The organism is Rhodococcus sp. 06-221-2 (assembly GCF_002258365.1).
GTDB lineage: Bacteria > Actinomycetota > Actinomycetes > Mycobacteriales > Mycobacteriaceae > Rhodococcoides > Rhodococcoides fascians.
On sequence record NZ_NOYJ01000010.1, the window covers coordinates 57,672 to 173,014 of the forward strand.

Genomic DNA, 115,343 nt, shown 5'->3' on the forward strand with positions numbered 1-115,343 from the left:
CCGTGAGCGTCGATGTCTTCCAACGTGATTCGACCGAGGGGCCGTGTGCTGCCGGCAGGAGCACGCCGCGTGTGGATCATCGTGACGTCCACTCCCGCCGGAGGGTGAGCCCACTCGTCCGCGAAGTACACCTCTGCTGGTTCGCGCACGGAGTACAACACTCGGAAGGGCACCCGCCCGCCCGTCGCAGACGCCTGCGCGCGAACCATGGCGCGGAGCGGGACGATGCCGGAACCACCACCCACCAACAGAATCGGCGGAGACGGGGTCTCCGACGGTTGGGACGGCCGCCAGACGAACCATCGACCCACCGGCCCGCGGATTTCGATGCGATCGCCGACCTCGACGGACTCGACCAAGTAGGGCGACACCTCACCGTCCGCGACGTTCTGCACGGCGATCTCGATACGCGACGTGCCGTCGGGTGCCGAGGCCAAGGAGTAGCTGCGCTGTGCGCTGTAGCCGTCCTCGGCGGTGAGCTTGACGTCCACGTGCTGCCCGGCGAGATGGCCGGGCCAACCGTCGACGTCGAGAACAAGGGTGGACGCGGTGGGTGTCTCACGCCGCACGGCCGCAGCCGTGGCAACGAGCCAGGGTTTCGCCCCAGCCGCCGAAGTCACGTCAGTCGCCCTGGTAGCGCTGCTCGCGCCACGGGTCTCCGTAGTCGTGGTACCCACCACGCTCCCAGAAACCTTGTTCGTTCTCCAGGGTGAGCTCGATGCGTGAGATCCACTTGGCCGATTTCCAGAAGTACAGATGCGGAACGAGAAGCCGTGCCGGACCGCCGTGTTCGCGAGCCAGGGGAGCGCCGTCGAACTCGGTGACCAGCCAGGCCTTCCCGTCCCTGAGATCCTCGAGGGGGAGATTGGTGGTGTAACCGTCGAAGCCGTGCACCACGACGTACCTGGCATCGGTGTCGAGACCGTCCAGCAGAACGTCCAGGCTCACGCCCTTCCACGTGGTGTCGAGCTTCGACCACTTGGTGACGCAGTGAATGTCGACGGTCGGAGTCTCGTGCGGAAGTGCCGCGAATTCGTCCCAGGTCCAACTGCGAGTGTCGCCCCGTTCGGTGGTGACCGAGAACGACCACGTGTCGGTCGCGACCACGGGCGCAGGCCCGATCGCGAGGACGGGAAAATCCTTGGTCAGATACTGACCGGGGGGAGTGCGCCCGTCGTCGCCGCGCCGTCGGCCCACGAAGCCCTTCGAGATCAGTGCCATGGTGAAGAATTGTGCGCTCGTTGTCGCGAGTCTGACAAGTCGGGTGACGGTGTCGGCTACCTGCGCTTCGGCGGGAGCACGTGGGATCGATGCGGAGTTCGCCGTGCTTCGTACCGGTACGGTCGAGGTGTGGACACTTCTATCGTCGACGCACCATGTGGTGCGGCATGAGTATTTCCGCCGACGACCGTGCATTTCTGGCGCGTGCTGTGGATCTGGCGGCAGCCGCAGTGAGTACGGGCAACGATCCGTTCGGTTCGGTGCTGGTGTCGGGCAGCGGTGAAGTGCTTGCGGAAGATCGCAATCGCGTCGGCGATCGACACGATCCCACCCAGCACCCCGAGATCGCTCTGTCACGGTGGGCTGCGACCAATCTGAACCCCAGTGAGCGACGATCGTCGACGGTATACACCTCCGGTGAGCACTGTGCGATGTGCGCGGCGAGCCACGGAATTGTCGGGCTCGGACGTATCGTCTACGCCACCTCGACAGCCCAATTGCTCACGTGGCTGGAAGAATTCGATGCTGCGCCGCTCGCGATCACGCCGCTCACCATCACGCAGGTCGTGCCGGGAGCAGTGGTCGACGGGCCGGTCGCCGAGTTCAGCGACGCTGTCCGTGACCTGCACAGGCAACGTCACACGTCCACGGCGTAGCTAAGGGTGAGCAAAATTTTCGAAGGCCGGCGAACGAGAACGTCGACATCGGCACTCGTGATGACCGGTGGTATCGGTGTTGCACTCGCGTGGCTCCAGTGTCTTCTGATCCGTCAGCAGTTCGCGGTGGGATTGTGGGTCATCGTGGTGGCCGTCGTGGCCACCTGTCTCGTCGCGTCCGATGCCAGAAAGCATGTAGCCGTAGGAATTTCGCTCGGTGCAGTGACCGTGGTCGCTCAGGTCGCCTGGTTGGTGACGCCCTTTCACGCGCTGTGGGTCGTGAGCGCAACCGCGGGGACTGCGCTCGGGTTCTTTCTGCTCGGATCGGCGTGGGCGGGCTCCTCGGATGGCACTCGCCGGGTGGTTCTCGCCGTACCGGCCGGCCTCGCTGCCTCGATTGCGTTGGTGGTTTCCGCAGTGACGATCACTACGGCCGCCAGTCCGGCGCCGCTGGTTCGAGCGCTGCACTCGTTGGGGCAGAGTAATTCCTTCGTTTCTGCCGCGCCGACAGCGACGTCGGTAGTGAACGGGGCAGGTCGCACCAGTGACATCGAATACGGCTCGACGCTTCCCAATTCGTTTCTCGACATCTACATCGCCGACAACGATCCGTCGGTCAGCCGTCCCACGTACGTCATGGTGCACGGCGGGGGATGGATAGCGGGGGACAAGGCCGACGGTGATTCCGAACTCGGCGCGGACGACCCGTACTTCGCGTCGGGGGCGGGCCCCGTACTCGACGCCGGTTTCAACCTGGTGTCGGTGAATTATGCCTTCGCACCGGAATACCGTTTTCCCACACAGACGATCCAGCTGGGTGAGGCTCTGCAGTTCTTGGAAACGAACGCCGACCGATACGGCTTGGACATGAGCCGCGTCGTGCTCGCCGGAAGCAGCGCGGGTGGTCAGATCGTGGGTAGCTACGCCAATGTTCGGACCAACCCCGACTACGCACGGGCGCTGGGCATCGAACCCACGATGGATCGAAGCGCTCTCAAGGCCTTGGTGTTCGACAGTGCAGTCCTCGATGTGGGGAGGGCCGGCTCACCGCAATCTCCGAGTCCGTCGAACGGCTTTCTGTACGACATCGGTGCACGCAGCTACCTCGACACCACCGATGCCGATTGGCTGGCGCGCGCAAACGTCACGGAGAACGCCACCTCCGACTTCCCGCCGAGCTTCATCGCCGACGGAAACACCGGCACGTTCCCCGATCAGGCGGCCGAACTGAGCGCGAAGCTGGACAGAATGGGCGTTGCCAATCGCTTGAATCTGTACAGCAAGAACGAGGGGACCCTCGAGCATGCATTCATGACCACGGGCTCGCAGTGGACCGACGAGTACAACCGGCTCAGGATCGAGTTCCTCCGCGGCATCGTCGGATAGCAGAGCAGTCGCTGACGCACTCGACTGGCCGCTACTGCACTGGCAACCGCAGCTGGTCGACGGACCCGGAAACGGCGGCCAACCGGAGTTTCGTGTCGTCCTCCGATCCGGGGGCGGCTGTCATGATGACGATTTTCAGCTCCGCGTCTCCGTCGGTGAGTACGTCGCAGTCGACGGTGATCGGTCCGACGGTCGGATGGTGGACCACTTTGTGATCCTCGCGATGTGAACCGACAGCACCGACCGACCACAGAGACTCGAATTCTGGACTGCCGGTGCGTAATTCTTCGATCAGACCCCTCAGTCTCGAGTCTCGGGGAAACCGCCCGGTGGCCCGCCGAAGGTCCGATACGACTGCTGCGCGGACCGACCCGTCGCCGCCGGACGGCGTCACCGGCCATGCGGACATTCCGGGTGCATCCGTGCCGACAGGGAAACAGTCACGAGCGAAGTTTCGCTTCGAGGGTGAGACGGACGACGGATCACCGACCAGCGCGGCCCAACTCCGGTTCCACCAGAGCAGTTGCCAATCGGCGGCGAAGACGGCAACCGCACCCTCGTCGAGTCGGCCGACAACCCGCCTGACCCCAGGCGGGATGTGGTCGGAAATAGTCCCGTCGGCCGGCGGAATGTGGCCGGCCAAGCGGTAGAGATGGTCTCGCTCGGGAAGAGTCAGCTGGAGAGCCCGCGCCACGGACGACACCACCTGCACCGACGGTGTCGTCGCTCGTCCCTGTTCGAGCCGCACTACGTAGTCCACGGAAATGCCCGCGAGATCGGCGAGGTCCTCGCGTCGGAGCCCCGTGGCCCGTCGAGAGCGTCCGGTCGTCAGTCCGACAGCATCGGGTGAGAGTCGATCACGCCACGATCTGATCGTCGCGCCGAGTCCGTCCGTTGTCGAGGTCACGACTCCATTGTCACTCTTCGAGCGGGTGTGAGGGTGGTACCGATTGTCCTACCGTCCAGGCGTGCCTGGAACACGCGCCGGTCGACCTGAACACTGGGGGCATGACCATCACATTCATCACCGGAGCAAACAAGGGCCTCGGTTACGAAACCGCGCGCCGACTGATCGATCAGGGCCACACCGTGATCCTCGGAGCACGTGACGCCGAGCGGGGTAGGAATGCCGCAGCAGCGTTGGGTGCTCGGTTCGTTCGGATCGACGTCACCGATGCCGAATCCGTCGCATCGGCAGCGGCGGACGTGGAACGGCAGGAGGGGGTTGTCGACGTACTGATCAACAACGCGGGCATTCCCGGACCGCACAGCGCCATCGAAGAACTGACCGCCGAGGATGTGCAGTCGGTACTCGATGTCAACGTCCTCGGAATCGTCCGCACCACAACAGCATTCCTTCCGCTACTGCGCCGCTCCACCGATCCCGTCATCGTCAATGTCAGCAGTGGAATGGGTTCGTTCGCGGCGACACACGATCCGTCTCGCGTCGAATCCAGCGTGATTGCTCCGGCCTACACCGCGTCGAAGTCGGCTGTCACGATGTTGACGACGCAGTATGCCAAGGGCCTGAGCGACATTCGCATCAATGCCGCCGATCCGGGCTACACCGCAACCGAATTCAACGGAAACAGCGGGCCGCAGACCGTCACCGAGGGGACCGACGCCATCGTGCAGCTCGCCACCGAAGGGCCCGGCCACGGATCCGGGCGGTTCATCGACCGCCACGGAACCGTCAGCTGGTGACCTGTTCCGTGGCAGTCGGAGTCAGCCGGTCACGTTCTGCAGGTCCATCCCCGCCGGCTTCTTCAGCGGAGTGAACGTTCCGACGCTCTGCTCGACGGCTCGGGCCGCCGCGAGTGCGATGTGGTCGCCGTTGCGCGGAGCGATCAGCTGAACGCCGGACGGGATGCCGTCCGAGTCAAGCCCGGTGGGCACGGCGACCGAGGGCAGGCCGAGGAGGTTGACCGTCACCAGTAACCGGTGATCACGCCACAGTTGCGTGGTCGCTTCGGGACCGGACAAGTCGTAGCCGACGGCAGTCATCCGCCGCGCCGAGACCGGGCCCAACACGATCGGGTACTCGGCGTGAAACCTCTCCCACGCTGCCGAAATCAGCACACGCTGACCCCACGCAGCCTTGTACTCGGCGATCGACTCGTAGACCTCGGTCTCCGAGGAGTTGTCGAGGAAATACTGCGTTGCGCCCGCGCCGAGGGGCTCGGCACCGCTGTCGGGTTGGAAATTGCCGACGAACTCGGTGACCGAGAGTCGACGCCACAGCACTGCAGCTTCCTCGATCATGGGTGCCTCGGCCTCGACGACCTCCCACCCCGCAGCGGCCAGAGCATCGGCAGCTACCGAGATTGCTTCGGCCACTTGCGGATCCACACCCCAGCCGGCGGGATCGCGCGTGACGGCGACGCGACGTACGCCGTCGTAGGTGGTCGGGTGAGGAATCGAGGACGCCATCGGATCCAGGCCGTCCGACCCGTGCATCAGCGAGAAGGCGGTGTCCAGGTCGTCGACCCGGCGAGCGATCGGTCCGTTCACTGCGAAGAACTGTTCCGTCAGGGGCCAGGCCTCGATGGGTGAGGGTGCCGGCACTCGGCCCGCCGACGGTCGCAGTGCGCAGATACCGGCAGCGTAGGCCGGCAATCGTAGAGATCCGCCGTAGTCGTTGCCGAGTCCGATGACGGACATGCCGGTTGCCACGGCGACGCTGTCTCCGCCGCTGGAGCCGCCGGCGACTCGGTCACGATCCCAGGGGTTGTAGGTCCGCCCGAAGAGTTCGTTGTCGGTGTCCCAACGCAATCCGGTGTCGGGCATGTTTCCCCGGCCGATCGGGATCGCGCCTGCTTCCATCAGCCGTCGGACCATTGTCGAATCCGACGTCGGAATCGCATCCGCGAGGAAGGTCCAGCCTTGCGTCGACGCAGACCACGTCAGGTCGATGTTCTCCTTCACGGAGATCGGTACCCCGGCGAGCTCACCGACATCCTCACCGTCGGCGATTCGGCGATCGATGGTGTCGGCGAGTGCGCGTGCGCGGTCGTGGAATACGACGGTGAGAGCGCCGAGGTGACCGTTGACCTCGGCGATGCGGTCCAGGTGCGCGTCGATCACCTCGCGTGCGGTCACTGCGCGAGTTCGAACGAGTCGTGCTATCTCGCGGGCGCCGAGCGTCCAGAGAACGCGGTGTGCCTGAGTCATGCTGTGCCTCCTGTGGAGTGGGACGGGGAGCCGAGTGGTGCAGGTGCCGCGAGGGCGAGGCCGAAGGCCGGGCCGCCGGGGACCGAATCGATCAGTGTGCGTGTGTATTCGGACTGCGGATCGGCGAATACCTGCTGCACCGAGCCGGATTCGACTACGTCGCCGCCCAGCAGCACGACGATGTCGTCGCAGATCTGGCTGACGACGGCAAGGTTGTGCGAGATGAAGAGCACGGTCAGCTGCAGTTCCTGACGCAATCGGGCGAGTAGATCGAGAATCTCGGCCTGCGTCGAGACGTCGAGAGCCGACGTGATTTCGTCGGCGATCACCACCTCGGGATCGGTGGCAAGTGCACGGGCGATCGCGATCCGTTGGCGCTGGCCGCCCGAGAACTCGTGTGGGTACCGGGTGATGGCCGAGTCGTCGAGGGCCACCATGGCAAGTAGGGAGGAGATGCGCTCGCGATTCGGCCCGACCCGTGCCAGTACCGGATCGATTGCCTCGGCCAGTGTTTGTCCGATGGTTCGGCGTGGATCGAGAGACGAGTACGGGTTCTGCGGAACGAGCTGAATCCGACGCCGCACAGATCGACGGGTTCGGCGACTCGCACCGACCAACTCGGTCCCGGCGAATCGGATCGATCCTCGATCGGCTCGATGAATTCCGATGACGGTCTTGGCAATCGTGGATTTGCCGGATCCCGATTCGCCGACGAGAGCGACCGTCGACCCACGTTGGAGGGTCAGGTCGATCCCGTTCAGGATCTTCGTCGCCTTCGATCGCTGTCCGAGCGTGACATCGAGTCCGTGCACCTCGAGAATGGGGTTGTCGCTCGTGGTCATTGGGAGACCTCCTCGGCAGCAAGGGCGGGGGTGGGCAGTGCGATCGTCGGCGTCGCGGCCAGGAGTGCTGTGGTGTACGGATGCTGCACGTCCCGAGCGGCAAGCTGTGCACCCGTGAGCCGTTCGACGATCTCGCCCTGCTGCATCACCAGAACTCGATCGCAGAAGGCCTCGACCACGCCGATGTCGTGCGAGATGAACAGGATGGCGGTGCCCTCGCTGCTGTTGATCTGCTTGAGTTGGCGTAGAACTTCTGCCTGGACGGTGACGTCGAGTGCCGTCGTGGGTTCATCGGCGATGATGAGCTTGGGGTTGGTGACGATTGACGAAGCAATGATGGCTCGTTGCAGCATTCCTCCCGACAGTTGATAGGGATGCTGGGTCATTCGTTCCTCGGGCTTCTTGATCCGCATGCCCCGTAGTGCCTCCACCAGGGTCGCGTTCGCCTTCGCGCGAGACATCCCGAGGTGCACTCTCGCGACCTCGGTGAGCTGAACACCCAGCCGGAGAGCAGGATTGAAGGTCGAGCCCGGGTCCTGGTAGACCAGCCCGATCTCCTTGGCCAAGCGGCTCTGCTGCTTGCAGGAGCGGAGATCGAGCTCGCCCAGTCGCATGAGACCGACGTCCACCGCAACACTCTCCGGGTGCAATCGAGCCAGGCTCATCGCCGTCATCGACTTGCCGGAACCCGATTCGCCGACCAAACCGAGAATTTCCCCGGGCGCGATGTCGAAATCGATACCCTTCACGAGCTGTTTGCCGTTCGCGGCCGTGACCTTCAGATCGCGAACTTCGACCAAGGAGTCGGGGGAAAGGGAAAGAGCTTCGGTCGGCCGCGGCTTGCGCACCAACCGGGGCTGACGTCCCCACGGATCGATGCGCGCGGCCAGACCGTCACCGGTCAGCATCGCTGCGACTCCGGCGAAGATCAGCATCGCGGCGGGTGCGGCGACGGCCATGGGCTGTGAATAGATCGCAGGAAGGCCCTCGTTGAGCAATCGGCCCCAGTCGTAGTCGGGGCTCTGCACACCGAGTCCGACGAAAGACAGGCTCGAGATATCGAGCAGCGACAGCGCAAAACTCGACGCGATCAGTACGAGCAGCGGACCGCCGATGTTGGGCAGCAAGTGTCGAACGAACAGCATCCAACCCGGTACGCCCAACAGTCGAGCCGTTCCGACGAAATCTTTCTGCGCAACCGACGCGGTCATGTTCGAAGTGATTCGGGCGAAGCCTGGAATACCGGCAACGCCGATCGCGATGATCGCCGACGACGTGGCAGGCCCGAGGATCGCGGCTATCACCAGCGCCAGGATGATCGACGGGAAGGCGACGGTGGAGTCGATGATCCGGAGGACCGCCTCCCGGAGCCGACGCGGCGCAAGCCAGACCAGCGCTCCGACAAGCACTCCCGCGACTACCGCCATCGCGGTTGCGGCTGCAGCCATGAGCAGTGTCAGACGAGCGGCGACCAAAGAGCGGGCCAGAATGTCGCGGCCGAGGTCGTCGGTGCCGAACCAGTGTTCCGCCGAGGGAGTGGCGCGGGTATCGGTGGTCAGCGTGTTGGCCGCGCTGCTGAGGAAGACCGGCGCAAGGATGGCGGTCAGGACGAGGATTCCCAGCATGACCAAGCCCGCGATCAGCGGTGCCGGCATGCGGCGGTGTGTTTCAGCCATTGGTCGGCCCACCCAGGGTTCGGGGGTCGATGAGACCCAAGAGGACGTCGATCACCAGGTTGATGACGATCGCGATGGTTCCGATGGTCAGGACGATGCCTTGAATCACCGGATAGTCGCGGTAGATGATCGCCTGTACCACCTCCAAACCGAGCCCGGGCAGGCTGAAAACGGTTTCGATGATGACTGCTCCGCCGAGGAGTCCGGCGAGGATCAGGCCCGTGAGCGTCAGCGTCGACGCCATCAGGTTCGGCAACGCATGGCGCAGGTACAGACGGGCCGAGGAGATGCGCCGGCCGCGGGCGGTGCGAACGTAGTCCTGCTGCAGTACCTCGAAAGTTTCCTGTCGGACCACTCGTGCGACCGCGAAAGCGGGACCTGTTGCGAGAGCGGCAATGGGAAGGATGAAGGAGCCGGTGGACGACACCCCACCTGCAGGAAGAACTCGAAGCCAGATGGCGAAGACGATGACCAGGATCGTGCCCGCCACATAGGCCGGGAAGGATGCGAAAAATCCTGCGACAGATCCGAACCCGGTTGCGAGTGCAGGTCTGCGTCCACCGCGGGTGAGGACGCCGATCGTCATGCCGAGTGGAATCGCAACGAGAATGACCACTGCAATCGAGCCGAACGCCAGAGTCGCTGTGTACGGGAGTTTCGTCGCGATCGTCTCCGCGACAGGCGTCGAATACCGGAAGCTGTCGCCGAGATCGAACGAGAACAGACCTCTGATGTAGAGCTCGAATTGACTCCACAGCGGAAGGTCGAGATGAAGCCGTTCGTGCACGGCCGCGATCGCGTCCGGCCGCGCGTCCGGGCCCAGAATCGCAAGTGCAGGATCACCGGGAATGAGCGGCACGATGAGGAAGGTGAGAACGACCAGCAATGCGAGGGAGAGAACGAGTCCCCCGAATCGGCGGAGCGCGAAGCCACTCCACGAGTTCTGTGCGATTCGACGTCCGAATCCGAGCGCGGGCGCGCCGGTCGGGAGAGTCTGTTCGGCTATGGACATCAGCGGTTCCCTGCTCTGTGGACCAGGGGCACACGCTCGTTCTGCCAACGGAACGTCGGTGCAAGAGGGTCGACCACGACGTGGTCGCGGGTCGTCCGAGCGGACGCGGAGTGCCATCGGTCGGTCATGTCTGCTCCTGAGGGTTCGGTTCGCGGGAGGGGCTCATCCGGTGATGCGAAAGATCGGGTCGTCGAGCGAGCCGCCGCGCATCTGCACGGTGAAGCCGGGGCGCTGGACGTAGATGAAGGCGTCGTTGATCAGTGGGAGTGCATCGACATCGTCGACCAGTGCCGAGACCGCACTGTTGAGGTAGCTGCAGCGTTCCTCCGGCGAGGATGCAGTCAGTGAGGCGGCGAAGGCTTCGTCCGCGGCGTCGTTCGTTACCCCGCCGACGTTTCCACCGCCCTCCTGGATCGTCGGTCCGACGAAGCTGCCCAACGGACTGGTCAGCGAACCGAGGAAGTTGAGGTCCGCGAACAACGTGAGGTCCCACGCGTCCGGCTCACCGAAGACCGTGCCGATCCAGCTTCCGACGTCGGTGTTCTGAATCGTGACCTGAGCGCCCGCAGCCCGCAACGCCTCGGCAATGTACTCGTTGCCGGCACCGGCGGGACCGGCAATGGACGGGCCGATGAAGCGGATGTTCAGACCGTCGAGGGCCTTCGAGGCAGCGTCGGCGTCCTGCTCGGGAAACGTGGTGTCTGCGGTGGGAACGCAGGGGGTCAGGTTCGAGGCGAGCGAGGTCGCGATCTCACCCGTTCCTGCGGACGTCACCTTTTCGAGCATGCTGCGATCGATCGCCTGTGCGACGCCCCGTCGGAGGGCGGGGTCGGCGAGAACACTGCTGGGGCGTTCGTTGAACACGAGGTAGAAGTCCGAAAAACGATCGACCGATACCTTGTACCCGTCCATGCCGTCGAAGCGTTCCATCGTCGTGGCTTGAATCTTGGCTATGTCGAGCTGTTCGCTCATCACCAGATTCGCTGTCGCGGTGGAGTCCTGAGATACGAAGTACTCCAAAGTCTTTGCGGGCGTGCCGTCTACCGGTGTCGCCCACGCAGGCCAGCCGTCGTAGTTCTCACGCAATCGGAAGGTGTACTTCACTCCCGGCTGGAACGAGTCCAGAACGTACGGTCCCGACTCGCTGCCCTTCACGGTGCCGCCACCGAGTCCGTCCGGATCGGCAAGTCCAGCGGGACAGATGATTCCAGTCGAAGAGATGCTCAATCCGATCATCAGGTCGGGCCAGGGCGCGCCGAGGTCGATGACGACCGTCCCGGCGTTGTCGTCCGCGGTGATCGTCGGCGGTGTTCCGCCGAAGACCTGACCGGGGACGGTCGAGCCGGAGTCCGGACGCGCGAAGTAGTCGAGCGAATTCTTGACGACCCCCGGAGTGATTGCGGTTCCGTCGGAACAGGTTGCGCCCTTGCGGATGGTGAGCGCCGCTTGGGTCGGTGTCGCCGTCCAGTCGGTTGCCAGACCGGCAATCAAGCCGCCGTCGTCTCGGCGGACCAGTGTGTCGTAGGACGTGCGTGCGAGCAGATTGTCGGGAAGCGACAGTGTTTTGGTGGGGTCGAACGTCGACGGCGGATCGATCGTCGTCCGAATCGTGTCTGCGGATGCAGGATTGCTCCCGCCGACACAGGCCGTCGTGAAGAGCGCGCATGCGGCGGTGAATGCGATCGCAATCATGCGAGTATGTCGTGTTGACATCTGGGTGCCTCTCGGGCGGATGCGTGCGAACACGCGTGCGGCGGTGAGATGAGTGATCAGGCCAGAACTTCGAAGACGTCGATCGTGGTGCCGGTTGCGTCGGATGTCGCGCGCCCCACGAACACCGAACGCGTGAGCCACTGAAGTCGCGGTGACGTCGTCCGAAATCGGGGGGTGGACTGGAAGTAGCCCATCTCTTCGCCGGACTCACCGGGGAGGTGGCGGACTATCCCGAGGTTGACCACGTCGACGATGTCGTCCTGATCGGTACGAATCAGGTATCGCGCTTCGACCTGGTATGCATCGTCTGCGCGAGTCAGGCACCAGTCTCCACCGCCGGGGATGATCGTTCCCGAAACATCTCCTTCCATGGTTCCGCCGGTGATGGGAATGAACTCGAGCAGCTCGGCGGCTCGTTGTTCGAGAGGTAGATAGGGGCCGGTGTCGGCGACGATGCGGAATGTGAATCGCAGCTCCGGTGCCGTGGGGGCGTCCATGGCTCGTCCAATCTCGGGTCGTATCGTTTGGTGTTGCAGTGACTATGGTCATAGTCAAGGCAATAGTCAATGGCATTCACTAAAAGAAATGTCGTCGGAACAAGACGGAAACACGTCTGGACGCGCTCGACGCGTCGGACGCGAAGGGATGTGCCGATGAGTTCGGACGTGCGCAAGCGCCGCAAGAGGGGATCGCTGTCGCAGGAGGAAATTGTTGCCGCAGCGCTGACGATCCTGGACACAGAGGGCGAGCTGGCGCTGAAGTTCTCGCGCTTGGGTGACGAGCTGAAGTCGTCCCCGACTGCGGTGTACCGACATTTCGCGAGTCGTTACGACCTCCTCATCGCGGTGGCCGATCATCTCGACGAGCTGTCTCTGGACGGCTACGAGCCGACCGACGACTGGCGTGCGGATCTCGAAGATCTTGCCTGGCGCGCGTGGCGAACCACGACTGCGCACCCGGCAGCCGCCGCCGCAACGTTCTCCCTTGTCACCAACGGCCCGAACGAATTACGGGCCGTCGAGTGGGTGTTGCGGGCGATGCACATGGCAGGTCTGCGAGGCCGTGCCGCCGTGATCCAGTATCAGGTCTTCGCGAATCTGGTTCTCGGTTCGGCCAGTGCCGAGGGTGCTCGGCTCAGTGCGTCGGACCCGCGTGAAAAGGAGGACGGGTGGGTGCAGGTGTACGCCCCGAAGCATCCCGAGAAGTTTCCGTATGCGGAGCAAGCCAAAGCCGAACTGGCACTGATGAATTACGAAGAGGTGTTCGCCAAGCAGGTCGAGATGTACCTCGACGCGCTGCAGGCGCTTGCCGCGAAGGGCCGCGAGTAGGTCAGCCCCGGATCGTCGGACATCCCAGTTGCGCTGCAACTGCACGCATTCCGTCGGCCGCTACGTCGTGAGTCGTGATGTGATCGGCCACGATGTGCAGGCCGTATCCGTCCTCGAGGGCGACCATCGTCGTCGCCACGAGGTCGCCGCTCGGGGTCGGAGTGAACACTCCCGCACGCTCGCCCGTAGCGATGATGTTCCGGTACGTCGCGGCCTGACGTCGGTCGAGTTCCTGCACCAGCTTTTCGTGCAGCGCAGAGCTGCCGGCGAGTACGTCGAGCTCGAACAGTAGCCGCATCAGAGCATCGTCGGGCCCTGTCGGTAAGCCGGCGTCGATGGCGATGTCCAGTTGTCGACGCGGGTCCTGTGTCGCCGCCACCAGTTCGTCGCGCTCGTCGCAGAACCGCGAGACACCGGCGGCATGAGCCTCGACCAGCAGCGAGTCCAGGTCGTCGTAGTAGTAGAGCACGGCACCACGGGTCAAGCCGGCTTCCTTGGCGACGTCGGTCAACGACAACGCGCGCAGCCCGTGCTCGCGACCCGCTGCATACGTCGCTTCGATCAGCGCATTGCGCCTGGCCATCTGGTTCCGCTGGCGTGCCACCTGTTGACAGTACCGAGCGCGCGTGCCAATCTCCTAAGAATTCTTTGACACTTGAGTCAAAGAATATCTCGGCTTCACACTCCAGGAAGCAGGCCGTGTCATGCCCGAAATCCCCAATTCTCCGGTTGCCGCCGATGCACGCTCCAGTCCGCCGCTCGGCGTTTCTGGCACCTACGACAGGGAACTGGCGCGTTCGCTGGGCGTCAGCGGCAACGTCATGCTCACCCTCTCGTCGATCTCACCTGCAGCGAGCGTGTTCATCCTCGGCGGAGCGGCACTGACGGCCTACGGCACCGGGGTGTTCTGGGGCTTCCTGATCGGCGGCATCATCAGCTTGCTCATAGCGCTGTGTTATGCCGAGCTCGGTTCGCGGCACCCCGTCGCCGGTGGTGACTACGCGATGGTCAGTCGAACGCTCGGACCCGCATCCGGGGTTGCAGTCTTCTTCCTGGGGCTCGTCGGTCTTCCTCTGGCGCAGGCCATCTTCGCCCTCGGCGTCGCCGACTACCTCGGAGTCGCGATCTCCGGCGTCGACCCACTCGTCACAGCCCTGGTCGTCACCCTGATCGCAACAGTGGTGGCCTGCTTGAACATTCGTACCAACGCGTGGGTGACCGGGTCGTTTCTGTTCGTCGAGATGGCATCGTTGGTATTGCTCACCGCATTGGGATTGGTACATATCGAACGCCCGGTCACCGATCTGCTGAACCCGCAGGCGCTGGACTCGAGCGGGGCTCTTGCCCCCATCGGGATCGCCGGCCTTGTACTCGTCGTCACGCAGGGAGTGCTGTCGCAGTTCGGATACGGCGGCGCGGTGTACTTCGCTGAGGAGACCAAGAACCCGCGTCGAAACGTGGCACGGGCGGTGTTGTATTCCGCCTTGATCACCGTGGTGGTCGAGCTGGTCCCTCTCGTGTCGGTGATGTTGGGAGCGGACTCGATCGAGGGCCTCGTCGGTTCCGATCTGCCGGTCCAGGAGTTCCTCGAGCAACGTGCAGGTCATGCAGTAGCCGTATTCGTATTGCTGACAATGGCTTTGGCCATCCTCAACGCCAATATTGCTCTCGGGTTGCAGGCCGGTCGGTTGTTGTTCGCCGCTGCCCGTGATCAGGCACTGCCTGCTGTGTTGGCCACGCCCCTCTCGCGTGTCTCCGGCTCCGTCAGCATGCCGCGGGTGGCAACGATCGTGATGGGTGTGATCTCGGGTGCCTGCTGCCTCATGCCGATGACCCTGCTGGTCAACGCGACGGGATCCACAGTTGTCGTCGGCTTCGCCTTCATCGCACTGTCGGCTCTCGTCGTTCGTCGACAGCGTGGCGTGGAGCATCCGGAGTTGTTCCGAATGCCGTTGTGGCCGTTGCCTGCACTGGTCGCGCTGGCCGTGATCGTCGGTGTCGTCGTCATCGGTGTGATGGATCCGGAGCAGTGGTTGAGTCTGGGCATCGCACTCGGGGTCGTCGCCGCCGGCTACGCCTACTACTTTGGATACCTCCGCTCGCGCGGTGCTACCCACCTGCTGCTGCTCGACGCCGCGGACGACGACCGGGTGTGACTGCTGTGGCCGGCGCTCGACTCCGCTGACGCTCGCCCGGCTCCGCGATGCCGACCTCCCCGAGTTTGACGTGCGCGGTGTTCGAGGCAAAGGTGAACCGGGTGACGTACGGAGGCGACTGGCAGCCCAGCTCGGTGGATTGGTCGTCCACGCGTGGAAAAATCCTGTTGGCGGCGGCTTCGTTGTTCGCGCAGCGCGGTTACTTCGGTACTTCCACGCGTGACATCGCCGAGGCGGTGCACATTCGCCAGCCGTCGCTCTTTCATCATTTCGAGGCCAAGCACGCAGTCTTTCGGGCACTGGTGGAGATGGACCTCGGGGCTGCGATCCACCGCTTGCAGTGCCGGTTGGCAGAGGACAGCTCGTGGGCGGAGAAGCTGCACCTGACAGTAGCCGGGGACGTGCGGGTGTCGCTGTTGCAAACTTTCGACTCGCGCGGTCTGTATCAAGATGCTGTTCTGACGCAACCGGAGTTCGAAGCCGAGCGCCAGGGCATAGCTCTGTTCCACGAGTTGATGGAGCAGCTGATCATCGGCGGACAGAAAACTGGTGAATTCGTCGATGTGGAGCCGAGTTTCGTGCAGCGAGCGGTGAACGGAGTGCTGTTCGAGACGGTGCGCGAGCAAGGGGGGCCCAATGGGCCCGTCCGCCACGCGCGTCCGCTGCAGGCGGGCGATTTCGTGTTGCGCGCAGTACTGGTGGACCCGGCCGCGCTGTCCGCGGTACGTGAAACGACGCGTCGTCGGCTGGATGACCTCGAGGGCGCAACGGTCGGCTGACCGCACCAGCCCGCCGTTTCTGCATCGTTAGCCGACCGATTTCGCGCAATCGACACAATTCGTATCCCGGTTGACACAGAGTCGGCCTATCGTTTGATAGTCACCACCTATCGAGTGATAGACGACAGGTGGCAAGAGTTCTCGTTCCCGCCCGATCTGGAGGAAGAACCGTGTTCAAGACCGCATTTTTCGTCGGCGCCGGTGTCGTTGCCCTGCTGGCCACAGGCTGTTCGTCGTCGGATTCGGCAGAGGCGAATGCCCCCTCGGGCCCACCGAAGGTGGCTCCGCCCGCCCTGCAGGAAGCCGGCACCTTGAAGGTGTGCGCCGCAAACGACGGCGCCCCGCCCAGCGTCTACTTCGACGAGGGCGGCGAGTTGGTCGGCAGCGAAGTCGATCTGGCCAAAGCCCTTGCGGCGCAGATGGGATTGAAGACCCAGTTCGTGCAGGCCGGATTCCCCGCCCTGATTCCGACACTGCAGGCAAAACAGTGTGACGTGATCATGGCCGCGCTCTACATCAAACCCGAGCGCGAAGCGATCGTCGATTTCGTGCCGTATCTGTACTCCGGTACCGGAATTGCGGTCAGCGAGAAGGACCCCGCCGACGTGACAGGTCTGGACGACAGTCTGTGCGGCAAGAAAGTCATGGTTGCCGTCGGAACCACCGCCGAGGCACTGGCGCAGGAGCAGTCCGACACGTGCGTGACCGAAGGCAAGCCCTCGGTGGACATCAACCGCAACAACAAGCCGGACGTATCGATTCAGCAGGTGCAGAACGGGCAGATGGACGCCTACATGGACGCCGCCGAGACACTCGGCTACTACGAGACCAAGACCGGGGCACAGATACAGACCGCAGGAAAACCGTTCGGCACCATCAAGATCGGTGCTGCAACGCTGAAAGGGAATGACGAACTGCACGATGCCATCGCAGAGTCGTTGAGTGCGCTCGAGGCCGACGGTACATACAAGAGCATCATCGACCAATGGGGCCAGGGCGACCTGAGCATCCAGGAATAGCGGCGGTCGACGACATGCAGTTCGATTGGCAATTCTTTTGGCAGAGCTTGTTCACTCCGACCGATCGCTTCCTCGACGGACTCGTATTGACCATCGCGATCTCCGTGGTGGCAATGATATTGGCCATCATCACCGGGCTGGCGATTGCCCTCATGCGACGATCTCGTATCGCTGCGGTGCGCTGGGTTGCAGGCGTCTACATCTGGGCCATCCGTGGAACTCCGTTGCTGGTTCAGCTGGTGCTGATCTACACAGGCTTCGCGGCCGTCGGTCTCTATCAGTTCGATGATGTGTCGCTACTGGGGCTTTCGGTGAAGGCGGCCGTGCAAGCTGCGATCCTCGGATTGATGATCAACGAGAGCGCCTACATCGCGGAGATCGTTCGCGCCGGACTCGATGCTGTTCCCAAGGGGCAGTTCGAGGCTGCCGCTTCCCTCGGAATGCGACCGGGCAAGCTCATGCGGTGGATCATTGTGCCGCAATCGCTGCGGGTCATGGTTCCGCCCTTGGGCAATTCCTTCAACGGAATGATGAAAACCACGTCGATACTGAGCGTCATCGGGGTGAGCGAGATGTTTCAGGTCACCCAATCCATAAGCTCTGCAACGTTTCACACGTTCGAGATCTTCATCGTGGTTGCTATCTACTATCTGGCACTTACCACGGTCTGGACGGTCATTCAGTCGGCCATCGAGAACCGGCTGGCCCGTCAGGTGGGCATCGAACAGCCGGTACGAATCACCCAACGCCTGTTGGGGGCGCGGCGCTCGGTAGCCGCCTCTCAACCTGCCCACGAATGACGACAGCAGTCGAGGAGAGCGACATGACAGTCAAGACCGAGGATGCCGAGCCCATCGTTCGGGTCCGCAACGCATGCTGCACGCTCGGTGGCCGCCGAGTGCTCGATGAGGTTTCGCTCGATGTTCTGCGTGGTCAGGTCGTGGTGTTGATCGGGCCGTCCGGCGCAGGAAAGACGACGCTGCTGAGGTCGTTGAATCACCTCGAGCAGATCGACGAAGGCGAAATACTCATCGACGGCGCGTCCATCGGCCACCGGGACCTGACCTCCAGGAAGAAGGTCGGGACCACCGAGCTCGCTCGTCGACGCCGCGAAATCGGTTTCGTCTTTCAGCATTTCAATTTGTTTCCGCACATGACCGCCGCCGAGAACATCTGGAACGCCCCGGTGCGTGTTCTCGGAACTCCCAAGCAGACGGCGGTTCGTGAGGCGGCTGCGCTCCTGGAACGGGTGGGGCTGGCAGACAAGGCCGAATCGCGTCCCAGCCAGCTGTCCGGCGGCCAGCAGCAACGCGTGGCCATTGCGCGTGCACTCGCCATGCGGCCCAAGGTGATGCTGTTCGACGAACCCACGAGTGCACTCGACGTCGAGATGGTCGGGGAAGTGCTGGCGGTGATGCGCGAACTCGCGCAAGAGAACATGACCATGGTCATCGTCACGCACGAAATGCGCTTTGCCCGTGATGTCGCCGACCGCATCGTCGTCATGGACGCCGGTCGGATCATCGAGGACGCACCGCCCGAGAAGCTCTTCTCCGATCCGGTTCACGAGCGCACGAGGTCGTTTCTGTCGACCATCGACTGAACGGGCCTCGTCGTCACCAATCAACTCGAGACCAAGGAGTATCAAGGCCGTGTCGGAATCGACTGCCACCAGACGTTTCACCGGAGCAGTAGCCACACCTCACACATCGGCGACCGATGCTGCTCAGCGGGTCTACCGCGATGGCGGCAGCGCCGTCGACGCGGCCATCGCCGCTGCCGCGACCCTGACGGTCGTGTACCCGCAGAACGTAGCGCTGGGAGGCGATCTCATCGCCTTGGTGCGTAGTCCGGACGGTGTCATCCGGTGTGTCAATGCGTCCGGGTGGGCACCGTCGACGACCGACGCACACGCGCTGCGATCTCGGCACAGCAGCGGGCACCTACCGTTCCGCGGTGTCGAGACGATAACCGTGCCCGGGGGAGTGGGCGGCTGGGAGCGCATGCGCAGGCTGGGCGGTCGCCTACCGTGGGAACGGTTGCTGCACGATGCGGAGGAAGCCGCCGAACGCGGTGTCCCGGTGTCGGCCTCGCTGGCAGACCACATCGTCGACCCCGAACATGCAGACCTGTTCGGTATGCCGGATTTCGATCGGGTCTTCCGACCGGGTGGACAGCCCCTTCACGCCGGAGAGTCGTTCGCGCAACCCGCACTCGCAGAAACGTTCCGCATCTTGAGAAGCGAGGGACCGGAGAGTTTCTACGAGGGCACTCTCGCCCGCCGCACCGTTGCATTCCTACGCAGTCGGGGTTCCAGCCTCGACGAGGACGATTTCGTCGAATTCGCCCCGGAGGTGACCGAACCGGTCTCGGTGACATTTCGTGGATTGACCGTGTCGACGAGTCCGCCGAACACCCACGGTTTCGTTCTTCTCCGCGCGTTGCGCGCACTCGACGAACTCGGTTCGAACGACCCTTTGGGCGACGATCTCGGTGCCGTGATGCGAATCTTCCATCACGCCAACGGCCTACGGTCGAAGTACCTCGCCGATCCACGCCGGAGCATCGTGGACGTGGGTGAGCTGGTGCACGCGGACCTGTTGGCAACCTCCGCACTGGGAGCGGTGTCCGAGCGCACGGCACCGGTGCCGCACGGTGACACGGTCGGCATATCCACCGCCGACAGCGACGGATACGCGGTGTCCCTCATTCAGAGCGTCTACGGCGGTTTCGGGTCGGGAATCATCGATCCGGAAACCGGTGTCCTGTTCCAGAACCGAGGCACCAGCTTTTCCCTCGACGAATCTTCTCCCAATGTCATCGGACCTCGAAAACGCCCGGCCCACACGCTGATGCCGACAATGACCACACAGGGTAGTTCTGTCCGTCACATCCTTTCGACGATGGGTGGTCAGGGTCAGCCGCAGATCATCGCTCAGTTGCTGCTTCGAATACTGAGCGGCGTCGGCCCCGACATCGCCGTGGCTGCACCGCGGGCAATCGTCGGAGTCCAATTCGACGGCAACACAGACGAATCCGTTTCGGTCGAACCAGGATTGTCCGCGCCGGCATGCGCATCACTCGAACGAAGCGGCCTGAACGTTCGACATGTTCCGGCCTTTACCGAAGCTATGGGTCAGTCGAACGTCGTAGTCGTGGGCGATGACGGGTCGATGACCGCGACCTCGGATCCTCGGTCGGACGGATCCGGGTCCGTCGTCCACTACTCGCGCCACGCGAGTCCCGCAATGTGAAACGGTCGACCAAGAACGCAAACATCAGAGAACTTCAATGGACAGCAATTTTATTGCCGAAAAGCACATTCGGCTGTTCTTCTGGGCTAATCTTGGTCGATCGTTCAACTTTGGAGGTAGTAGCTGATGGTGTTCACTCCGGTCGATGTTGCAAGGCCCGTTGCCGTGGTGACGGGTGCAGGTGGCCCCGACGGCATCGGCTTCGCCTGCGCCCGAGCGTTGGCGTCGACGCATTCGCTCGTGATCGCGGCGACGTCGTCGCGAATCGACACCCGCGTCGCAGAGTTGACCGCTACCGGTGCGCAGGCGATCGGTTTCATCGGCGATCTCACCGACTCATCCACGGCGAAACGCCTGGTGGACGAGGCAATCGAACACTTCGGTCGAGTCGACGTGCTGGTGAACAACGCGGGCATGACCGCGACCACGGGTAGCGAAGAGCAGACTCCGGCCGAACTCACCTCGGACGACCAATGGCACGCCGCAATCTCACGCAACCTCGACACGAACTTCTTCGTCACCCGCGCTGCGCTCGCACCCATGGTGGAACAGCAGTTCGGTCGAATCGTGAACGTCGGTTCGGTCTCGGGTTCGGTGATGGCCTACGGGGGAGACGCCTCGTATCATGCTGCCAAGGCGGCATTGGTGGGCTTGACGCGGTCGATCGCGATCGACAACGCTCACCGCGGCATCACCGCCAATATCGTTGCCCCGGGCTGGATTGCGACGGGATCGGCAACCGAGCACGAGAACACGATGGGTGCTGCCAGCCCCCTCGGACGTTCCGGTCGACCGGACGAGGTGGCAGCGCTCGTATCATTCCTCGCCTCGGCATCGGCGTCGTACATCACCGGCCAGGTTCTCGTCGTCGACGGCGGAAACTCCATTGCCGAAGAGCGAGGCGTCACCACACCTGCAGTGAACTGATACAGCCGTCGAAAGATACCCCGACACAGTGCATCCGAGGTCCCCTTCACTGGGCAACTTCGCCTCAACCAAGGATCGGAACAACGAATGACGCAGTCGGCCGACATAGCTTCAGCACTCGAAACGCATCACATCGACCCGGTGCCCACCACCGAACGCATAGGAACTGCGCGAGACCTGTTCGCAGTGTGGTTCTCGGCTAACCTCAATGTGGGCAATGCCGTATTCGGCCTGGTCATCTTGACGATCGTTCCCAACTTCTGGGTGGCGCTGGTTGCGACTCTGGTCGGCAACGTGATCGGGACGGCGCTGATGGCCCTGCACTCCGTGCAAGGGGCGAGACTCGGTATCCCACAATTGATTCAGAGTCGCGGACAGTTCGGTTACAACGGTGCTCTCATACCGGTGATCGCGGCCTTCTTGATGTACGCGGGATTGACTGCATCGGTCACCATAATCGGCGGGCAAGCATTGACGGCCGCAACCGGCATAGCTCTGCCGGTTGCCATGACGATCGTGGCAGTGGCAAGTCTGCTGATCGCGGTCGTCGGCTATCACGCCATCCATGCGGTGTGCCGATGGGCGCAGATTCCCCTGACCGCGATACTTCTGACGGTGATCGTGGCTGCCTTCCTCCGCGATGGGGCTCCGGTGACCACGTCACAGGACGTGTCGTGGGGTGCCTTCCTCACCGGCACCGGTGTCGCGGTCACATTCGCTCTGACATACGCACCCTTCGTGTCGGACTACTCCCGTTATCTGCCGGAAGACACCTCGGGACCGGCCATCTTCGGGTGGACCGCCGCGGGTGTGTTCCTTTCCGCGACGGGGGTGTGCGCCCTCGGCTTGCTGCTGACCGCGAAGTTCGGGTTCGGAGACATCTTCCAGAGTGCCGACGCGGCGCTCGGAGGCGGCCTACTCGGTTCGGTCGTTCTCGCGGCAACTGCTGCGGGCCTTGCCGTTACCAATGTCCTCAACATCTACGGCGGGATGCTCAACCTCGTCACCGGTCTGTCCACCTTCGTTCGCGTACCTGCTTCGCTCCGCACACGGGTTCTGATGATGATGCCAACTTTCGTCCTCGGGACGGCCGCCGCCACCATCGCGTATCAGAGTTACGCGCAGAACCTCCAGGCGTTCCTGTCCGTTCTCTTGCTGCTGCTCACTCCGTGGGGTGCGGTCAACCTGGTCGACTACTACGTGGTCCAGCACGGCGCGTACAACGTGTCCGCCATGTATGCGAAGGCAGGTCCGTATTGGCACGACCCCGTCAATTGGATCTACTACGGGCTGAACCTCAAGGTCCTGATCGCATACTTCGCCGGCGTTGCCACCGGGATCCCGTTCATGACCAGTGCATGGTTCACTGGGGCGTTCAGCACGGCGCTCGGGGGTGCCGACGTGTCCTGGATACCCGGGCTGGCCGTCACCGCAGGCGTCTACCTCGTGCTCGCGCGCAAGCGATCTGTCCAGCCGACCACCGTAAGCCGCTGAATCCCTACATCTTCGGAGACTCGATGACGTCAACTTCCGCCCGTCCGATCCCCGTCGTGACCAGTCCGGAACACCGGGGCCATGCCCCGCCCGTCGAGGTGCAGTGCGGGCGACCGATTCCGGCGTTCGACACCGTCGCACGAATGGACGCGATCCACCATGCTCTCGCAGGTGAACCGAATGTCGAGTTGATCGGACCGGACGTCGATAGTGCTGTCCTTGAGAGCATTCGAGGCGTACACGACACGGCACTCGTCGACTTTCTCGGGCAAGCATGGTCGGCGGCCGATGTGCCGGACGACGGCGTCGAGCTGGTGTTCGCAGACACGTTCATCCACCCAGGTCTGCATGCTCCGACCGTTGCCGCGAAGAAGCCCCAGGACGCAGGTGCTTTCGGACAGTACTGCTTCGACACCATCACCGGTATCGGGCCGGGTACCTACGACGCTGCGATCGGGTCGGTGAGTACTGCACTAACCGCCATGAGACGAGTCGCCGACGGCGCTCCTCTGGCCTTGGCATTGTGCCGGCCTCCGGGCCATCACGTGTCGGCGGATGCGTTCGGAGGTGGGAGCTACCTCAACAATGCCGCGATCTCCGCGCAGTCGTTGCGAGACAGCGGTGCCGACAGGGTCGCCATCCTCGATGTCGATTTTCATCACGGCAACGGGACACAATCGATTTTCTACGATCGGGCAGACGTGCTGTACGCCTCGCTGCACGGTCACCCGGACCGTAGCTATCCGTACTTCACCGGATATGCGGGAGAAGCGGGATCCGGTCACGGACGCGGAAGCACGCTCAATCTTCCCTTCGCGGAAGCGATCGAGGGTCCCGCGTACCTCGCCCTCTTGGACGGCGCGCTGTCGGCGATCTCGAAGTTCACTCCCGACCTCATCGTCGTGTCCCTCGGCTTCGACACCTTTCGCGGGGATCCGGGTGGGGATGCCGCGCTCGATCGTGCCGATTATCGCGAGATGGGTCGTGCGATCGCTGATGTCGGCGTACCAGTGCTCGCGATTCTCGAGGGCGGCTATTCTGTGTCCGAGCTCGGCGACAACGTCGGTGCGTGGTTGTCCGGCGCGACGAACGCGTCCACAGTGGGAGGGTAGCGATCACCGAACACGGCGGGAACGGTTCTGCGGATCTGCCCGATGCCCTGAGCAAGATGCCGCCGAGTCGCCGCGGCGTCGCCAAGAAGAACGCGATCGTGGACGCAGCTCTCGAGGTGGTCAGTGAGATGGGGATCGCAGGCCTGTCGATGCGAGTGGTTGCTGCTCGAGCGGGGATACCGCTCGGCGCCGTGGGCTACTACTTCGCGGGAAAAGACGACCTGATTCAGGCAGCGTTCGACCGTCACATTCAGCGCGAAACGGCGCGGGTCACCTCGGCGATCGCTCGCATCGGCGAGCACCCATCCACAGACGATCTGGCCGATCGGTTGGCCGATCTCGTTATCGATGGTCTGACGCACAAGCGTTTTCAGCTTCTGGCCGAATACGAATTCACCGTCGAGGGTGTGCGGCGTCCCGCGTTGGCGCGTGCATCCGCAGCCTGGCAGGCAACGCTGAACATCCAGTTGCAGACCGTTCTGAAGAACATGGATTTCACGAGCCCGAGGACGGATGCTCGTCTGATCCTGGCGGTGCTCGCCGGTCTCGAGGTCGATCACCTGCCGAACGAGCTCCGGCCCGCGGATGCTCGAACTATCAGAGAAGTGCTGAGGCGACTGGTGCAGTCGCTCGACAAAGGTTGAGGCACAGCAGAACCTGAGAGTTCGAGCGAATACCGCGCTCGAAGTCATCCTCTACATCTGTCGCCGGCACCTCGGCCGGTGACCCCGACATGAAAGGTGCCGACTGTGGCACGTGTTGAGATCACTCGAATGACGAAGGCCCTCTCGGACGCGGCATTCATCGCGATCGCCGAGGCCACCAAGTACTCGATCGGAAGGCGGGTGTGCGGCAAAGAGCCCAGCGAGCTCGAACCGGTAGACGTCACCGTATTCACGCAGGTGCCGTGGATCGGTACCGAGTCCGGCTACGCCGTCGAAATCATGCCCCAGCTTGCGACCGAGGATCAACCGGCGACGGTCGAAGCCTGCGATCGACTGGCAGCAGACATACTGAGCGACGTCGTCGCGGTCGTTCCCCGCGGCGCTCCGTTCCATGTGTGGGTCAACAACGGTGGATTGACTGGATTCGCCGAGGGTTTCGGAACCTCGACGTCTCCGATTCTGACCCGGGACAGCTATGTCGCAGTTCTCGGTCACACCGTCACGGACCAGGTATGGGAGTCCGCGAGCGCGCTCGCCGAGGAGGAGGGGCAGTGGGCGTTGCTTCAACACCCCGAGTCCGTCTATCGAGCGCTTTCCATGTGACGGCTCCGCAAGTTGGACGTTCGTCTCACAAACGCATAGCGTGATGCTCACGTGAAGCCCTCTACTACGTGTAGGGTCGGACAAAACTTGGTCGAACGTTCCACTTAGCAGGTAGGAATTCAATGGATGCCATGAGGCTGGACCCAACAATGGCCCTGCGAAGATCATGTGAGCACGGTGCCCGATGACTACACCTACCTGTGAACGCATGTTCTGTCTGACCTTGGCCTTCGACGAGATCCCCGAACACATTTCGATCGAGGGTGGCTCCGACCGCGTTCTCGTCGAGCCGGTGTGCGCCATCCTCGTCAAGACGACCATCGGCTGGGTCCTGCTCGACACCGGAACCGATGCGCGACGGTTCCGCGGTCCCGATCCCGACGATTCCTACGCGCCGTGCGCTCCTCCCACCTTCCCCACCGACGGGGATCCGTTGATCGATGCCCTTGCAGTTCATGGACTGACGCCCGCCGACCTCGCTTTCGCGTCGATCTCTCATTTGCATCTGGACCACTCGGGAGGACTTCGGCATCTCGCCGACGCAGGTGTCGAAGTATTCGTGCAACGGCGCGAACTCGAATTCGCAATGGACACGGCCGGGCGGGCCGACGCCTACTTGCGCGAGGACTACTCGAACCCGAACATCAAGTGGCGCATCCTCGATGGTGACGCAGAGCTCGCCCCGGGTATCGACGCGATCTCGACGCCGGGACACACCCCGGGGCACATGTCGTATCGGGTTCGGATGGCGAAGTCCGGAACGTGGATCTTCACGATGGATGCCATCGATCTGCAGGCCGGCATCGATGAGAACCGTCTGGTCGGAACCCATGCAGTGCCGGAAGATGCTCCGCTGGTACGTCTGTCGCACGATCGGCTGATCGACCTGGCGGCAGCCGAGGGGGCTCGCTTGGTCGCCGGGCACTGCCCGGTCACATGGCCGAACGTAGCCACCGTCGCCGGTCACGAGTAGGTCCGGGTCGAGCGAACAAAACGGTGCGGCGTGTAGCGTCTCGAGCTGCGCGGCAACCGAGTTTCGAGTGGTGGCGCGTCGGGGCATGTCACCGTCGACGAAACGAGAGCAATCGATGAGCACCAAACCTCCACTTCTGTTGCTGCACGGAGTGACGATGTCGGCTCGAGCGTGGGACACCGTCGCACCGCTTCTGGAGAAGAACTACGACCTCGTCGTCCCCACTGCAGCGGGGCACCGCGGTGGACGTCGTCTCGATCACGCGAGCATCGGTGCTCTGACCGATGTGACAGAGCAGCTGCTCGATGATCGTGGTCTCGACACCGTGCACATCGCGGGCAATTCGATGGGAGGGTGGATGGGTATCGAGCTCGCTCGCAGAGGCCGGGCCCGTTCGGTGTGCGCGCTCTCGCCCGCCGGTTTCTGGGAGCCCGACGCCGATCCCGGTAAGAGTCGGGCGACGTTGATCCGGACCAAGAAGCTGGCCGACGCCACCAGCTCACTGATGCCGCCGCTGATGCGGTTCGGGTTCGTTCGCCAGCTCGCCATGCGTGATATTGCGTTGCGCGGCAAGCAGATGACGCACCAGCAGGCTGCCGCATCATTCGAAGACCTCGTCGGATGCGATGCGGCTCACGACCTGTTGAACACCCGCGAGAGCGTGGCACCGTTCACCGAAATGCCATGCCCCGTCACTGTGGCATGGTCGAGTGGAGACCGCATCTTCCCGCCCGAACATTTCGTCCCTGCGGCCCGTCAGCGGCTACCCGGGGCGCGTTTCGTCACGCTGGCAAACGTCGGCCATGTGCCGATGATCGACGATGCGGCACTGGTGGCGAAAACGATCGAGGAGTCCATAGTCGGTCGTTGACCACAAGAATCAGATCGTCGGCTCCAGGGCGTCGGCGAGCATGTGCATCGCTGCGGTGGTGGAAAGCGAACGCACACTTGCCCTGTCACCGGGCAGTCGAAGTGTCCGGGTGACGGTCGGCTGATCGCGGACGGCAATCGCGAAGCATACGGTGCCGACGGGCTTGAGTTCGGTGCCACCGCCGGGGCCTGCGATGCCACTGGTCGAGACAGCGATGTCGACGCTCACCCGGTTCAGCGCGCCCTCCGCCATCAGTGCAGCCACCGGTTCGCTCACGGCTCCGTGCTGGTCGATGACCTCGGCTGGAACACCGAGAAGTTCGGTCTTGGCTTCGTTTGCGTACGACACCACCGCGCCGATGACATATGCCGACGACCCGGCACGGTCGGTGAGACGCGCGGCAATCATGCCGCCCGTGCACGATTCTGCCGTTGCGATGCGACGGCCCGTCAAGCGACTCGCCACGATGTCGTCGATAGTGGATCCGTCGGTCGAAAAGACCTGTGCTCCATAGTGTTTATCGATGAGTGCTGCGACGTCGGCGTATGCGGCCGCCGCTGATTCTGGATAGCGCGTCACCATTTCGAGTTCACCGAGACGCAGGCAGGTGGTGATCTCGAGGTCGCCGAATCCCGCTACCTCGCGCTCCGCTGTTCGTAAGGTCGCCGCGAGGTCGGCCTCCGACAGACCGTACGCGCGGATGGTGTCCTGGCGAACCGCGGCACTCCTGGCCAACACTCGCGAGACCGGCGCTGTCTGGACAGCTTCGGGCCACATGGCCTGTAGTTCGCGCGGTGGGCCCGGCAGAATCAGAACCGCAGGCAGCATCCCGGAGTCGCTCGCTGGTATCGCGACGCCGGGAGCAGTGCCGGTCGGCGAAATGGACTGCGCGCCTTCCGGAATCATGGCTTGTTTGCGGATGCCCGCGAGAAGGGGCTCCGAATCGGGCGAGGAACTCAGGCGACTCCGCCAACGCTGAACGATTGTGTTGATGCGCTCCTCGAGTTCGACGTCGAGCCGAAGTTCTCGACCGTACAGCGCGGCAACGGTCGCGACCGTGAGATCGTCGGCGGTCGGCCCCAACCCGCCAGTGGTGACGATGAGGTCCATACGCTGATCGGCGAGGAAACGAAGTTGTGCGGTGAGATCATCGGGCCTGTCCCCGCACACGGTGATGTGGGCGACGTCGACGCCCAGTTCCAAGAGACGTTGGGCGACCCATGGGCCGTTCCTGTCGGACACCCGACCCGAAAGAACCTCGGTTCCCGTGACCACAACACCTGCTCGCACTGACATTCTTCGACTTTACTGTCACCGGGTTCGAGTGGACTCGCGACGGTGGCTCGATCGACACCGAATCCGGGGCCGCGGTGAGTTTCCGTACCGACGGCAGTCGATACCGGCGACATCGTGCATCTCGAACATCGGAGAACATCATGACCACGACGACCACTCCTGCAACCACGTCACGTACCGCTGCACGCGTCGGCTGGGTCCTCACCGGCCTGCTGGCGCTGTTTCTGATCTTCGATATCGTCGGCAAACTGCTGAATGTGCAGCAGGTGAAAGACGCGACGGTGGAATTGGGGCTGCGCGACGAGATGACGCCCGTCATCGGCGTCGTGCTACTGGTGTGCTTGGTGCTGTACTTGGTGCCGCGCACCGCATTTCTGGGTGCCGTTCTCCTGACCGGCTATCTCGGTGGTGCCGTTCTCACCAACTGGCGGGTCGACAAGCCGCTCTTCAGCACGGTCCTGTTCGCGGTCTACGTCGGGATTCTTGCATGGGGTGCGCTGTACCTACGGGATCCGAAGGTGCGTCAGGTCATGCCGATCGTGCGGTAATGAGACGCTGCTCGACTCATCTGTACGAGTCAGGACAACGGATTCAGACCCGACGTGACGGGACCCTCCAACACGGAGCCGTCGGCAGCGAATCGCGAACCGTGCAGCGGGCAGTCCCAGGACTTCTCGGCATCGTTCCACGCCACGATGCCGCCGAGGTGTGGGCACACCGCAGACACGCGGTGGGTGACGCCGTCGACGGTGCAGACAGCCTTCGGTGCGATGCCGGGCTCGACGTGGCCCTGGCTCTCGACCGGTGGGGGTTTCGTGCCCCCGGTGATCGGTTTCGCCCATCCTTTCGTCATGTTCAGTCCCACGTTGGCATTGATACGGATCGCGTCGACGATGCCGGTGAGTTGGCGCAGATTCCAGCTGTCGTACGCGCCGGCCCAGTCGGTTCGACCGCCGAACGCCCGCTGTGCAAGAACGAGCGCGGACGCCGCGGCGTTCGTCATTCCCCATTTGTCGTACCCGGTGGCGACCCAGATGCGATCGTCGCCGGGCAGCAGTGGTCCGGCGTACGGCAGCGCGTCGATCGACCCGTAGTCCTGCGCGGACCATCTGTATCGTCGTCGGGCCCCGGGGAAGTTCTCTGCGGTCCATTCGTCGAGGTCGTTCACCTGGACCTGCGGAGAAGACTCGCGCCCGACGACGTGATCGTTTCCACCGATGAGGAGTAGATCGCCGGCCGGGGTGGGCGCATACCGGATCGATCGGCTGGGGGAGTCGGCCGAGAGGTACATTCCGCGTGGAACGTCGCCGTCGATCTCGTACGCGGCGGCATACGACCGCATCGGTTCCATTCGAGCGAAGAATGCACCACGATCGAGAATGGGTGTGCCAGTAGCCAAGACGACCCGCGACCCGCGGAGTGGACCCTGATCCGTCTTGACGTCGACGTGACGAAGCCTTCGTCTCACACCGAGTGCTCGGGTGCCCTCGGTGATGTCCGCACCCGCGCTCGAGGCGTCCTGGGCCAAGGCAATGAGGGCGTCCATCGGATCGAATTGAGCTTGGTCCGGAACAGACACGGCACCGGCGACGTCGAAGGGAAGTTCGGTGTCGGTGCCGTAGGAGGCGTTCAGTCCGGCACCGAGAGCGACGCGCAATTCATCGCGAACGGCGGTGAGACCGGAGCTGGTCGTGGCGTACGTGTACGCCGTCTCACGTTGGACCGCTATCCCCCGCTCCGCGCAGTAGTCGAGCAGCCATTGCTGCCCAGCAGTGTTGCCCTGCACGTAACGTCGCACCTGCTGTTGCGAATGTTTCGACGCTATCGACGACAGCTTCGTGCCCTGCAGAACACTGATCTTGGCTGTCGTGTTTCCCGTCGCGACGGCACCGATCGTGCGGGCTTCGAGCACCGCGACGCGTTCTCCGGCTCGTGCGAACAGCAGGGCGGTGACCAAACCTGTGAGTCCGGCCCCGATGACCACGGTGTCGTACTTCTGGGTGAAATCGATCGCGCGGTAGGGCGTGCGGTCGGGTCGGTCGAGCCAGAGCGAGTTGGGCGGCATACAACCGAGTTCCCGCCTTCGTCGTCGCGAAACCCGGAAAAACCAGATCGCCGCACGCCGTCGTCAGTGAACGATATCGCCGGGCGGACGCGCAAGAGCGACGCAATTGCGGCCGTTGCTTTTCGCGCGATACAAAGCCTCGTCGGCGGCGGCGAGTGTTCGGTCGAACACGGTGCGGGTGGAGCGTGGATCCACCTGTGGCAGTGCGGCACCGACGCTGACGGTGATCGGTATGTCGTCTGCGACGTTATGGACGGCCTGTCGAAGGCGCTCGGCGAATTCGCCGAGCGTCGGTGTCGGATCCGGTACGAGGACGACGAATTCGTCGCCGCCCAGTCGTGAGACCGTCGCGTGTCGGCCGGCGCTCATGGTCAATCGCATCGCCGTCAGCCTCAACGCGACATCGCCCGCGGAGTGGCCGTGGTGGTCGTTGACGGCTTTGAAGTGGTCGATGTCGATCAGCAACAAGGCCGGGCGAACGGGGTCGTTGCCGGCACCGACTGCTCTGGCTTCCAGGCCTCGCCGGTTGAGCACTCCGGTCAGTGGGTCGGTCATCGCGTCGGACAGATGAACCCGAGAGGAGTGCAGTACTGCTCGTGAGAACGCCGACAGCAGCGTGACAGCGCCGTTGATCACCGTGATGGCCACCACGACTCGTAGGACGACCGATACGGTGTCGGTAGGGGTTGTCGCCAATGCTGATGCTCCGAGTACGAGCACGTACACCGTGCTCCACCCGACGTGGAACCAGATCACTTTCGGTCGAGCGAAGTGCGCGGCGTACGCACCGACCAGTGCGAGAAGCATCGCACCCTGAAGCGCTGCAAGAGGATCAGCGTAGGTTGCCGTCACCACGGTGACACCGAGTTCGCAATACACGACGAACCAGTTGTTGACGGGTGCGCGGCGAGACCACCAGTCCATCCCGAATTCGGCTTTGCTCATGATCCGGGCGACGGGAATCGTGCTGATGCACACGGCGTAGGTCAGTACGGTGCCGAGTCCTTCGGTGGGGCCGTCCTGCGTGAACGTGGTGCCGATGCCGAGCAGCCCGAACAGCAGAGTCTGAACGACAACCCCCGTCCGCAGCAGCGGGTCGGGTGTCTCGTCGTTCGCCCGCATGCCGGCCGGTCGCTCGGTGGGCGCACGTCTTGCCGGTGAGTCCCGATGTCTACCCACCGAAACCGTCTCGTGTCATGTCCGATCGCCAGCGTAGACTGGCTCGGACTGCCTCCCCGACACGGTCGGCGAGGTCGGCGGCGAGGGGCTCGGAGTGGTGAAACGTAGTCGCCTGTTTCGGTTTCGACAACCGGGCCGGTTCGATCTTCGGTGCATGCCCGTCGATGCCCAACCTGAAGGCACCGTCCGGAGTCATTCGAGTCGAGGGTATGCGTTCGGCGTTGCGCGGAACCGCCGAACAGTCGATGGTGAGCAGCGTTCGATCCGGGCGCGCGAATGTCTGCTTGTCGGCAAGCGCGACATACAGTCCGTCGTTCGCCTCGGCGCGCGTCGCCAGTCGCGCGACGACCCGTCGAATACGCTGCTGGCACTGTGTTCGGTCCGACGACACGACCAGCTCGGCACCCGGGACGGCAGATCGTGTGCTGCGCGCCGACTCTGTCAAGGACGTCCAGATTGCGTCGTCGTCCTCACCGAAATATGTTCGCAACAGCCAGAGTTCGGAGCTGCTCGCGCCGTCGGGCATGGTGATCCAATCCGAGAACTGTGGGGTGCGCCGAACGTGCGGTCAGGCGGAGGGGACAGCCCGGAGTTGCACGGGCACAGTATCGGCGAGGAAGGTCAGCTGATCTCCGATCACCGAGGAGAACAGCGGCTCCACGTACGGGTCGAAATGACCGCCTACGTAGGTTCGAACCGTCGCACCGCGGACTTTTGCCGCGGCGCGTTGTGCGACGGACGCCGGGGTCACTGTGTCTTCGGACGCAATCTGCACCAAAGTGGGGCAGTCGATACGTGACATCGTTCTCCCGGGGGAGTAGCGCCAGATCTTCAGAAGGATTCGTGCAGCGACGGTTTCGGGGTAGTCGCCGTCGGACAGTCCGGACTCGAGGACGAGACGGTCACGCCCCTTCATCGCGTCGGGCGAGACCATCACGGCTCGTTGGCCGGGTAGTCCGACGCTGTCGACGTAGCGCGGCGATCGGCCGAGGACAGCGCGCACACCGTCGGACATAGCGGCCGGAGCCAGCCGCACAGCCTGTCGCAATCCGGTTGCGCGAACGGCAGCAATGCCGTCGATGTGGGGTACCTGGGCGATGACGGCTGAGAATCGAACCCCGTTGCCCGCCAACGTCAGTACGTGGCCACCGGCGAACGACGTCCCCCAGCCGACGACCCGATTGTCGTCGACTCCGTCCAATGAGCGAGCGAAGTCGACGGCGTTTCGCCAGTCGATAAGCTGTTCGTTCACGTCCAACAGCTGGCGCGGTTCGCCCTCGCTGTCCCCGAAGAACCGGTAGTCGAAGACGCACACCACGTAACCGGCCGCGACGAAACGCTCCGCGTAGGCGTACAGGCGCATGGCTCGGGGACTGCCGAACCCGTGGGCCATGACAATCACCGGCAGACGGTTGGAGGCCGGGCTGCGTGGCCGGAAAACCGTAGCAGCGCAACGAACTCCGTTCGAGTGGAATGACGTCTCGGTACGGGTGAAACCGGTGTGGTCGTCGGTGATCATGCGATTGTTCCTCTGTTCAGCAAAGACTGTATGGATCGAAACTCGTTACTTGAAGGGATTGAGTGTCCTGCCGAGGTAGTACCCGATACGTGTCGGAATCGGTTTGGCTGCAACAGCAGTCGCTTTGTTGACCAACCCGGGCACGCACACCGGAGTGCCGTTCTCGACCGCGCGCCATCCCTCGCGAACGACGTCCTCGGGGTTCTGCCACAGGATCGAGGGGAGTTTGGACGTGGCCGCCTCCCTGGTCCCCATGACGTCGTGGAACTCGCTGTGCGTGAAGCCCGGGCAGAGCGCGGTGACGTGAATGCCGTGGGGACGCAGCTCCATGTCGAGTGACTGCGACATGTCGAGTACGTAGGACTTGATGCCGGTGTACAGCAAACTGGCCGCGGGGGGAAGCAGGGCCGCCAGCGACGAGAGGTTGACGATGCGCCCGTATCCTCGCTCTTTCATGCCAGGAACAGTGAGGTGAGCAAGTTCGGTCACCGCCGTGATCATCACCTGGATCTCCGCGGCCAGCGACTCGAATGAAGCGTCGGCGAACTTCGAATTCCCCGACATTCCAGCATTGTTGACGAGTATGTCGATGTCGACACCCAGGGCTCGCGTGCGCTCCATGATCGCGCGGGGAGCGTCGCGATCGGCCAGGTCGGCGGCCACCACGTCGCACCGCACGCTGTGGCGCGTGGTGAGCTCGTCTGCCAGTGCAGTCAACCGATCCTCGCGACGGGCTACCAGAACGAGGTTGTGTCCCTCGGCGGCGAGGTGACGTGCGAAGGCCGCGCCGATGCCTGCGGATGCGCCGGTGATCAGGGCTGTGCGTCCGGTGTTCGACATCTGCCACGTCTCCATCTCTTGAACGGTCATCAAGAACGGTAGCAGTGTCTTGAATGGCATTCAAGATAAACTCCGGGACATGCCCAAGAATCGCGGACTGCACGACAGGGAGAGCAAGCGCGACGACATCGTCGCCGCTGCCCGCGAGATGTTCGTATCCGACGGTTTCGAGCGCGCATCGATCAGCCGTCTGGCGAAAGCTGTCGGGATCACCCCGAACACCGTGTACTGGTACTTCGACGACAAGGACGACATCCTGGTCGCAGTGCTGACCGCTATCGCGGCCGAGGATGCGGCAGATTATGCGACCGTCGCGGATCGATCCCTGGCCGACCGTTTGGTCTGGCTCGTGGAGCAACTTCAGAGGGTGGGCCCTCTGGTATCGACGGTGCACGACCGAGTTGCCAAGTCGGCAGCAATCGAGCACTGGCACAACGGTTTCCACCACTTCGCGGAATCGTTGTTCGTTTCCGATATCGAGAAGGCTGGACTGTCCGGGTCCGAAGCCGATGCGATGCTGCGCATCGGGACGTTCGTCGTGGAGGGATTGCTGACGCACGCCCCAGCTCCGGAGGTCGTCCGTTCGGTGATCGATCGATTGGTCGCGACCATACCTCCGGCTACGCATGCCTCCGCGGCCGAATAGGGCGGCACATTCGGTCCGGCTACCGCTCGCGGGCCCGGCGGGGTACGAGTAATCGACGAAGGTGGATCAACGCGCTGTCCGTCGCCTGTCGGTCGTCACCGGTGATCTGCTCGAGTATCAGGCCCTCTGCAGCCGAGTAGACGAGGTGGCTCAGAGCTGGATCGGGGTCGATTCCTGCCAGCGTCAGTTCCGCGCCGATGGCATCGACGTACGCGTCACGTACGCGCCGGATGTGGGGCCTCAGCTTCGGACGACGGCGTGACTCGAGCATCAACTCGAATTGAAACGCCTGATCGATCGCATCGTCGTCCGCAAATGTGGACAGCCCTGCGAACAGCGCGTTCAGATCGCCGCTACCGGGCCGGGTGGTGATGGTGGCGACACTGCGAACGTAAGAACGGTGCAGCGCCTCCTCGACGAGAGTGTCGATCGATCCGAAGTGGTGTGCCACCAGTGTGTGACCGACACCGGCCTCCGAGGCAACCCGCCTGTAGGTGAGGCGACGAAGCCCGTCTTCGGCGACCGCTCGAACGGTCGCGTCCAGCAGGGCGTCGCGGCCGGTACCGTACCGGGACTCGTGAACTCTCTGCTCGACGGCCATGTGCGGTGTGCCCCTTTCTGTCGGCTCGAACTCGCGCTCCTCACCGTACCCAGCTTGCGATCCGAGATGTGGTCGAAGCAACGGTGATTCGGAGAGCATCGCTGGTGCGGCCTCGGGCACGCTGTGCGGTGTCATACCCTCGAATGCGGCGAACGCCGACCGATCCGCGAGGCGAAGCGGTGGCGTCCGGATCGATGGAATTCAGACCAATTCGGCCTCGTAGTTGATGGCGGGACGCATTGTGGCCCAAGCGAACCCGGCGACCGACGCCGCGGGAATCAAAAGGAGCAGCCACTGAGCAACTCCGCCCTGGCCACCGAGCAGGACGTCGTAGTTGGTGACCGCAATGTAGGCCACGGATCCGAATCCGGCGATCGAGAGCCCAGGCGCGATCTTCGTCGTCCACGGGTTGGTCTCCAACGTGTTCCGTGCGAAGAACGCGATGATGGACACGGATGTGAGGATCAGGATCACGATCAGCGCCACGGTGCCCAGCGAGAGAAGCCAGCTGAAGGTGACGGTGATGGGATCTGCGCCGGCGAGTCCGAAACCGGCGACGACGACAGCGATGAGTACACCTACGCAGAGAGCGGCGGTGGCAGGTGTACCCGACCTGGAGGTGACGGTACCCAGTCGAGCGGGCAGAACGCCTGCTCTGCTCAGTGCATAGAGATAGCGAGCGAACATGTTCTGAAACCCGATGAGCATGGCGACGAAACTCGTGACGACGAGAACCTCGAGGGAGGTCGCGAGCCAGGACCCGACCTCGGTCTCCGCCACTGCGAACACGAGTCCGGCAGGGTCATCGGTGGCTGCAGCCTGAACCGAATCCGATCCGACCGAATTGCCGATCGCCCACACGGTCAGGGCGTAGAACAGACCGATGAAGGCGATGGATCCGTAGACGGCGCGGGGAATGGTGCGACGTGGGTTCTTGGCCTCCTCCGAGAACACCACCGTTGCCTCGAATCCGGTGAAGCACGCGAAGGCGAACAGGAACGCCACGCCGAGACCCGGGCCGACCAGGTCGGATGGATCGAACGCGGCCAGAGAATTACCGGCCGGCCCGCCGCCACCGAGGATGATGGCAACGTCGAGCACGAGGAGCGCCGCGATCTCGAGGGCCACCAGAACGCCGAGAACTTTGAGGCTGAGGTCCACCCCGACGGCTGTCAATGTGGTCACTGCTGCAAGGACGACCAGGACGATGACCAACGGCGGAATGTCGATGCCGAGTTTGTCCGCAATCAATGCGTTGGCGAATACGGAGAACTGCGACCACAGAGCCGCCTGCAGACTCCCGTAGAACAAGATGGCCAATCCTGCCCCGGCGGTGGCGATTCGGGCACCCAGACCCTGAGCGATGTAGGCCACGAACCCGCCGGCGTTGCGTACGTGCCGACTCATGGCGACATACCCGGAGGAGAAGATCACGAACAGTGCAGCAGCGAGTAGATAGACCAGCGGTGCCGTTGCGCCGTTGGCGGAGAACACGACCGGTGAGGCACCGATGACTGCGGCCATGGGTGCCACGGCGGCAACGACGAAGAAGATGATGGCCCCGACGCCCAACGTGCCCGGACGCAATCCGGATCGTTCGGAGGAACCTGACTGGGGTGCTGCGTTCGACGAAAAGGGTGGTGTGGTGGACATCGGGCATCTCCGGGGTGGCAGGTGGAGCAGGATCGAATAGGTGGTGTTCGGCCGAATGCGTAAGAAAACGAGCGATCAGGCCGAGGGGCCCGGACGCGCAGCGTCGATCGACGGCGTGCGCTCGAATTCCTGGGCGTAGGAGCCCATCGTGAGATTCACCAGTTCTCCGCTGTACTGATCGAGGGCGAACTGGATGCCGACCGTGCGGTGGGCCGCCAGGTCGATGAGAACCATGCCTTCGACGCCCAGGTTCTTTTCCAGCCAAGAGAAGAGGTACGTGTTGTCGCGCAGCTTGAAGTAGGTGCAGCGTTCGGTGTCACCGACTCCGAGCTCGGTACCGCCGACACACAGCCACGTGAAGATGTTCTCGTTCAGGTAGACGTGGTCGTAGACGTCCTCACCGCTGTATGCGTACCGGACGCGGCGTCCGATCAGCTCGTCGGTGACAGTGTGCGCGTCCTCGGGCGTGGCACCGGATCCAGCGATCTGGCCCTGGAACCACTGCTGGCGCGCGGCTTCAGGTCGGGGGTCGAGTCCGAGTTCGCCGATCGCTCCGGTGACCTGTCCGCTGGCGGTGTCGATCGCGGCGCTGAAGGCTACGGGGTGATCCTCCCCGGCCCGCAGGTAGTGGATGTAGAACAGTCCGGGCTGCATCTCGAACAGCTCGTAGCTGTCGGTTCCGCGCGCGGTCTCGGTGCCGTTCTCGAACACGGCCCACTCGACTGCCGAACTGGAGAATTTCTGGGACAGAGTGAAGTCGCTACCGCCGTCGAGGTACCGGGCGTCCAGCACGATCTCCTCGCCATCGAGTGCCCGGCTGAGGTCGGGCAGGTACTCGTCGAAGCCGTCGGCCATTTCGGTGAGCGGAGCCCAGTCTTCTTTGCTCCAGCTGAACGGTGTTGTTGCAGTCTTCATTTCATACCTCTCGAAGGTGACGGCGCGTCGTGTTCGGTGACCGGCGGGTGATCACCGCGCAAACTGAACAGATGGTCGATTGTGACCCGTGGCACAACTATGACGGATCGTGGGCAAATAATCAAGGGTTTGATCGATTTGTTTACGCGTGAAACACGCTGGAAACAGCAATCGGACATATCTGTCGGAACTGCGCGCCGAATCGAATCCGCGAGGTGTCTGTTACGCCCTGCGTCGGAACGGTTTTCGTGATGCTGAGCGTGCGGCGAGGGTAGATGCGGAACACTTGCTCCGTAGGCGAGCGGTCAGCGCCGCTTGATGCCGTCCTGGTCGATCGCGGTGGCCAGCTTTTGCAGAAGGCCGGTGAGAATCTGGCGTTCTTCGCCTGTCAGAGCATCGGCCCAGAGTTGTTCACGACGATTGTGAGCCGCAAAAGTGTCCGTGATGGCGGAATGCCCGGATTCTGTCAGCGAGACGGTCAGGGCTCGGCCGTCGGTGATGGACCGTTCCGATTCCACCAGACCGTCCTTGATCAAGGTCTTGACCAGAGCGGACGTGGCAGAGCGGCTGATGCCTGCCAGCTCTGCGATGCGCTTCGATTCGCTCGGCCCGACGAGCCACAGAACGAACAACACTCGGAAACCCGACCATGTCCAGCCACTGGGGCGATGAACACTCGATTCCAGGTCGTAGACCACGGCACCGGTGACTCGATGCAGCTCGAGCACCAACCGCATGGCAACCGGATCGACCTGTTCGAGTTCCGTGGACGCCTTCTCGACGGCGAACTCGACGAACGACATGAAGTCGAGCTGAGTGGGGTCGATGGAGTCGGCGGTCACCGTCCCACGGTATCGGACCGGCATCGGCGTGCCCGGCCGAGCACGCCGATGCGGTTCGATCAGCCGTTGATGACCTGTGGTGCCGAGACCGATTTGAGTCCGTCGACGCCGAATTCGAGGCCGTAGCCGGACATCTTGATGCCGCCGAACGGAACCATCGGGTGTACGCCACCGTGGCTGTTGATCCATACCGTGCCGGCTTGAATCCGAGCGGCTATCTTTCGGGCAGCATCGCGGTCGGAACTCCACACCGAAGCTCCGAGTCCGACATCGAGGCCGTTGGCGAGTTCGATTGCCTCGTCGACTGTTTCGTATCGAACGATGGGTAGGGCCGGGCCGAACTGCTCCTCGGTCACCAGAGCGTTGTCGTTGTCGATGTTCGACACCAGAGTCGTGGGGTAGAAGTGCCCGGGGGCGTCGGCGTCCGGGTTTCCGCCGACCAGCATGGTGGCACCGGATTCGCGGGCGCGCTCGACAAGATTCGCGACGATGTCGTACTGCGCCTTGTTCTGCAACGGGCCCAACACGTTGTCCTCATCCAGACCGCGGCCCATCGGCATCGCCTCCGCGACTGCCGCGAGTTCGGTGCAGACCGCGTCGTAGACGTCGGTGTGCACGTACAGGCGCTTGAGGGCGGCACAGGTTTGTCCGGTGTTGATGAAGGCACCCCAGAACAGATCCTGCGCAATGGCTTTGGGATCGACATCCGGTAACACGATGCCGGCGTCGTTGCCACCGAGCTCGAGGGTGAGCCGCTTGACCGTGTCGGCGGAGCTCTTGATGATCGCTTGGCCGGTGCGGGTGGACCCGGTGAACATCAGCTTGTCGATGTCGGGGTGCGACGACAGGCGTGCGCCCAGGTCTCCCTCTCCGGCGACGACGGTCAGCACATCCTCGGGTAGCGCCGAGTTGATAACAGTGGCGAGCGCCAGCACACTCAACGGCGTGTATTCCGACGGTTTGACGATGGTGGTGTTACCCATCCGCAATGCGGGAGCGATCTGCCAGACGGTGATCATCATGGGCCAGTTCCACGGTCCGATTGCCCCGACGACTCCGAGCGGACGGTAGTACATCTCGGCGTTGCCGTCGTCACCGTCGAGGAGGGTGCGGCCGGGGAGTTCGGTTGCCGCGGTGGCACGCAGCCAGTTGGCACAGGCACCGACCTCGAACCGCGCATTGGGTCCGTTCAGTGGCTTGCCCTGTTCACGTGAAAGTAATTCTGCGAGAGGCTCGGTGGCTGCATCGATGGCATCGGCTGCCTGGAGCAGGCGCGCCGTGCGGTCCTCGTCGGTAAGCGCCGCCCACGCAGGCTGTGCTGCTTTGGCGCGGGCGATCGCGGCGTCGAGCACCTCGACACCCTCCACAGGGGCTTTACCGACGACGTCCCCGGTTGCCGGGTCGAGGATCTCGCGTCCGTTCGGATCGGTGATCTCGCTGAGAAGCGAATCGAATGTGATGGTCACTGTCTGTCCTTTCGACGGCGAACTGGGTTGGAGGATCAGTAGCTGGCGCGCGCGCTGTGCGCCGATGGATCGATGTAGCGCTGAGCGAGGGCCTCGGAACCCCGCGCCAAGATTGCGGCGTCGGCACCGACGAGCAGGAACTGCGCGCCGTCCTCGGCGTAGGAGTCGGCACGGTCGGGATCGAAAGCATTGACTCCGAACGGCTTTCCGGTGGATGCGATCGCCGTGAACGCATCGTTCACTGCGGCCACGACGTCGGGGTGGTTCTGCTGTCCGAGTAGTCCCATCGAGGCGGACAGATCGCTGGGTCCGAGGAAGACGCCGTCGATCCCCGGCGTTCCCGCGATAGCCGCTGCGTTGGATACCCCTTCGGCCGTCTCGATCTGGACGAAGACGGACACGTGATCGGCTCCGTCCGCCAGATAGTCCTCGACCCGGTTCCAGCGGGCCGATCGTGCCAGCGCGCTACCGACGCCGCGCCGCCCCACCGGTGGGTACTGTGCCGCGAGGGCCACCTCGCGCGCTTGATCGGCCGTCGAGATCATCGGGACCAGGATGTTCTGAGCGCCCAGATCCAAGACTTGCTTGATGATCACCGCGTCGCCGACGGGTACCCGCACCACCGGCGTCACAGGGTAAGCGGAGACCGCATACAGCTGGGCGAGAACGGATTCGAGGCCGTTGGGTGCGTGTTCCATGTCGATGAGCACCCAGTCCAGGCCCGAGCCGGCCATGATCTCGGCGGCCACCGGCGACCCGGTGGTGATCCAGCCGCCGTACAGCGGCCGGTCCGCCTCCGCCAACGCCTCCCGGAAGGTCTTGTTCAGTCGAAGCGGCATGAGATCGTTCCCATCGGTCCGTAGTCGGCGAGCACGCTGTCGCCCTGGTGCACCCACATCGGGCGGGTGAAGGAGCCGGCCAACACGATTTCACCGGCCTCCAGCCGGTCGCCGTGCTGAGAGAGCTTGTTGGCCAACCACGCCACGCCCGTCGCCGGATGATTGAGCACCGCGGCGGCGACGCCGGACTCTTCGATCGTCTCGTTCCGATAGAGCAACGCCGATATCCACCGCATGTCCACAGTCGAGGGGTCGGTGGGGTTGCCGCCGTAGACCATCGCGCCGAGTGCGGCATTGTCGCTGATGGTGTCGACAATGGTGCGGCCCTCCATCTCGATCCGCGAACTGAGAATCTCGAGAGCCGGCACGACGTACTCGGTTGCCTTCAGAACGTCGAAGATCGTCGCGGTCGGACCGGCCAACGGCCTACCGAGAACGAAGGCGAGCTCGACCTCTATCCGCACATTGGAGAAGCGCTCGTGCTCGATCACCGAGCCGTTGTCGAAAACCTGGTCGTCGAATATCGCGCCGTAATCGGGCTCGGTGATGCCGGTCGCGACCTGCATCACCTTGCTCGTCAAACCGATCTTGCGGCCGACCAGGCGTCGACCGGACTCGACCTTGCGTCGACGCCACTCGTTCTGCACTGCGTACGAATCCTCGAAGGTCATGTCGGGATAGCGAGCAGTGAGCCGCGGAATCATCGTCCGCGTCCGTTCGGCTTCTTCGAGTTGGTCGGCGATGGCCGTGATGGTGTTCGGGGGGAGCATGAATTCTCCTGTGCCGTAGGGGAATGAGTCGTTACTACAGCTGTGCGCCGAGCTTGAACTCGCCCTTCTTCCAGTCCGGCATCTCGTCGGTGTCCTCTTTGCGGGTGTACGAGAAGCCGTCCGCCCCGATGGTGACGGCCATTTCGGAATCGTCGGTCCGCGCGATGACCGGCTTGGGGTTGCCGTCGAGATCCAGGACGATCGAGGCGTCGGTGTACCAGCTGGGGACCACCGGGGTGCCCCACCAGTCGCGGCGTTGGTTGTCGTGCACGTCCCAGGTGACGACCGGGTTGTCGGGATCGCCGGTGTAGTAGTCCTGGGTGTAGATCTCGATGCGGTGGCCATCCGGGTCGCGGAGGTAGAGGTAGAAGGCGTTCGAGACGCCGTGCCGTCCCGGTCCGCGCTCGATGTGGTCGGACATCCGCAGGGAGCCCAGTTTGTCGCAGATCGCGATGATGTTGTGCTTCTCGTGCGTGGCGAAGGCAACGTGGTGCATCCGTGGTCCGTCGCCCCCGGTCATCGCGGTGTCGTGCACAGTGGACTTACGACGCATCCAGGCCGCGTACGTCGTCCCGGCCTCGTCCTGGATGTCCTCGGTGACGCGAAAGCCGAGATCCTCCATGTACGCCACGGCGCGGGGGACGTCGGGGGTCACCTGGTTGAAGTGGTCCAGACGCACGAGCGCGCCCGGGGTGTACAGGTGGTAGTGCCACGCGAGCCGCTCGACGTGCTCGACGTCGTAGAAGAACTCGTACGGGAAGCCGAGAGGATCCTCGACGCGCACCGAATCACCGATGCCCTTGTTGTACCCGTTGGGGTTTCGCTCCACGCGGCAGCCGAGTTCGGTGTAGAACGCGACCGCTTTGTCGAGATCCTCCGGGCTGCGTACCCGATAGGAGAACGCTGCTACACCGGCGACAGGGCCCTTGCGCAGGACCAGGTTGTGGTGGATGAATTCCTCGAACGAGCGAAGGTAGACGGCGTTCTCGTCTTCCTCGGTCACGACGAGGTCGAGCACGTCGACGTAGAACTTGCGTGAACGCTCGAGGTCGGTGACGACCAATTCCATGTAGGCGCAGCGCAATACATCCGGGGGAGTGGCCCGCGGGGTGGGAACCGGGTCGGCCGAGCGGATCGGGCTGGTGCGCGTCACGACGGGCTCGGGGGCATCGGGGGTGATGGTCATGTCATGGTCCTTGTCGAAAGGTGAAGGGAGTCGGTGCTGTCTGCGTCAGTGCTTGGCTGAGTCGGCCTTGCCGAAGGTCGGGTTGTGTACCTCGCCGAGCGTGATGTGCACGGCCTGCTGCTGGGTGTAGAAGTCGATGGAGCGGTAGCCACCCTCGTGCCCGAGCCCAGAAGCCTTGACCCCACCGAACGGGGTGCGTAGGTCGCGGACGTTGTTGGAGTTGAGCCACACCATGCCGGCATCGATGGCCTGGGCGAAGTTGTGCGAGCGCTTGAGGTCGTTGGTCCAGACGTATGCTGCGAGACCGTATTTGACACCGTTGGCCAATTCGAGAGCTTCGTCGTCGGTGTCGAACGGAGTGATCGCCACGACCGGTCCGAAGATCTCTTCCTGGAAGATGCGGGCGTCGGGTGCGACATCGGCGAACACCGTCGGGGTCACGAAGTTGCCCTGCTCGAAGCCTTCGGCCCGGCCGCCGCCCGCAACGAGGCGGGCTTCGGTCTTGCCGATCTCGATGTAGCTCATCACCTTGTCGTAGTGCTCCGGGTGTACCAGCGCGCCGACCTCGGTCGAGGGATCGTGCGGGTAGCCCACCTTCACGCGCTTTGCTTGTGCGGCATAGCGTTCGACGAATTCATCGTAGATGGACCGTTCGACGAGGATGCGGCTGCCCGCGGTGCAGCGCTCCCCGTTGAGGGAGAACACACCGAAGATCGTGGCGTCCACTGCTGCTTCGAGATCGGCATCGGCGAACACGATCGCCGGGCTCTTTCCGCCCAGTTCCATCGACAGGCCCTTGAGGAAGGGCGCGGCGTTGCCGAAAATGAGCTGACCCGTGCTGGATTCGCCGGTGAAGGAGATCAAGGGAACGTCGGGGTGCTTGACGAGCGCGTCGCCTGCGTCTTCGCCGAGGCCGTTGACAAGGTTGAACACACCCTCGGGGAGGCCGGCTTCCTCGAAGATGCCCGCCCACAACGATGCCGACAGGGGAGTGAACTCGGCGGGCTTGAGGACGACGGTATTGCCGGTGGCCAGTGCTGGGCCGAGCTTCCACGATTCGAGCATGAACGGGGTGTTCCACGGGGTGATGAGGCCGGCGACCCCGATGGGGGTGCGATTGACGTAGTTGATCTGCCGTCCTGGGACCTTGTAGGTGTCGTCGGCCTGAGCGACGATGAGGTCTGCGAAGAAGCGGAAGTTCTCGGCGGCGCGGCGAGCCTGACCGAGTGCCTGGGTGATGGGCAGGCCGGAGTCGAAGGATTCGAGTTCGGCCAGCCGGGCGTCGCGTGACTCGACGATGTCGGCAATGCGGTGGAGGATCCGGGAGCGCTCGCGCGGCAGCATGCGCGGCCACGGGCCTTCCTTGAAGGCTTTCTTGGCGGCCTCGACAGCGCGGTCGATGTCGGCCTTCTTGCCGGCGGCGGCCTGCAGGTAGACCTCATTGGATACCGGGTCGAGAACGTCGAAGGTGTCGCCGTCGATCGAATCGACGAACGCACCGCCGATGTAGTGCTGGATCTTGCTGGGAAGGTCGGTGGGGACGTGGCGTTGTGCCTGTTCGGCGACAGTGTTCGTCATGAATGCTCCAATATCGGGATCGGTTGTCTGATCTGACTCAGTAGGCCGGTAGGCCGATGGTTTCGTCGGGGTGCTCGTGGACCAGGTAAGCGTCGAGCGTTGCGGATCGGTGTCGTCGAGCCGCCTTCTCGATTTCGCCGAGGGGCGCACCGATTTCGATGAGCCGCACGATGTTTTCGTGTTCGTGCACCGATTCACGTGCGCGACCGGGAACGAACGCGAACGTCGATGCGCGCAAGTGTCCGAGACGGCCCCACTCGGCTTCGACGAGTGTCAGCATTCGCGGGTTCACGCATTTCGCGAACAGAATTTGGTGGAACTCCTTGTTCAGCGACGTGAACAGGTGCGGATCGAAATGCTCGAGGGACTCGATCATGCGTTCGTTCACGGCACGGGCTTTCCGAATGTCGTCCTCCGACAATCGGCGTGCGGCCATGGCAGTGGCAGCGCCCTCGAGAATGCTCAAACTCTGCATGCTGTAGCGATATTGGGTGTCGTCCACCATCGACACGTGGGCACCGACGTTCCGCTCGAACGTCACCAGACCTTCGGCCTCGAGTTGTCGGATCGCCTCACGAACCGGAACGACACTCATGTCGAGATCCTTCGCGATCGAGCCGAGTACGAGGCGGTAGCCGGGCGTGTATTCCTGCCGCGCTATCCGGTCCTTGATGTAGTGGTAGGCGGCCTGCGATTTGCTCTGTGTCACTGGGAAACTCCCTGATCCATACGCCACTGCTCGTACTTGCTCTTCCACTCCGCATTCGGTGGGAAGAGCCCGTCGAGTGGATGTCCGGCCGCGACTTGGTCGGCAACCCACGCGTCCTGCTCTTCCTGAGCGAGCGCCTCGTCGACCACTTCCTCGGCCAACGCCGGCGGAATCACGATCACCCCGTCGCTGTCGCCGACGATGACGTCGCCGGGCTGTACCGTCGCTCCACCGCAGGCGACGGTCAGGTCGAAATCCCATGGGACGTGGCGGCGGCCCAACACTGCGGGGTGGGCGGTCGCGGCGAACACAGGGAGGCCGATCTCGGCTACGGCGTCGCGATCGCGGACTCCTCCGTCGGTCACGACGCCGACGGCGCCGCGGGATCGGGCCCGCAGGGCGAGGATGTCACCCAGAGTGCCGGAGCCGAGTTCGCCGCGGGCCTCGATGACGATGATCTCGCCGTCGTTCACGGCGTCGAACGCTCGTTTCTGGGCGTTGTAGCCGCCGCCGTGGGAGACGAACAGGTCTTCGCGGTTGGGTACGAACCGCAGTGTCCTGGCCGTTCCGACGATCTTGTCGCCGGTATTCAGTGCGCGAACACCGTCGATCGACACGTTGTTCAGTCCCCGCTTACGAAGCTGGGCCGACAGACCCGCCACCGGTACCCGGGTCAGTTTGTCTCGTAGCTGGGGGCTCAAACCTGTTCGAGGCGGGATGATTCCGGCCGCCTCGGCCGAGCCCCACGCGTCCTCGCGCTGCGCATCGTCTGCCGCCGGCAGAGAGCCGAGCCCTGGGTCGAAATCGTTCTCGCCCTGGGTGACTGTTGTGATCAACCGGCCGGTCGACGACGAATCGTCGATCGTGCTCACCTCGACCTCGACGACGTCGCCGGGAACGACGACCGACGAGCCGGCGGGTGTACCGGTGAGGATGACGTCGCCGGGCTCGAGGGTGAAGTGCTGCGACAGGTCGGCTATCAGCTGGGGCAGCGAGAAGATGAGGCCGGCCGTGGTGTCGTCCTGGGCCACGGTTCCGTTGACCCACGTCCGGATTCGCAGTGCAGTCGGGTCGACCGAACGCGCGTCGATGACGTCGGGTCCCAGGGGTGTGTACCCGTCTCCGCCTTTGGAGCGGACGTTGGATCCCTTGTCGTTGGCGCGCAGATCGTAGAGGCCGAAGTCGTTGGCGGCCGTGATGCCCGAGACGTGGTTCCAGGCGTTCTCTGTCGTTACCCATCGCGTTGTCGACCCGATGATCAGGGCGATTTCGCCCTCGAAAGCGAGAAGTTCGGTGCCTGCCGGCCGCTCGACCGTGTCGCCCGTCGACGCCACAGAGCTTGTCGGCTTGAGGAAGTAGGACGGATGAGCCGGGCGGCGACCGCGCTGATCGGCTCGTGATGCATAGCTCAGATGCACCGCGACGATCTTCCCGGGCCTGGTCAGTGAGTTGTTCGACTCGATGACGGCAGCATCGTGGCTCTCGGTCTTCATGTTCCTCCTCGATTGCGACCCTTGCATCATATCTCAGATCGTATACGATGAGTGACGCAGATCGCAATAAATACCGTCGGTGCTACACAGCACTCGAGCACACGAGAGAATCGGCGAAGGTCCAGCAATGCAATTTCACCACCATGGCTACGTATCCGGTGACCCACGCGTCCAGCAAGCATCGGGGACCGGTATCGACCGGCCGGACGAGCTTCCGGAGTACGTCGATGTGCTCATCGTCGGCACCGGTCCGGCAGGAATGATGACCGCCGCACAGCTTTCCCAGTTTCCCGACGTGACGACGCGCATCGTCGAGCGCCGCACGGGACGTCTTGCGATAGGACAGGCCGACGGGATTCAGGCTCGTAGTGTCGAGACCTTCCAGGCGTTCGGATTTGCGGATCGCATCACAGCAGAGGCATATCGAATTACCGAAATGGCCTTCTGGAAGCCCGATCCCGAGGATGCCTCGAAGATCGTGCGCACTGCGCGGACGCCCGACGACGCAACCGGCATCAGTGAATTCCCTCATCTGATCGTCAATCAGGCTCGCGTCCTGGATTACTTCGCCGAGGTCATGGCTCTGTCGCCTACTCGAATGAAGCCGGATTTCGGCTACGAATTCTGCACTCTGGAGATCGGGGATGGCGACTACCCGGTCACGGTCACACTGGAGCACACCGGCGGCGATCAGGTGGGGCAGAAGCGAACGGTTCACGCCAAATACGTCGTCGGCTCCGACGGTGCACGCAGCGCCGTGCGCGACACGATCGGATGTAAGCCGGTCGGAGACAAAGCGTTCCATGCCTGGGGTGTGATGGACGTTCTTGCTGTCACCGATTTTCCCGACATTCGCCTCAAGTGCGCCATCCAGTCCGGCTCGGGCGGGAGCATCCTGCACATTCCACGCGAGGGTGGTCACCTGTTTCGCATGTACGTCGACCTCGGGGAAGTTGCCGAGGACGACAACGGCAAGGTGCGCACGACCAGCATCGACCAGATCATCGCGCAGGCCAACGAGATTTTGCATCCCTACACCCTCGATGTGAAAAATGTTGCGTGGCATAGCGTCTACGAGGTCGGCCACCGCGTGACCGACCGCTTCGACGATGTACCGGCCGACGAGGTCGGGGTGCGTATGCCGCATGTCTTCATCACCGGCGATGCCTGCCACACCCACAGCGCCAAAGCGGGTCAGGGAATGAACGTGTCGATGCAGGACGGGTTCAACCTCGGCTGGAAACTCGGGCACGTACTCGAAGGCCGCGCGCCCGAGAGCCTGCTCGCAACCTATACCGCCGAACGCCAGGTCATCGCGCAGAACCTGATCGACTTCGACAAACAGTGGTCGGCCATGATGGCGAAGCGCCCGGAGGACTTCGACAATCCGTCCGAGCTCGAAGAGTTCTACGTCAAGACCGGAGAATTCCCGGCCGGCTTCATGACCGAGTACCGGCCGTCGATGATCGTCGGCGATACCACCCATCAGAATCTGGCCACCGGATTTCCGGTGGGCAAGCGTTTCAAGTCGGCACCGGTGGTGCGAGTATGCGATGCCAATCCGATGCATCTCGGTCATCATCACCGTGCAGACGGACGTTGGCGGATCTACGTTTTCGCTGACGCGGCCGCCGCCGGCCTTCACTCGGCCAGCGTGGCGTTGACCGAATTGTCGTCGTGGCTCCTCGAATCACCCGATTCGCCGATCGTGCGGTTCACCCCGCAGGGCACCGACATCGACAGTTTCTTCGACGTCAAGGTGATCTACCAGCAGGACCACGCCTCGGTCGATATCGGCGCGGTGAATCCCGTGTACCTCCCCGTCGGGGGTCCCTTCGGACTCGTCGACTACGAGAAGGTCTTCGCCACCGATCCCAGTACCGACATCTTCACCGAGCGCGGAATCGATCGCGACGGCGCAATCGTGGTCGTCCGGCCCGATCAGTATGTGGCACAGGTTCTTCCACTCAGCGCAACCGACGAGCTGGCGACGTTCTTCGCCGGAAACATGCTGCCGCGCACCACGGCCTCCACCCCGAAGGAACTGGTATGACCGATCTCGAGAAGAAGCTCCTCGACTCCGTCCCGAACGAACTGTTCATCGGGGGACACTGGCGCGGGTCGTCTTCGAACACAACTCTGGCGGTACATGATCCGGCAACGGGGGAGGTCGTTCGTGACATCGCCGACGCCACCCCCGAGGACGGGATGGCTGCGCTCGATGCGGCAGTCGCCGCTGCCGACTCGTGGGCGTCGACCCCCGCGCGTGAGCGAGCCGAAATTCTGCGACGTGCTTTCGACCTCGTGCAGGCTCGAAAGGAGGACTTTGCGCTCCTGATGACCATCGAGATGGGCAAACCGTTGGCCGAGGCCAGGGGAGAGGTGGCGTACGGAGGCGAGTTCCTGCGGTGGTTCAGCGAGGAGGCCACCCACGTCCAGGGTCGGTACGGCGCAAACCCGGAGAACACCGGGCGGATGTTCGTCACTCAGCATCCCGTCGGTCCGTGTTTTCTCATCACGCCGTGGAACTTCCCCCTGGCCATGGCAACTCGTAAAATTGCCCCTGCTCTGGCTGCGGGCTGCACTGTCGTGGTCAAACCGGCTGCGCTCACTCCGTTGACGACTCTGCTCCTGGTGAAAATTCTGCAGGAGGCAGGCCTGCCCGACGGCGTAGTCAACGTGGTCACCACCTCGTCCTCGTCGGCGGTATCCGGCCCGATCATTGCCGACCCCAGATTGCGGAAGCTGTCGTTCACCGGTTCGACTCCCGTCGGTCAGGCTCTGCTGCGTCAGGCCGCCACCGGGGTTCTCCGTACCTCGATGGAGCTCGGCGGTAACGCCCCGTTCGTGGTTTTCGGTGACGCCGATCTGGACAAGGCCGTCGACGGAGCCATTGCCGCGAAGTTCCGCAACATCGGTCAAGCCTGCACGGCGGCAAACCGTTTCATCGTGCACAGTTCGATAGCAACCGAGTTCGCCCGGCGAGTCACCGAACGAGTCGACGCCTTCGGCGTCGGGCGAGGTACCGAGGACGGGGTGACGATCGGTCCGCTCATCGACGGCAAGGCCGTGGCCAAGGCCGAGGAGCTGGTCACCGACGCCGTGCAGCGCGGCGCAACGGTCACCACCGGCGGCGCAGCGATCGATCGGCCCGGGACTTTCTTTGCCCCTACGGTTCTGACCGACGTTGCCCCGGGTAGCGAAATCCTGCATGAGGAGATATTCGGTCCGGTACTCGCGATCGCGACTTTCGATACCGACGACGAGGCAGTCTCACTGGCGAACGACACCGAGTACGGGCTCGTCTCGTACGTCTACACCGAGGATTTCCGTCGCGGTCAGCGCATGATCGAGCGTCTGCAGACCGGAATGATGGGACTGAACGTCGGTGTGGTGTCCAACGCCGCGGCACCGTTCGGTGGCTGGAAGATGTCGGGTCTCGGACGTGAAGGTGGAGCCGAAGGCATCCATGAGTATCTGCAGACCAAATACACACTGACCCCGTCACCCTTCGCAGACTAGACACGCCGTTGTGGGGGTCTCGGACCCCCACAACGTGTGATCGCAGTGAGGATCCGGTAACGCGAAATTCACAGCGCCAACGAGGATTCGTAACGCAGGAGGAGCAATCTTCTTTCAACGGGCGTAGAACAACGAACCGTTCACCGAGAGGAGGTAAAGCGTGAGTCGAGACTTGCGACCGTCGACCGGCGCGTCGGGCCCGCCCGGTGAGCCGTTACCGTGGCCTCATGCCCAAGCTGGTCGACCACGATGAACGCAGGCGAGCCATCGCTGCGGCCACGTGGCGGCTGATCGCGGCAAAGGGGATCGACGCCGCGAACATGCGCGACATCGCTACCGAAGCCGGCTACACGAACGGCGCGCTGAGTCACTACTTCTCAGGCAAGGACGAGATTCTCAGAACCTCGTTCGAGCTCGTCTTCGAGGCTACGAACGCCCGGATCGACGCGCGAATGCGTGACGCCAAAGGTCTCGCCGCGCTTCGCATCTTCTGTCGGGAGATCATGCCGACGACGCAAGAGACGCTGCTCGAAGCCCGTATTGCGATCTCTCTGTTTCAGCGGGCGATGTACGACGAGCGGATGGACGAGATCAATCGCCGTGCATTGAGTCTGTGGCGTGGGCAGATGGCCGGTCACCTCGAGGATGCACGTGCGACAGGCGAGGTCGGCGACATCGATGTCGCGGTCGTCATCGAGCAGTTGCTCGGCATGATGATGGGCGTACAGCTCCTCGGTGTTCTCACTCCATCGGAGAGTTCTGCGAAGATGCAGTTGGCGATGCTCGACAACTTCCTCGCGCTGCTGCGTTCCTAGCGCCCGCGCTCACTGGCTCGATGCCAGAAATTTTTCGGATCGTCTTTCGAATGTGATCTGTACAGCCGTTACCCACAGGTGTAGCGTCCGTCACATCTTTTTTCCAACGTATGTAGAACCAACCTACTCGAGGACTGTTCATGCCGACTCTTTCTCCCACAAGAATCGATCACCCTCTGGCCTTGCCCACCGCCGAAGAGATCGCGGACGTACGTGCCGTCCTCGATGACGCAGGACTGCTGGGTGAGCACACCCGCTTCGTCTATGTCGGTCTGGAGGAGCCGCTCAAGTCGGAGCTGTACCCCACTGCGGCGGGTATCGACCGCCGCTTTCGTGCCTTGCTGCACGACGTCTCCACGCCGAACGCCGTCGACGTCGTCGTATCGGTCACCGAGCGAGCGGTCGTGTCGTCGGTGACTCTCGACGCAATCCGTGACGGCCAGATGCCGGTACTCGACGAGGAATTCGGACTCGTCGAAGAAACGCTGCGAACCGATCCCGAATGGTTGGCTGCGCTCGAGCGCCGTGGTCTCGATGTCGACCACGTCCGAGTGGCACCGTTGTCGGCCGGCGTCTTCGACTACCCCGGCGAGGAAGGGCGAAGGATCCTGCGAGGCTTGGCATTTCGCCAGGATTACCCGACGGATCACGCATGGGCGCATCCCATCGACGGCCTGGTCGGGTTCGTCGACGTCATGAACAAGACGGTCGAAAAGGTGCTCGACACCGGAGTGGTGCCGATCCCCGAGGAGTCGGGCAACTTCACCGATCCCGAGGTCACCGGTCCGATGCGCACGACGCAGAAGCCGATCGAGATCACCCAGCCTGAGGGGCCGAGTTTCGAGGTCACCGGCAATCTCGTCGAGTGGGAGAAGTGGAGCCTTCGCGTCGGTTTCGACGCCCGAGAGGGCCTGGTGTTGCATCAGATCGGCTTCGACGACAAAGGGGCGACCAGGCCGATCATTCACCGCGCATCGATCGCGGAAATGGTTGTTCCGTACGGTGATCCATCACCGGTCCGCTCCTGGCAGAACTATTTCGATACTGGTGAGTACCTCGTCGGCAGGTACGCCAATGCCTTGGAGCTCGGGTGTGACTGCGTCGGCGACATCACGTACTTCGACGTCGTCATCGCAGACGAGCTGGGTAATCCGCAGACGTTGAGAAACGCGGTCTGCATGCACGAAGAGGACTTCGGCATCCTGTGGAAGCACACCGACCTGTGGGCCGGTTCGAATGAGACGAGACGTCAACGTAGACTGGTCATTTCGTTCTTCACCACCATCGGCAACTACGATTACGGCTTCTTCTGGTACCTGTACCTCGACGGCACCATCGAATTCGAGGTCAAGGCAACCGGTGTCGTGTTCACCTCCGGTCATCTCGGAGACGACTACCCGTACTCCTCGCAGATCGCCCCGGGTCTCGGCGCTCCGTGCCATCAGCACCTGTTCAGCGCGCGGCTGGACATGATGGTCGACGGTGCCGTCAACTCGGTGGAGGAAGTCGAGACCAGACGCGTCCCGATGGGCCCGGACAACCCGCACGGCAACGCTTTTGCTCTGTCCACGACTCCACTGACGACCGAGGCCGAGGCCGCTCGCTGCGCGAACGGATCCACGGGACGTGTATGGCACATCAGTAACCCGGATTCACTCAACCGACTCGGTAAGCCTGTCGCATACGTGTTGCATCCGGAAGGTCAGCCATTGCTGCTCGCCGACGACAATTCGTCCATCGCCAAACGTGCCACCTTCGCCACCAAACACCTGTGGGTCACGCAGTTCGACGCGGCCGAGCGCTACGCGTCGGGAGACTTCGTGAATCAGCATTCCGGCGGAGCAGGGCTGCCCAGTTACGTGGCCGATAACCGGGACATCGAGGGCAAGGACATTGTCGTATGGCACACGTTCGGCTTGACCCACTTCCCGAGACCGGAGGACTGGCCGATCATGCCGGTCGACTACACCGGCTTCAAACTCAAGCCGGTCGGCTTTTTCGACCGGAATCCGACGCTCGACGTCCCCGCCTCGACCTCGGCACACTGTGCGCCGTCGAGCACCCCGTGCCATTCTACGAACGGAAGCTCCCATGTCTGACACACGAGACGGAAAGCTGAAGGGCTCGATCGGCGTTGTCGGCATCGTCTTCCTCGTGATCGCAGCCGCGGCTCCGCTCACCGCGATCGGCGGTGCACTGCCCATCATGATCGCGACGGGCAACGGCGCGGGTGCGCCCATGGCATACATCGTCGCGGCAGTGGTGCTGCTGGTGTTCAGCGTGGGGTACGCGGCAATGAGCAGCCACATGACCGACACCGGCGCGTTCTACGCATACGTCGGAAAGGGTCTGGGCGAAAACGTCGGTCTCGGAGCGGCGGGACTCGCATTGCTGACGTACACCGCAATACAAGCGGGAATCTATGGACTGGCGGCGTCCACGTTGCAGGGACTCGTCGTTTCCTACGGCGGCCCGGACCTACCGTGGTGGCTGTGGGCGCTGGTGCTCATCGGCATCGTCTCGGTGCTCGGCTACCGAAGTATCGATCTGGGCGCGAAGGTTCTCGGTGTTCTGCTGGTACTGGAAATCGGTATCGTGCTGGCGTTGTCGGTGGCGGTGTTCGCTCAGGGCGGTGCCGACGGTATCGACGTCCAGTCGTTCACACCGGACGCGTTCCTGTCCGGATCTCCTGGAATCGCGCTGATGTTCGCGATCGCGTCGTTCATCGGATTCGAGGCGACCGCGATCTACGGCGAGGAGGCCAGGGACCCCAAGCGGACGGTGCCGATCGCGACGTACGCCGCGGTCATCGTCATCGGAGCCGTGTACGCGGTGTCGAGTTGGGCGGTCGTGCTGGCATTCGGTAGCAACTCGGTCGCCGACGCGGCCGCCGCGGATCCGGCGGGTCTCACCTTTGCCGCGGCCGCACAGTTCCTCGGAGCGACGTGGTCGGACATCATCCAAATTATGCTCGTGACAAGCCTTTTCGCAGCACTACTCGCCTTCCACAACGCGATCTCACGGTACGTCTTCGCGCTGGCAAGACGAGGCGCAGCGCCGAAAGTACTGGCGCGGACACATGCCCGACACGGATCGCCACATGTGGGCTCGATCTTCCAGACTCTCTCGGCCGTTCTGGTGGTCGGATTGTTCGCATTGGCGGGCGCAGACCCGATACTTCAGCTGTTCACCTGGATGTCCGGATTGGCAACAGTGAGCATTCTGGTGCTGATGATCCTCACCGGAGTTGCGATCTACACGTTCTTCGCCCGAACCCGAGTCGACTCGCGGACGTGGCACACGAAGATCGCCCCCGTGCTCGGAACCCTCGGGCTCCTCGTCGTTCTCGGGCTCGTCCTCGACAACTTCACTCTGCTCATCGGAGGTTCGTCCACGATCGCTGCGATCCTGCTGCTCATCGTTGTGGGATTCTTCGTCGCAGGTCTGCTGCGGGGTATCTCCACTCGCCGTTCACGATCGACCGAGGCTTCTCGGGCGGTCGAGCACGAACCCGGCGAGCTGGCCCAGTGAGCGCCGCCGACGCGCTGATGGCCGCCGGCGCTGTCGGCGCATTTCTCCCTCTGGTGACGCAGCGCGCGATGTCACGTTCGATGACGATCGCGCACGGCTCCATGGCCGTCCTGATGGTGGTCATGGTGGTGACCCATGTGCCGCAGTGGATCTACCTGATCGCCGCCCTCGGATTACTGGGCCAGGCGTTCCACATGGTGGGGTGTACCAACGGCAGTCGAGCCAGACGACTGTGCACCGTCGACCTCACCGCCATGGGCGCGCTGCTGCTGGCGATGCCGAGCTCGGGCACCTCGGGGGTTTCGTCACTGGGTCACCACCACGCAGCGAGCAGTACGCAACTGCCTTGGGGGCCGGCGATCGTACTCGTGTGTTGGCTTGCGGCAACCACTCTCGTGGCCATGTCGGACCGGCCGCAGGCGAGAAGGGGAGCGACAATCGGTTCGGTGCTGATGATCCTCGGGATGACACCGATGGCAGTGTGACAATGCCATCGGTGTCCGAGATCCCGCTGGGTCAGGCAGTGAGCAAGGATTTCACTGCGAGCAGGTCCACCTGACGGATGGTCGGCGGCTCGGCCAGAAGCTCCTGCTGGCGTTCGCGGAGCGACTTCACGATGCTGCCGTGCAGGTGGTCTTGGCGTCCGTCCTCGTCGGGGAACGTGTCGTAGATCGCGAACGTGTTCTCGCTCAACTTGATTGCATACCAGGTTGTGGTGCCCGGCTCGTCGAGTGCGTGGGCGTGCATCTCGGTGAGCCAGTTTTCCAGGGCGTCTGCCGTGTCGGGTTTGGCGGTGAGGGTGACCAGGAGTCCGACATTGCGGGGTGCGACACGAATGGTCGTCGGCGGGGCCGGACGGGGACCCGTCGTCGCGGCGGGCCGAAAGGCCGCGCCGGGATGGTCGTCGCGCAGACGCGGCTGCCCCAGCACCAGTTCACGCAGGGAGGTGGGTTCGGTGCGGTTGGTGTCGGGAATCAATCCACGGCGACGGAGTTCGGGGGTGATCAATTCACCGAAGTCGCGAAACGTTTCGAAGTTGGTGACGCGAGCGATGTTGAAGCCATCGACATCGGCGATCTCGATCCACTCCTCGAAGTGATCGACGATCGTCTTCGGTGAGCCCACGATGCTCGCGCTCATGCCGCCCACGCACAGCCACTCCGCCAGTTTGCGTGGTGTCCATACCAATTCGCTGTCGACCCGAGTGAGCATGTCGCTGAACGCACGGATGCCGTCGCCTCGGAACTGGTCCAACGGCTTGTCGGGGTCGGCTCCCGAGAGATCGACTCCGGTCCATCCGCCCCACAATGCCAGAGCGGCGTCGACCTGGGCGTGCTTCTGAACCTGCAGCAGTTTTTCGTGCGCGGCCTCGTCGGTCTCGGCGACGATGGGGGTCAGCATCATGATGATCTTCAGGCTTCGCGGATCGCGTCCCTGCTCGGCGGCCAACATGCGGTACTGGTCGACGATGGGGCGAACGTCGTGGGGGTTGACTCCGACGAGGAAGACCGCTTCGGCGTGCTTGGCGGCGAATTTGCGCCCCCGGGCCGACGCCCCGGCCTGGAACAGGAACGGCGTGCGTTGCGGGGACGGTTCGCCCAGATGCGCACCGGGAACGGTGAAGTACTTACCGGCATGGTCGATGTCGTGCACCTTGGACGGCTCGGTGTAGACGCCACGAGCGCGGTCGCGCACCACCGCGTCCTCTTCCCACGAGCCCTCCCACAGCTTGTAGCAGACCTCCATGAACTCGTCGGCGATCTCGTACCGTTCGTCGTGCGAGATCTGCTGCGTCAGGCCGAGATTGACTGCTGCGCTCTGCTGGTAGGACGTCACGACGTTCCACGCCACACGGCCTTTGGTGAGGTGATCGAGTGTCGTCATGGTCTTGGCGAACTTGTACGGCAGCTCGTAGGTGGACGAGACCGTCGCACCGTAACTCAGCGTCTTCGTCGCCGCGGCCATGGCCGAGATCGTCAACAGCGGATCGGCTACGGGTGCCTGTGCAGCGGTACGCAGTGCGGCGTCTCGGTTGCCGCCGTACACGTCGTAGAACCCCAGGACGTCGGCCAGGAAGAGGATGTCGAAACCCGCCGCTTCCAGCGTCTGCGCTAATTCCACCCAGTACTCGATATCGGTGTAGCGGTGGGTCTGATCATCGGCGTCGGTCCACATGCCGGGGTTCTGGTGCACCACGCACGCCATGTCGAAAGCACTCAGTACCAGCTGCTTGCGTGCGGTGTCGGGCCCTGCGTTCATGTTCGGCTCTTTCGATCAGCGGGTCGGAGTACTGGGGTGAACCTGCTGCTCATCGCAGGTCGGTCGACATCAGACCTTGGCGGCGAGCACGTCGAACGACTGCACCGACGGCGCGTGCGCGAGCAGGTCGTCGGACAGTCGGGTGAGCACCGGATGGCCGTCCTGGCCGAGGGGCGCCTTGCTTTCGGACGAACCGAAGATTCCGAACTCGGTGTTGGTGATTCGATACGCGTACCACGTCGCGGTCTGCGGATCCCGCGCCACCGATCCGAGTGCTTCGCCCAGGATCGCGGCGACCTCGTCCTGCTTTCCCTCTCGTGCGACCAGGTGGATCAGAGTTCCGTTGTTGAGCGCCATGCGGTGCGACTGTCCTCACTGTTGGGCAGACCGACGTCCACCACGAATCGAGCATCGTTACCGAAGCTAACCCGTCCGAGTCCGTGCAGCGACGGTTCGAATCACCCTGATTCGAAGCCTGGCCAACGGTCGCCGAGCGTGCGAGACGCGATCGGTGGGCGCGCGTGTGCGCCGACCGACGGCCATATCGATCGAAACTCCCGCCGATCGGCGGGGACGGAGCAGACCTTCGGTGGATGTTCTTCGGCCGCGGCCGACACCAGGATCGAAGGACAGGAAGTCGATGATCGGAGTGGCCGGGTGCAGTGGTTCGAGGACGTGTCGTTGATCGACGGTTGGCTGGTGCCGGTCCTCTGGGGCATCGCTGCGGTCGGCGCGATCGCGCTGCTTGCCGTCAGGTCGGCGTGGTACGCGCAGGTCGTCGTCCCGATCGTGGCGGCGACGGCCGCGGTCGTGACAGGCGTCGGTTACGTCGTCATCGAGCATTGGTGGCATCCGTTTCCGGACAGACTGCCCTTCGTCGTCTACCTGTGGGCCGGTGTCGGTGTAATGGCGGTCGGCTTGGCGGTGTACCGCTCGCTTGCCGGTCGCAGCATCGGGACCGCGGTCGTCGTGGTGCTCGCTGCTTGTGCGGTGCTCGTGCAATCGGCCGCTGCCGTCAACGGGTACTTCGCCTACTTTCCGACTGTCGGCGCGGCTGTCGGGACCAGTCGGGTGAACGAGATCCCGTTGCTGTCGTTGCCGGCGCACCATCGGGAGCCCGTGCCCGTCGCACAGTGGCAGGACCCCGGTGGTCTACCGGCAGGCGGATCCGTCGTCACCACCGACATAGCCGGTCGGACATCGAGTTTCTCGGCCCGTCCCGCAAAGATCTACCTGCCGCCCGCGTATTTCGCGGCCCGTCGGCCGTCGATGCCGGTATTGGTCCTACTGGCCGGCCAGCCCGGCAGCCCGGGGGACTGGCTGCGAAGTGGAGGGTTGGTGAAAACGATGGACGCGTTCGCCGCTCGTCATTCCGGGCTCGCACCCGTCGTCGTGGTTGCCGACGGAACCGGGTCGACGCTCGCCAACCCTCTGTGCGTCGATTCCCCGCGAGGAAATGCTGCGACGTACCTGGCAGTCGACGTACCGGCGTGGGTCAGAACGTTCCTTCAGGTCGACAACTCCGCGTCGTCCTGGGCGGTGGGTGGGCTGTCGTACGGCGGAACGTGTGCACTGCAGCTGGCGACCAACTATCCGTCGGTGTTCCCGACGTTCCTCGATATTTCCGGTCAGGCCGAGCCGACGTTGGGCGGCGATCGTCGACGCACTCTCGACGCAGTCTTCGATGGGGACGCAACGCTTTTCGAGAAGGTCAATCCCCTGGACAAGCTGCGGACGAATTCGTACGCGAACAGCGGTGGTGTCTTCGTGGTGGGGGCGTCCGACAACGACAACAAACCGGGCTTGCAGGCGCTGTACGAGGCGGCCCGGTCATCGGGGATGCAGGTCTCGTACCAGGAGATTCCGGGCGGACACGACTTCCGGGTGTGGTCGGGCGGCTTGTCGAGCCAAATCGATACCATCGCAGCACGATTGGGAATATCCCGATGAGTACGGGAATCGAGCCGCGTCCCGAGATCGTGCGTGCGTCGACCGCCCTGGCCTGCGCCGCAAAAAGGTGGACTGCGGGCGCGCCGATCACGATCGTGATCGCGGCGACGACTGCGGTCGCGACCGTGACGGTTCACGCTTTGACAGCCGATCCGGACTTCGTGGAACACCATCTGAACCTGAGCATTTCGGCGCTCTCGCAGATGCATTGGTGGACGCTGCTCACTTCTGTGGTCGTCGCACCGAATTTCCTCGTGCTCTCGCTGTCCGTCGTGCTGTTGCTCCTGTGTGGGGTGCCGTTGGAACGACACATGGGCTCGGGCGAGTTTCTGGCGGCCGTCGGAATCGTTGCCGTGCTCGGGGCCATTGCCGGACTGAGCCTTGCCGTCTCGGTCGATTCCTTCGACGAGGACTGGGGCAGTCGGCTCGGCACGTCCGTGGTGTTCGATCCGGCGGCGTGGGTCGCTGGGGTCGCCATGGCAGCGAGTGCATCGATGCCCGTCCTGTGGCGCCGCAGAATTCGCGTGGGTCTGCCGGCCGCTGCGATCGTGCTCGCGCTGTTCCACGGCGGGTTGTCGGATCTGGTGGGGCTGGCATCCATCATCGTCGGACTCGCGGTCGGCCGGGTGATGCACGGCCCAGTCGATCCGGAGGACGCGGTGGCGGGGACGCGCCGCGAGAGCCGCTTGCTGGTAGCGCTGATCGTGCTGGCAAGCGCGCTGGGCCCGGTGCTCGCGCTCGTGTCGAACGATGCTGCCGGTCCGTTCGGGGTCCTGGAGGCATTGCTGCGGGCCGATCCGTGGACCGCCGAGGAAGTACGGGCGGTCTGCAGTTCGGCGGCCCAGAGTTCCGAATGCCGGCAGGGATTGTTCGCCTTGCGGTTCGATGGGCTCGGGTTCACGGTGCTCGCCGTCGCACCGTCCCTGCTTCTCGTCACAATCTGCGACGGCCTCCGGCGGGGCAGGCGAGCGGCATGGACGTCGGCTCTGATCGCGCAGCTGTGTCTGACGGCATCGGCGGTCCTCAACGTCGCTCAGTTGCACGAGTCCTGGTCCGAATTGTCCGATGCCGGTGTGCAGCTGGACGGTTCGTATCTGATCCGGGCGGCCGCGCCGCTGTTGACCCCGGTAGCGGTGGCTCTGGTCCTCGCCTTCACCCGATCGTCCTTCACGATCGCCTCGCCGAACGGAGCTGCACGATCGGCCATGCGATCCGTCGGTCTGGCGCTGCTCACCTTGGGCACGCTCTACGTCGCCACGGGGTCGATGTCGGCGCGGACGATCGCATACGTTCCCGAACTGGCCGTCGACTTCGTTCAACGCCTGATTCCCAGCGTGTACCTGCAATGGTTCGAGCCCGCTCTGCTTGCCGGGGAGTTCGTTCCGTCCTGGATGTACCAGTGGATCGGCGTCGCGTTCTGGGTGACGCTGTGTGCGACCGTCCTCGCGATGTTTCTGCGGCCCACCTACGACGACGAGCCGGACGATGCTCGGCGGGCTCGCGACATCCTCGTGCGCAGCGGTGGGTCGAATCTGTCGTGGATGTCGACCTGGAGCAGCAACAATTATTGGTTCACGCCGGACGGGAACAGCTTCGTGGCCTACCGCGTCGTGGGCGGCATTGCGTTGACCACTGCCGGCCCGGTCGGACCGAGACAAGACCATGCCGCCGCGGTACGCGCATTCGCGGACTTCTGTTCCGACAACGGGTGGACACCGTGCCTGTACTCGATCTCGGCTGACACCCGTCGCGTCGCAGATGCATTGGGCTGGAACTCCGTTCACGTGGGGGAGGAAGCCATCCTCGACCTCACCTCGCTGAAATTCACCGGTAAGAAATTCCAGGACATCAGGACGTCGTTCAACCGAGCGACGAAACACGGAATCGCTGCCGAGTGGACAGCGTATTCCGACGTATCACCGGTGATACGCGATCAGATAGTGGCCATTTCCAGAGAGTGGGTGGCGGACAAAGCGATGCCCGAGATGGGGTTCACCCTCGGTGGATTGACGGAGATGGAGGATCCGGACGTCCGATGCCTGATAGCCATCGATGCCGATCGAACGGTGCACGGTGTCACATCCTGGTTGCCGGTGTATCGAGACGGAGAAGTGGTGGGATGGACGCTCGATTTCATGAGGAGACGATCGACGGGATTCGGACCGGCAGTGGAATTCCTCATCGCGTCGGCAGCCGTGTCGTTCGCGTCGGAGGGTTTCGAATTCGTGAGCTTGTCCGGCGCACCACTCGCCAAAAGCCCGCGAACGATCGAGGCCGACGGTCTCTCTGCGACAGTATCGAGCCCGGACCCGGTGGAGAAGCTCCTCGATGCCGTCGGCCGAGCACTCGAACCAGTCTACGGATTCAGGTCTCTGCTGGCATTCAAATCCAAGTTTCAGCCGCGGTACGAGTCCATGTACATGAGCTTCCCCGACAGTGCCGCACTTCCGGGTATCGCCAATGCGGTCGGTCGTGCGTATCTACCGCGAATGACGTTGAGCCAGAGCGCACATCTGATGTGGACTGTCGCTCGCTCCCGGGCAACGAAACGCGACCGGCAGTGAGGCCACCCGCCGACAGGATCGACTGTGTCCGGCCGAGAAAGAACGAGGGGGTACACCGATGACCGCACTGGCTCAGTCACTGCTGTGCTGCGTCGGCGTTGTCGCACTGTGGTCACTGGTGTCCGCGAAGCTTGCGTCGTGGCGAGTGAGCGCACCTCTGGCGATCGCGTCGGCGGGCGCAGTGGTCGGTTGGTTCTTCGGCCCCGAGATCGTGACGGTGCTGAACTATCACGTCACCGAGCAGATCGTCGAACTCGTTCTGGCCGCACTGCTGTTCTCCGATTCCCTCAGGGTCGAGGGAAAGATGCTGGGGAGCTCGCCCTCGGTGTCGCTTCGGCTACTTCTTCTCGCACTACCGCTGAGCCTTGCGCTGGCGGCGAGTGCCTCATGGTTCCTGTTGCCCGAGTACGGCTTTGCCGTCGCACTGCTGATCGCGTGTGTGATCATGCCCATCGACATGGCTCCAGCGACGGCAATTCTGACCGACAATCGGCTCACGCGTGGCGTGCGGTCGGCGCTCAACGTCGAGTCCGGGTACAACGACGGCGTCGTCGCTCCGATCTTCGTGTTCGCGCTCGCCATGATCACCGCGACGAGTGTCGACAGCGTGACCACATCGATCGGAAAAGCGCTGCTCGCCAGCACCGTGTCGCTACTCGTCGGCAGCGCCATCGGCCTTACCTTCGGATGGGCGATGAAGGTGGCCCTGCGACGGGGGTGGACCACCACGAGCTCGTTGTCCATCGGCGTGCTCGCTGTCCCTCTCGTGACGTTCTCGGCGGCAATCCTTCTGCACGGCAACGGTTTCGTCGCGGCATTCGTGGCAGGAGTTGCCGTGCACCTGTGCGCGCGCTCCGAACTCCACCCGCACACCGCCCTCACCGAACAGTTCGTGGAATGCACGTCCCTCGTGGTGTGGTTCGTATTCGGCGCGGTGGCCGCGTACATCGTCTACCTCGGTCTCGACTGGCGCATCGTCGTCATCTCGGTGCTGGCCTTGACCGTGGTGAGACTGGTGCCGGTGTGTCTGGCGCTCGTGGGCTCACGATTGGGCGTCGTCGATCGGCTTGCGTCGTCGATCCTCGGTCCGCGCGGGATCACGACCATCGTGCTGGGATTGTTGGCGTTCAACGCACTCGACGACGACATCGGGTTGATCGTGTTGCAGGCGATGATCGTCACCATCTCCCTCAGCCTGCTGATGCACGGATTGGGCTCGTCCTTCATGGTCCGGGTGTTGTCGCGTGCACGGTTTCGTTCGTCGCACACCAGCAGCGCCCTATGCTGATCGTGTTCCCGGGCCCGTGACTGTTCGATGATCTACAGGAGTGCTGTCGTGGGTGATACCAAGAACGTCAGAGTCGTCGTCGTGGACGACGAGGCGCTCGTCAGATCGGGTTTCGAGCTCATCCTCGGTGCCGCGCCCGGCATCGACGTGGTTGCCACGGGCGACGCGGCCGACGCCCTCGATCTCGTCGTCGGAACGGAACCCGATGTCGTGCTGCTCGATATCAGGATGCCCGGTCGCAACGGGCTCGACGTCCTCGCCGACATCCTCGCATTGCCGCAGCCGCCCGCAGTGGCGATGCTGACCACCTTCGACTCCGACGACTTCATCATGCGTGCACTCGACACCGGTGCCGCAGGCTTCCTGGTCAAGGACACCGATCCCGAAGAGTTGCCGAGACACATCAGATCGCTTGCCGCCGGTGGAATCGTCCTGTCGCCGACCGTCGGACGCACCGTCGTTCGTGGGTTTCTCGGAGCGGCCCGTGATTCGACCGAAGCCCGAAAGATCGCGCGGCTCACCGAGCGTGAGCGTGCCGTTCTCGTGCGCGTGGTGCACGGCGACTCCAATGCGGAGATCGCCGCCGCACTGTTTCTCGGCACCGGAACCGTCAAGGATCACGTCAGTGCGATCTTGTCGAAGTTGGAGGTCTCGACGCGGGTGCAGGCGGCCTTGATAGCCGAGCGGGGTGGATTGTCGGCGGGCGGGTCCACTTCGGTTGGGGGCGAGTCGCAGTGAGCACTGTGCAGGCTGTTCGGCGTGCGACCGAGCGGCGATCGGGTGTGATTCTCGATGCGGTGTTCGTCGTTCTTTCTTTCGCCGATGGACTGCTCACGTTGCCGGATCCGACCACCGCGGAAGTTGCCGTCGCCCTCCTCACCCCGGTGCTGTTGTTCGGGCGCAGACGATTTCCGGTACTCGTATTCGTACTGACGCTGCCCGGTCTGGCAATGGGCGTCACGTTGCTGGCGGCTGTGTTCTCACTCGGGACGGTGGCGTTCGTCGTTCGCAGTCGCGTGGCCGTGGGTTGTTGCGGCGCAGGTATGTTCGCGGCCAGCATGGCGTGGGTGACGACGGACTCCTCGTTCGAGTCGGTCGTCGCGATCACCCTGGCGGCCGGCGCGTACGCCTCGGCCCCGGTGGCCCTCGGTCAGCTGATTCGAGCGCAACGCGATCTGAAGCAGCAATTGAGCGAGTTGCACCAGGCTCGCGAGCGAGATCGGACTGCGCAGGCCGAACTGGTGCTGTCGACCGAGCGCGCACGTCTGGCGCGAGAAATGCACGATGTGGTCTCGCATCAGGTGAGTTTGATCGCGGTTCAGGTCGGTGCCCTGATGGTCAGCAACGACGATCCTGCGGTCAAAGCCGCCAGCCGGACCATTCGGTCGCTCGCGGTGCGAACACTCGAGGAGCTGCGGCAGATGGTCAGTGTCCTGCGGGCGTCGGGCGGCGAGGCCGACGGAATCGATCCGCAGCCGGCCATTTCCGATCTCTCGGCGCTGGCGGCTGAATCCGAGTTGGACGTCGAATTGACCGTGCACGTGGAGTCGGATGTGCCGAGTTCCGTTCAGCGTGCTGTGTATCGAATCGTCCAGGAGGGGCTGACCAACGTTCGCAAACATGCTCCGGGCTCGAAAGTCGATGTCACCGTGAAAGAAGTCGACGAATCGGTGACGGTACAGGTTGCGAACACGGCTCCCACGCTGCCGCCGCTCGCATTCCCGTCGTCGCGGCACGGACTCGTAGGACTCGCCGAGCGGGCGGAATTGTTGGGTGGGCACGTCTCGGCCGCCGCGACGGTGCACGGCGGTTTCACCTTGCGGGTCGTCCTTCCGATCGACTGATCCGCGTCGGCCTGCAACGCCCGTCGGCCGTCGTGGCCTAATCTCGAGGCGATGCGAATAGCGGTGGTGGAGGACGACGACGGCGTCGGCGACGCGTTGGTGGACGCGCTGACCGAGGTGGGGCACGACCCTGTCCGGATGCGCCGCGGTGCCGACCTGCTGCTCGGGTACCACGGCATGGGTGTCGTTCTCCTCGATCTCGGCTTGCCCGACATGGACGGCCTCGAGGCGCTTCGTAAGCTGCGGACCTTGAGTTCGGTGCCCGTGGTGGTGCTGACCGCGCGGGACGACGAGCGGTCGGTGGTCCGAGCTCTGCGCGCGGGCGCGGACGACTACGTCGTCAAGCCCGCTCGATTGGGGGAGTTGCACGCGAGGCTGGAAGTGGCGGCGCAGCGTCGGAGCGCAACGAGTGATGCGGCGGTGGATCGGCTCGAGTTGGGCGACGTGGTCGTCGATCTCGTCGGGCGCAGTGTCGAAGTCGACGGGCGAGACATCGGGCTGACCACCAAAGAGTTCGACCTGCTCGCGCACCTGGCGACTCGGCGTGGTGAAGCGGTGAGCCGCGAACAGCTGATGGATGCGATCTGGGGCGATGCGTACGTGGCGATCTCGCGATCGCTCGACGTGCACATGACGACGTTGCGCGCGAAGCTCGGCCGACCCGGGACCATCGCCACGATCCGCGGCTTCGGCTACCGCTGGGACGGCTGACGTGCGGCGCCGGGTTCTCGTGGTGCTGATGGTCTACTCGGCCGTCGTCGTTCTCGCGCTGTCGGTTCCGCTGGGATTGTTGCTGGGTCGCGAACGCGCCCAACGATTCGGTGAGAATCGAGCTGCCGCTGCAACGTACTTCGCGGAACTGAGCTCCCGGGAGGACGAGTCGGGTGATTCTCGAATCCGAGAGTCGGTGCAGCGCTACAACGATCTGTACGGCGAGGGGATCGTGGTGGTCGACCGCACCGGAGCGGTCCGTGCTGCATCGGGTCTGGATACGACGCGCACGGACGTTCAACAGGCGGTGGCCGGTGCCCTGCGCAATCAACGCGGTGGCCTTCCGTCGAGTGTGACGCCGTGGTCGCCGTCGTCGGTATTGGTGGCTGCACCGATCGGTGGGGGAACGCAGGTCGACGGTGCCGTGGTGATCGCAGCCTCCACCGACGCGGCCCGTCGGGATGTGGCGATCGGGTGGGCGGTGATCGCTGTCGGTGCGCTGCTGATCTTGGCCACTGTGGCGCTGATCGCTGCTGCGTTGTCGCGCTGGGTCGTTCGTCCACTGACGTCGTTGTCGATGCGAGTGCAATCGTTCGGCGACGCCTTTCACGATCGTCGGCCTCTCGACGACTCGCCACGTCTCGAGTCGGACGGACACGTCGGTCCGCCCGAGGTTCGAGCGCTCTCGCGTGCGTTCGACGCAATGGCAGACGATGTGGAGAACGCGACCGCTGCGCAGCGCCGTCTGGTGGCCGACACCGCTCACGCGTTGCGTAACCCGCTGGCGGCATTACGGATTCGACTGGACGTGTTGGGAATGCGGGTGCCCGAATCGGTCGCCGAAGCGCACCAGCGAACGACACTGGAGGTCGATCGGCTCGACTCCGTCGTCGAGGATCTTCTCGTTCTTGCTGCTGCCGAGACGCCGGTCCTGCATCGCCAGACCGCGTGCGACGTACTGTTCGTGCTCACCGACAGAGTCCGATTCTGGTCGAGCGCACTGACAGTGGCCGGGTTGACCGTCCATGTCGCGGATCCCGACCCGGGAGCCGATCACACTGCTGCGGTACCGGAGGAAGACCTGGTGCGCATGCTCGACGCGATCCTGAGCAACGCGACCAAGTACGCCGGTTCGGGAGCGGATGTCGACATCGACTGCCGAGCCGGCGACGATCACGTCGTGGTGTCGATCACCGACACCGGCCCGGGTGTATCCGCTGCCGAATTACCGATGATCGCGGACCGGTTCTTTCGGGCATCGAGTGCTCACGGGGCCGGAACGGGGCTCGGCCTGGCAATAGTCGCGGCCCTGATCGAACGAGTGGGAGGACGCCTCGAGGTCGACGCTCATCGACCGTCGGGTTTGATCGTCCGAATGCTGCTCCCGCGTCACGGCTCGAGCGGGTCCTTGTCCTAAGGGAGTGTTAGGAAACGCGAAACAGCTTGGTTCTCGCTGTGCTGGGGGTCACAGTAGAAGGACTTCGGTTGCCGTCACGCGTTCGGCGACCCACCCGCAAGCTATCTGTGGAAGGACCTGCCCATGGCCAACGAGGCCACTTCGACCGCTGGTTCGTCTCGTGCGAACCCGCCGGTCTCGTCTCCCGCAGCCACCCGCCGCGCCGTCTACAACACACTGCGTGGGTCGTCGGGCAACCTCGTCGAGTGGTACGACGTGTACGTCTACACCGTATTCGCGACGTATTTCGAGAATCAGTTCTTCGATTCGGCGGACAAGAATTCGACCATCTACGTTTACGGGATCTTCGCGGTCACGTTCCTGATGCGTCCGGTCGGTTCGTGGTTCTTCGGACGCTACGCAGACCGGAACGGTCGCCGAGCCGCACTGACATTCAGCGTCTCGCTGATGGCGGCCTGCTCGATGGTCATCGCGTTCACCCCCGGCCGGGAGAGCATCGGTGTATGGGCCGCGGTCATTCTGATTCTGTGCCGTCTGGTGCAGGGCTTCGCCACCGGTGGTGAGTACGGAGCGTCGGCGACATACATGTCCGAGGCCGCCACTCGTGAGCGTCGCGGATTCTTCTCCTCGTTCCAGTACGTCACGCTGATCGGTGGCCACGTTCTGGCGCAGGTCACGCTGCTGCTCATGCAGGTCTTCTTCGAGCGGGAGCAGATCGAGGACTTCGGTTGGCGCATAGCGTTCTTCATCGGTGGCGTCGCCGCAGTGGTTGTCTTCTGGCTGCGCCGCAGCATGGACGAGTCCCTGACGAAGGATCAGCTCGAGGCAGTTCGTAGTGGTGCTGATCAGGCGTCCGGATCTCTCAAGGAATTGGTCGGAAAGCACTGGCGCGCTCTGCTGATCTGTTTCATGGTGACCGCCGGTGGCACCATCGCGTTCTACACCTACAGCGTCAATGCACCCTCGATGATCAAGGCAGCGTACGAGGACCGCGGAATGACCGGGACCTGGATCAACCTGTTCGGGCTGATCTTCCTGATGTTGCTGCAGCCCATCGGCGGCTTGATCAGCGACAAGGTGGGACGCAAGCCTCTGCTGGTCTTCTTCGGCGTCGGCGGCGTGCTCTACACCTACGTGCTCATCACGTATCTGCCGTCGGCGACGTCGGTGGTGCAGTCATTGGCGTTGGTCTGCGTGGGTTACGTCATCCTGACGGGCTACACCTCGATCAACGCGATCGTCAAAGCGGAATTGTTCCCCTCGCACATCCGCGCCTTGGGAGTCGGCCTCGGGTACGCGCTGGCGAACTCTGCGTTCGGCGGTACCGCTCCGTTGATCTACCAGGCCGCGAAGAACGGTGGGCACGTCGGGTGGTTCATTCTGTACGTGACCGTCGTCATCGGTATCTCGCTCCTGGTGTACATCTTCGTGCTGCGGAACAAGACCGAGACCGTCCTCGACAGGGAGCAGGGCAAGGCCTTCGCGTGACCTGTGACGACTTACAGTGAGTGACATGCTCCGGCCCGCTGCGTTGTTCTCCCGAAGAACAGCTCTGCGGGCCGGTGTCGTGTCGCTGACCGCGGTGGCCATGGGAGCCTGTGCCACGGACCCGCCGATGCAACTGCGCCTGGCGGCGGGCGAGGTGGGCGGCTTCTTCTGGGAGTTCTCCGGCTTGCTGTCCGACGCGGCTGCCGGACTGTCGGAGGTCGAGGTAGTGCCGCTCACGACATCCGGTTCTCTCGACAACCTCGACGCGTTGATCTCCGGTCGTGCCGAACTGGCGATGACGCTGATCGACGCCGCCTACAGCCACCCGAGTACCGACCTGGCCGCGGTCGGATGTGTCTACGAGAACTACTTTCAGGTCGCTGTGCGGGCGGACTCGACCATCCTCGCAGCGAGCGATCTACGGGGACGACGAGTGAGTACCGGCGCGCCCGGATCGGGGGCGACGGTTCTCTCGCATCGGATCCTCGACGCGGCCGGCGTCTCGGGACCGGATGCAGTTCGTGAAGTTCAATTGTCGATGAAGGCGGCTGCGACCGCGTTGTCCGACAACGAGATCGACGCGGTGATGTGGGCGGGTGGATTGCCGACCCCGGCTTTCGCCGACCCGAGTAGCGAGATCCGGTTGCTCGAATTGGGCAGTCTCGTTCCGAACCTGCGTCGGGCATTCGGTACCGCGTACGAGGCGGTCCCGGTTCCGGCGAACGTGTACGGCTCGCACCCGGAGGTGACGACCGTCGGAATTCCGAATCTGCTGTTGGCCCACCCCGATGTGCCGAACCGAGTTGTCGCAGCCCTGGTGAGCGTTCTGCTCGACCGATCGTCGGCCCTGGTCCCCGGGCAAGCGATCGGCAGCCAATTTCTCGACGCACGCTCACTGGTCATGACGGGCGGTATTCCTCTGCACCCCGGGGCGGAAGAGGAATACCGCGCTCGACACGGTTAGACGGCCGTGCACGGTTTGTATCTCGGTCGCTCCGGACATCCACAGTGGGTGACCGAGCAGTCTTCGTTCGACCGAGTGAGGCACGCGTGAATGCGTTCGGAGCAGCACTGTACGGGGCCGGAACGGCCCTGCCGTTGGTGATCGGGGCCGCTGTCGGCCTGTGCTGGTCTCTACCGAAACGAGTACTCGCGGCCATGATGGCGTTCGGCGCGGGCACGATGATCGCGGCGGTGTCCTCGGAATTGTTCGAGCCCGCCTTTACCCAATCCGGCATCATCACCGCCGGTGCTGCGTTGTTCGCGGGTGCGGGGGTGTACGTGGTCGCGAACCACCTCATCGAGAATCGGCTGGGGCCGGCGGCAATCGGGTGGGCATTGATGCTTGGAACAGTGCTCGACGGCGTTCCGGAGAACACCGCGTTGGGTGTGTCACTGACCAGTGGCGGTGGCCTCGTGCTCCTCGTCGCCGTCGCCGTCGGCAATGTTCCCGAGGCTGTCGGCGGTGCCGCTCTGATGCGAGATCAACACAACTTCGGCCGAGCCCGCGCCCTCGGGTTATGGAGTGTGACTGCGGTTGTCCTGGTACTGGTGACCGTGGCAGGGTTCCTGCTCTCGGACGTCATCCCTGCTACTGGGATATCGGCAGTGCAGGCATTCGCCGGCGGTGCGACCTTGGCGGTGCTGGCCGATTCGTTGATGCCCGAGGCGTACCGAGACGGCGGCTGGTGGGTGGGAATGGCCACCGCCGCGGGTTTTCTCGTCGCTTTCGGTCTGGGCTGACCGCCGCGGCCGTAGCCGCGGCGGCCCGGACTCACAACCTCGCTGCGAGCCGGTGGTACGCCGCATTCCATCGGAGAGTCTGCTGGAACCCACGCGTCGTGGTGCCGGAATCGATAGCGAGCAGCTCGACACCGATCATGTCCGAGAATGCCTCCAGCACAGGCAGACCGATGGCGGTGCTCAACACCGTGTGGTGGGGTGCGCCTGCAGTCAACCACGATTCGGCCGACACCGACAGCGAGGGCTGCGGTTCCCACACTGCGCATGCCACGGGTAGTTTCGGCAGCGCCTCGTCGGGCTCGACCACGTCGATCACGTTGGCCGTCAATCGGAATCGCTCACCGACGTCGGACAGTCCGACGACGACACCATGCCCCGGATCGGCGGTGAATCGCAGCCGCACCGGATCCTCGCGGCCGCCGATCGAGAGTGGATGAATTTCCAGTGTGGGGCGAGACGTCGTGATGGACGGGCACACCTCCAGCATGTGTGCACCGAGGATCTTCTCCTCACCGGGGACGAGGTGGTAGGTGTAGTCCTCCATGAAGGACGTACCGCCCTCCAGTCCCTCGGCCATGACCTTCATGCCGCGCAACAACATCGACGTCTTCCAGTCGCCCTCGCCGCCGAAGCCGTAACCGTCGGCCATCAGTCGCTGCACCGCCAATCCCGGCAACTGACGCAGGCCGCCGAGGTCCTCGAAATTGGTGGTGAACGCCTTGAACCCGCCGTCGGTGAGGAACTGCCGCATTCCCGCTTCGACGCGTGCGCCGTAGCGGAGGGAGTCGTGACGATCCCCGTCCTTGTCGAGGCTCGGTGCGATGTCGTAGAGCGACCGATACTCGTCGACGAGTTCCGAGACGGCCGACTCGCTGACGCTGTCGACCACGTCCACGAGATCGTTGACGCCGTAGGTGTTCACGGAGACGCCGAACCGCAGCTGCGCCTCCACCTTGTCGCCCTCGGTGACCGCGACGTCGCGCATGTTGTCGCCGAAGCGGGCCAGTTTCAGCGAACGCAATTCTGCCCGGCCGAGTGCCGCGCGCGCCCACTGCTCCGCCCGCGTCCGTACCGACGGATTGTCGACGTGGCCCGCGATGGTGGTGCGCAGTACGCCGACCCTGGACTCGATGTGCCCGAACTCGCGATCACCGTGCGCAGCCTGGTTCAGATTCATGAACTCCATGTCGATCGTGGACCAGGGCAACGACATTCCGGCCTGCGTGTGCAGATGCAGCAGTGGCACATCGAGCGCGTCCAGGCCTGCGATCCACATCTTGGCCGGCGAGAAAGTGTGCATCCAGGTGACGACGCCGATGCAGTCCTCGGCGGCGTTGGCCTCGCGCATGCACTGCAGGATCGCGGACGCGTCGAGCAGCACCGGCTTCCAGACGACGGATACCGGCAGTGCGCCGTCGAGTTTGTCTGCGATCTCCCGTGATTGGACTGCCACCTGCTCGAGCGTCTCGGGACCGTAGAGGCCTTGACTGCCGGTGAGAAACCATACTTCGGACATGGAGAATGTACCTTCCGTGGAAAAATGTGGCGCTGATCAGCGCTGGCCGTAGACGTTCTGGTAGCGGTCGTAGAGTGCGTCGACCGACGCGCGGGGGATGGGAAGCGGTTGTCCCAGTTGATATGACAGGTGCACCGATCGGGCCACGTCCTCGCACATGACCGCCGCTTTCACCGCAGATCGGGCCGACGGGCCAACCGCGAAGACACCGTGGTTCTGCATGAGTATTGCCGGCGAGCGGCTGTCTGCGAGGGTGTCGACGATGCCGCGTCCGATCGAGTCGTCGCCTATCACGGCGAACGGACCCACCGGAATGTCACCGCCGAATTCGTCGGCGCACATCGTGGTCACGACCGGAATGGGTTCTCCTCGCGCGGCCCACGCCACCGCGTAGGGCGAATGAGTGTGTACCACACCGTTGATGTGGTCGAGGTGCCGATAGACGTATGCCTGCGCCTCGGTGTCCGAGGACGGCGCGTGGTCTCCTTCGACCACTCGACCGTGCAGATCGCACACCACCATGTTGCCCGGTGTCAGGTCGTCGTAGGAGACGCCGCTCGGCTTGATGACCATGAGGTCTCGACCGGGAACGCGCGCGGACACGTTGCCCGCCGTCCACACGACCAGTCCGTAGCGCACCAGTTCCGCATGCAGTGCGCACACGTCCTTGCGAATCTCCTCGACGACCTCGCGAACATCGTCGACAACTGTCATTTCGCTTCCAGCTTCCTCGTCAGGGCTGCGCGACGCAGTGATCGCAGCCGGCGCATGGTCGGTACGTCCCGACCGAAGCGATCGTGCAGTTCCAGGTAGACCTCGTACAGCGAGTCGTATGCCTTCGACCGGGACTCGTCCGGAACGAATGCACCGCGGCGAACCTTGCCCATCGATTTCGACGCCACCGGCACGTCCGGGTAGCAGCCTGCGGCCACTGCCGCGTGGATGGCGGAGCCCAAGGCGGGGCCCTGTGCGGACGCGATGACGGACAACGGCATTCGTAGCACGTCGGCGTAGATCTGCATCAGCAGTGGGTTGCGGGCCAGCCCTCCCGCCACGACGAACTCGTCGACGGGAACGCCGCTGTCGCGAAACGTCTCGACGATGACGCGGGTACCGAACGCCGTTGCCTCGAGCAGTGCGCGGTACGTGTCCTCGGGCCGCGTCGCAAGCGTCGATCCGATGACCAGGCCGGACAGTTCGTGATCGACCAGGATCGACCGATTGCCGCTGTGCCAGTCGAGCGCGACCAGACCGTGCTCGCCCACCTCTTGGGCCGACGCGAGCCGTGTCAGGTATTCGTGCACGGACTCGCCTGCGGCAGTTGCCGCTTCACTGTAGGACGCGGGAACTCCGGTGCGGGTGAACCACCCGAAGATGTCGCCGACCCCGCTCTGCCCGGCTTCGTACCCGTACGACCCAGCGACGATGCCGCCGTCGACGACGCCGCACATACCCGGAACGTCGTTCAACACGGTCGAACTCATGACGTGGCAGGTGGATGTTCCCATGATGGCGACCATGCGGCCCGATTCGACGGCACCCGCAGCCGGGGCCGTGACGTGGGCATCCACGTTTCCGACCGCGACGGCTATCCCCTCGGGCAATCCCGTCCATGCCGCGGCCTCGGCGGTCAACGTGCCTGCACGCGAGCCCAACTCGCCCAGCGGTTGGTCCAGTTTCTCTGCCACGAACCCACCGAACCCGGGCGCGAGCTCGGTGAGGAAGTCGACGGAAGGATACTTGCCGTCCTGATAGATGCCCTTGTATCCCGCGGTGCAGGCATTGCGCACGTAGTTTCCGCACAGTTGCCAGACGATCCAGTCGGCCGCCTCGACCCACCGGTCCATGGCCTTGTAGATCTCGGCGTCCTCCTCGTGAATCTGCAGCGCCTTGGCGAATTCCCATTCCGAGGAGATCAAGCCGCCGTAGCGGGGGAGCCAGCTCTCTCCGCGACGGGCGGCCAGTTCGTTGATCCGGTCGGCCTGTCCCTGCGCCGCATGGTGTTTCCACAGTTTGACGTAAGCGTGTGGGCGATCGACGAAGCGCGGGTCTTCGCTGAGCGGCGTGCCGTCCGCGTAGGTCGGCACCATGGTGCATGCGGTGAAGTCGGTCCCGATGCCCACCACCTGCTCCGGCGCGATGCCCGCGGCGGCCATCGCAGCGGGGACGGCGCGGCGTAGGACGTCGCGATAGTCGTCCGGCACCTGCAGAGCCCACGCGTCGGGAAGTCGCACGGTACTGCCGGGCAGAGTCTCCTCGAGTACGGCGTGGCTGTATTCGTGTACGGCAGATGCAATTTCGGCACCATCGGACACACGGACGACTACGGCACGGCCGGAGAGAGTGCCGTAGTCCACTCCTACCGTGTAGCGGTCATTGGACATGCGATTCTCCTTGTTGCGGTGCAACGGTTGTGGTCGGTTTCGGTGCAGTGGTGCTGGACGATCGAACGACGAGTTCAGGATCGATGGACGCCTCGGGTGCGGCAGTGTTGTCCAGTGCCGCGCGCAGGACGTCGATCGCGCGTCTGCCGACTTCGGTGAAGTCCTGGCGGACCGTTGTCAGTGGTGGGATCAGGAAAGCAGCCTCGGGGATGTCGTCGAATCCGACGACGGCGAAGTCCTCGGGCACACGGCGGCCGCTCTCGTGGAAGGCGCGCAGCAAGCCGAGGGCCATCTGGTCGTTGGCGCAGAACGCGGCCGTGACGGTGTGGTCCTCGGCGAGGCGGAGCCCGTTCTCGTAGCCGCTGCGTGCGGACCAGTCGCCGCGGAGGACCGGTGTCCACGCCAGCCCGGCCTCGTCGAGCGCATCCTGCCACCCTTGTTCACGGCCGCGGGATTCGGTCCATCCCTGCGGTCCGGACAGATGCACGATGCGTTCGTGACCTGCCTCGATCAGGTGTCGGGTGGCCAATCGAGCGCCGCCGACCTGATCGATGCCCACGGTCCAGGTCGAGGTGGTGGGGTCACCTTCGACGACCACGACGGGTACCACGGACTCCTCGGAACGAGCCGCTGCCACAGCGTCGTCGGTGGCGGCGATCAACACGATGCCCTCGACGCCCTGGTCGTGCAGGTGATGCAGTGCGCCGACGAGTTCGTCGTGTGTCAGCGTTGCGAGACTGACTGCGCTGACGGAGAATCCGGCATCACGTGCCGCGCTCTGCACGGTGCGATGCGTGGTGCTCGGCCCCCAGAACCCGCCTTTGGAGCCGATGATTCCGATCGACGCGGACCGTTTGGTGACCAACGCCCTGGCGGCACGATTGGGACGATAGCCCAGTTGATCGATGGCATTCTGTACCCGGTCGCGGGTTTCGGGGCGTAAGTTGTTCTGGCCGTTGATGACCCGCGAGACCGTCTGATGGGATACCCCGGCCAATCGGGCGACGTCGGTCATGACGGGTGCCTTACCGTCGATCCCTGTGTTGGTCACCTCTTTCTCGCCGTCAGCAGACGTTGGGCGAGAACGAACACCAGGAGCAGCACTCCGATCGTGATTCGCGTCCACCACGAGCTCAGGGTTCCGTCGAAGGCGATGAAAGTCTGTATGGCACCGAGGATCAGGACTCCCACCAGCGAACCGAGGACGTACCCGCGCCCGCCGGTGAGCAGCGTTCCGCCGATCACCACCGCGGCGATAGCGTCGAGCTCCATGCCGACGGCGTTGAGGCTGTAGCCCGACAGTGCGTAGAAGGAGAACAGTAGGCCGGCGAGCGCTGCGCAGAATCCGCTGATCGTGTAGACGCCGACTTTCACGGCCGCCACCTTGAGCCCCATCAGCAGCGCGGACGCTTCGTTGCCACCGATGCCGTAGACCGAACGTCCGAAACGAGTGCAGGCCAACACGTATGCAGCAATCGCCACCGTGACCAGCGCGATCACCACGCTCCAGGTGATGGTGTAGCCGCCGGGTAGTTCGATGACGGCGAATGCGATCGAGGAGAACGTGTCGTCGGTGATCGGGATCGACTCGACACCGATCATGTAGCACAGGCCCCGGGCGAGGAACATCCCCGCGAGTGTGGCGACGAACGGCTGAATCTGCAGATAGTGGATGAGGGCACCCATGACGGTGCCGAGCACGGCACCGCACAGCAACACCACGGCCATGACCAGCAGCGGTGGCCAGCCCAATTGCAGTGTGCGCGCTGCGATCATCGTCGACAGTGCGACGACGGACCCGACGGAGAGATCGATTCCGCCGGTGAGGATGACGAAGGTCATCCCTACCGCGAGGACGATGAGGAACGAGTTGTCGATCAGCAGTGACAGGAACACCTGTGGATCGGCGAAGCCGCTGTAGCGGAATTCGCCGAGTCCGAACAGACCGACGAACAGCGCGAACGTGGCGATGACCGGCAGAAACCGAGACGGTGGGGAGTACCGCTTCACGCGGTCCCAGGTCGAGGGCGCGGTGCTCGGTGCTGCCGCGGTGGTCGTGGGGGGAGCAGTCATGAGGTCGCTCACGGTCGTACCGCCTTGGTGGAGTCGGTGCGGAACCACGTCCGCAGTGATGCGCGGGCTCGTGGTGATTGCAACAGGCAGACCACGATGATGACGACCGCTTTGAACAGGTAGTTGGCCTCGGAGGGGATACCGACATTGGTGATGGTGCGCGTGAGCGTGCCGATGAGCAGGGCACCGACGACGGTGCCGGCGATGGAGAATCGACCACCGGTCAGAGCAGTACCGCCGATGACGACAGCGAGGATCGCGTCGAGCTCGATCCACTGGCCCAGACTGTTCGCGTTCACCGAGTTGGTGTTCGCAGCGATGATCAGACCTGCCATTCCCGAGCACACCGCGGCGAACACGTAGACCGTCCAGACGATCGTCCGCGACTGGACGCCTGCCAATCTGCTTGCCTCCGGGTTGATTCCGACGGCTTCGACGAGCATCCCCAGTGCGGTCCGCCGGGTCAACAGTGCGGTTGCTGCCACGACCACGAGGGCGACGATCAGTGCCAGTGGAAGTCCGAGAAGCGTGCCCGACGCGAGCGTGCTGAAGGCCGGGTTGTTGACTGTCGTGATGTTTCCGTCGGTGATCAACATGGCCAGGCCACGTCCGGCGACCATCAGAATGAGCGTCGCGATGATGGGTTGAATCCCGAAGACCGACACCAGAAGGCCGTTCCACAGACCCAGCAGCAGACATACTCCCAGTGCCCAGACGACAGCCATGATCATCGTCGTGGTGGCACCCTCGTCCGGTGCCGCGACGATGCGAGTACACGCAACGGCGGCAGCGATGACTGCCACTGCGCCCACGGAGAGGTCGATGCCGCGGGTTGCCACCACCAGCGTCATGCCGACGGCCACCAGAATGAGCGGCGCGGAGTTGCGTGCGATATCGACGATGTTTCCGAACAGGCCACCGTTCTCGATTCGAATGTCGAGGAAGTCCGGTGTCACAACGACATTGACGACGATCAGAGCTATCAGAGCCAGCAGCGGCCAGACGACCGGCTGGGCGAGGGCGGCACGTGCGCGAGCGGGCGCGCCGGCCGATGGTTCGAGGGTTTCGGTCATGATGCGACATTCCTGTCGGTGGTCGAAGTGGCGGCCGCGACGGGGTCGTCGGTGCGCACCCCGGCTGCGATGGTGGCGAGCACGTCGCCGACCGACACACCGTCGTTGATACGTTCGTCGATCTTGCGGTGATCTCGCATGACCACGATGCGGTCACTGAGGCGCAGGATCTCTTCGAGCTCGGCGGAGATGAACACCACCGACATTCCGCGCGCGGCTAGGTCGGCCACCAGGGTTTGGATCTGCGCTTTGGCACCGATGTCGATTCCGCGTGTCGGTTCGTCCAGAATCAGAAGTTCGGGTTCGGTGATGAGCCAGCGGGCGAGGAGCACTTTCTGTTGGTTGCCGCCGGACAGGTTGCGCATCAACGCGTTCGGATCGGCGGGCCTGATGTCGAGTGCAGAGATGTATTCCTTGACGAGCTTGGTGCGGGTGGCACGGGGGATGGGACGAAGCCATCCACGCTTGGCCTGCAGAGCGAGCAGCATGTTGTCGGCCACCGTCAGATCGGCCACCACACCGTCGGCCTTGCGATCCTCGCTGGTGAGGGCGATGCGCTGATCGGCGGCCTGGCGTGGACTGCGAATGCGGTGCTTGGTCGCATGCACTTCGATCGATCCGGAGTCCGATCGATCGGCTCCACCGAGCAGGCGAGCAAGCTCGGTACGGCCGGACCCGAGCAGACCGGCGATGCCGACGACCTGTCCCGCATGAAGACGCAGATCGGTTGCTTCCAGTGCGCCCTTGCGTCCGATGCCCAACACTTCCACGACGGGCGTCTGTTCGTCGGAAACCATCACCGGCTCGCGGCTGTCGAGTTCGCGCAAGGTGTCCAGTTCCCGACCGATCATCAACTCGACCAGCTCGAACTGCGGAGTGTCGGCGACCAGGCGCTCGGAGACGAGCTTTCCGTTGCGCAGGATCGTCATTCGGTCGGAGATCCGGTAGATCTGGTCGAGGAAGTGCGACACGAAGACGATCGAGGTTCCGTCTTCCCTCAGCCGTTCGATGACGGAGTACAGGGTTTCGACCTCGTCCTTGTCCAGGCTCGAGGTCGGCTCGTCCAGGATGAGGACTCGGGCGTCGACATCGACTGCACGGGCGATGGCGACGAGCTGTTGCACGGCGATCGGATGGTCCCCGAGGACCGACGACGGCTCGATGTCGAGGCCCAGCCGGTCGAGAGTCGTTCTGGCACGGCGGTTCATCGCTCGCGTGTCGATACCGCCGATGGCCCCCAACAGTTTTCCGGGTAGGCGTCGGGGCTCGCGGCCCAGGAGCATGTTCTCTGCGACAGTCAGATTCGGAAGTAGGTTCACTTCCTGGTAGACGGTGCTGATACCTGCAGCCTGGGCCGCGCTCGGCGTCGCGAACTCGTGTTCGGTTCCGTCGATCGTGACCGTTCCGCTGTCGATCGAGTAGACCCCGGTCAGTGCCTTGATCAACGTCGATTTACCGGCACCGTTCTCACCCATCAGCGAATGCACCTCGCCGGGGAAGAGCCGCAACGACACCCCGTCGAGGGCTCGGACGGCACCGAAGGTGATCGAGATGTCTTTCATCTCCACGAGCGGAGTCGGCTCTGTGCTGGTGATCGGCTCCGCGGTGGGAACGGTGTCGGTATGCATGCGTCGACTTTCAGTACTGGCGGTCGGCGAGTACTGCTGCCGCCTGGTCGGGCGTGAAGGTGGTCTCCTCGGTGACGACCCTCTTGGGAACGTCCTCGCCCTTGACGACCTTGTCCGTGAGCTCCATCAGTTGCGGTCCGAGAAGTGGGTTGCACTCGACGATGAAGTCGATCTTCTTGTCCGCCAGTGCTTGCATTCCGTCCTTGACGGCGTCGACGGTGATGATCTTGATGTCTTTTCCGGGTACCAGCCCGGCTGCTTCGATGGCTTGGATTGCGCCCAGGCCCATGTCGTCGTTCTGGGCGAAGACGACGTCGATCTGGCCTCGATTGGAGTTGAGGAACGACTCCATCACCTGCTTGCCGCCGTCACGGGTGAAATCGCCGGTCTGTGACGCGGTGATCGCGATGTTCGACTGGCCGCCGATAGCGTCGCGGAATCCCTCGGCCCGGTCGATGGCGGGAGCGGCTCCGGTGGTTCCCTGCAGCTCGACCACGTTGATCTTGCCGTCGCCGGTGGTGTCCGCAGTGGCGCTGTTCTGCACCAGCCAATCGCCTGCCTTCTTGCCCTCCTCGACGAAATCGGAGCCGAGGAACGTGGCATACAGCGAATCGTCGGTGGTGTCGACGGAGCGGTCGGTGAGGATCACCGGGATGTTCGCGCGCTTGGCTTCCTGGAGGACCGGCTCCCATCCCGTCTCGACGACGGGGCTGAAAGCGATGACGTCGACCTTCTGCTGGATGTAGGTGCGAATCGCCTTGATCTGGTTTTCCTGCTTCTGCTGCGCGTCGGAGAACTTCAACTCCATGCCGGCAGCGCTGGCCGCGTCCTGGATGGAGATGGTGTTGGCCGTGCGCCATCCGCTCTCGGCACCGACCTGGGAAAAGCCCAGCACCGTTGCGCCGTCACCGCCGCCGGACGCGTCGCCGCCGCCTCCGCTACTGCACGCACTCAGGACGATCGCACCACTCAGAATGAGCGCGCTCGCCGCAAAAATTGTCTTCGACGCCATGGTGATCTCCTCAATGTCGCCACTCCACTGTGACGTGTGCAACACAGTGTGAGCGTTAACATCGGGCCGCGTCAAGACTTGAAACGTTTGAATTCCAAAATTTTGTGAGCGCTCACTCAAGCGCGAAGTGCAGAAAATCTCCACTCGATCACGGACCGGTACGTCTGGCCCGGTCGCAGCACCGCAGAGGGAAAGTTCGGGTGATTCGGTGAATCAGGGAACAGCTGGGGTTCGAGCGCGATGCCGTCGCCTTGGCGCAGCATCGAGCCGCGTCGAGACACGTCGCTGCCGTCCAGGAAGTTGCCTGTGTAGACCTGCACTCCGGGCTGATCGGTCCACAGTTCCAGTGTCGTTCGACTGCGCTCGGAGCTCAGGATCGCCGCACGCCGAAGCCCCGTACCGTCGACGACGAAGTTGTGGTCCACACCCCGGGCGGTCAGCAACTGCGGATGAGCTGCTCGGGCCAGGTCTCCGACTCGTCCCGGCGTGCGCAGATCCAGCGCGGTGCCGTCGACGGATTCGATGGCACCGGTCGGGATTCCCTCGGTGTCGACCGGGGTGTACGTCGAGGCGAACACCTGCAGGGTGTGATCGTCGATGCCATGGCCATCGAGATCGAAATACGCGTGCGACGTCAGGTTCACCACCGTCGGCGCGGTGGTCGTTGCCGTCGACTCCAGCCGCACGCGATCGGTCGTGACGGAGAACTGGGCCCGCGCACGGACTTCGCCCGGATAGCCCTGATCGCCGTCGGGGCTGATCAACTCGAACTCGACCGAATCCGGCGATCGGCCGACCACGGTCCAGTGTCGTGAGTCGAAGCCGTCGGTTCCGCCGTGCAGGTGGTTGGTGCCGTCGTTGATCGTCAGTTGCACCGCCTGCCCATCGATCTCGAACCGGCCGTCCTCGATCCGGTTCGCGTACCGGCCGACGGTAGAGCCGAAATAGGCAGTGGACGAACGAAGCTCACGCTCGCCCGCCACGCCGACGAGAACGTCGCGGCGCTCGCCGTCTCCTCCGGTCACCGACATTCGTTGCAGGGTCGCGCCGTAGGGGAGTACCTCCACCTCCACCCCGGGCGAACGTCCGATGGTGATGGTCTCGTTGTGATCGTCGTCGGTGGGCACCGGTCGACGATAGCTCCGGAGAGTGAGATCGGTCCCCGGATTGCTTCGTGCGGCGGGCGACGCACCGTGTATTCGTAGGTGCGCATACTATGGTGTGATGCAGGCCACATCACTGCGCATTGATCGTCTCGATGAGATGAAAATAGCTATCGCGCAGGCGATCTCGGTCTGTCGAACGCAGCCGGACACCGTCGAACAGGAGAAATCGTGGCAGACAACAGAGCAGTGACGTACGCCGGACCAGGCAAAGTCGAGGTTCAGGACATTGCTTTTCCAGGCCTGGAATTGACCGACGGGCCCGGCGTGAACCCGGCCAACGTCGGCCGCAAATGCGAACACGGCGTGATCCTGAAGGTCGTCTCGACCAACATCTGCGGCAGCGACCAGCACATGGTCCGTGGACGCACGACGGCACCCGAGGGTCTGGTGTTGGGCCACGAGATCACCGGCGAGATCGTGGAGGTCGGGCGAGACGTCGAATTCTTGAAGGTCGGCGACATCTGCTCGGTACCGTTCAACATTGCTTGCGGACGGTGCCGAAACTGCAAGGAGCGCAAGACCGGCATCTGCCTCAACGTCAACCCGGATCGACCCGGTTCTGCGTTCGGTTACGTGGACATGGGCGGATGGGTGGGCGGCCAGGCCGAGTACGTCATGGCACCGTACGCGGACTTCAATCTGCTGAAGTTCCCCGACCGCGATCAGGCGATGGAGAAGATCCTGGACTTGACCATGCTCTCCGACATCTTCCCGACCGGATATCACGGCGCGGTCACCGCGGGAGTGAAACCCGGTGCGACGGTGTACATCGCGGGTGCGGGCCCGGTCGGTCTGGCGGCCGCGGTCGGCGCACAATTGCTGGGCGCGTCGGTGGTGATCGTCGGCGACATGAACGCCGACAGGCTGGCGCAGGCACGAACGTTCGGCTGCGAGACCGTCGACGTGGGCAAGGGCGCGCCGCAAGATCAGATCGAACAGATCCTCGGTGTCCCGGAGGTCGACGCTGCGGTGGACGCGGTGGGATTCGAGGCTCGCGGCCACGGCGGAGACTCGTCCCACGAAGCACCGGCCACGGTGCTCAATTCGCTGATGGACATCACCACCGCGGGCGGTGGCATCGGAATTCCCGGGCTCTACGTCACCGGTGATCCGGGCGGCGTGGACGAGGCCGCACAACGCGGCGCTCTCTCGCTCAGCCTCGGCACCGGTTGGGCGAAGTCGCTCTCGTTCGCCACCGGGCAGTGCCCGGTGATGAGCTACCACCGGGAATTGATGAATGCCATTCTCAAAGAACGAGTGTCGATTGCGAAGGCGGTGAACGCAACGGTCATCACTCTCGACGACGCACCGCGCGGCTACCGTGAATTCGACAGCGGAGTCGCACAGAAATTCGTCATCGACCCGCACGGCATGATCGCCGGCTGACACCGCGGCGTAACTACGGCCGCCCTCGCTCCGATGGATGCGAGGGCGGCCGTTCTCGTGTGCGGTCGAAAGGCGGTGGAGCGCAGGGGGTGACGGACGAGCCCGACAACGCTGAAGGATTTGCGTATATCGCCGATTTCGGAGTCGACATAGCGTCGAGTCGTACCCGTCCGTGATCGTGGTGTTTACCGAGGAGATCGAATGACCGACACAACCATTGCTCAACTCACCGCCCGACTCGAGGTGCTCGAGTCCGAGGCGGACATTCGACGCATCCAAGCTCGCTACATGTTCCTGTGCGACACTCCGTGTCCCGAATTCGGCGTGGACGACGACGCTCGCCGAATCGAGCTGGTGCTGGACCTGTACACCGAGGACGCGGTCTGGGAAGGCGTGGGCGAGTACTACGACGGCCAATTCGGCCGCGCCGAAGGCAAGGAAGCCATTCGGGCGCACTTCAACCGCTTCTGGGGTGAAAAGACCGATCCTGCGTTGTTACTCAACGCCCACTACCTCACCTCGGAACAGATACACGTCGACGGCGATACGGCCGAGGGCCAGTGGATTCACATGCAGCCCTGGCTGTTCTCCGACGGCAGGAGCCTGTTGCGTTCGAGCCGCCTCAACAACGCCTTCCGTAAGGTCGAAGGCCGGTGGCTCATTTCCAGAACTCGCACCGAAAACGTGTTCGTGGCACCGCTACCGAACCATTTCGCCGAAGCGTTCCCCAGCTCGTCGGTGTTGTTGAAGCCCTGATGCATCGAAGTCGAAATGTCAATAGGGATGTGGAGTCGCCCGCCTAGGGGAACCTTTATTCAGGCCCGGTTGCGCTGAAATTCTTCTTGGGATGGTCGACAGTGTTCTCTACAACGCCGCGAGAATCACTCTCCAGTCCGGCGGTCGTCCAACCGAACAGGATCGATACCGATGTCCGAGAAGATAGTTGCAACCGAAGCCGAGTCACCGCCGAAGCGTTCGAGTCTGGGAAGAATTGCATTCGCCAGCGGCGTCGGAACGTCACTGGAATTCTACGATTTCGCTATTTACGGAACCGCTACAGCACTCGTGTTCACCGATACGTTCTTCCGCACGGGTAATGCATGGTTCGGCACATTCATGGGTCTGGCCACATTCGGCATCGGATTCTTGATGGCCCCGCTCGGGGCCGTGCTCTTCGGCTGGGTCGGTGACACCTACGGTCGCCGCCGCGCCCTGCAGTTGACGTTTCTCGGGATGGGCGCGGCCACCCTGATCATCGGCGTGCTCCCCACCTACGCACAGGTAGGCGTCGCGGCCCCGGTCTGTCTGGTTCTACTCAGGCTCGTTCACGGACTGTGCCGTGGTGGTGAGACCGGTGGCGCTGCCGTGCTGGCCATCGAGCATGCCCCGGACGACCGAAGAGCACGCTACGGAGTCTTCACCGCTCTTGGGTCCCCGATCGGCACGATCCTCGCGAATGCGTCGTTCGCATTGGTTCTGCTGTTGCCGGCAGAGACGGTGCAGGAGTGGGCGTGGCGTCTGCCGTTCCTCTTCGGCGGTCTGGTTCTGGTGTTGGGACTGTGGGTTCGCAAGGGCGTTCACGAGAGTCCGGTGTTCCGACAGATGGTGGCCGAGCGCGGGGAAGAGGCCGTGCGGGCGCAGATGCCGTTCAAGACCGTCGTGAAGAGCAGTTGGCGTCGCCTCGTGCTTGCGGCGGGGGTCAACGTCGGACTGAACTCCACGACCTTCGTGCTCGCGATCTTCATGCTGTCGTACGCCACGGCCGAAGCTCCGGAGGGGCTCGGTCTTCCACGTACCGACATCGTGTACGGCAGTATCGCCGCGTTGGTACTGCACGGAGCGGCGGTGGTGCTTGCATCACTGCTGTCCGATCGGATCGGACGCCGACCGGTGATGATGGGCGGTGCGCTGGCCACTATCGCGGCGGTGCTCACCATCTTCCACATGGCCCAATGGGGCACCGTCACCTCGGTTGTGCTCGGTTTGATGATCGGGTTCACCGCCACCGGGTTCCTGTTCGGCCCGATGTACACGTACTTCACCGAGCTGTTCCCGAAGGAACAACGCCAGACCGGGATGGGCATCGCGTTCCATGTCGGGGCGGTGCTGGGCGGCGGCATTGCACCCCTGATCGCGAACCGGATCGTCGCATTCACCGGTGATGCCTCGAACATCGGCTACTACCTCGCCGGTGCCTGCATCATCTCACTGACCTGCCTGTGGATTCTGCCCGAGACTGCGCCGGTTCGGTTGGAGCGCAATCGGATTGCGGCAGGCGCGGCTCGTACGTCCTGAACACGATCACAGTGGCCGGATCCGGCCACCGAAAAACAGAGGAATGTCATGACCTACGCCGATTCTGTCTACATCAACGGCCGTATCATCACGATGGACGCCGCTTTCGGTATTGCGTCGTTCGTCGCAGTCACCGGTGATGTCATCACCGCTGTCGGCATCGACGACGTTGCGGCGCACATCGGGCCCGACACCGTGGTGATCGATCTCGCGGGCAACACCGTCCTACCGGGGATCAACGACTCTCACCTACACGGGATTGCCTTCGGCTTGGATACTCCGCCGTTGTCCCTGGACGTGACGTACCCGACGGTGCAGTCGATCGCGGATGTCGTCGCAGCTGTGAAGGCAGCCGTCGACGCCGCGCCCGAAGGTGAATGGATCATCGGAACCGGCTGGGACGAAGGATATCTCGATGAGTGCCGCGGAGAGGCAGGGCGCTCGCCGACCCGTTGGGATCTCGATGCGGTGTCTGCGCACAACCCGGTGTTCCTACAGGACTTCTCTCGGCACACGTCCTGGGTCAACTCGGCTGCGCTACGGCTCGTGGGCGTCGACGAGAACACCGTTGTTCCCGAGGGCGGCCGCGCGGTGAGAAACGCCGAGGGAGAGCTCACCGGAATATTCATGGAGGGGGCGCAGTCTCTGGTGCAGGCAGGCCTCCCACTTCTCGACGACGCACGACGCGAGAAAGCCGCACGATCGGCAATCGCCTCACTGCAGCGCGAGGGCATCACGAGTTTCACCGATCCGGCCCTGGGGCCCGGCGGAGAATCGCTCGCGGGAGGTGCGATGGGCAGTGGGGGCCTTGCCACGTACGCGAAGCTGGCGGCCGCCGACGAACTCGGAATTCGCGTATCTGTACTGCTGCTGCCGTGCGGAATGAGTGGTACGGCAGAGGAATTCGCAGAAAATCTGGCTGGTATCGAACCGCCGGCCGGCCCGGACTCGCGTATGTTCCGGGTGCTCGGCGTCAAGGTGTTCGCCGATGGGGTACCGCTGAGCAAGACGTCGTGGATGCACGAGGAGTATGTGGGTGGCGGCTGCGGATCGCTCTGTGTCGGTGGTGAAACCGACGAACGCCGCGTCGAAGAAGTGACCGAGATGATTCGACGAGGCCATATCGAGGGCTACCAGGTAGGCGTGCACGTCACCGGTGACCGAGCGATCGACACGGTGGCGGCCGCACTGATCGCAGCACAGCGTGATCACCCGCGACCCGATCCGAGGCACTACTTGATTCACGGCGACTTCATTTCTCGAGAAACGCTGGACAGGTTGGCCGAGGCAGGAATCGGCGTCAACATGAATCCGACGATCAAATGGACCATCGCTGATCTCGAGCCGGAGTTCGTCGGAACCGAGAGGGCAGCATACGAATTCCCCTATCGAAGTGCCGTGGACTCCGGGGTTCGACTGATGAGTAGTTCGGATGCCCCTGTCACGATGCCCAGTTGGCGACAGGGGCTGTCGACGATGATTCTTCGCGAGAGCAAAGCCTCTCGGGCCGTCAGCGGCCCGGACCAGACGATCTCGTTGGAGCAGGCGCTCCGCACCTACACGATCGACGCGGCGTGGCAGGACTTCGCCGAGGACTGGAAGGGATCGATCGAGGTGGGCAAGGTTGCCGACCTGACCGTCATCGAGGGTGATCTCCTCACCGTCGACCCTCATGACATACCCGCAATGGCAGTGCTGCGCACCGTAGTCGGCGGTACCGCTGTGTACGAGCGGGCGCAGCAGTAGCGCGTGCCGGGCATGGTGCGGACCTCGCGCGGAAGCGGGTGATACCGACTGGCCTCCCCCCGCCGACATTGCGGGGGGAGTGGGCCGTTCAGCTGCGATCAATACAGCTCGATGACCAACTTGCTCGATTTCGCACGCGAGACGCAGAGCGCGATCTGGTTGCCCGCGGCCTTGTCTGCAGCCGACAGGCAGTTGTCTCGGTGCTCGGGTTCGCCCTCGAGGAGGCCGGACACACACGAGCCGCAAATACCTTCCTCGCACGACTTGAACACCTCGATGCCGTTCTCCTCCAGCACGGAGAGAATCGATCGGTCGGCAGGTATCTCGAAGGACTCACCGGTATCCATTTCGACGGTGAACCCGGTGTCACCAGAGGTGTCGATGTCGGAGGCGACGAAGTGTTCGATATGAACGTTGTTCGGCCCCACCGTCGGTGTGAAGATCGAGACCACAGTCTCCATGAAACCTTCCGGACCGCAGGTGTAGACGGCCGAGGAAGCGCTCACGGAGCCGGCCAACCCGTCGAGAACAGCCTTTTGCTGTGTGCGGGAGAGACCGATGTGGAGATGGACACTGTCACGGAATTCGGCCCGATCCTCCAGCAACTCGAGAAACGCGGTGTGCTCCCGACTGTGCGAGAAGTAGTGGAGCTGAAAATCGGAACTGCTGTGGTGCAGTTGATACGCCATGCTCAGCAGGGGAGTGACCCCGATACCGGCCGCGATCAGCACATGGGCGTCGGCGTTCGGTGCCACCCCGAGGATGTTGCGCGGTTCGCTGATCTCGAGGACGTCGCCTTCCCGAATCCGGTGCAACGCTTCGGATCCGCCGCGGGACTCCAGCTCGCGTTTGACCGCGATGAGCAACGAATCGGGTTCGGCAGGGGGACCGCACAGGGAGTACTGCCGCAGTACGCCCGTCGGACCTGTCACGTCGATGTGGGCACCGGCCTGATAGGGGCCGAGTGCGCCCCCTCCGTCGCGCACGAGACGAAGGGAACGAATGTTCGGCGTTTCGTCGACGATCTGCGCTACGACAACTTTGACACTGGACACGGCGTCTTCCTAACGCATGTAGAGTCCGCCGTTGGCATCCCAACAAGCACCCGTGACCGACGCTGCGGTCGGCGATGCGAGCAGAGACACCATTTCGGCGATGAATGCCGGGTCGCCGAGACGACCGACGGGGATGGTCTGTGCGTAGGACTCGATATTGGCCTCGCCGACGATCTTCCGCACGATGGGGGAATCCTGGGGCCCGGGTGAGACCGCGTTGACGGTCACTCCGGAGGGTGCCAACTCTCGGGCGAAGACTTTCGTCAAAGACATCACCGCGCCCTTGGCCGACGCATAATGCCCACCGGTTGCCGTTCCACCGTTCTGTCCCGCCAAAGATGCCATGTTCACGATGCGGCCGTACCGGTTGCCGGCCATGTAAGCACCGAATATCTGGCAGGCCGTGAAGGTGCCTTTGAACCCGACGGACATGACCGAGTCCAGCTCTTCGGCCGTGATGTCCATCAGCGGACGTGCCTGTGTCTTGGCGGCGTTGTTGACCAATACCTCGACCGATCCGAAGTCGATGATCACTGCGGACAGAAGACGCTCGATCGCAGACCTGTCACCGACATCCACCTGGTAGCTGCGGACCGAGTCGGCAGAGCCGAGTTCGGCTGCCAACGAATTCGCGGACTCCAGGTCGATGTCTGCGACAGCGACTCGGTGACCGGTGGAGTGAAGTTTGCGCACAATGAGCTCGCCGAGCCCGCTCGCGCCGCCGGTGACGACAGCAACAGGCGCGTTCACAGCAGGAATCCGGCTGCGGGAACGGCGTCCTCGCTGTCGACGAGCCGAATCACCTTGAGAGCGATCCGGTCCGCTGCGCCGTCGACTCCCAGTCGGATGCGGTATTCCACGTCGCCGGCCCACAGATCGTGCTTCCCACGTTTGAACGCGACGACGATCTGTGCGGCCCTGAGGTGAACAGTGTCGTCCGCACAGGATTCGACGACGAAACGGGAGACGGTTCGGGTGGTGATCGCAGCGTCGACGGCGGCGATCGCGTACCCCTCGGTCATCCGCACCACCCGCATGTCACGCATCCGAGCGTCGTCGTAGATCATGTTGAGACGATTGTCGAAGTCGTCTCCGGTCGAGTCGATCGGGACGACGTACAGGCCGTCCTCGGAATACAGGCCCTTCCACGTCTCGTATTGCTTGCGATCGAGCAGATCGGCCTCGCGCCAGATCAATTCGATGGCTCGTACCACACGGGTGTCTGCGATCGACAGCGTTTCCACGGCGGTATCAGTCATGGCTCATCATCTCTTTCCACTGTGCGTAGGCGGCGCGCATACCGGTTTCGTCGGTCACGTGCGAGGTGGGCCATCCTTCAGGGCTCGGCTTCTCCCGAGCAGCACCACGATTGACGAGAATGGGCATGTCGGGAGCGCCCTGAGCGCCGCGTTGCACCCGATCCCATCCTTCTGCGTCGTCGGGTGTACCGAAACCGAACGGACCCTGGAAGTGTTCGTGCACTCGTAACCGCGCCCTGTTGACCGGATTCACCACCTCGGCCGGCCCGTCGGGACCGATTGCCAGATGCTCGATGGTCGTCGCGTCGACTGCGGTCGGCTCGAGAACACGGAAGAAGGCAGCCGACATCGACACGTTCGGGAAGAGATTGAGGTTGAAGCCGGTGCCGTGCATGGCGCGAACGATTTTACGGATTGCCGGCTCGTCGAGACCCGCAGCGGACAGCTCGGCCACGAGATCGTCGAAACGCGCCTGCAGCGGCTCGGATCCATCGTCGGCATCGAGATCGGAGTGCTCGGGCACCATCTGCATGACGCTGTGACCGTTGCCGAGATCGTGGGTGACGGCTTCCGGGTTGGTCATGAACGACATCATGTCTGCCGTCTCGGCGTCGACCGATGCCATCCAGGATCGATGAACGATGGGGAAATGATAACCGTCCGTGGTGTTCTCGAGCTGGATCTTCCAGTTGCCGTTGAACCGGAATCGGTGCGTACCCAGCACCTTGATGGGGTAGCCACCGCCCTGTTTCATGAATCGATCGATCCACAGCTTGGCGTCGCCGAGAAAGTCTTCGAGGGATTCGATGTCCTGGGCGAACGTGGCGAACACCATTCCGCCGTAGGACTCCGTGCGCAGTTTCCTGAGCGAGAGTTCGCCCTTCTCGATGACGCCCTCGTACCCCTCGGGGTACGGAATGCCGCGCAGCTGCCCGTCGAGGCTGTACGACCAGGCGTGGTACGGACACGTGAAACCGTTTGCGACGCCGGTCTTCTGCTCACAGATGCTGGCACCACGATGCCGACAGCGGTTGAGCAGTGTGTTGATCTGTCCCTTGCGGTTCTTGGTCACGATGACCGGCTGCAGGCCGACGTGAGTGGACTTGAAGCTGCCCGGCTTCGGGAGCTCCGATTCGTGAGCGACCCAGATCCAGGTGCTCTCGAAGATCTTGGTGATCTCCTCGTCGAACACGTCCGGGTCGGTGTAGATCCGACCCGCGACACGATCGCCCATCACCAGATCGGACGCCGGGGACTTCGGTGTTGTCTCTACGGTGTCGTGCACGGTCATCGATATCTCCAAAGCTCTCACGTTGTCGAGGTTGTCAGTGGTGGCCACCGAACGACGCAGCTGTGCAGCGTCGTTCGGCGGAGCATGAGTACGCGGTGGTTCAGTACGTGCGGGGCGTGAGTGCGCGGCCGATGCGGGCCTCGATCTTCACGTACTTCCACAGCTTCCAGTCGCTGGATCCGACTTCGATCGTCCGCAAGAAGTTGCACGCCTGCTTGACGGTGTCGTGGGAGTCGACATCGGCGAGCAAGTAGCACGTCCACGGCCAGGAATCCGAGGGGCCGACCATCGTGGCGTCGTCGTCGATATCGCCGATGAAGTCGACACCCTCGAGACCCTTGATGCCGTCGGACAGGGCGACGAACGCAGTCCAGACGTCTCCGGCTGTCACTCCGGACTCGGGGAGATCGAAGAAGTTCTGGTTGATGCCGATACAGAACAGAACGCGAAGCGGAGTAGTGGTCATGTGTTGTCCTTCGAGGGTCATTTGAAGCCGGGGACGGTGGGCGGTTGGCCCATCAGTACTGCGCCTGCGGCGTCGAGAACGGCCGGGCCCAGGAATGCGTGCTGCTGAGGAACGAGTGCGTCACCGGTCCACTGCTGAAGTGGATGCGATGCGTAAATGGCTCCGGTGCCCGAGATTTCGACGACTTTCGCTGCAGTCGCCGCCGAAATCTTGGCGAGGTGGGTCGATGCCAGACGGAGGTGAGCATTCTGAGCGTCCGTGGGTTCGAGCCCGTTCAGCACCGCGCTCCACACCTCGTCGGTGACCTCGTAGAAGTACGCTCGCGCAGATCGCAAGGCGGCTTCCGCCTCGGCGACGGCAATGCGGTAGTAGGGCCGGTCTGCGAGCTTGGGGGCTCCGGTGATGCCGGACTTGCCGGCACCGACCTGCACTGCGTAGTCGAGCGCGCTTCTGGCGACGCCTGCACCGACCACTGCGAGAACCTGCGCGGCGTAGGCGATCGTCGGGTAGCGATAGAGAGGCTCGTCGATGGTCGCCGCGCCGCCGCGAATGAAGGTCCACTCCCGCGCTACTTCGACCTTGTTCACCACGAGGTCGAACGACCCGGTGCCGCGCATACCCACGACATCCCATTCCTGGACGATCTCCACGTCCTTCGGGCGCAGCAACGCCGTTCGGGGTTTTCCGCCGGTCGAGTCGTCACCGGGAATTCCGACGCCCAGAATGTCGGCACCCATCGAACCACTTGCGAATTTCCAACGCCCGTCGACCAGGAATCCCCGGTCGGTCGTCGCCGCCGGCTGTACCGGAAACAGGCCCCCTGCGAACACGACATCCGGTCCCTCGGCGTACAGCTCGGCCTGAGTGTCCACCGGTAACGCGGCGAGGTAGATCAAGGCAGAGCCGAAGCTCGCCACCCACCCGGTCGAACCGTCGACAACGGAGATCTTCTCGATGGTCCGCAGAAAGTCCGCCGGGGCCTGCGGATCGCCACCGAAGCATCTCGGGGTGGCGGCCCGATAGATGCCGATTTCCTTGAGGCGTGCCACGAAGTCGGGGGAGACGAAACGCTGATTGCGAAACTCCGTCCGCCGCTGAGCCAGTTCGACCAACACGTCGTCGAGAGTGGCCGTGCTTCCGGCGTCGGGTGGAGCGTCCTGAGTGACGGTCATGATCGGTCTCCTTGTGCAAGGCCTCGTGCCTCGTGCCTCGTGGCCTGTTCGTTGGTTCGACCGTAATGCGAGTCACGTGCGGCCAATATCGGTAAAGAGTGCGGTCGGCAGGGGGTGCGTCCATCAGTCGTATAGGTAATTTCTTCAGTCCAGGTGTGAGATTCGAACCTTCCGCACATCGTTCGGTTCACCGCGCATACGCTCGTGAAGATGTCCATGGACTCACGTGTTCCGGAATTGGTGCCGGCCGATTTCGTCGAGATGATGAATGCCGCGCAGGTATGTGTGCTCGTGCACGACGGGGCGACCAAAAGCATCCTGTGGGCCAATCCCGCCGCCTGCGCGATGCTGGAATTCGATCTCGACGAAATGCGTCCTCTCAAGGCGAACGACATGAGTAGTTCTGCGCAGCAGTACGACCGAGTGGTCGGACGAGCGTGGTTGCACGAGGCCGTCGAGTGCGGCAGCAGTCGTATCGAGTGGCACTATCGGTCGAAATCCGGCCGTATCATCCCGACCGACGCCATTGCGACCAGGATCGAATTGCGCCAGGGCCCCGCAGTGATGGTGCAGTTCCGGGACATCGAGAACGAGCAGCGCACCGAACGTGCGTTGAGGTTGACCACCACGTACGTCGACGCACTGTCGAGGAATACGTCCACGATCGCGTTCGTGCTCGACGAGACCGGCGCGATCGGATTCGCGACCGACACCGCGATGGAACACCTGGGTATCGATCCCAGTGTCGAACCCCCGGCAGGCAGGTCCCTCGCCTCGTACGCGTCGTTCCATGTAGCCGGTCGCCGATCCACCTGGAGCGACCTGGCACGGGACGCGAGTCCGGTGGCCTCGGTCCGTCTGGAAGTGCTTGCCGCAGAGGGCAGAACACGGTGGCTGGACGGCAGTGTCGAGCGACTGCAGGAGGACGAGGTCAGCGCCTATCTGATGTTGCTGCACGATGTGTCCGATCGCGTGCGCACCGAGGAGATGCGCGGGCTGGAACTTCAGCGCGAGAACTATCTGGCTCGGTACAACGCCATGGGCGATATGGCCATGGCAATCGCACACGAGTTGGGGCAGCCGCTCGCGGCGGCGGGCAACTTTCTGGCGGGGGTCGAGACCATCCTGACCGGCGACGGTCATCTCGCGTCGCGCGTGGAGTACGGTCTCACATCGGCTCATCGGCAAATCGAAAGGGCAGCAACGATCGTCTCCACACTGAGGACGTTCGTCGGACACCTCGAACAGATCGATCAGACGGTAGATCTCAATACCGTCGTCACCGAATGTCTCTACTTCATTCGCCTCCGCGCGGAACAGAATTCCGTCCGAATCGACTTCGAGCTCGCCGACGATCCGGTGCGGGTGCGCTGCGAACGCGTACTCACCGGCCAGGTCATCATCAATCTGTGCTTCAACGCGATCGACGAAATGGCCCAGTGCGCGCTCCCGGACCGCACGATCACCCTGTCCACCGGGAACCGCGAGGACGGTGGTGCCTTCACCGTGACAGATCGAGGAAGAGGGCTGCAGCGCAACCCTTTCGAGGAGTCGTTCACCACCAAGCAGTCGGGCAGCGGGATCGGTCTCGCACTCAGTTATCGGATCATCACCAGGCAGCACGGCTCCATCTGGTACACCCCCGGCGCGGAGGGCGGTTCGGTGTTCGGGTTCGTACTCCCGACGGTCGATCGGGACTCGGCTGTTGCGGGCGAGCAGGGCCCGCCGGCGTAGGGAAAATCTTCAGGGTCGGCAAGGAACTCTTCATTCCGGTTCGACCGCCCAACTCGTAGCGTCGACCCAAGATCTTCGGTTGCTGAGCAGTGCGCAGCCGGACCTATCCGGGAGAGCGACGTATGGACGACACACGCGAACGCATGACACTGATGTGCTACAACGACACTCACGGGTACGGATGGCGACACGTGGACCTGTTCATGCACGACCATGAGGGCAACGAGCTGAACTGGGTGCATTGGCAGGTCCGAGCCGATGGCCCGGATGCGGCAGATCGGGCGACCGAGCGCGCCGAGCCATCACTGCGGCGCGTCTCGGAGTGGCGACATTTCGTCAGTGCCGGTGGAATGGACTATTGGACAGCCGACGCAGTGTGGGGCGACCGATGAGCATCGGCTCTCCCCTGTACGAGCCGTGGTCGCTGGCCGATCTCGTGGCCGACCTACGGGCCGGACGCAGCACCGTAGAGGATGCATGGCGGCGGTCCCAGCGCCGCATCGACGACACAGAAGATGATCTTGCGGCATGGGTAGTGCACGCGCCTCCGGTCGAGCTCGAGGATCCGCCCGGCCTGCTGGGCGGAATTCCGTTGGGAGTCAAAGACATCGTCGACGTCGCGGGACTCCCGACGAGATGCGGAACGGATCTCTATGCCGCGCGGGGGCCGGCCGAGGCCGATGCCGCCGTAGTGCAGGCGTGGCGCACTGCAGGTGCCGTGCCCGCGGGCAAGACCGTCTCGACCGAGTTCGCATTCTTCGCCCCCGGACCGACTCGCAATCCTGCCGATCCGTCGCGCACCCCGGGGGGATCGTCGAGTGGTTCGGCAGCCGCGGTGGCGTCGGGGCAGGTGCCCTTGGCTCTCGGTTCTCAGACCGCCGGATCGGTGACTCGACCCGCCTCGTACTGCGGCGTCGCGTCGATGGTCATGACTCGGGGGCGGCATTCGACCGAGGGCGTGACCGGCTTGGCGGCCAGTCTCGACAGTCACGGATTCTATGCCGCCCAGGTACGCGACCTTGCATGCGCGTGGTCCGCATTCGTCGGGCAGGAGGTCGTTCTGGGTTGTATGTCTGCGCCGCCACGGGTACTGCTCTGGGACGCAGGCGAACTCGGCGTCGTCGAGCCCGACATGGCAGATGCTCTCACCCGTCTCGGTCGTGGGATTCGAGCGGATGGAGCCGGACAGTCGGCATTCCCCGCGGGTGATGCCGTTTCGCTCGCCACCGCTGCCCATGCGGTGGTCATGTCCTACGAGGCAGCACGCGAACGGAGCGCACTCTTCGCTGATGTCGACCGACTCAGCGCTCCGCTGACGGCACTGTTGCAACGCGGAGCAGCAACCGCCACCGCGGACTACCACGCTGCGTGCATCACCGTCGCCGAGACGCGGGAGCACATCCTGCGTCTCTTCGACAGCGTCGACGTCATCGTGGGGCCCGCGGCCCCGGGCGCTGCCCCCGAAGGTCTCACCGCGACAGGGGATCCGGCACTGAGCCGGGCGTGGCAAGCCTGGGGACTGCCTGTTGTCAGCGTTCCCGGCCTGACCGATGGCAGGGGCCTGCCGCTCGGAATTCAGGTCATCGGACCGCCGAACTCGGAAGCAGAACTTCTTGCCGGCGCGTCGTGGATCTCCGCGGTGATCGCCTCGCAGCCCGCGGCGTGATCGCCGGCATCACCGATGCCGGTTTCGGCATCGATTTCCTTTCGTCATCGAGCACCATTCACTTCGACCAGCACAGGAGGCGGCCATGACCGCAGTATCGAATTTCACCACCGATCTTTTCATCGACGGGGGCTGGAGCAGCGGCGGCGCCGGTACATTCGAGACTTTCGATCCTGCGACCGGTGAGAAGCTCGCCGACATCGCCTCGGCGGACGCCGCAGACGTCGATCGTGCAGTCCGCGCAGCGCAGTCCGCGTCGACCGGAAGCTGGGCCGCGGTGCCGCCATCGCACAAAGGGCAGCTGTTGAACAAGCTGGCCGACTTGGTCGAACGTGACGCCGAGCTACTGGCCCGCCTCGAGTCGCTCGACATGGGTGGACTGTTCTTCCTCGGCAAGATGATGTTCATCCCCAATCTTGTTGCTTCGCTTCGCTACTACGCGGGATGGGCAGACAAGATCAACGGCGAGACCCTGCCGAACGACGGCTACATGGGCCGTCCCACGTTTGCCTACACCCGCCGCGAACCAGTCGGGGTCATCGCCACGATCATTCCGTGGAACGCCCCACTGATGATCCTCGGATGGAAATTGGCACCGGCGCTGGCCACGGGTAACACGGTGATCGTCAAGCCGGCCGAGGACGCGTCGTTGTCGATCCTGCATCTCGCGCGGTTGATCGAGGAGGCCGGATTCCCAGCAGGCGTCGTGCAAGTTCTTCCGGGTATCGGTTCGATTACCGGCGAGGCGCTCACGACACACCCCGGGGTAGCCAAGGTGTCGTTCACCGGATCCACCGCCGTCGGCCGTCGAATACTCGTGAACTCCGCTGCGGACTTCAAGCGCACCACGCTGGAGCTGGGAGGCAAATCGCCGCAGATCATCTTCGGCGACGCCGATCTCGAATCGGCAGTGGGCGGTGCCGCAATGGGACTGTTCACCAACTCGGGCGAGGTGTGTGCCGCGGGAACGCGTATCTTCGCGCACCGCTCCGTGTACGACGCCGTGGTCGAGGGTCTCGGTGCGGCCGCCGGAGCGCAGGTGCTCGGCAATCCCTTCGACGCCTCGACGACAATGGGCCCGTTGATCAACGCGAAGCAGAAGGACCGCGTGCTCGGCTATATCGAGAAGGGCAAGTCCGAGGGCGCCCGCCTGGTAGCGGGTGGTACCGACGGCGACGCAGACGGAAACGACCGCGGCCACTTCGTACGTCCGACGGTGTTCGCCGGCACCAACGACCTGACCATCGCCCGCGAAGAGATCTTCGGGCCTGTGGGCATCGTCGTTCCCTTCGACGACGACACCGACGCAATCGCTTTGGCCAACGACAATCAGTACGGCCTGGCGGCCACGCTCTGGACGACCGATCTGGGGCGGGCCCACACCGTGTCGGCGGCATTGCAGGCGGGAGCCGTCGCGGTCAACGGATGGTCCCCACTTGCTCCCCAATTGCCCTGGGGCGGAGTCAAAGCCAGTGGTCTCGGCCGTGAGCTCGGATACGAAGGAATCTTGGCCAACACCGAGGCGAAAACCGTCACGATCGTTCTGTGACCGACCACGTCGACTCCGTCGGCCGATCGGTGGGCGGCTTCCGCTGTGCCGAGGCCCGTCCACAGCTAGGCTCGGAACTCATGGAAACCGTGAAGCCCACCGTCGTTCACGTGGTGGACGACGACGAAGATCTCAGGCAATCACTGGCGTTTCTTCTGCAGAGTGTCGGAATAGAGGCGCTCACCTATCCGACCGCTACCGCATTTCTCGAGGAAATGGATGCGGCCGAGCCCGGAGTGGTCATCGTCGACGTCAGAATGCCGGGCATGAGCGGATTCGAGCTACAGGACGAATTGATCCGACGCGATTATCCGGCTCCGATCATTTTCTGTTCGGCGCACGGGGACATTCCGATGTCGGTACGTGCGCTGCGTGCGGGAGCCGTCGATTTTCTCGAGAAACCGTACGAGCCGCAGCGCATGCTCGAGGTCGTTCAAGAGCAACTTCGGCTGGCGTCCGGTGTGTTCTCCGAGCGTGCGGAGCGCGACCGGGTACACCGGCGCCTCGATGCTCTGACGCCGCGCGAGCGAGAGGTGTTGCGGCTGGTGGTCGAGGGTATGGCCAGTCAACAGATCGCACGCCGCTTGGGTACCAGCGTCAAGACCGTCGATGTGCATCGAGCGCGCATCAAGGCCAAGACGGAGGCCGAAAGTCTCGGCACACTGGTCCGTGACGTCCTGGCATGGCGAGTAACGGTCTGAGGGCTGTGCACGTCCTTTTCCGACGGTGTGGCTAAAGGTTTCCCGCCTACCAGTAAGAACAGGTGGGAAATTAATTTGGGTGCAATACCGAATCGGTCCACCGTCGACAATGCTCAGGAGATCGGCATGCCTCACACAGTAACCACGGAGGAAACGCAGAGAACGTTTCGAGAAGTCACGGGACACTATCCCACGGGCGTCGCGGTGGTAACCGGCACGGATCCGACAGGGGAGCTGCTGGCGTTGGTCGTCGGCACCTTCAGTTCGGTCTCGCTCGACCCCCCACTCGTCTCGTTCATGCCGATGAAGACGTCGCGTACTTTTGCGCGAATGCAGGATTGTTCATCCTTGTGCATCAACATCGTCGGCGGCGATCAGGAACGTGAGGTGATGTCCATTGCGCAGCGCTGGGAGAACAAATTCGCCGGAATCGATTGGTACGCATCACCGAACGGAAGTCCGGTGCTCACCGACGCGATCGGTTGGATGGACACGACGATCTGGAAGACCGTGGACGCGGGCGATCACTGGATCGTGCTGTGCGAGGTTCAGGACATGGCCATCACGAACCCGGTGTCGCCGCTGATCTTTTTCCAGGGTGGCTACGGCAGTTTCGTGTGCACGTCTCTGCTCGCTCGAATGGACCACGAAATTCTTCCGGCCATACACGCTGCCCATGCTGCGCGCGCCGAGGTCGACGCTCTCGCCGCCGAGATCGGCTGCGAAGTGTCGGTCCTGACGGCCGTCAGTGCCGACGAAATGGCGACGGTGCTGTCCGCAACGGCACCCGGCGTCGACCGCGATGCTGCTCTGGCTCAACGTATACCGATCGTGCCACCGATCGGTGACTCCTACGTCTTCGCGTTGCCCGAGGCCGATCAGAACCGCTGGATCGACAAGCTGAAGGGTGCGGACAAGGGGACCCAGGTACATCGTGACCGGCTCGATTTCATTCGTGAACACGGTTACGGGATCTCGTTTCTTCCTGCGGCGGGATCGGACGCGTACACCGAAATGCGGCAGGCCACCAAGCAATACGAGTCCGGCCGCCTGACTCCGCGGCAGGAACGCGAGATCAGAGCGCAGATCGGCCGCACCTCGGTCGACTACCGGCCGCAGGTGCTCGACGACACCGGCACGTACAACGTGGGATCGGTCGTGCTGCCGGTCCGCGATCCGTCCGGTCGACACACACTGACACTTCGGCTCGCGCAGGTTCCGCAGAACGTGCCCGGACGTCTGGTCTCGGACTGGATCCGACGCGCCAGAGCCGTGGTGGCGGTACTCGAATCGGCTCGGGGCTCGAGTACTGCAGGGTAGCGACGATCGATGGCGTCAGGTAGGGGTCTTCCTTGTAGGCGACCACGGTTGCATCGGAATCGAGCGCCCTCGGTGCCCGTACCTCTAGGCTGGTCCGATGTTTCTCCTCTTCGGCTTCGGCAGCAAGCGCAAACACGTCGGCCCTGGCGCAACGCGAAACTGCCCGCGGTGCCACAACACGACCCAGTGGGCGAGAATGAAGCATTACCAGCAATTCACGCTGTTCTTCGTCCCGGTTGCACGGTGGAAACGCGTCGAATTCGAGGAATGCGGAATCTGCGGGGCCGGGGTGTCGATCTGAACGGGCTCGCGCGCCCGCGACGGTGCGGGCGCGCGAACCATCCGGCAGACCGTCGCTCACGCAGGAGCCAGCACCACCACCGAATTGTGTCCTCCCATTCCCAGCGAGGATTTCATCGTCAGACCTGGCTCGGCTGCGGTGAATCCGTCGAGCAACTGCGGGTGTCCGTCGGAGACCTGTGGGGCCGCAGGAACCAGTCCGCGATCGAATCCCATGACGGCAGAGATGGTTTCGACGGCCGACGCCGCGCCTTGGCAATGCCCGGTGAGCGGCTTCACCGAATACACCTGCGCGTGTGAGCCGAGCACCGTCTCCAGCATCTCCGCCTCCGCGGCATCGCACTGAGCGGTGCCTGGCCCGTGCGCATTGAGGTAGCGCACCTGGCGCGCCGTGGCACCGGCGTCCGTCAAGGCGGCTTCGAAGCAGTCTCGTACCTGCGTCAGGGCCGGGTCGATGGACGTCGCGTGGAACGCGTCGTGAGTCATCGAACCGCCCAGTACCCGCGCGTACGCAGCATCGCTACGGTTGGTGAGCACGAAAGCTGTTGCTGCTTCGCCCATTCCGAACCCACGACTACCTTCCTGGAACGGTCGGCAGCCCTCCTGAGGTTCCACGTCGACCACCCCGACGCCCAGCGCGACGAAATGGTCGATGTTCTCCGGCGTCAGAGACAGGTCGGTGGCGACGAAGACGACGTCGTCGACGAAGCCGGTATCGAGCCACATCTTGGCGGTGAGAAGGCCGGCGTTGCCCGACGCGCACATGGCCGAGACGTTCATCGCCGGGCCGTGAAAGCCGTGCTCCTGCATCAGCAGTGATACCGGGGTCGACGGCATCAGCGTCAGGTAGTCGCGCACCCGCCGCACACCGCCGTCCTCCAGATAGAAGTTGCGCCACTCGTCCACTTCACCCAGGACGACCGCATGCACCAGACCGACCCGCCGACCGGGCCGCCAGCCCCGAGCGAGTGCGTCGTCGATGGCCTCGCGTGCAGCGCCGCGCAGTGCGCGGCCGAAGCGGCTGGTGCCGTCGTCGGTCTGCCCGCCGTCGGGCACTTTCGCAAGCCACACCGGGTTGCGGCCCGGGTGCGACCGGTTGTGGTGCAAGGTGGCGGCAGCCTTACCGCTGGCCAGACCGGTCCACAACGCGGCCGTACCCCAGCCGTAGCCGGACACTGCGCCGATCCCACTGATGTCGATGCCGTGAGATGTCATGATCGATTCCCGTTCCTTCTCGAGTTGTACGAGCCGTTTTCGGCTGGTTCCTCGATTTAGCCCCGCAAACAAGCACTGGGTCCAGTCGGAAAACGGACATAAGCATCGAACCGCGCAGAAGATTCCGGCTCGGCCCACAGAAGTGGTTGAATCGAGTGTCGACAGACCGCCTACGAACGCGAGGACCGCAGATGGCCCCAGGGGAGCGCGACGTCGTCGGCGACCCCGAAGCCGATCCCGGGTCGCCCGGTCTCGCAGATCGCTATCGGGTTCTGATCGAACACTCGCCCGACGCGATCGTCGTCCACCGGCGAGGCAACCTTGTCTACGTCAACCCTGCGGGGCTCCGGTATCTGCGCGCCGACAGTCTCGGTGCGGTGGTGGGCCGTCCGATCACCGACTTCATCGCGGCCGCGTCGATCGGGCCGATGCTCGAGCGCATCGCCGCCCTGGACGTGCACGGAACCGCCAGTTCGGCCTCCGAGGCGGAGGTACTCGCCCTCGATGGATCGACTCTGACCATGGAGGCGGTCTCGGTCCGCACGGTGTGGAACGGAGAACCTGCATTTCAGGTCATCCTTCGCGACCTCACAGAACACAAGGCCGCACAGAAGGCGCTGCACTATCAAGCCGCGTTGGTCGAGCACGTCAGCGACGCCATCGTGGGGGTGTCCTCCGACGGGGTCGTGTCCAGTTGGAATCCTGCCGCGGAGTCGGTCTACGGACGACGCGCAGCAGATGTGCTCGGCCTCTCCGTATCGAATGCAGTGGGGGTGCCCTGCGACCCGGTGGCCATTCTCGCGGCCGGCGGCCGGCTGTGGGACTCGCATCTGCGCGCGGACGGGACTGCGTTGGCGATGGTGGTCTCCGCGGCCCAGATGCCCGACGGGTACGTGTTGGTCTGCGCCGACCAGAGTGCCGTCCGCCGGGCCGAGGAGCATTACACCGCCGTGGTCGAATCGCTGGAGGCAGGTGTCGTCGTACTCGACCACGCCGGTCGCATCACGTCGGCGAACCTCGCGGCGAAGACGATCCTCGACATCCAGGTGGGATCGGCGACGACGGGACAGTCCGCTGTGCTGCCGTTCCGGGTGTACGGCACCGATCAGCAACCCATTCGGCGACTCGAACACCCCGTGGCCGTCACCGGCCGGACCGGGAAGCCCAGCCAGTCGGTGATCGGAGTCGAACGTCGTCGGGACGGACGACATTTCTGGCTGTCTCTGACTGCGACCATGCTCAACTTCGGCGGCCCGTCACCCTCGATCGTGGCAACGTTCGTCGACGTCACCGATGCCTATCGGACGAGCATGAAGCTCGAACACGCGGCAACACACGACGACCTCACCGGGCTTCCCAACCGCCCGCTGATTCTGGCGCGGCTCGACCAGGAGCTGTCCCGATCGAGTCGGGAGGATGCCATGGCGGTGTTGTTCATCGACCTCGACAACTTCAAGACCATCAACGACCTACACGGACATACGGTCGGTGATGCCGTTCTCGGTGTCGTGGCCGCGCGCTTGACGCGGGCTCTGCCCGACGACGCATTCGTCGGACGCATCGGCGGTGACGAATTCGTGGCTGTGGTGCCGTGCAGTGTGGGGTCGGAGGCGGACGACGTCCGGGCGGAACTCGCAACCCCGATCACGACGGCAGATCGAGAACTGACGGTGACCGCCAGTATCGGCTGCGTGACCGTCGACAGTGGTGATCCTCGCACTGCCTTGGACATTCTCGACGATGCCGACCACGAGATGTATCAGGCCAAGCCGGTGTCTCAGTACTCGGCACAGTCGTAGCGTTCGGTAACGAACAGGCACGACTGTGCACTGTTGTTACTCGTGGGGCTCGTGCGTCGTACATACTTCAGCGGTGATCAGGCCCCTGCGCAAGCACACCCTCGCCATTCCTATGACGCTCGTCGCCGCCGTCGGGCTGTTGTTCGGTGCAGAGGGGTCGGGTAGCGCTGCGCCTGCGGTCACGTACACCATGGTGGCCTTCAGCAACGACAGCGATCGCAACATGGACGTGTACCAGTCCAGCAACGGAACGGACTTCACCACGGTCGAGACCGCCGCGTACACGCCGCCCTCCGGTGTGGTTCGTGACTCCAGCATCTTCCGAGCCGCCGACGGTATGTACTACGTGACATATACGACGGGCGGCGGCGCGGAGATCGGCTTTGCGCGCAGCGCGAATCGGGTGGACTGGGAATTCTTGCAGAACGTTCCGATCCCGTTCTGCTGCCTGCTTCTGCCCGGGACCGGGGCGGGTACCGGCTCGGCGGGGTCCTCGGAACTCCCGTCTCTGTCACCGTTCACCACCAAGGCGTGGGCACCGGAGTGGTTCGTCGAGGGCGACCGCGTCAGCATCATCGTGTCGTTGTCTGCCGGCGGAGGGTTCGTGCCATATGTCCTGACAGCGACCGATCCCGGCCTGACGACGTGGAGCTCGCCGGTTCCGTTGGTGGGAATCATCAACGACCACATCGACACCACGGTGGTGAAGGCCGGGTCGACATACCATGCATTCACCAAAGGTGAGAGCAACAAGGTCATCGAACACTGGATCGCGCCCGCTCTGGGTGGTCCCTACGTTCGGGACCTCACCTTCCGCGATTTCGGTCCGTTGAAGGAAGGGCCCGCCGTCGTCGAGTTGCCCGACGGCACCTGGCGGTTGTATTTCGACGACTACACGAACCAGAAGTACTTCTACTCCGACAGCGCCGACCTGAACGGCTGGTCCGCACCTCAGGAGCTTCCGGCGCTGTCCGGAATCGTTCGCCACATCGGCATCATGAGAGAAGCTGCCTAGCAACAGCTTCTGCGGTCAGCCCGCCGACAATGCTCGGAGGCCGGCCGCGATGAATTCTCCTGTTGCGTCGGCGGCGTTGCGTGCTCCGGCACCGGTATCGGAGCCCGACAGTGCCCGGTGGGTGATGCCCTCGCCGATCACACCGAGCTTGAAGTTGGCCAACGCCACGTAGAAGCCCCAGTTGTCCACCTCGCGGCCCGATCGAACGGCGTACTGCTGCACCAGATCCGCCGCCGATGGGTAGCGGTCGCTCGTCCAGGCTGCGTCGGCACCGAGAACGGCATCGAACACGGGTTGCCGGTACACGCACATCAGCGCGACATCGGTCAACGGATCGCCGAGTGTGGACATCTCCCAGTCCACCACGGCTGCAACAGAACTCACGTCCTCGGCATCGAGAATAGTGTTGTCGACTCGGAAATCGCCGTGCACGATGGACGCCGCCGATCCGGTGGGCACCGCAGCTTCGAGGGCCCGGTGAAGTCGGTCGACGTCGGGTAGCTCCCGTGTCTTCACCGTCTGCCACTGACGCGCCCACGTGGCGACCTGACGAGCAACGAAACCATCGGGGCGACCGAACTTTTCGAGACCCACGGCCGCAGGATCGACGGCATGCAGCTCGGCGAGCACCCGCACCAATTCGGCGGCGTTGTCGGCGACCTGCTCGTCGGTCAGATCGCGCAGATCCTCGCGTGTTCGCACGACGCGCCCGGGAACGAAACGGACCACCGTCATCGGAGCACCGAGTACGTCACCTTCTCGGTCGAAGGCCACGGTCTCGGCCACCGGCACCGCGGTGGACGCGAGCGCGTCGGTCACTGCCCACTCCCTGGCCATGTCGTGCGCCGACGGGGTCAGGCCACTGGTCGGGGGCCGACGAACCACCCAAGTCGAGGTGTCGTCGTACACCTTGTACGTCAGATTGGAGCGACCGCCGCTGATCATCTCGACCGTCAGCTCACCGTCGACATCGATGCCCTCGGCACGCAGGAATCGTTCCAGAGCAACGCGGTTCATGCCCGGTAGGTCGCTCATGACTGCTCCTGTGCGGCGCGCTTCGCTGCCCCGACCGCTCGTTTGGCGATGGCCCAGCGATGCACTTCCGACGGTCCGTCGTAGACCCGGAACGGACGTACTTCGCGCGAAAGCCGTGCCAGTGGCAGGTCGTCCGATACCCCGAGCCCGCCGCACATCTGGATGCTGCGATCCACGATGCGAAAGATGGCCTCGGCTGCGAACGTCTTGGCGATGGAGGTTTCGTTGCTCGCGTGGCCGCCGCGATCCAGCTCGAAGCAGGCCTTGATCAACAGGGCACGGGATGCGGCGATGTCGATCTCGTTGTCGGCGACCATCTTCTGGATCATGCCGAGATCGCCGAGCTTGCCGCCGAACCCTTCGCGCTGGGCCACCTGGGCGACGGCGATGTCGTGCGCCCGTCTCGAGGCTCCGAGCCACCGCATCACGTGGGTCATACGGGCGGGCCCCAATCGCACCTGGGCGTAGGCGAAGCCCTCGTCGACGGCCCCGAGAACGTTCTCGTCGGGCACGAAGACGTTCTCGAAGAACACCTCGCAGTGCCCGCCGATCATGGCTTTGTCCAGGGTGCCGATATGACGGCCGACCGTGATGCCCGGTGTGTCGGCCGGGGCGAGGAACATCGTGGCTCCGCCTCGGTCACCCGGCTTTCCGGATGTACGGGCCATGATGATGAAGAACCCTGCGCCGTCGGCTCCGGTGATGAACCACTTGTGTCCGTTGATCTTCCATCCGCCGTCGGTCCGTTCGGCCGCAGTGGTGAGGGCCGAGGGATCGGAGCCGGCACCCGGTGCCGGCTCGGTCATCGCGAATGCAGATCGTTGATCGCCGCGGGCGAGAGGGGCGAGGAATTGATCCTTCTGTGCCGGCGATGCGATGTGCGCCAGCATGTGGACGTTGCCCTCGTCGGGTGCACCGAGATTGAGTGCGATGGGGCCGAACAGGGAGTAGCCCGCTTCCTCGAACACCGGTGCGCGGTCGCTCATCGACAGACCGTGCCCGCCGTATTCGACGGGTGCGTGCGGTGCGAACACGCCCGCTTCCTTGGCTGCGGACTGCATCTCGACCCGGAGGCCGTCGCCGCCTGCGTCGGCGATATTGCCCAGAAACCGATCCTCGATCGGGAGCACGTATTCGCGAGTGAACGTACGTGTTCGGTCGATCAGCTTCTCGACGTCTGCGTCGAAGGTGAGGTCGATGGCCATTCTGCACTCCCTGGTCGATACCGACCGAACACTCGCTCGGTCTCTTGAAGACTGGCATACACGCAGGTTTCGGTCAAGGAACTCACGTCCTGTGTGCAGTGCCTCGGCCGGTAGCAGCACCGACCGTTCGGCGTGCGATATCGAGGTACACCTCGACCAGTTCGGCCGGCGTCATCGGGCCATCGGGTCGGTACCAGGTGGCCACTCCGATGCACATCGTGGTGACGGCCCGGCCGGCATCCGCGGGGTGCGGGGTGTCGAAGACCCCGGACTCGACTCCGTCGGTGACGATGGCGTCGAGCAGTCGTTGCTCTTCGTCGCGCTTGGCGATGTAGGCGGCGCGGTTGGCCGGCTCGAGACTGCGAATCTCGGTGGAGCACACGAACGCGGCATCGCGGCGATGGATATGGAACAGCAGCAAGGACTCCACGACCGCGTCGAATCGGTCCTTCGGCGACGAACCCGCCCCGTCCATGGCCGATCGAGTCCGGTGCAACAGTTCGTCCATCGACGCATTCATGATGCCGACCAGGAGGGCCTGCTTCGACGGAAAGTGGTGATACAGACCGGGAACCGACAAGCCGGCACCCGCGGCGATCTGCCGCACCGACGTGCCGTGGTAGCCCTGCTCGACGAAGATGCGCAAGGCCGACGCCAGCGCTGGGGACAGTGCCGCGCCCTCGTATGTTCGCCAGTCGCCGATCGAGGTCATGCGATCACCGTAGAGGGCGCAGCGAACTGGGCCGGGCGTTCGCACCGGGTTGACACCAAAGTTGTGATCCGCAACACTATCGAGACAGCAGACCGAACGAGTGTTCGGTCGGTCCGTATGGGCCGAAAGTCTGCTCGAGCGGAAGGGCCGTTCATGACCCTCGACAGCGCGACCGGGCCTGCAACTGTTCTCGACGCCTGGCGTGGCCGAGTCGCCGACACCCCGGACCGGCCGGCGCTGGCGTACTTCGACGCCGTGCTCACGGTGCGCGAGGTGGACGAGGCGTCCGATGCACTTGCCGCCGCACTGTTCGATCGGGGAGTGTCACAGGGCGATCGCGTCGGCATCTATCTGCAGAACATTCCGCAGTACGCCTTGACGTTCCTCGCGCTGTGGAAGATCGGGGCGGTCGCGTTGATCCTCAACCCGATGTACCGCAACCGTGAACTTCGCACCTTGATCGACGATGCAGAACCTGTCGCGCTCGTCTGCGACGAACACGATCTCGATTCTGTGGGGGCGACGTTGCGCGGCAGTTCGATTCGACTGCTCGTGAGCACCAGCGGACTGGACTTGCAGACACGCGACGACCCACGAGTCTTTGCGTCGACGTCACGCGTGACACCCCGGCCCGACGACGATCTGATGGGTCTGATCGACCGCTACCGTGGTCGATCTTTCCCCGAATTCGATCCCGAGGCGGACGATCTCGCGCTACTGGCCTACACGTCAGGAACTACGGGTCCGCCGAAAGGCGCGCAGATCTCGCACGCGAACGCTTTCGCGACTGCCCTCGATTTCGGGGAACGGGCCGGTCTCGACGACGGCGACGTCGTGTTTGCCGTCGCACCGCTGTTTCACATCACCGGCGCAATGCTCGACGCGGCGGTGGCCCTGATCCGCGACTGCATGCTCGTGTTCGCGCATCGTTTCGACGCGGCAGTCACTCTCGACGCTGTCGTCGAGCATCGTGTCACCTACACCATCGGTTCGATCACGGTGTTCAACGCGATCTCCGCAACCGAGGGTGCGACGAGGGCCCACTTCGAGTCGGTGAAGGCGTTGTATTCCGGAGGCGCACCGATTCCGCCCGCCACCGTCGCCGCGTTCGAGTCCCAATTCGGTTGCTACATCCACAACGCATACGGGATGACCGAAACCACGGCGGGAGTCATTGCCGTGCCACCCGGCGTGCGCGCGCCGGTGGACGCGGCCAGCGGTTCACTCTCCGTCGGGTTGCCTCTTCCGCGCGTGACGTTACGAACGCTCGATCCTTCGGGCCGGCCGACACCCCCGGGAGTTGCAGGGGAACTGGAGATCTCGGGTCCGCAGGTGGTGTCGGGCTACTGGCGCAATCCGGACGCGTCCGAGTCGACGATGCCAGAGGGACGTCTGCGCACAGGCGACGTGGCGATCATCGACGAACACGGCTGGGTGTATCTCGTCGACCGGCTCAAGGACCAGATCAACGTGTCGGGATACAAAGTGTGGCCCCGAGAGGTCGAAGATGCACTCTACGAACATTCAGCGGTGTTCGAGGCCGCTGTGGTGGGCAGGCCGGATGACTATCAAGGGGAATCGGTGGTGGCGTACGTGTCACTCCGGCGCGACGCCACCGCGACGCCGGATGAACTGATGGCCTTCGCGCGTGAACGACTGGCCGCGTACAAGCGTCCGAAATCCATCCACATCATCGACGAACTTCCCAAAACTCAGACCGGGAAGATTCGACGTGCAGCACTCAAACCTGTTCCTGTGAAAAATAATTCGATCGAAAGTGGCACTCCATGATTGTCGGATCATCGCACGACACCCGCTCGGCACCGGATATTTCCTCACGGAAGAAATCACTGTTCGCCAGCACGATAGGCAACGTACTCGAATGGTACGAGTGGAGTGCCTACGCAGTGTTCGCGCCGTTCATCGCGGCGGCCATGTTCAGCCAGGCCGATCCTGTCTCGGCATTGCTGTCCACGCTTGCGGTGTTCGCCGTCGGATTCCTGATGCGGCCTCTCGGCGGCATCGTGTTCGGACGCATCGCGGACAAGAAGGGCCGTAAGTTCGTCCTTGTCACCACGATGCTGATGATGGCAACCGGCAGCTTGCTGATCGGCATCATGCCCACCTACGGTGCGATCGGGGCCTGGGCCTCGGTACTGCTGTTGCTCGCACGCGTCATGCAGGGTTTCGCGCACGGCGGCGAGTCGGCAACGGCGTACTCCTACGTCGGCGAGATCGCACCACCGAACCGACGTGGCATGTGGGGCAGCGTCGCGTTCGTCGCCATCTTCGGTGGATCGGCTCTGGCATACACAGTGGGTGGCGTCATCACCTCCACCCTGTCGGACTCTGCTGTCGGGCAATGGGGTTGGCGCATCCCCTTCCTCCTCGGCGCGCTCCTCGCGCTGTTCGCTCTCTACCTGCGCAAGAACATGGACGAGAGCGAGGTGTTCGACTCGGAGCAGAACAAGGTCGAACAAGAACCGATCGCGCGTAAGACCGTCGTCAAAGCGATCGTGTTGATGATCGGAATGACGTCGGGAATCACGGCGGCGCACTACACCTGGACCTCCTACGTGTCGACGTTCGCCATCACGCAGCGCGGGATGAACCCGGACACCGCCTACTGGATGCTCGTCGTCGCGCAGTTGATAGCGCTGGTGTCGCTACCGTTCTTCGGTCGCCTTTCGGATTCGATCGGTCGGCGGCCGATGCTGGCGGCATTCGCAGTGCTGATGTTCGTGCTGCAGATCCCGCTGACGATGCTGATCTCGACGCAGTGGTGGTCATTGCTGCTGCCGTCGACGGTGGCCCTGCTCGTCATCGCCGTCCCGGCCTCGATTCTGTCGTCGACGTTGTCGGAGAGCTTTCCCACCCGACTCCGCACGCAGGCAATCGGATTCGCCTACTCGTTCTCGGTGGCGGTGTTCGGCGGAACGGCACCGTATCTCAACCAGCTGTTCCTCGGGTTGGATCTGGGCTGGGTCTTCGGCGTGTACATCATGTTCCTCGCTGCCCTGACCGGAGTCGCCTGCTTCTACATGAAGGAGACCAAGGGGATTCGACTCGAGGATGTCTGATCCCTCCCTGGGCGGAGTTTGCTCCTGACGTGGCGTGAGGTTCTACCGTTGCCTGCATGAACAGCAGCGATACGACCACCTGGGGTATCGGCGACGTGGCCCGTCGGACCGGTGTCACCGAGCGGACCCTGCGTTACTACGAAGAGCTGGGTCTGCTCGCGCCGGACCGGGACGGGGGAGGCAGGCGCAGGTACGACGGCGGCGATCTCGCTCGGCTGTACCGGATTCGACTGCTTCGAGAATTGGGCACTCCGCTTGCGGACGTCGATCCGGAGGCAGGGGATCTCCACCACCTGACGCGGCAGCATCTGGCCGGCGTGGACCAACGGATGGCCGAGCTCGCTCGGGTGCGAGAGCGCGTTCGGGCTGTGGAGGACCGACTTCTTCACGGTGCTCGCCCGGGCGACGACGCTCTGCTGGACCTGCTCTCCGGCCTGTCGACCGACGAGCCCGCGGTCACTCGCCGCACCACGTTGCTGGTCTACCGCGACATCGCAGCAGCCCATTCCTACCTCGTCGACGTGCTGGGGCTGGCTCCCGGACAGATCGAATACGACGGCGACCGAGCAGTCCACGGCGAGATTCACGCCGGTGACGGTGTTGTCTGGTTGCACCGCGAGGCCCCCGAACATCGCATGGTGTCGCCGCTGACCACCGGCGCGGTCACCGCGTCGCTTGCGATCCTCGTCGACGACGTCGATGTCCATCACGCTCGCGTGGCGGCAACCGGAGCAGCGATCGACTACCCGCCGATTGACATGCCCTACGGCGTTCGTGAATACAGCGTTCGTGATCCCGAGGGACATCTGTGGTCGTTCCAGACGCCACTCGCAGAGTCGGCGGCGTCCTGAACTCGCCGCCAACCGTTCCGAATCAGCCATTCTGGGATCGACTTCAGGCAGTCAGCGCCTCGGTCACCTCGGCCGCGATGGCGGCCTCGCCTAGTGAGTTCGGGTGCAGCGGCACGAACTGATCCGCGAACAGCAGTGGTTCCACCCACCGCACTCCGACGGGCTGGCAGGCGTCGTGCCCCTCCGACGCCACGGACATGTCGAGGAAGGTCGTGTCGGTGTCAGCCGCTGCCTCGCGGATGGCATCGTTCAGCGTGGCCTGGAGGTTGCGCAGATACGGAACGTCGCCGCGCGTGACGGGGACCGACGGTTCGCACGTGCTTGCGGCCGGCATGAGCCATGGATAGCCGATGATGATCATCTTTGCCTCGAGCGCACGAGTATGTATGTCTCGCAACGCCTGTCGAACGGCCGGCAGCGTCTTGTCGAGAATCTTGTCGTCGAAGCTACTTCCGTTCTGCTGCGTGCACGGATCGAATGCACCGGCGTGGGTTGCGAGCGCACTCATGCACGCTGCACTCGCTCCCGAGAACACGCTGTTGTCGTTGCCACCGATCATCAGAGTCACTACATGTGCCGATGGCGACAACGCATCGAATTGCGGTCGTGTGCCCTCGAAATGAGGGGCATAGAAGTCGTCGGTGGCCGCACCGCCGCAGCTGACATCGGTGAGGCTGTAGCCCTGCTCGCGCGCGACGAGATGAGCAAAGTTTCGTTGCGACTGGAGGCACCTCAGTGGCGTGTTCGGCGCCAGTGGGAGAACGCCGTTGCCTGTGCTGAAGCTGTCGCCGAGGTTGACGTGCTCCATGGTCGACGCTGTTGCATGGGAGGGGATCGCCAGCGCGACAATGACGGACACGACAATGCCGAGCCCGAACCGATGCGTTGTGCTGCGCACTACTGACTCCCTTGCCAGCGGATACTGCCCGAGAGCGTACCGCCGTCGGGTGTTCTGGTGATCGGTGATGGTTCACGGTTCCGCACGGCGTGCCGTGGACAGCGAGAAGGTCTCTGGGTCGTAGGTCATGAACCCTCAGATGTCACCCGTCTAAGCCTGCTACTTCTGCGGACGGTCGTCGGTTTTCGTCGTCCTTAACACCTTCGCCGGCACCTACTTCACAGAGCATGGTGTCGGTCGCGACAGCGCCACCACATCCTTCGTGTACTGGGTCGCTTCCACGCAGACTCGTGCCCCGGCTGGGGACCGGGGATGACCAGCGTCGCCCTCGAATTCTGGTCTCTGTGGGACTCGAGAGACAACGGCGTCGAACACTGGTGGCTTGGGCCTGTCGGTATTCGTGTCGTCGGTGTTGTCGGTGACCCGGTTTAGAGTCTCGCTGTGAAACCGAGCCGAGGGGGCGCAAGTGTTGAGCACAATTGATTTTCTGGGCAGCTACACCGTGAATTGGGTACTGTCCCGGGTGAGGAGCACAGTAGATCTGGCGGTTGAGGAAGTCGATGTCGATGCCGTGGAGCGCGTGCTCGGCGACATGGGATGGACAAGAATTTCCGCCCCACCCCAATCTGGCAGTGGGCGTCCAATAGTTAGATTTTCCAAAGACATTCGTGGCACTGTCAGCTTGCAGACCCGACGTGAGACACGCGTCCGGATTCAGCAGCGGTTGGTCGATGCTTTCATCGTTTCTTCGGTTCAAAACATCTGGATCTCCACGATCAGATATCCCGATGGGCGGGATGGCACCTGCACGATTCGAGCCCGTGAGATCGGTCGCCCGTCAGACCTGTCAGCGGCTCGAGAGCGCGAACTGCTGAGCGATCGGTTGAGGCGTGGTGAGGTCGCCCACCCGCTGGTTCGGGCCGTCGGAGGTTGGGCCGTTCGGCAGTTTGATCGTCTGGTCGAAACTTGTGGCCGACTTGTGGTCGGCACCAGGCGCGGTCCCTATCGACGGTCGATCTGGACTCGCCCGGCGATGTCGTTTTTGGCCTTGTCTCTGTTAGTAGCGGCTATCTTGCTTGCCTTGATGGTTGACGATCCTTGGAAAGCGGGGGATTGGCCCTATGTAGCGGTCTTCGGCTCGACAGCATTCCTGATCATCGGGGCGGTCCTGTTCAGGGCGGTAGTTCTTGGTTTATGTACGCGTGTTTCGGTAGGTGATCCCGCCCGATTTCGGTTCGAAAGTACTCGCTCGAGGTGGACTGTCGAGGACTGGATCACTGACTCGGATCTTGGCGTGGGAGGAATGATCAGCGAGCCTCGGGTTTCGATGTTGGTGCGTCTCAACGCTTGGTCAAATAACGTGATGGCGCTCGTCGGCGCTGGGGTCGTAGCTTTGATGCTGTTTTCGTTCGTGCAGCTGCTTCGGACGAGCCCATCGCTCGCGATCATTCCGATTACTGCCGGAGTCGCCGCGTTGTGGCTGTTGGGGGCCAGCGTCTTTCGCTCCCGTCCTCGACGTGCGACACGACTGAGATTCCGTGGGGTACTGCAGTTTGCCCTAGCTCTCGGCCTTGCCGCAGCTGTGTTCAAAGCCCCCACGTTTGTTTTCTACAACAGTATGGGACAAACCGAGGCGGCGTTCTCTGCGAGTAATGTCGAGTATTTTTACCACGCAATTCCATTGCTGGTATCCGGCTCGATCGGAGGGGTCGCTTTTCTCGTCACCTGGTTGATCAGCCCAAAACTTGATCGCGTCACCCGGGATCTTCTTTCGATGGGGTGCGCGGCGTTGATTCTGGCCTGTCTGGTCGCAGGAATGTATCCGGCATCGCAGGGAATGGGTGAATCAGGTGGTGTTCCGTCGGTTAGCCCAGTTGTGAAGCGTGCGTGCGTCGTCGACGAAGCTGGTGCACACGCAATCTGGTTGATCGGAAGAGGTGAACATGCTCTGCACTACTCGAGGAATGTGAATACCGACACCGTCGGTGGACATCGCATCGGGGAAACCGGTGTTGCCAACACGGTGCTGGTGCCGCCTGGACAAAGCTGTCCAGTAGTTGAGTGAACAGGGTCGGCAACGTAGGTCAGAGGGCGATGTCACATCGAGTTAGTGTGACGCTCGACGCTCTTGATTGCTGGACGGTTCTCACTCTCCTCAGCAGGCGATGCGACTGGTTTATCAGGACCAGCGCGGTTGCTATAGCCGTCGGTCGCAGGCAAGGGCCGGCATACGAACTGATCTCGATGGCGGCGAGCGGCGCATCCAGACTGAGAGCCAATGCCGATTCGATGATCTAACTTTGACCACAAGCGTCAGTGCGGCGCAGTCGACCTCTCAGAAGGACGTACACCCATGACCGATGACACGCTGGCTGATTTCGAGCGAACCGAGTTCACCGCGGACGGGCGCACGGCGCCTGTCTATCGCATCGGCACCGGCCCGGCGGTCATCGTGATGTCCGAAATGCCGGGCATCACGCCGAGAGTGGCGGATTTCGCGCGCACCGTCGCCGGGATCGGATGCACCGCGATCGTGCCGCACCTGTTCGGCGTCGACGGTAAGGATCCTTCGACCGCGCCCCTGGGCGTGCTCGGGACGGTGGCAACGATCTCTCGCGCCATCGTGCCGGCGTGTATCAGTCGAGAATTCACCATCCTGGCCACCGGCAAGTCGTCGCGAGTCGTGGTGTGGCTGCGTGCTCTGGCGGCCGAGGAACACGAGCGGTGCGGCGGACCGGGGGTCGGTGCCATCGGAATGTGCTTCACGGGCGGGTTCGCCCTGGCCATGGCCGCCGACGATCGATTGATCGCACCGGTGCTGTCGCAACCGTCACTTCCGTTCGCGGCGTCGAAGTCACGCAGTCGTTCCATCGACATCAGTGCCGGCGACCTTTCGAAGGTGAAAAGCCGTTGTGCTGCGGGAGATCTCACTGTTCTCGGTATGCGGTTCCAGGGCGACACGATGTGTCCCCCTACACGGTTCGAGTTTCTGAGGGAACAACTCGGCGACGCATTCGTCTCCGTGGAATTGCCCGACTCCTCGTTCAATCCGGAAGCCTTCGGACCGCCGCACTCCGTCGTGACGGAAGGACTCATCGACGAGCCGGGTCAGCCGACACGGCAGGCTCTGGACCAGGTACTCGATCTGTTCCGCAGTAAGTTGCTCGCAACGCCGTGAAGCCCCGCGGCGCGAACACGATGCGAAGCCGAAGGTCGAATTCACGACCACGGAATCGTGGCCTGCAGAACCGCCTCCTTCAGCGCGGCGGTCCGTAACGCCGTCACCGTCTGATATTCGGGATCGGCCACCATCTCGCTGAACGCCTTACGTGACGGGTACTGGACCAGGAGTACTGCATCCCAGGCCTGCCCGTCCTCGGCGGCAAGTGCGGTCGAACCGTCGCCCGCGTACAGCACCGTCGCGCCGTAGCGCGGGAGGAAAGTCTCGTCCAGTGCTTTCGCATATTCTGCGTAGGAGTCGCGACCACCCTCGGCGAACCGAAGCAGGTTCAGCATCACCACCGGACCGCCGGGTTCTTCTTCGAGGTAGCGCTTCAGGTCTCTTCCGCGGGGATCGACAGCCATAGTTCGAGTATGCGTGAGCCGTCGATCCTGTGGAGTGCACAGCGCCGTTGTCGGTCGAGTCGATCCGCTGTCGGCCCCCACGAGACGGTGGCTCCGCGCTCAGCGGTAGAACTGGGGGAGCGGGAAACCAGTAACTCGATAAAGGGAAGTGTGTCGTCAATGTCCGATGTTGAGAACGTGACCGTATTCGGAACCGGAGTGCTCGGTTCACAGATCATGATGCAGGCTGCCTACCACGGAAAAACCGTTGTGGGATACGACATTTCCGACGAACTTCTGGCCAAGCTGCCGGACCGCTGGGAATGGATGCGCGGATACTACAAGCGTGACCTGAAGACTTTCGACGAGGCGCGCTTCGACAAGGCCATCGAATCCATCACGACCACCACCAGCGTCGCGGAGGCTGTTTCGGACGCCGACCTGGTGATCGAAGCAGTTCCGGAGGATCTCGACCTGAAGAAGAAGGTCTGGTCGGATATCGGCGCGTCCGCCCCGCCGAAAACTGTCTTCGTGACCAACTCGTCGTCGCTACTGCCCAGCAGTTTCGCCGAGGCCACCGGGCGGCCGGAAAAGTTTCTCGCATTGCACTTCGCCAACCTCGTGTGGCGATACAACACCGGTGAGGTGATGGCAACTGCTGCAACGGATCCTGTCTACTTCGATGTCGTCCTGAGCTTTGCTTCGGAGATCGGTCTCGTTCCCGTTCCGGTCCGAAAGGAAATCCCTGGATACGTGCTGAACAGTCTTTTGATCCCGCTGCTGCAGGCGGGAGCCAACCTCTACGTCGGCGGGGTTGCCAATCCGGCGGACATCGACAACGTGTGGCGCATAGCCACCGGGGCACCCGCCGGTCCGTTCCAGATATACGACACTGTCGGCTTCAACGTCGCAGCACATATCGCGCGCGCACACGGTGGCGAGGATCAGGTCAAATTTGCCGACAAACTGCAAAAGGGTATCGACGCGGGAAAGACCGGTCTCGGGGACGGTGAAGGCTTTTACACGTACGACTCCGACGGCCGGCGACTCGATGCTGTCGAGTCGTGGAACATCAACTGAATCGCTCGATCCCGCCTGTCGGTGATCCTGGGATCGACGACCCGGGCTCGAGTAACAAGTCATGGGCGCGTGTGCGCATGACCACCGACGACGCCGAATTCAGCCGAGCCGGGTCAACCGAGTTGGCGTAGTTGTATCGCGGTGTCCAGCGCCAACCGATGCCACGCCGAACGCGGATCCCGGCCGGTCAGTTCCTGAGCCCGGCGCAGTCGATAGCGCAAAGTCTGCGGGTGCACCTGCAGTCGGGTGGCTGCAGCCGTTGCTGTGCCGGTGGAGATGAAGGCCGAAAGACCCTGCAGGATATGCTCGTTCTCTGCCTCGGTCAGCGGGCCGAGCACGCTACGCACCACCTCGCTCGTGTCAGCGGTCGGGCGCGCTGTCAACAGTGCCAACAGTTGACCGTCGCCCTGATCGAGCAGTGCCCGGCCGTCGAACGCGTGATCCGGTGCGGTCTCGAGCGCTTCCGAGGCGAGTCGCCACGAACTGCTGATACCGGTAACGGTCGATCTC

General features: G+C 63.5%; 104 protein-coding genes and 1 pseudogene (2 of these 105 cut by a window edge). 54 read left to right on the top strand and 51 right to left on the bottom strand.

Annotation, left to right across the window (positions count from 1 at the left end):
* Both CH281_RS05325 and CH281_RS05330 read right to left on the bottom strand, forming a co-directional pair.
* On the bottom strand, positions 1-620 hold the 5' portion of the coding sequence (locus CH281_RS05325; protein ID WP_057473845.1) for a ferredoxin reductase. The gene continues 133 nt to the left of window position 1, outside the view; only the first 620 of its 753 coding nucleotides appear in the window; the start codon lies at positions 618-620; the stop codon falls past the left edge of the window.
* Between the two features lies 1 nt (position 621).
* Positions 622-1,221, bottom strand: coding sequence for a sulfite oxidase-like oxidoreductase (locus CH281_RS05330; RefSeq protein WP_032393238.1), 600 nt, complete (start codon positions 1,219-1,221; stop codon positions 622-624).
* Between the two features lie 167 nt (positions 1,222-1,388).
* On the opposite strand from CH281_RS05330, the gene CH281_RS05335 reads away from it, so the two are divergent.
* Together CH281_RS05335 and CH281_RS05340 are read left to right on the top strand one after the other, a co-directional pair.
* Positions 1,389-1,877, top strand: coding sequence for a nucleoside deaminase (locus CH281_RS05335; RefSeq protein ID WP_094693271.1), 489 nt, complete (start codon positions 1,389-1,391; stop codon positions 1,875-1,877).
* Between the two features lie 60 nt (positions 1,878-1,937).
* A complete protein-coding gene (locus CH281_RS05340) occupies positions 1,938-3,263 on the top strand; it encodes an alpha/beta hydrolase (RefSeq protein WP_143544762.1) in 1,326 nt (441 codons plus the stop codon).
* Between the two features lie 31 nt (positions 3,264-3,294).
* Here the strand turns inward: CH281_RS05340 and CH281_RS05345 are convergent, their stop codons facing one another.
* On the bottom strand, positions 3,295-4,170 hold the full coding sequence (locus tag CH281_RS05345; protein WP_057473849.1) for a helix-turn-helix transcriptional regulator: 876 nt from the start codon (positions 4,168-4,170) through the stop codon (positions 3,295-3,297).
* Between the two features lie 101 nt (positions 4,171-4,271).
* Here CH281_RS05345 and CH281_RS05350 point away from each other — a divergent pair, with 101 nt between their 5' ends.
* On the top strand, positions 4,272-4,967 hold the full coding sequence (locus tag CH281_RS05350) for an SDR family NAD(P)-dependent oxidoreductase (protein ID WP_048319550.1): 696 nt from the start codon (positions 4,272-4,274) through the stop codon (positions 4,965-4,967).
* Between the two features lie 21 nt (positions 4,968-4,988).
* On the opposite strand, the gene CH281_RS05355 is transcribed toward CH281_RS05350, so the two are convergent.
* From CH281_RS05355 to CH281_RS05380, 6 genes are all read right to left on the bottom strand, one after another.
* Entirely contained in the window at positions 4,989-6,434 is a 1,446-nt protein-coding gene (locus tag CH281_RS05355) for an amidase (RefSeq protein ID WP_094693273.1), read from the bottom strand.
* Positions 6,431-7,276, bottom strand: a complete 846-nt coding sequence (locus CH281_RS05360; protein WP_094693275.1) for an ABC transporter ATP-binding protein — start codon at positions 7,274-7,276, stop codon at positions 6,431-6,433. Before CH281_RS05360 ends, CH281_RS05355 begins: the two co-directional genes overlap by 4 nt.
* Positions 7,273-8,952, bottom strand: a complete 1,680-nt coding sequence (locus tag CH281_RS05365; RefSeq protein ID WP_094693277.1) for a dipeptide/oligopeptide/nickel ABC transporter permease/ATP-binding protein — start codon at positions 8,950-8,952, stop codon at positions 7,273-7,275. The genes CH281_RS05360 and CH281_RS05365 overlap by 4 nt, the downstream gene beginning before the upstream one ends.
* Complete coding sequence (locus CH281_RS05370) at positions 8,945-9,964, bottom strand: ABC transporter permease (protein ID WP_094693279.1); 1,020 nt, start codon at positions 9,962-9,964, stop codon at positions 8,945-8,947. The genes CH281_RS05365 and CH281_RS05370 overlap by 8 nt, the downstream gene beginning before the upstream one ends.
* Before the next feature lie 162 nt (positions 9,965-10,126).
* Complete coding sequence (locus CH281_RS05375) at positions 10,127-11,656, bottom strand: ABC transporter substrate-binding protein (RefSeq protein ID WP_218829772.1); 1,530 nt, start codon at positions 11,654-11,656, stop codon at positions 10,127-10,129.
* A 77-nt stretch (positions 11,657-11,733) separates the two neighbouring features.
* Positions 11,734-12,174: a DUF3237 family protein gene (locus CH281_RS05380; protein WP_053068792.1), complete on the bottom strand. Its 441-nt coding sequence runs from the start codon at positions 12,172-12,174 to the stop codon at positions 11,734-11,736.
* A gap of 156 nt (positions 12,175-12,330) precedes the next feature.
* Here CH281_RS05380 and CH281_RS05385 point away from each other — a divergent pair, with 156 nt between their 5' ends.
* Entirely contained in the window at positions 12,331-13,005 is a 675-nt protein-coding gene (locus tag CH281_RS05385; RefSeq protein WP_094693283.1) for a TetR/AcrR family transcriptional regulator, read from the top strand.
* Between the two features lies 1 nt (position 13,006).
* On the opposite strand, the gene CH281_RS05390 is transcribed toward CH281_RS05385, so the two are convergent.
* Positions 13,007-13,609, bottom strand: coding sequence for a TetR/AcrR family transcriptional regulator (locus CH281_RS05390; protein WP_053068793.1), 603 nt, complete (start codon positions 13,607-13,609; stop codon positions 13,007-13,009).
* Between the two features lie 100 nt (positions 13,610-13,709).
* Here CH281_RS05390 and CH281_RS05395 point away from each other — a divergent pair, with 100 nt between their 5' ends.
* From CH281_RS05395 to CH281_RS05455, 13 genes are all read left to right on the top strand, one after another.
* A complete protein-coding gene (locus tag CH281_RS05395) occupies positions 13,710-15,161 on the top strand; it encodes an APC family permease (RefSeq protein ID WP_094693285.1) in 1,452 nt (483 codons plus the stop codon).
* Between the two features lie 101 nt (positions 15,162-15,262).
* Entirely contained in the window at positions 15,263-15,940 is a 678-nt protein-coding gene (locus CH281_RS05400) for a TetR/AcrR family transcriptional regulator (protein ID WP_057473982.1), read from the top strand.
* A 170-nt stretch (positions 15,941-16,110) separates the two neighbouring features.
* On the top strand, positions 16,111-16,959 hold the full coding sequence (locus tag CH281_RS05405) for an ABC transporter substrate-binding protein (protein ID WP_256983365.1): 849 nt from the start codon (positions 16,111-16,113) through the stop codon (positions 16,957-16,959).
* A gap of 14 nt (positions 16,960-16,973) precedes the next feature.
* Complete coding sequence (locus CH281_RS05410) at positions 16,974-17,759, top strand: amino acid ABC transporter permease (protein ID WP_094693289.1); 786 nt, start codon at positions 16,974-16,976, stop codon at positions 17,757-17,759.
* Between the two features lie 23 nt (positions 17,760-17,782).
* Entirely contained in the window at positions 17,783-18,562 is a 780-nt protein-coding gene (locus CH281_RS05415) for an amino acid ABC transporter ATP-binding protein (RefSeq protein WP_094693397.1), read from the top strand.
* 49 nt (positions 18,563-18,611) lie between these two features.
* Positions 18,612-20,213, top strand: coding sequence for a gamma-glutamyltransferase family protein (locus tag CH281_RS05420; RefSeq protein ID WP_094693291.1), 1,602 nt, complete (start codon positions 18,612-18,614; stop codon positions 20,211-20,213).
* 126 nt (positions 20,214-20,339) lie between these two features.
* The gene (locus CH281_RS05425; RefSeq protein WP_094693293.1) at positions 20,340-21,140 is read left to right on the top strand and encodes an SDR family NAD(P)-dependent oxidoreductase; all 801 of its coding nucleotides are present in this window, start codon (positions 20,340-20,342) and stop codon (positions 21,138-21,140) included.
* Between the two features lie 87 nt (positions 21,141-21,227).
* Positions 21,228-22,634, top strand: a complete 1,407-nt coding sequence (locus CH281_RS05430; protein ID WP_094693295.1) for a purine-cytosine permease family protein — start codon at positions 21,228-21,230, stop codon at positions 22,632-22,634.
* A 23-nt stretch (positions 22,635-22,657) separates the two neighbouring features.
* A complete protein-coding gene (locus CH281_RS05435; protein ID WP_179274123.1) occupies positions 22,658-23,746 on the top strand; it encodes a histone deacetylase family protein in 1,089 nt (362 codons plus the stop codon).
* Positions 23,704-24,390, top strand: a complete 687-nt coding sequence (locus CH281_RS05440; RefSeq protein ID WP_094693299.1) for a TetR/AcrR family transcriptional regulator — start codon at positions 23,704-23,706, stop codon at positions 24,388-24,390. Before CH281_RS05435 ends, CH281_RS05440 begins: the two co-directional genes overlap by 43 nt.
* 105 nt (positions 24,391-24,495) lie before the next feature.
* Positions 24,496-25,014, top strand: a complete 519-nt coding sequence (locus CH281_RS05445; protein ID WP_143544763.1) for a hypothetical protein — start codon at positions 24,496-24,498, stop codon at positions 25,012-25,014.
* A 184-nt stretch (positions 25,015-25,198) separates the two neighbouring features.
* Positions 25,199-25,987 (top strand): N-acyl homoserine lactonase family protein, encoded by a 789-nt coding sequence (locus tag CH281_RS05450; RefSeq protein WP_082519267.1) that lies wholly within the window; start codon positions 25,199-25,201, stop codon positions 25,985-25,987.
* Between the two features lie 115 nt (positions 25,988-26,102).
* Positions 26,103-26,858 (top strand): alpha/beta fold hydrolase, encoded by a 756-nt coding sequence (locus CH281_RS05455; RefSeq protein WP_094693399.1) that lies wholly within the window; start codon positions 26,103-26,105, stop codon positions 26,856-26,858.
* A 9-nt stretch (positions 26,859-26,867) separates the two neighbouring features.
* On the opposite strand, the gene CH281_RS05460 is transcribed toward CH281_RS05455, so the two are convergent.
* The gene (locus CH281_RS05460; RefSeq protein WP_094693303.1) at positions 26,868-28,154 is read right to left on the bottom strand and encodes a competence/damage-inducible protein A; all 1,287 of its coding nucleotides are present in this window, start codon (positions 28,152-28,154) and stop codon (positions 26,868-26,870) included.
* A 140-nt stretch (positions 28,155-28,294) separates the two neighbouring features.
* Between CH281_RS05460 and CH281_RS05465 the strand changes: the two genes are divergently transcribed.
* Positions 28,295-28,702 (top strand): DoxX family protein, encoded by a 408-nt coding sequence (locus CH281_RS05465; protein ID WP_032385784.1) that lies wholly within the window; start codon positions 28,295-28,297, stop codon positions 28,700-28,702.
* 29 nt (positions 28,703-28,731) lie between these two features.
* On the opposite strand, the gene CH281_RS05470 is transcribed toward CH281_RS05465, so the two are convergent.
* From CH281_RS05470 to CH281_RS05490, 5 genes are all read right to left on the bottom strand, one after another.
* Positions 28,732-30,219 (bottom strand): FAD-dependent oxidoreductase, encoded by a 1,488-nt coding sequence (locus tag CH281_RS05470; protein ID WP_094693305.1) that lies wholly within the window; start codon positions 30,217-30,219, stop codon positions 28,732-28,734.
* A gap of 63 nt (positions 30,220-30,282) precedes the next feature.
* Entirely contained in the window at positions 30,283-31,341 is a 1,059-nt protein-coding gene (locus tag CH281_RS05475; protein ID WP_094693307.1) for a GGDEF domain-containing protein, read from the bottom strand.
* A 49-nt stretch (positions 31,342-31,390) separates the two neighbouring features.
* Positions 31,391-31,924, bottom strand: a complete 534-nt coding sequence (locus CH281_RS05480; RefSeq protein WP_094693309.1) for a DUF6924 domain-containing protein — start codon at positions 31,922-31,924, stop codon at positions 31,391-31,393.
* A gap of 42 nt (positions 31,925-31,966) precedes the next feature.
* Entirely contained in the window at positions 31,967-32,917 is a 951-nt protein-coding gene (locus tag CH281_RS05485; RefSeq protein ID WP_094693311.1) for an alpha/beta hydrolase, read from the bottom strand.
* A gap of 45 nt (positions 32,918-32,962) precedes the next feature.
* A complete protein-coding gene (locus CH281_RS05490) occupies positions 32,963-33,757 on the bottom strand; it encodes an SDR family NAD(P)-dependent oxidoreductase (RefSeq protein ID WP_032393382.1) in 795 nt (264 codons plus the stop codon).
* 79 nt (positions 33,758-33,836) lie between these two features.
* On the opposite strand from CH281_RS05490, the gene CH281_RS05495 reads away from it, so the two are divergent.
* Entirely contained in the window at positions 33,837-34,403 is a 567-nt protein-coding gene (locus CH281_RS05495; protein ID WP_052053757.1) for a TetR/AcrR family transcriptional regulator, read from the top strand.
* A 19-nt stretch (positions 34,404-34,422) separates the two neighbouring features.
* Here CH281_RS05495 and CH281_RS05500 read toward each other — a convergent pair whose 3' ends face one another.
* From CH281_RS05500 to CH281_RS05550, 11 genes are all read right to left on the bottom strand, one after another.
* Positions 34,423-35,004, bottom strand: coding sequence for a TetR/AcrR family transcriptional regulator (locus CH281_RS05500; RefSeq protein ID WP_032393383.1), 582 nt, complete (start codon positions 35,002-35,004; stop codon positions 34,423-34,425).
* Between the two features lie 201 nt (positions 35,005-35,205).
* Positions 35,206-36,657 (bottom strand): APC family permease, encoded by a 1,452-nt coding sequence (locus CH281_RS05505; protein ID WP_032393245.1) that lies wholly within the window; start codon positions 36,655-36,657, stop codon positions 35,206-35,208.
* 75 nt (positions 36,658-36,732) lie between these two features.
* Positions 36,733-37,572: a MoaF C-terminal domain-containing protein gene (locus CH281_RS05510; RefSeq protein ID WP_094693313.1), complete on the bottom strand. Its 840-nt coding sequence runs from the start codon at positions 37,570-37,572 to the stop codon at positions 36,733-36,735.
* A 305-nt stretch (positions 37,573-37,877) separates the two neighbouring features.
* On the bottom strand, positions 37,878-38,414 hold the full coding sequence (locus CH281_RS05515) for a MarR family winged helix-turn-helix transcriptional regulator (protein WP_032393384.1): 537 nt from the start codon (positions 38,412-38,414) through the stop codon (positions 37,878-37,880).
* Positions 38,415-38,473: 59 nt separating this feature from the next.
* Positions 38,474-39,880 carry an aldehyde dehydrogenase family protein gene (locus CH281_RS05520; RefSeq protein WP_094693315.1) on the bottom strand — a complete coding sequence of 469 codons (1,407 nt, stop codon included), beginning with the start codon at positions 39,878-39,880 and terminating at the stop codon, positions 38,474-38,476.
* A gap of 35 nt (positions 39,881-39,915) precedes the next feature.
* Complete coding sequence (locus CH281_RS05525; RefSeq protein WP_094693317.1) at positions 39,916-40,719, bottom strand: HpcH/HpaI aldolase family protein; 804 nt, start codon at positions 40,717-40,719, stop codon at positions 39,916-39,918.
* Positions 40,704-41,489 (bottom strand): 2-oxo-hept-4-ene-1,7-dioate hydratase, encoded by a 786-nt coding sequence (hpaH, locus tag CH281_RS05530; RefSeq protein ID WP_094693319.1) that lies wholly within the window; start codon positions 41,487-41,489, stop codon positions 40,704-40,706. Before hpaH ends, CH281_RS05525 begins: the two co-directional genes overlap by 16 nt.
* 34 nt (positions 41,490-41,523) lie before the next feature.
* Positions 41,524-42,675 (bottom strand): 3,4-dihydroxyphenylacetate 2,3-dioxygenase, encoded by a 1,152-nt coding sequence (gene hpaD / locus CH281_RS05535; protein ID WP_057473875.1) that lies wholly within the window; start codon positions 42,673-42,675, stop codon positions 41,524-41,526.
* A gap of 45 nt (positions 42,676-42,720) precedes the next feature.
* Entirely contained in the window at positions 42,721-44,253 is a 1,533-nt protein-coding gene (hpaE, locus tag CH281_RS05540) for a 5-carboxymethyl-2-hydroxymuconate semialdehyde dehydrogenase (RefSeq protein WP_032393251.1), read from the bottom strand.
* Between the two features lie 37 nt (positions 44,254-44,290).
* The gene (locus CH281_RS05545) at positions 44,291-44,962 is read right to left on the bottom strand and encodes a GntR family transcriptional regulator (protein WP_032385579.1); all 672 of its coding nucleotides are present in this window, start codon (positions 44,960-44,962) and stop codon (positions 44,291-44,293) included.
* Complete coding sequence (locus tag CH281_RS05550) at positions 44,959-46,455, bottom strand: fumarylacetoacetate hydrolase family protein (protein WP_052053759.1); 1,497 nt, start codon at positions 46,453-46,455, stop codon at positions 44,959-44,961. Before CH281_RS05550 ends, CH281_RS05545 begins: the two co-directional genes overlap by 4 nt.
* A gap of 127 nt (positions 46,456-46,582) precedes the next feature.
* Between CH281_RS05550 and CH281_RS05555 the strand changes: the two genes are divergently transcribed.
* The 6 genes from CH281_RS05555 (at position 46,583) to CH281_RS05580 (ending at position 54,808) form a co-directional block, all read left to right on the top strand.
* Positions 46,583-48,508 (top strand): FAD-binding monooxygenase, encoded by a 1,926-nt coding sequence (locus tag CH281_RS05555; RefSeq protein WP_094693321.1) that lies wholly within the window; start codon positions 46,583-46,585, stop codon positions 48,506-48,508.
* Positions 48,505-49,977 (top strand): NAD-dependent succinate-semialdehyde dehydrogenase, encoded by a 1,473-nt coding sequence (locus tag CH281_RS05560; protein WP_094693323.1) that lies wholly within the window; start codon positions 48,505-48,507, stop codon positions 49,975-49,977. Before CH281_RS05555 ends, CH281_RS05560 begins: the two co-directional genes overlap by 4 nt.
* A gap of 227 nt (positions 49,978-50,204) precedes the next feature.
* On the top strand, positions 50,205-50,792 hold the full coding sequence (locus tag CH281_RS05565; RefSeq protein WP_032393386.1) for a TetR/AcrR family transcriptional regulator: 588 nt from the start codon (positions 50,205-50,207) through the stop codon (positions 50,790-50,792).
* A gap of 140 nt (positions 50,793-50,932) precedes the next feature.
* Positions 50,933-52,891: a primary-amine oxidase gene (locus CH281_RS05570; RefSeq protein WP_094693325.1), complete on the top strand. Its 1,959-nt coding sequence runs from the start codon at positions 50,933-50,935 to the stop codon at positions 52,889-52,891.
* A complete protein-coding gene (locus CH281_RS05575; RefSeq protein WP_094693327.1) occupies positions 52,884-54,323 on the top strand; it encodes an APC family permease in 1,440 nt (479 codons plus the stop codon). Before CH281_RS05570 ends, CH281_RS05575 begins: the two co-directional genes overlap by 8 nt.
* The gene (locus tag CH281_RS05580; protein ID WP_094693329.1) at positions 54,320-54,808 is read left to right on the top strand and encodes a hypothetical protein; all 489 of its coding nucleotides are present in this window, start codon (positions 54,320-54,322) and stop codon (positions 54,806-54,808) included. The genes CH281_RS05575 and CH281_RS05580 overlap by 4 nt, the downstream gene beginning before the upstream one ends.
* A 376-nt stretch (positions 54,809-55,184) precedes the next feature.
* Here the strand turns inward: CH281_RS05580 and CH281_RS05585 are convergent.
* Positions 55,185-56,582 (bottom strand): annotated as a pseudogene (locus CH281_RS05585) (LLM class flavin-dependent oxidoreductase); the annotation flags it as partial.
* Positions 56,583-56,651: 69 nt separating this feature from the next.
* Positions 56,652-56,939 carry an antibiotic biosynthesis monooxygenase gene (locus CH281_RS26760; RefSeq protein WP_179274124.1) on the bottom strand — a complete coding sequence of 96 codons (288 nt, stop codon included), beginning with the start codon at positions 56,937-56,939 and terminating at the stop codon, positions 56,652-56,654.
* A gap of 300 nt (positions 56,940-57,239) precedes the next feature.
* On the opposite strand from CH281_RS26760, the gene CH281_RS05590 reads away from it, so the two are divergent.
* The 10 genes from CH281_RS05590 (at position 57,240) to CH281_RS05635 (ending at position 69,587) form a co-directional block, all read left to right on the top strand.
* Complete coding sequence (locus CH281_RS05590) at positions 57,240-58,532, top strand: alpha/beta hydrolase (RefSeq protein ID WP_179274127.1); 1,293 nt, start codon at positions 57,240-57,242, stop codon at positions 58,530-58,532.
* Complete coding sequence (locus CH281_RS05595) at positions 58,529-61,096, top strand: DUF2156 domain-containing protein (RefSeq protein WP_094693333.1); 2,568 nt, start codon at positions 58,529-58,531, stop codon at positions 61,094-61,096. The genes CH281_RS05590 and CH281_RS05595 overlap by 4 nt, the downstream gene beginning before the upstream one ends.
* Positions 61,097-61,154: 58 nt before the next feature.
* Entirely contained in the window at positions 61,155-62,384 is a 1,230-nt protein-coding gene (locus CH281_RS05600; protein ID WP_094693335.1) for a cation:proton antiporter domain-containing protein, read from the top strand.
* Between the two features lie 48 nt (positions 62,385-62,432).
* Positions 62,433-63,122 carry a response regulator gene (locus CH281_RS05605; RefSeq protein ID WP_032393256.1) on the top strand — a complete coding sequence of 230 codons (690 nt, stop codon included), beginning with the start codon at positions 62,433-62,435 and terminating at the stop codon, positions 63,120-63,122.
* A complete protein-coding gene (locus CH281_RS05610; RefSeq protein WP_080735818.1) occupies positions 63,119-64,228 on the top strand; it encodes a sensor histidine kinase in 1,110 nt (369 codons plus the stop codon). Before CH281_RS05605 ends, CH281_RS05610 begins: the two co-directional genes overlap by 4 nt.
* Positions 64,229-64,279: 51 nt before the next feature.
* Positions 64,280-64,939 carry a response regulator transcription factor gene (locus tag CH281_RS05615; RefSeq protein ID WP_094693337.1) on the top strand — a complete coding sequence of 220 codons (660 nt, stop codon included), beginning with the start codon at positions 64,280-64,282 and terminating at the stop codon, positions 64,937-64,939.
* 1 nt (position 64,940) lies between these two features.
* Positions 64,941-66,356, top strand: a complete 1,416-nt coding sequence (locus CH281_RS05620) for a sensor histidine kinase (RefSeq protein WP_256983367.1) — start codon at positions 64,941-64,943, stop codon at positions 66,354-66,356.
* A 123-nt stretch (positions 66,357-66,479) separates the two neighbouring features.
* Positions 66,480-67,844 carry an MFS transporter gene (locus tag CH281_RS05625; RefSeq protein ID WP_032372988.1) on the top strand — a complete coding sequence of 455 codons (1,365 nt, stop codon included), beginning with the start codon at positions 66,480-66,482 and terminating at the stop codon, positions 67,842-67,844.
* A gap of 25 nt (positions 67,845-67,869) precedes the next feature.
* Positions 67,870-68,808: a TAXI family TRAP transporter solute-binding subunit gene (locus CH281_RS05630; RefSeq protein ID WP_052068625.1), complete on the top strand. Its 939-nt coding sequence runs from the start codon at positions 67,870-67,872 to the stop codon at positions 68,806-68,808.
* Between the two features lie 86 nt (positions 68,809-68,894).
* Positions 68,895-69,587, top strand: coding sequence for a ZIP family metal transporter (locus CH281_RS05635; protein ID WP_032393394.1), 693 nt, complete (start codon positions 68,895-68,897; stop codon positions 69,585-69,587).
* 31 nt (positions 69,588-69,618) lie between these two features.
* Here CH281_RS05635 and araA read toward each other — a convergent pair whose 3' ends face one another.
* From araA to CH281_RS05680, 9 genes are all read right to left on the bottom strand, one after another.
* Positions 69,619-71,103, bottom strand: coding sequence for an L-arabinose isomerase (gene araA / locus CH281_RS05640; RefSeq protein WP_094693339.1), 1,485 nt, complete (start codon positions 71,101-71,103; stop codon positions 69,619-69,621).
* 36 nt (positions 71,104-71,139) lie between these two features.
* Positions 71,140-71,817, bottom strand: a complete 678-nt coding sequence (locus tag CH281_RS05645; RefSeq protein WP_032401214.1) for an L-ribulose-5-phosphate 4-epimerase — start codon at positions 71,815-71,817, stop codon at positions 71,140-71,142.
* On the bottom strand, positions 71,814-73,487 hold the full coding sequence (araB, locus tag CH281_RS05650) for a ribulokinase (protein WP_094693341.1): 1,674 nt from the start codon (positions 73,485-73,487) through the stop codon (positions 71,814-71,816). Before araB ends, CH281_RS05645 begins: the two co-directional genes overlap by 4 nt.
* Positions 73,477-74,538 (bottom strand): LacI family DNA-binding transcriptional regulator, encoded by a 1,062-nt coding sequence (locus tag CH281_RS05655; protein ID WP_230591075.1) that lies wholly within the window; start codon positions 74,536-74,538, stop codon positions 73,477-73,479. The genes araB and CH281_RS05655 overlap by 11 nt, the downstream gene beginning before the upstream one ends.
* Positions 74,535-75,560 carry a galactofuranose ABC transporter, permease protein YjfF gene (yjfF, locus tag CH281_RS05660; RefSeq protein WP_080729065.1) on the bottom strand — a complete coding sequence of 342 codons (1,026 nt, stop codon included), beginning with the start codon at positions 75,558-75,560 and terminating at the stop codon, positions 74,535-74,537. The genes CH281_RS05655 and yjfF overlap by 4 nt, the downstream gene beginning before the upstream one ends.
* A gap of 8 nt (positions 75,561-75,568) precedes the next feature.
* Entirely contained in the window at positions 75,569-76,633 is a 1,065-nt protein-coding gene (locus tag CH281_RS05665) for an ABC transporter permease (protein WP_094693343.1), read from the bottom strand.
* Complete coding sequence (locus CH281_RS05670) at positions 76,630-78,261, bottom strand: sugar ABC transporter ATP-binding protein (protein WP_094693345.1); 1,632 nt, start codon at positions 78,259-78,261, stop codon at positions 76,630-76,632. Before CH281_RS05670 ends, CH281_RS05665 begins: the two co-directional genes overlap by 4 nt.
* 10 nt (positions 78,262-78,271) lie before the next feature.
* On the bottom strand, positions 78,272-79,273 hold the full coding sequence (locus CH281_RS05675; protein ID WP_027496166.1) for an ABC transporter substrate-binding protein: 1,002 nt from the start codon (positions 79,271-79,273) through the stop codon (positions 78,272-78,274).
* Positions 79,274-79,389: 116 nt separating this feature from the next.
* On the bottom strand, positions 79,390-80,400 hold the full coding sequence (locus tag CH281_RS05680) for an aldose epimerase family protein (protein WP_179274125.1): 1,011 nt from the start codon (positions 80,398-80,400) through the stop codon (positions 79,390-79,392).
* Between the two features lie 207 nt (positions 80,401-80,607).
* Between CH281_RS05680 and fdhA the strand changes: the two genes are divergently transcribed.
* From fdhA to CH281_RS05700, 4 genes are all read left to right on the top strand, one after another.
* A complete protein-coding gene (gene fdhA, locus CH281_RS05685; protein WP_032385562.1) occupies positions 80,608-81,825 on the top strand; it encodes a formaldehyde dehydrogenase, glutathione-independent in 1,218 nt (405 codons plus the stop codon).
* Between the two features lie 201 nt (positions 81,826-82,026).
* The gene (locus tag CH281_RS05690) at positions 82,027-82,581 is read left to right on the top strand and encodes a nuclear transport factor 2 family protein (RefSeq protein ID WP_032393260.1); all 555 of its coding nucleotides are present in this window, start codon (positions 82,027-82,029) and stop codon (positions 82,579-82,581) included.
* A gap of 171 nt (positions 82,582-82,752) precedes the next feature.
* Entirely contained in the window at positions 82,753-84,120 is a 1,368-nt protein-coding gene (locus CH281_RS05695) for an MFS transporter (protein WP_094693349.1), read from the top strand.
* Between the two features lie 48 nt (positions 84,121-84,168).
* Positions 84,169-85,866, top strand: a complete 1,698-nt coding sequence (locus tag CH281_RS05700) for an amidohydrolase (RefSeq protein ID WP_094693351.1) — start codon at positions 84,169-84,171, stop codon at positions 85,864-85,866.
* Positions 85,867-85,964: 98 nt separating this feature from the next.
* On the opposite strand, the gene CH281_RS05705 is transcribed toward CH281_RS05700, so the two are convergent.
* From CH281_RS05705 to CH281_RS05730, 6 genes are all read right to left on the bottom strand, one after another.
* Positions 85,965-86,921, bottom strand: coding sequence for a PDR/VanB family oxidoreductase (locus tag CH281_RS05705; RefSeq protein WP_094693353.1), 957 nt, complete (start codon positions 86,919-86,921; stop codon positions 85,965-85,967).
* A 9-nt stretch (positions 86,922-86,930) separates the two neighbouring features.
* A complete protein-coding gene (locus CH281_RS05710) occupies positions 86,931-87,671 on the bottom strand; it encodes an SDR family NAD(P)-dependent oxidoreductase (RefSeq protein WP_094693355.1) in 741 nt (246 codons plus the stop codon).
* A complete protein-coding gene (locus CH281_RS05715) occupies positions 87,668-88,180 on the bottom strand; it encodes an aromatic-ring-hydroxylating dioxygenase subunit beta (RefSeq protein ID WP_032393265.1) in 513 nt (170 codons plus the stop codon). Before CH281_RS05715 ends, CH281_RS05710 begins: the two co-directional genes overlap by 4 nt.
* On the bottom strand, positions 88,173-89,471 hold the full coding sequence (locus CH281_RS05720; RefSeq protein WP_094693405.1) for an aromatic ring-hydroxylating oxygenase subunit alpha: 1,299 nt from the start codon (positions 89,469-89,471) through the stop codon (positions 88,173-88,175). The genes CH281_RS05715 and CH281_RS05720 overlap by 8 nt, the downstream gene beginning before the upstream one ends.
* A 100-nt stretch (positions 89,472-89,571) precedes the next feature.
* A complete protein-coding gene (locus tag CH281_RS05725; protein ID WP_032385555.1) occupies positions 89,572-89,937 on the bottom strand; it encodes a hypothetical protein in 366 nt (121 codons plus the stop codon).
* 17 nt (positions 89,938-89,954) lie between these two features.
* Positions 89,955-91,109, bottom strand: coding sequence for an acyl-CoA dehydrogenase (locus tag CH281_RS05730; protein ID WP_094693357.1), 1,155 nt, complete (start codon positions 91,107-91,109; stop codon positions 89,955-89,957).
* 210 nt (positions 91,110-91,319) lie between these two features.
* Here CH281_RS05730 and CH281_RS05735 point away from each other — a divergent pair, with 210 nt between their 5' ends.
* The 7 genes from CH281_RS05735 (at position 91,320) to CH281_RS05765 (ending at position 98,380) form a co-directional block, all read left to right on the top strand.
* The gene (locus CH281_RS05735; RefSeq protein ID WP_032385766.1) at positions 91,320-92,843 is read left to right on the top strand and encodes a PAS domain-containing sensor histidine kinase; all 1,524 of its coding nucleotides are present in this window, start codon (positions 91,320-91,322) and stop codon (positions 92,841-92,843) included.
* A 122-nt stretch (positions 92,844-92,965) separates the two neighbouring features.
* Positions 92,966-93,235, top strand: coding sequence for a hypothetical protein (locus CH281_RS05740; protein WP_057473889.1), 270 nt, complete (start codon positions 92,966-92,968; stop codon positions 93,233-93,235).
* A complete protein-coding gene (locus CH281_RS05745) occupies positions 93,232-94,509 on the top strand; it encodes an amidase (protein ID WP_094693359.1) in 1,278 nt (425 codons plus the stop codon). The genes CH281_RS05740 and CH281_RS05745 overlap by 4 nt, the downstream gene beginning before the upstream one ends.
* Before the next feature lie 85 nt (positions 94,510-94,594).
* Positions 94,595-96,058: an aldehyde dehydrogenase family protein gene (locus CH281_RS05750; RefSeq protein ID WP_057473891.1), complete on the top strand. Its 1,464-nt coding sequence runs from the start codon at positions 94,595-94,597 to the stop codon at positions 96,056-96,058.
* Between the two features lie 80 nt (positions 96,059-96,138).
* The gene (locus tag CH281_RS05755) at positions 96,139-96,759 is read left to right on the top strand and encodes a response regulator transcription factor (protein WP_032385764.1); all 621 of its coding nucleotides are present in this window, start codon (positions 96,139-96,141) and stop codon (positions 96,757-96,759) included.
* Between the two features lie 126 nt (positions 96,760-96,885).
* Positions 96,886-98,079: a flavin reductase family protein gene (locus CH281_RS05760; RefSeq protein WP_032385552.1), complete on the top strand. Its 1,194-nt coding sequence runs from the start codon at positions 96,886-96,888 to the stop codon at positions 98,077-98,079.
* 97 nt (positions 98,080-98,176) lie between these two features.
* Positions 98,177-98,380: a zinc-ribbon domain-containing protein gene (locus CH281_RS05765; protein WP_094693361.1), complete on the top strand. Its 204-nt coding sequence runs from the start codon at positions 98,177-98,179 to the stop codon at positions 98,378-98,380.
* A gap of 56 nt (positions 98,381-98,436) precedes the next feature.
* Here the strand turns inward: CH281_RS05765 and CH281_RS05770 are convergent, their stop codons facing one another.
* Positions 98,437-99,594, bottom strand: coding sequence for a beta-ketoacyl synthase N-terminal-like domain-containing protein (locus tag CH281_RS05770; protein WP_094693363.1), 1,158 nt, complete (start codon positions 99,592-99,594; stop codon positions 98,437-98,439).
* Between the two features lie 191 nt (positions 99,595-99,785).
* On the opposite strand from CH281_RS05770, the gene CH281_RS05775 reads away from it, so the two are divergent.
* Together CH281_RS05775 and CH281_RS05780 are read left to right on the top strand one after the other, a co-directional pair.
* Positions 99,786-101,393 carry a sensor domain-containing diguanylate cyclase gene (locus CH281_RS05775; protein ID WP_094693365.1) on the top strand — a complete coding sequence of 536 codons (1,608 nt, stop codon included), beginning with the start codon at positions 99,786-99,788 and terminating at the stop codon, positions 101,391-101,393.
* 112 nt (positions 101,394-101,505) lie between these two features.
* Positions 101,506-102,408, top strand: coding sequence for an arabinofuranosidase (locus CH281_RS05780; protein ID WP_094693407.1), 903 nt, complete (start codon positions 101,506-101,508; stop codon positions 102,406-102,408).
* A 15-nt stretch (positions 102,409-102,423) separates the two neighbouring features.
* Here CH281_RS05780 and CH281_RS05785 read toward each other — a convergent pair whose 3' ends face one another.
* The 3 genes from CH281_RS05785 to CH281_RS05795 form a co-directional block, all read right to left on the bottom strand.
* Positions 102,424-103,443 carry a phosphotransferase family protein gene (locus tag CH281_RS05785; RefSeq protein ID WP_094693367.1) on the bottom strand — a complete coding sequence of 340 codons (1,020 nt, stop codon included), beginning with the start codon at positions 103,441-103,443 and terminating at the stop codon, positions 102,424-102,426.
* Positions 103,440-104,648, bottom strand: coding sequence for an acyl-CoA dehydrogenase family protein (locus CH281_RS05790; protein WP_027496173.1), 1,209 nt, complete (start codon positions 104,646-104,648; stop codon positions 103,440-103,442). The genes CH281_RS05785 and CH281_RS05790 overlap by 4 nt, the downstream gene beginning before the upstream one ends.
* Positions 104,649-104,730: 82 nt before the next feature.
* On the bottom strand, positions 104,731-105,360 hold the full coding sequence (locus CH281_RS05795; RefSeq protein ID WP_094623366.1) for a TetR/AcrR family transcriptional regulator: 630 nt from the start codon (positions 105,358-105,360) through the stop codon (positions 104,731-104,733).
* 153 nt (positions 105,361-105,513) lie between these two features.
* Here CH281_RS05795 and CH281_RS05800 point away from each other — a divergent pair, with 153 nt between their 5' ends.
* The 3 genes from CH281_RS05800 to CH281_RS05810 are packed head-to-tail and all read left to right on the top strand — an operon-like array spanning position 105,514 to position 109,291.
* On the top strand, positions 105,514-107,151 hold the full coding sequence (locus tag CH281_RS05800) for a class I adenylate-forming enzyme family protein (protein WP_094693409.1): 1,638 nt from the start codon (positions 105,514-105,516) through the stop codon (positions 107,149-107,151).
* Positions 107,148-108,440: an MFS transporter gene (locus CH281_RS05805; RefSeq protein ID WP_094693369.1), complete on the top strand. Its 1,293-nt coding sequence runs from the start codon at positions 107,148-107,150 to the stop codon at positions 108,438-108,440. Before CH281_RS05800 ends, CH281_RS05805 begins: the two co-directional genes overlap by 4 nt.
* Before the next feature lie 56 nt (positions 108,441-108,496).
* Positions 108,497-109,291, top strand: a complete 795-nt coding sequence (locus CH281_RS05810) for a MerR family transcriptional regulator (protein ID WP_032388806.1) — start codon at positions 108,497-108,499, stop codon at positions 109,289-109,291.
* 43 nt (positions 109,292-109,334) lie between these two features.
* On the opposite strand, the gene CH281_RS05815 is transcribed toward CH281_RS05810, so the two are convergent.
* Positions 109,335-110,189, bottom strand: a complete 855-nt coding sequence (locus CH281_RS05815; protein WP_057473893.1) for an SGNH/GDSL hydrolase family protein — start codon at positions 110,187-110,189, stop codon at positions 109,335-109,337.
* Between the two features lie 466 nt (positions 110,190-110,655).
* Between CH281_RS05815 and CH281_RS26545 the strand changes: the two genes are divergently transcribed.
* Positions 110,656-112,254 carry a hypothetical protein gene (locus tag CH281_RS26545; RefSeq protein ID WP_143544764.1) on the top strand — a complete coding sequence of 533 codons (1,599 nt, stop codon included), beginning with the start codon at positions 110,656-110,658 and terminating at the stop codon, positions 112,252-112,254.
* 288 nt (positions 112,255-112,542) lie between these two features.
* Positions 112,543-113,367, top strand: coding sequence for a dienelactone hydrolase family protein (locus CH281_RS05830; RefSeq protein ID WP_057473894.1), 825 nt, complete (start codon positions 112,543-112,545; stop codon positions 113,365-113,367).
* 41 nt (positions 113,368-113,408) lie between these two features.
* On the opposite strand, the gene CH281_RS05835 is transcribed toward CH281_RS05830, so the two are convergent.
* Complete coding sequence (locus CH281_RS05835; protein WP_094693371.1) at positions 113,409-113,774, bottom strand: DUF1330 domain-containing protein; 366 nt, start codon at positions 113,772-113,774, stop codon at positions 113,409-113,411.
* Positions 113,775-113,933: 159 nt separating this feature from the next.
* Between CH281_RS05835 and CH281_RS05840 the strand changes: the two genes are divergently transcribed.
* A complete protein-coding gene (locus CH281_RS05840) occupies positions 113,934-114,833 on the top strand; it encodes a 3-hydroxyacyl-CoA dehydrogenase (RefSeq protein ID WP_094693373.1) in 900 nt (299 codons plus the stop codon).
* Between the two features lie 113 nt (positions 114,834-114,946).
* Here CH281_RS05840 and CH281_RS05845 read toward each other — a convergent pair whose 3' ends face one another.
* Positions 114,947-115,343, bottom strand: partial view of a helix-turn-helix domain-containing protein gene (locus tag CH281_RS05845; RefSeq protein ID WP_143544765.1) — the 3' portion only. It continues 806 nt past the right edge of the window; 397 of the gene's 1,203 nt are visible here — the last part of the coding sequence; its start codon lies off the right edge, out of view — the gene reads right to left on this strand; its stop codon occupies positions 114,947-114,949.

What these genes read in the sequence shown, in the direction of transcription:
- CH281_RS05330 (WP_032393238.1), bottom strand. Translation starts at nt 1,221, where the DNA reads ATGGCACTGATCTCGAAGGGCTTCGTGGGCCGACGGCGCGGCGACGAC.
- CH281_RS05335 (WP_094693271.1), top strand. Translation starts at nt 1,389, where the DNA reads ATGAGTATTTCCGCCGACGACCGTGCATTTCTGGCGCGTGCTGTGGAT.
- CH281_RS05340 (WP_143544762.1), top strand. Translation starts at nt 1,938, where the DNA reads ATGACCGGTGGTATCGGTGTTGCACTCGCGTGGCTCCAGTGTCTTCTG.
- CH281_RS05350 (WP_048319550.1), top strand. Translation starts at nt 4,272, where the DNA reads ATGACCATCACATTCATCACCGGAGCAAACAAGGGCCTCGGTTACGAA.
- CH281_RS05355 (WP_094693273.1), bottom strand. Translation starts at nt 6,434, where the DNA reads ATGACTCAGGCACACCGCGTTCTCTGGACGCTCGGCGCCCGCGAGATA.
- CH281_RS05360 (WP_094693275.1), bottom strand. Translation starts at nt 7,276, where the DNA reads ATGACCACGAGCGACAACCCCATTCTCGAGGTGCACGGACTCGATGTC.
- CH281_RS05365 (WP_094693277.1), bottom strand. Translation starts at nt 8,952, where the DNA reads ATGGCTGAAACACACCGCCGCATGCCGGCACCGCTGATCGCGGGCTTG.
- CH281_RS05370 (WP_094693279.1), bottom strand. Translation starts at nt 9,964, where the DNA reads ATGTCCATAGCCGAACAGACTCTCCCGACCGGCGCGCCCGCGCTCGGA.
- CH281_RS05375 (WP_218829772.1), bottom strand. Translation starts at nt 11,656, where the DNA reads ATGATTGCGATCGCATTCACCGCCGCATGCGCGCTCTTCACGACGGCC.
- CH281_RS05380 (WP_053068792.1), bottom strand. Translation starts at nt 12,174, where the DNA reads ATGGACGCCCCCACGGCACCGGAGCTGCGATTCACATTCCGCATCGTC.
- CH281_RS05385 (WP_094693283.1), top strand. Translation starts at nt 12,331, where the DNA reads ATGAGTTCGGACGTGCGCAAGCGCCGCAAGAGGGGATCGCTGTCGCAG.
- CH281_RS05395 (WP_094693285.1), top strand. Translation starts at nt 13,710, where the DNA reads ATGCCCGAAATCCCCAATTCTCCGGTTGCCGCCGATGCACGCTCCAGT.
- CH281_RS05410 (WP_094693289.1), top strand. Translation starts at nt 16,974, where the DNA reads ATGCAGTTCGATTGGCAATTCTTTTGGCAGAGCTTGTTCACTCCGACC.
- CH281_RS05415 (WP_094693397.1), top strand. Translation starts at nt 17,783, where the DNA reads ATGACAGTCAAGACCGAGGATGCCGAGCCCATCGTTCGGGTCCGCAAC.
- CH281_RS05425 (WP_094693293.1), top strand. Translation starts at nt 20,340, where the DNA reads ATGGTGTTCACTCCGGTCGATGTTGCAAGGCCCGTTGCCGTGGTGACG.
- CH281_RS05430 (WP_094693295.1), top strand. Translation starts at nt 21,228, where the DNA reads ATGACGCAGTCGGCCGACATAGCTTCAGCACTCGAAACGCATCACATC.
- CH281_RS05435 (WP_179274123.1), top strand. Translation starts at nt 22,658, where the DNA reads ATGACGTCAACTTCCGCCCGTCCGATCCCCGTCGTGACCAGTCCGGAA.
- CH281_RS05450 (WP_082519267.1), top strand. Translation starts at nt 25,199, where the DNA reads ATGACTACACCTACCTGTGAACGCATGTTCTGTCTGACCTTGGCCTTC.
- CH281_RS05455 (WP_094693399.1), top strand. Translation starts at nt 26,103, where the DNA reads ATGAGCACCAAACCTCCACTTCTGTTGCTGCACGGAGTGACGATGTCG.
- CH281_RS05460 (WP_094693303.1), bottom strand. Translation starts at nt 28,154, where the DNA reads ATGTCAGTGCGAGCAGGTGTTGTGGTCACGGGAACCGAGGTTCTTTCG.
- CH281_RS05465 (WP_032385784.1), top strand. Translation starts at nt 28,295, where the DNA reads ATGACCACGACGACCACTCCTGCAACCACGTCACGTACCGCTGCACGC.
- CH281_RS05470 (WP_094693305.1), bottom strand. Translation starts at nt 30,219, where the DNA reads ATGCCGCCCAACTCGCTCTGGCTCGACCGACCCGACCGCACGCCCTAC.
- CH281_RS05475 (WP_094693307.1), bottom strand. Translation starts at nt 31,341, where the DNA reads ATGCGGGCGAACGACGAGACACCCGACCCGCTGCTGCGGACGGGGGTT.
- CH281_RS05480 (WP_094693309.1), bottom strand. Translation starts at nt 31,924, where the DNA reads ATGCCCGACGGCGCGAGCAGCTCCGAACTCTGGCTGTTGCGAACATAT.
- CH281_RS05485 (WP_094693311.1), bottom strand. Translation starts at nt 32,917, where the DNA reads ATGATCACCGACGACCACACCGGTTTCACCCGTACCGAGACGTCATTC.
- CH281_RS05490 (WP_032393382.1), bottom strand. Translation starts at nt 33,757, where the DNA reads ATGTCGAACACCGGACGCACAGCCCTGATCACCGGCGCATCCGCAGGC.
- CH281_RS05495 (WP_052053757.1), top strand. Translation starts at nt 33,837, where the DNA reads ATGCCCAAGAATCGCGGACTGCACGACAGGGAGAGCAAGCGCGACGAC.
- CH281_RS05500 (WP_032393383.1), bottom strand. Translation starts at nt 35,004, where the DNA reads ATGGCCGTCGAGCAGAGAGTTCACGAGTCCCGGTACGGTACCGGCCGC.
- CH281_RS05505 (WP_032393245.1), bottom strand. Translation starts at nt 36,657, where the DNA reads ATGTCCACCACACCACCCTTTTCGTCGAACGCAGCACCCCAGTCAGGT.
- CH281_RS05510 (WP_094693313.1), bottom strand. Translation starts at nt 37,572, where the DNA reads ATGAAGACTGCAACAACACCGTTCAGCTGGAGCAAAGAAGACTGGGCT.
- CH281_RS05525 (WP_094693317.1), bottom strand. Translation starts at nt 40,719, where the DNA reads ATGCCGCTTCGACTGAACAAGACCTTCCGGGAGGCGTTGGCGGAGGCG.
- hpaH (WP_094693319.1), bottom strand. Translation starts at nt 41,489, where the DNA reads ATGCTCCCCCCGAACACCATCACGGCCATCGCCGACCAACTCGAAGAA.
- hpaD (WP_057473875.1), bottom strand. Translation starts at nt 42,675, where the DNA reads ATGACCATCACCCCCGATGCCCCCGAGCCCGTCGTGACGCGCACCAGC.
- hpaE (WP_032393251.1), bottom strand. Translation starts at nt 44,253, where the DNA reads ATGACGAACACTGTCGCCGAACAGGCACAACGCCACGTCCCCACCGAC.
- CH281_RS05550 (WP_052053759.1), bottom strand. Translation starts at nt 46,455, where the DNA reads ATGAAGACCGAGAGCCACGATGCTGCCGTCATCGAGTCGAACAACTCA.
- CH281_RS05555 (WP_094693321.1), top strand. Translation starts at nt 46,583, where the DNA reads ATGCAATTTCACCACCATGGCTACGTATCCGGTGACCCACGCGTCCAG.
- CH281_RS05560 (WP_094693323.1), top strand. Translation starts at nt 48,505, where the DNA reads ATGACCGATCTCGAGAAGAAGCTCCTCGACTCCGTCCCGAACGAACTG.
- CH281_RS05565 (WP_032393386.1), top strand. Translation starts at nt 50,205, where the DNA reads ATGCCCAAGCTGGTCGACCACGATGAACGCAGGCGAGCCATCGCTGCG.
- CH281_RS05570 (WP_094693325.1), top strand. Translation starts at nt 50,933, where the DNA reads ATGCCGACTCTTTCTCCCACAAGAATCGATCACCCTCTGGCCTTGCCC.
- CH281_RS05575 (WP_094693327.1), top strand. Translation starts at nt 52,884, where the DNA reads ATGTCTGACACACGAGACGGAAAGCTGAAGGGCTCGATCGGCGTTGTC.
- CH281_RS26760 (WP_179274124.1), bottom strand. Translation starts at nt 56,939, where the DNA reads ATGGCGCTCAACAACGGAACTCTGATCCACCTGGTCGCACGAGAGGGA.
- CH281_RS05595 (WP_094693333.1), top strand. Translation starts at nt 58,529, where the DNA reads ATGAGTACGGGAATCGAGCCGCGTCCCGAGATCGTGCGTGCGTCGACC.
- CH281_RS05600 (WP_094693335.1), top strand. Translation starts at nt 61,155, where the DNA reads ATGACCGCACTGGCTCAGTCACTGCTGTGCTGCGTCGGCGTTGTCGCA.
- CH281_RS05615 (WP_094693337.1), top strand. Translation starts at nt 64,280, where the DNA reads ATGCGAATAGCGGTGGTGGAGGACGACGACGGCGTCGGCGACGCGTTG.
- CH281_RS05625 (WP_032372988.1), top strand. Translation starts at nt 66,480, where the DNA reads ATGGCCAACGAGGCCACTTCGACCGCTGGTTCGTCTCGTGCGAACCCG.
- CH281_RS05630 (WP_052068625.1), top strand. Translation starts at nt 67,870, where the DNA reads ATGCTCCGGCCCGCTGCGTTGTTCTCCCGAAGAACAGCTCTGCGGGCC.
- araA (WP_094693339.1), bottom strand. Translation starts at nt 71,103, where the DNA reads ATGTCCGAAGTATGGTTTCTCACCGGCAGTCAAGGCCTCTACGGTCCC.
- CH281_RS05645 (WP_032401214.1), bottom strand. Translation starts at nt 71,817, where the DNA reads ATGACAGTTGTCGACGATGTTCGCGAGGTCGTCGAGGAGATTCGCAAG.
- araB (WP_094693341.1), bottom strand. Translation starts at nt 73,487, where the DNA reads ATGTCCAATGACCGCTACACGGTAGGAGTGGACTACGGCACTCTCTCC.
- yjfF (WP_080729065.1), bottom strand. Translation starts at nt 75,560, where the DNA reads ATGACTGCTCCCCCCACGACCACCGCGGCAGCACCGAGCACCGCGCCC.
- CH281_RS05665 (WP_094693343.1), bottom strand. Translation starts at nt 76,633, where the DNA reads ATGACCGAAACCCTCGAACCATCGGCCGGCGCGCCCGCTCGCGCACGT.
- CH281_RS05670 (WP_094693345.1), bottom strand. Translation starts at nt 78,261, where the DNA reads ATGCATACCGACACCGTTCCCACCGCGGAGCCGATCACCAGCACAGAG.
- CH281_RS05675 (WP_027496166.1), bottom strand. Translation starts at nt 79,273, where the DNA reads ATGGCGTCGAAGACAATTTTTGCGGCGAGCGCGCTCATTCTGAGTGGT.
- CH281_RS05690 (WP_032393260.1), top strand. Translation starts at nt 82,027, where the DNA reads ATGACCGACACAACCATTGCTCAACTCACCGCCCGACTCGAGGTGCTC.
- CH281_RS05695 (WP_094693349.1), top strand. Translation starts at nt 82,753, where the DNA reads ATGTCCGAGAAGATAGTTGCAACCGAAGCCGAGTCACCGCCGAAGCGT.
- CH281_RS05700 (WP_094693351.1), top strand. Translation starts at nt 84,169, where the DNA reads ATGACCTACGCCGATTCTGTCTACATCAACGGCCGTATCATCACGATG.
- CH281_RS05715 (WP_032393265.1), bottom strand. Translation starts at nt 88,180, where the DNA reads ATGACTGATACCGCCGTGGAAACGCTGTCGATCGCAGACACCCGTGTG.
- CH281_RS05720 (WP_094693405.1), bottom strand. Translation starts at nt 89,471, where the DNA reads ATGACCGTGCACGACACCGTAGAGACAACACCGAAGTCCCCGGCGTCC.
- CH281_RS05725 (WP_032385555.1), bottom strand. Translation starts at nt 89,937, where the DNA reads ATGACCACTACTCCGCTTCGCGTTCTGTTCTGTATCGGCATCAACCAG.
- CH281_RS05730 (WP_094693357.1), bottom strand. Translation starts at nt 91,109, where the DNA reads ATGACCGTCACTCAGGACGCTCCACCCGACGCCGGAAGCACGGCCACT.
- CH281_RS05735 (WP_032385766.1), top strand. Translation starts at nt 91,320, where the DNA reads ATGTCCATGGACTCACGTGTTCCGGAATTGGTGCCGGCCGATTTCGTC.
- CH281_RS05740 (WP_057473889.1), top strand. Translation starts at nt 92,966, where the DNA reads ATGGACGACACACGCGAACGCATGACACTGATGTGCTACAACGACACT.
- CH281_RS05745 (WP_094693359.1), top strand. Translation starts at nt 93,232, where the DNA reads ATGAGCATCGGCTCTCCCCTGTACGAGCCGTGGTCGCTGGCCGATCTC.
- CH281_RS05750 (WP_057473891.1), top strand. Translation starts at nt 94,595, where the DNA reads ATGACCGCAGTATCGAATTTCACCACCGATCTTTTCATCGACGGGGGC.
- CH281_RS05755 (WP_032385764.1), top strand. Translation starts at nt 96,139, where the DNA reads ATGGAAACCGTGAAGCCCACCGTCGTTCACGTGGTGGACGACGACGAA.
- CH281_RS05760 (WP_032385552.1), top strand. Translation starts at nt 96,886, where the DNA reads ATGCCTCACACAGTAACCACGGAGGAAACGCAGAGAACGTTTCGAGAA.
- CH281_RS05765 (WP_094693361.1), top strand. Translation starts at nt 98,177, where the DNA reads ATGTTTCTCCTCTTCGGCTTCGGCAGCAAGCGCAAACACGTCGGCCCT.
- CH281_RS05770 (WP_094693363.1), bottom strand. Translation starts at nt 99,594, where the DNA reads ATGACATCTCACGGCATCGACATCAGTGGGATCGGCGCAGTGTCCGGC.
- CH281_RS05775 (WP_094693365.1), top strand. Translation starts at nt 99,786, where the DNA reads ATGGCCCCAGGGGAGCGCGACGTCGTCGGCGACCCCGAAGCCGATCCC.
- CH281_RS05780 (WP_094693407.1), top strand. Translation starts at nt 101,506, where the DNA reads ATGACGCTCGTCGCCGCCGTCGGGCTGTTGTTCGGTGCAGAGGGGTCG.
- CH281_RS05785 (WP_094693367.1), bottom strand. Translation starts at nt 103,443, where the DNA reads ATGAGCGACCTACCGGGCATGAACCGCGTTGCTCTGGAACGATTCCTG.
- CH281_RS05790 (WP_027496173.1), bottom strand. Translation starts at nt 104,648, where the DNA reads ATGGCCATCGACCTCACCTTCGACGCAGACGTCGAGAAGCTGATCGAC.
- CH281_RS05795 (WP_094623366.1), bottom strand. Translation starts at nt 105,360, where the DNA reads ATGACCTCGATCGGCGACTGGCGAACATACGAGGGCGCGGCACTGTCC.
- CH281_RS05800 (WP_094693409.1), top strand. Translation starts at nt 105,514, where the DNA reads ATGACCCTCGACAGCGCGACCGGGCCTGCAACTGTTCTCGACGCCTGG.
- CH281_RS05805 (WP_094693369.1), top strand. Translation starts at nt 107,148, where the DNA reads ATGATTGTCGGATCATCGCACGACACCCGCTCGGCACCGGATATTTCC.
- CH281_RS05810 (WP_032388806.1), top strand. Translation starts at nt 108,497, where the DNA reads ATGAACAGCAGCGATACGACCACCTGGGGTATCGGCGACGTGGCCCGT.
- CH281_RS05830 (WP_057473894.1), top strand. Translation starts at nt 112,543, where the DNA reads ATGACCGATGACACGCTGGCTGATTTCGAGCGAACCGAGTTCACCGCG.
- CH281_RS05835 (WP_094693371.1), bottom strand. Translation starts at nt 113,774, where the DNA reads ATGGCTGTCGATCCCCGCGGAAGAGACCTGAAGCGCTACCTCGAAGAA.
- CH281_RS05840 (WP_094693373.1), top strand. Translation starts at nt 113,934, where the DNA reads ATGTCCGATGTTGAGAACGTGACCGTATTCGGAACCGGAGTGCTCGGT.